This window comes from Pseudomonas fragariae (ex Marin et al. 2024) (assembly GCF_059621105.1).
On sequence record NZ_CM184369.1, the window covers coordinates 2,866,887 to 2,982,229 of the forward strand.

Consider the following 115,343-nt stretch of genomic DNA (forward strand, 5'->3'; position numbering starts at 1 on the left):
CAAGGATTCCGGTTACGGTTCCGAAGGTGGCACCGAAGCCATTGAGGCTTACCTGAATACCAAGCTGGTCACTCAATACAACTGAGCGTTGCTCGGGTAAATAAAAACGGTCGCGATGTGCAAGCATCGCGACCGTTTTTCGTTGCCTGTGTGACTCAGTCTCTGGCTTGAATACCGGTCTGTCTCATGACCAGATTCTTTTCCTTCTTGTACTGCAGGGCCACTTCGGGGGCCGGGCCGCTCTGGCCGGTCTCCATCCATTTGCGTATGCGGCTGGCATCGGCGAAGTGCGTGTATTTGCCGAACGCATCGAGAATCACCACTGAAACCGGGCGGTTGGCCATGCTGGTCAGCAGCACCAGGCAGTGACCGGCCTGATTGGTAAAGCCGGTCTTGGTCAGCTTGATGTCCCAGTTGTCCTTGCGCACCAGATGATCAGTGTTGCTGAAACCGAGGGTGTAGGTCGGTTTGCGGAACGTCACAGTCTTCTGCTCGGTGGTGCTCAGTTCACTGAGCAGCGGGTATTTGCGCGCCGCCATCACCAGCTTGGTGAGGTCGCGTGCGGTCGACACGTTGTACACCGACAGGCCAGTGGGTTCGACGTAGGCCGTGTGTTTCATGCCCAGCGCCTTGGCCTTGGCGTTCATCGCCAGAATGAACGCCGGATAGCCACCCGGATAGCTGTGCGCCAGGCTGGCCGCCGCGCGGTTTTCCGAGGACATCAGGGTGATCAGCAGCATGTCCCGGCGGTTCATTTCACTGCCGAGTTTAACGCGGGAGAAAACACCTTTCATTTCCGGTGTCTGGGAAATGTTCACCGGAATGACTTCGTCCATCGGCTGCTTGGCATCCAGCACGACCATCGCGGTCATCAGCTTGGTGACCGAGGCAATCGGCACGATCACATCCGGGTTGCTGGAATACAGCACCTTGTCGGTCTGCAGGTCGATGACCATTGCGCTGCCCGAGGCAAGGTGCAGGTTGGAAGGATCACGGCTCAGGACGGCAGGTTCGTTTGCCAGCGTAGGGGTAGAAAGCATGGGGCCGGTAAGTACAAATAATAGGCCCAAAAGAGACAGACGGATTTTCAAGAGCAAGGCTCACTCGATAAAAGGTGGTAAATGGAAGGGATCGCGTCAAAACGCTGCATTTTATGAGCAGACTTTGCCGTATGTCGATGGGCTGGGGTGGGCGTTTGCGCAATAAATGACGCAATCGGTCGTTCATTAAGTTGCCGTTAAGTCGCTTTCTGCTCTGCAACCTGCCAAAAACCGCCTCTCAATTGAATATTCGTGGTGCGCAAGGCCCGCACCGATTAGCATTCCATGCCATTCAGGTCACCGATTCAGGAGTCATGCAATGCTCAAGGGGTTTGTCAGCAAGGATTACGCAGTTCTGGTGATCATCGCGTCATTGATTGTCATTCTGCTGCTGGGGGTCGGCTTTACCTCACGTCCAAGTGACTGGGCGGGCTGGATGCAGGCGATCGGTCTGATTGTCGGGCTGATGGCCGCCGTCGCAGTACCGGGCATCCAGCGCAAGCAGGAAGCGGAACTGGCGCACAAGCAGCTACGTGACCGGGAAGTGGGCTACGCGCGGCGCATGCAGTACCTGTGCGGCGAGCTGAGCGAACTGCAGGGCCGTATCAGCCTCAACCTGACCCATCTGCGCGCCAGTGACCGGCATAGCCTGAAATACACTTTGCAGGATTACCTGCATCGCCTGTTCGAGTCGCATAAACATGACCTGAACGATGACCGTGTGGTGCTGGCTTACGAATTGCGTCAGGTTGCCAATGACCTGATCGATGAACTCGACAGTGGCCGTACCGATCGCGTGGTGTTCATGGCGCTGGAGAAACGCCTGCAGAAACTGGCCCATCGCTGTCAGGTCAACGCGGCCATGGCCGAGCGCGGCTGAGCCTCGTTACCGGCTTTTTCCGTGGCAAAAAAAGCCCGCCTTCAAAGAGGCGGGCAAGGGATGTGCGGAGCAACGCACGAGGTTTGCAGAAGAAGTCAGCTGTTGAGGGGCTGGCACTGCATTTGCCGCGACAGGGCCTCTGCAACAGGCAATGACGCAAACGGGCCGCTGACGGGTTCGCCATCCTGAATCAGGTACCAGCAGGCCAACAGGCCGCGCTCTCTGAGCGGGGCTGGAACTGCGCTACCGACGACGGACATGATGTGTACCTTGGTCATACGTGCCTCCTCAATCCATGGCGCTACTGTAGAGGGCGAGCGGGCAAGTCAGAAATCGACGCTCTCAATAGTGGTCATTGATAACAACGAGGGTTGGGCGCATTGCATTGGCCGCCGATAGTGTGAGCACACCAATGAAAAACCCGCCTGAAAAGGCGGGTTTTTTGTTCTGTTACCAGCGACCGCGTGGCGGGCCGTAGTAATAGCCGGGGCCTGGAGGCGGGCCATAACGATGGTAGTAGCCTGGCGGTGGCGGTGGCGGGTAGCGCTCGACCACCTGATAAACCGGGGCCGGCTGGTAGTAGACAGGCGGCGGCGCGTAGTAGACCGGCTGCTGCTGTACATAAACCGGCTCGCGCTCGACGTACACCGTCCTGTCGCGGCCTGAAGATACCGCCGCCCCGACAACGGCAGCGCCTACGATAGCACCTACCACGGCAGGGCCACCCCAGCCACGGTCAGCATTCGCCTGGCCAGCAAGGGCCAGGGCACCTACAAACAAGGCGATCTTGGGGATTTGACGAATCATGACTGTTCCTCGCTCTCAACCCGTTGTCGCGCGCCTGCATCACTCTCAAGCACTGCCACGGGATAACACTATGACACCGAAATTGTAAGAATCTGCGAAAGTGCTGAGTAAATTTTATGTAAGGTGTGCCGCGTATGTCCTCGCGCTCACTGGTGCGTAGCATACGCTTCTATCGAAGATTCAAGCCATTACCGTCTGGAGGAAACACCCGATGTCCGTCACTGCTAACAGGGAGACATTATTGTGCATGTCCATGGCCGCCCGTCCCGGCAACTTTGGTGTGCGTTTCCATAATCATCTTTACCAGCAGTTAGGCTTGAACTTCTATTACAAGACCTTCGCCCCCAATGACCTTGCCGCCGCCGTGGCCGGCATACGCTCGCTGGGGATTCGTGGCAGCGCAGTTTCGATGCCCTTCAAGGAGGCCTGCATCGAACTGGTCGACGAACTGGACGCCTCGGCTGCCGCTATCCAGTCGATCAATACCATCGTCAACACCGACGGGCATCTGAAGGCGTTCAACACCGATTACATCGCCGTCGCTCAACTGATGGAGAGCCATGCGGTGCCGCGCAGCGCGTTTGCCCTGCGTGGAAGCGGGGGGATGGCCAAGGCAGTGGCGTTCGCGCTGCGCGATGCGGGTTTCACCGAGGGGCTGATCGTGGCCCGCAACGAGCAGGCCGGCCGGCGTCTGGCAGAGGCGTGCGGCTTTCGCTGGCAAGCGGAGCTGGGCAGTGCGCGACCCCCCTTGCTGGTCAACGTCACTCCGTTAGGCATGCAGGGCGCGCAAGCTGACGAACTGTCGTTTGACCTGCAAGCCATCGACGCTGCTGAAACAGTTTTCGATGTGGTGGCTACCCCCGCCGACACGCCGCTGATCCAGGCTGCACGTCGTTTGGGCAAGCGTGTGGTGAGTGGTGATGAAGTGGCGGCGATCCAGGCACTGGAGCAGTTTGTGCTCTATACCGGCGTGCGCCCGACCGACGAGCAGTATCAGCAGGCTGCAGCCTTCGCAAGAGCCGGCTAGTCGTCAGGTCGTCAGGTCGGGCAGGGCGCGTTCCAGTCTGGCCAGGCGTTCTTCAAGGGCCGCGACCCGTGCCTCCAGTTCATCGATACGCGAGTTGGCCGCCGGGCTTGCAGAATGTCGCTCCGGTGCCTGTTGGCGAGCGGCAAGCAGTTCCTGCAGCGATTCCGGGTCACCGAGCAGATGCATGTAACGGTCTTCGCGCTGGCCCGACTGGCGCGGCACGAGCATCGCCAGGCCTCTGGCGATCAGGCGTTCCAGCTGGTGGACGACCTGCTCGCTGTCCTCGAAATCATGCATGCGGTTACTGCGGGTCAGCAGCTCGTTGACGGTCTGCGGCCCGCGCAGCAGCAACAGGCCAGTGAGTATCACCTGCGCCGGGACCAACTCCAGCCCCTTGTCGACCCTGTGCTCCCAGCGATCGGCGCGACTGCCCATGACCAGCCGCGTCAGACCGCGGCCTTCCAGGGCGCGCAGGCTCTGGCCGACCTGACCCTGGGTGAGGTTCATGACCGGGTCACGACTGGTCTTCTGGTTGCAGGCCGTCACCAGTGCATTGAGGGTCAGCGGGTAGGTTTCCGGGTTGGTCGCCTGTTTCTCGATCAGGCAGCCCAGAATGCGCACTTCAGTGCCGTTGAGTTGTAACGCCTCGGTATTCGGGGAGGATTCGGTGGAGGACGATTCGATGGACATGACGCTTCCCTGAGTGATGGCGGTGGATCAGCGTAGGGCGTGGCGGACATTATTGCCAGCGTCTGCTGCACGGATCTGCAGGGGCGCTGAAAAGTGTCACGGCGTTTGGCGTCGTGTGGGTCTATAATTGCGCCTTTCTCAATCAGGATATGTCATGTCTATTTCCCTGTACGCCGCTTCCATTCCTGTCTTTCAGCAAATGCTCAACGCGCTGAGCGACGTTCTGACCAAAGCCGAAGCTTACGCGACCGAGAAGAAAATACAGCCACCAGCCCTGCTGCAGGCGCGTCTGTTCCCGGACATGCTGCCGTTTACCCGTCAGGTGCAGATCGCTGTCGATTTTGCCAAGGGTGCGTCGGCGCGTCTGGCAGGCGTCGAGATCCCGCAGTACGATGACACCGAAACCACCTTTGCCGAGTTGCAGGCACTGCTTGCCAGGACACTCGCGTTCATCGGCAGCATCACTCCTGATCAGGTCGACGGCAAGGAAGGCATCGAAATCGTCCTGCGCCCCGGCACTGAAAAGGAAAAACGCCTGAACGGTCAGGCCTATCTGCTCAGCTACGCCTTGCCGCAGTTCTTCTTTCACGTCACGACTGCCTACGATCTGCTGCGCCATAACGGCGTTGAAATCGGCAAGCGCGATTTTATGGGCAAGTTCTAAACAGTGCGGGGCTGAGACCTGGTTGATGGTCTCGGCCCCCGGCGTTATACACAAAGCCAACTGACTATCGTGCCAATGCTCTGCGTTGGCATGCATTGGGTGACGCTCCGCGTCACACATCTGCAGTCTTGCGCGGTATCAAGCGCAAAGGCGTCGCAGGCACTGCTTCACAAAATGCATGCCAGTGCGAAACATTGGCGTGACAGTCATCTTCAAGCTACTTTAATCCCCCTCCCGCAGGCCGCGCTGTTGCAGCGGGCTCTGTTGTTGTTCTGGAGTATTCATGTTGTTGCCCATCCTTCTGCTGTCAGCCGCCGGGTTTACCGTGCTGACCACAGAATTCGTCATCGTCGGTCTTTTGCCAGCGGTTGCCCGCGACCTGAATGTCACGGTCTCCCAGGCAGGTCTGCTGGTGACGCTGTTTGCGTTTACCGTCGCCGCCTTTGGTCCTTTTCTGACCGCCTATTTTTCGCGCTTCGAGCGCAAGCGCCTGTTTGTCAGCATCCTGGTGCTGTTCGGCTTTGCAAATGTCCTGGCGGCGCTGGCGCCCAATATCGCCGTGATGGGGATCGCCCGGCTGATTCCTGCGTTGGGGTTACCGGTGTTCTGGGCGCTGGCCAGCGAGACCGCCGTGGACATTGTCGGTCCGCAGTTCGCAGGCCGGGCAATTGCCAGGATCGGTTTCGGCATCGTTTGCGCCACGGTATTCGGCATTCCCATCGGCACCCTGATCTCCGATGCCTTCGGCTGGCGCACGGCCTTTCTGGTTCTGGCCGCTCTGGCGTTCGCCAAGGCACTGTTGCTGACGGTCTATCTGCCGAAGACGGCTGCCAGGCAGAACCCGGTATCGATCCTTAAGCAGTTCGGCATCTTGCGCAGCCGGATGATGCAGGGGCACGTGCTGCTCTCGGTGCTGGTGTTCAGCGGCATGTTCACGGCCTATACCTATCTGGCGGACATGCTCGAGCGTCTTGCCGGTTTCGACGGCGCTCTGGTGGGCTGGTGCCTGATGGGCTTTGGCGCTGTCGGCTTGCTGGGCAACTCGCTGGGCGGGCGCATGGTCGACCGCCATCCGTTGATTGCCAGCCTGGTGTTCTGCGCATTCATGGTCATCGGCATGGTCGCGGTGGTGCCGAGCATCCATTCGGTGGTGGCCTTGCCACTCGCGCTGGCCGTTTGGGGCATTACTCAGGCGGCCCTGTTCCTGGTCAGCCATGTACGGTTGATCAAGGCCGCGCCGCAAGCGCCTGCGTTCGCGGCGTCACTGAACATCGCTGGTGCCAACCTCGGCATTGGCATCGGCGCGGTGATCGGCGGCAGGGTCATTGATCACCTGGGGCTGGGCCACGTCGGTTTTGCCGCTGCGGGCATCATCGTGCTGGCGATTGTGCTGGCGCTGCTGTTGATCAAGCGTGATCCGGGTCCGCTCCCGGCTTAGCCAGCATCGGTAAACAGCTGATTCCGAGCACTTTCGGCAATGGCGACGACGCCGGGGTGCTTGACCTTGCGCTCCACGGTGATGGCGTAGAACGATTCGGTCACCGCATCAGTATGGCCAATCACTTGTACGCCATACTGGTTCTGCACTTCGTCGGCGATCACGCTGGGCGCCACGAACACGCCGCTGCCGGATTTGCCAAACGCCTTCATCAGTGCGCTGTCATCGAATTCGCCGATGATGCGTGGCTGAATGCCCTGTTCGGCAAACCAGCGCATCAGTCTGCCTCGAACCACGGTCTCCTGACCCGGAATCAGCAGCGGTGCTCCATGCATGCACTGCGGAAAATTTGTCCCGATACGCTCCGCCATTTCACGCGTGGCGAAAAAACTGACACCGCATTCTCCCAGCTTCTGGCTGTAGCCCTTGATGTCCAGGTGCGGCGGCATGGGGCTGTCGGAAATCACCAGGTCCAGACGCTGGATGGCCAGGTCTGCCAGCAGTCGTTCCAGCTTGTCCTCGCGACAGGTGATGCGAATGGACTCATCCAGCGTCATGGTCGGGGCAATCAGGCGGTAGACAATGGACTTGGGCACGACGTCGGCCACACCAATGCGCAACAGCAATTGCTGTTCATCCGGCTGTGAGCGCAACAGGTTTTCCAGGTCATTGCCCAACTGAAACATCTGTTCGGCATAGGGCAGGGCGAGGCGGCCTGCTTCGGTCATTTCCAGCTGCCGACCGACGCGCTGGAACAGATCGACCCCAAGCGACGCCTCGAGCAGGCTGATCTGCCCGCTGACAGTCTGCGCGGTCAGATTCAGCTGTTCGCAGGCGCGCACGATGCTGCCGGTCTTGGCCACGACCCAGAAGTAGTGGAGTTGGCGGTAATTGAGCATAATTTCAGCCGATTCGGTAAAACCGAAGTATACGACTTATAAAATCGAATTTTCCTTATGTTTCAAGATGTCTAGAATCCGCTCCAACGCCGGGCTGAACATGCCGCCCGGCTTCACAACCGAGGAGCCCATGAACAAAGCCCTTTACGCTGTATTACTGAGCGGTTCGCTGCTGGTAGTGGCAGGGTGCGATCAGCTAGAGTCTTCCACCAAGCATGTGGTGAACGCCGCAGCTGACAGTGCAAAACAGGTGGTCGATGACACCCATAAAGCTGCGACCCAGGCATTGGACGACGCCAGGCAGGAACTTTCGTTGCAGGAATCACCACCAAACTCGGCTGAAACCGAAAACACGTCTGATAAAGAAATCTGACTTATAACTATTGGCGCAGGCAGGGCAGTGATCTATGGAATACCTATTGGAACTCGCGACAAGTCCGGCAGCCTGGATCGCGCTGGCGACACTGGTGGTGATGGAAGTCGTACTGGGCATCGATAACCTGATTTTCATCTCGATTCTCACCAACAAGCTGCCTGAACATCAGCGCGAGAAGGCTCGCAAGCTGGGTATCGGCATGGCGCTGGTGATGCGCCTGGGTCTGCTCAGTACCGTTGCGTACATCGTGCAGCTGACAGAGCCGGTCTTCGAGGTATTCGGCCAGGCGTTCTCATGGAAGGACATGATCCTGATTGCCGGTGGCCTGTTTTTGGTGTGGAAGGCAACGACGGAAATTCACCACAGCATGGACATCAAGACCGAGGAGGAGAAAGCCCTGGGTTCGGTGGTGATGTTGAGCATGAGCGCGGCGATCGTACAGATCCTGATGCTGGACCTGGTGTTCTCCATCGACAGTATCATCACTGCCGTGGGCATGACCGAACACCTGCCGATCATGGTCATCGCGGTAATCTCTGCTGTCGTGGTGATGCTTGTTGCAGCCAACCCGCTGGCGAAATTCATCAACGACAACCCGACGGTGGTCATGCTGGCGCTGGGCTTCCTGATCATGATCGGTATGACACTGATCGCCGAAGGTTTCGGCGCCCATGTGCCCAAGGGTTACATCTACGCGGCCATGGCTTTCTCGGCAGCCGTTGAAGCCTTGAACATGCTGGTACGCAGGGCAAGACGCAAGAAAGCCGGTACCCAGGTGTCCACGCACTGATAACGGGCGAAGCGGTAAAAAAGGTCGGCCCTGGCAACAGGGTCGACCTTTTGCATTCAAGGTGCGGGCAAGTACGCTGAGGAGGGCAGATCAGCTAAGCGCTGCTCATACCCTGTAAATCAGTTTGCGGCGACAGCGGGGGCCTTGATGTGTTTTGCAAGTACAGCCGGTTGTACCGTACGCGGCTCGACGCTGCGCGGCTGATGATGGCGACGGGATATACGCATCACCCCCCACAGCATCGCGCTGGCGACGGCAAGCCACGAAGCGATCAGCATCACTATTGTCAATTCCAGGCTCATAAGTGCCTCCACATTCCTGCTTTTTGTTGCGGTCTTGATAATTGACAGTCTAGTACGGGGCATGTTTCGGTTAATTGACCAGTGGCATCGGGCTATGAATTATTTTCGCCACTCTGTTGGCCGAGGTGCCACGCGTGGCTATCCCCGGAACCCGGTCGGCTCTATCATCGGTGCTCAGGTCGGGTCGCGGGTTGCCCGACAACAGTTGAAGTGAGTGGACATGCTGTCGGTTTCTTTCTTTACCGGTACTTCCGGTGCACTGCGTTCATGGCTGATTGGGGCCATGCTGATTGGCCTTGCCGGTTGTTCATCGATGGTTACGCCGGAGATGAAGCGCCTTCCTGACCGGGTCGAGCTAACTTCGGTGCCGTTCTTCCGGGGTAATGCCTATCAAAGCGGGCCGATGGTGCTGGCAAGCATGCTGGCCAACCAGCAGGTGCAGACGACGCCTGGTTTGCTCGACAAGCCGCTGCAATTGCCGGGTGCCGAGGACCGGCTCGAGCAGAACATGCAGAAGGTCGCGCGTGAATACGGTTTCATGGTGTACCCGCTTGATGGCCAGTTGCAGGACCTGCTGACTCAGGTCTCGGCGGGCTATCCGGTGATGCTGCGTTTTGCCCAGGGCTCTGTACTGTGGAAAGGGCCACGTTATGCGGTGCTGATCGGTTACAACCGCATCAAGGAGACCGTGCTGCTCAACGCAGGCATGGACCGTCGCTATTCAATGAGTTTCAGCAGCTTTGCGTCGGCCTGGAAAGACGCGGGCAGTTGGGCGGTGCTGATCCAGTCGCCCCGGCAGTTGCCAGCCAACGTCGATGCGCAGCGCTGGTTGCAGGCGGCCGAAGCATTATCGACATCAGGACAGGACCAAGCGGCGGGCGAGGCGAAAAGAACGCTGGCACGCGGCGTTAAATGAACTCAACGCGGCAGGAACAAAAACGGCACCGAGAAGGTGCCGTTTTACGTTCAGCGAGCTTAGAAACCGAGTCGGTCACGCAGGCTGTAATACCACGCGCCCAGCGCAGTCAGCGGGGTGCGTAGCATCTGCCCGCCGGGGAACGGGTAATGAGGCAGGTCGGCGAATGCATCGAAGCGTTCGGCCTGCCCGCGCAGGGCTTCGGCCAGCACTTTGCCGGCCAGGTGCGTGTACGTCACGCCATGCCCGCTGCAACCCTGCGAGTAATAGATGTTGTCGCCCAGCCTGCCAACCTGCGGCAGGCGAGACAGGGTCAGCAGGAAATTGCCGGTCCACGCGTAGTCGATCTTCACGTCCTTGAGTTGTGGGAATGCCTTGAGCATCTTCGGGCGAATAATGGCTTCGATGTTGGCCGGATCTCGTGCGCCATACACCACGCCGCCACCGAATATCAGGCGTTTGTCGGCGCTGAGACGGTAGTAATCGAGCAGATAATTACAGTCCTCGACGCAGTAGTCCTGCGGCAAGAGTGTCTTGGCCAGTTCATCGCTCAACGGCTCGGTGGTGATCACCTGAGTGCCGCACGGCATCGACTTGGCCGCCAGCTCCGGGACCAGATTGCCCAGGTAGGCATTGCCGGCCACGATAATGAACTTGGCCCGGACCCTGCCTTGTGCCGTATGCACCACAGGGTTTGCCCCGCGCTCGATACGAATGGCCGCTGATTGCTCGTAGATGGTGCCACCCAGCGTCTCGACAGCGGCGGCTTCACCCAGCGCCAGGTTGAGTGGATGAATATGCCCACCGGTCATGTCCAGCAACCCGCCGATGTACTGATCACAGGCCACAACTTCATTGATCCGGCGCTTGTCCATCAACTCGAGTCCGGTATGCCCATAGCGCTCCCAGAGCCGCTGCTGGGCCTCGAGATGCGCCAGTTGCTTGCTGGTCAGCGCTGCGAATACACCACCATCTTTCAGGTCGCACTGAATGCCGTAACGGGAAACCCGATCCCGAATGATCGATGCGCCTTCGAAGGCCATCTGCCCGAGCAATTGCGCCTGGCGTGGCCCCACGGTTCGCTCGATGACATCGATGTCGCGGCTGTAGCTGTTGACGATCTGCCCGCCATTACGCCCCGATGCGCCAAACCCGACCTTCGCCGCTTCCAGCATAGTGACCCGAAATCCGTTTTCCAGCAGAAACAGAGCGCTGGACAAGCCTGTGTAACCGGCTCCGATGACACACACGTCAGTTTCGACTTCGCCCTGCAGCACGGGACGTTCCGGGGCAGCATTGGCTGAAGCCGCGTAATAGGACTGCGGGTAGGGCGTGTTTGCCATCCTGAGACTCCGTTTAATATTCTTGACGATGGCGGCAATCGTACCCGAGATGTAAAAGCTCTGCCAGCAGCAGGCAAAAAGAGCCGTTGCCTGTTGATTGGCAAAAAACGCTGTATTTCATAGGGTTAGCAAAAAAACAGATTGACAGGTATTCGCATATCCGTAGAATGCCGACCCACAGCAGGCACGTAGCTCAGTTGGTTAGAGCACCACCTTGACATGGTGGGGGTCGTTGGTTCGAGTCCAATCGCGCCTACCAGACAAAATCCGCTCTGCTGGGCGGTATCAAAAGGGTCAGCCGAGAGGCTGGTCCTTTTCGTTTCAGTGTCTTTTGCAGGTCTGATTTTTCAGGAGCTGAGGCACATGGGCTTCTAAAGGCTTAAATCATGGGCTTATAGGGCCATCTAAGGGTTTCAAGACCAGGGTCAGCGTACTATCTTCCTTAATACTGTAATATGCCAGCGAGCGTTTATCTTCTTCCAGTCCCTTACCTGCAAATATAAGCCGTTGTCTTGGTATAGAATTGCTCGTCTTGTCCTTTATCTTTTCGTGTATCTTGGCTTTAACATCACTGATCAAGTCGCTGCTTTCTACGTCTAGGTCAAATTTGTCGCCTAGTAATAGCTCTATGTGAATTATCATCTGGTTTGCCTGAATGGTTTTATGAGTATAAGGGGCTCGAACATAAATGTCTGCGTTGGACGTTCGAGGTGTTTGTACGTCATTCAGGTTAGAACTGCCTGGCGATGGGTGATACTAGTAAAGTTGCTAGGTAGGGTTTGGTAAGATCTTCAAGCGCAAAGTCGAGTGCGCAAGGGGGGAGCGTGGGTTCGAGTCCAATCGCGCCTACCACATAAAATCCGCTCTGCTGGGCGGTAACAAAGAGGTCAGCCGAGAGGCTGGCCCTTTTTTGTTTTGCTGTCAGTTGCCAATGATCGAGTAGACGCGCGTGTTGCGCAATCCTCCCTGAATGCTCATGCGATCATGTCTAAGCGTGCCTTCGTACTCAAATCCGACCCGCTCGGCGAGTCTCTGGCTCGCCAGGTTTCTTTCATCCATTGTCAGAAACACGCGATTAGCCATCAAGTTGTCCAGCGCATAGCTGACCAATGCTGCAACGCCCTCACTTATCAGGCCGGCGCCAAGGTATTGAGTTCTGCCCCAATAGCCTACTTCAAAGCTTCGCAACTGCCAGTTGGCATTATGCAAGCCGCTGCTTCCTACTAATGCGCCGTTGTTTTTCAGAAAGAGAAGAGCCCTGAGATCCTCATTCAGGAGGAACCGGGCGTAGGCATGGCGGCAGATCAGTTCGGACTGATCGATACCAGGAGTCGGCGTTGCCCAGGCTAACCATTTCTGCAAATGCTCGGCTGATTCTGCAACGGCCTGATTGAATACGATGCCGTCACCTGGCTTTGCAACGCGAATCAACAGGCGCTCTGTCTGGATTTCAGCAGGCAGTAGATTGGGTTCTGTCATCGACAATGCTCATGTGTCAGTACTTTGAGCCCTCTTTTGTATCGGCCTTGCACAGTTTCCAGTCAGGCGTCGGGGGTGGGCCCGGGATGTTTTGAATGATAATGACGATCCCGTCACTTCCTACCCTCGCATAGCGATTCGTGATAACAGCCCCGTCTGCGGAGGCTGATTTGCTTTCACTGTTGCTCTGAACCGAGCCTGAGCTGTTATCAGCCACCAGTGCAGACACTTCTTCGTCCATGATTTTTCTCCTGAGTAACGCATAATTCGACGCCTATGACGCTAGCAAGGCTATTGCAGCCGGATGATGAGTGATACTGGTAAATGTGCCAGGTGAGGTTTCGAAAGGTGCGTGAACCCACGAAGGCTGTTCGATCAGTGCTCTGGATGGACGGGCGGAATTTCTGATGTTGCGTGATCACTGGCAGGAGCCTTAAAAATTTCACGTATTCAGCGAGTTACTGCAAAAAAGCGTTTGACAGGCAATCGAATATCCGTAGAATGCCGACCCACAGCAGGCACGTAGCTCAGTTGGTTAGAGCACCACCTTGACATGGTGGGGGTCGTTGGTTCGAGTCCAATCGCGCCTACCAAACAAAATCCGCTCTGCTGGGCGGTCGAGAGGGGAATCCGAAAGGGTTCCCTTTTTTGTTGCCTTGAGAAAACGTTCACAATCTATAGGCATCGTTCACACACCGCAATGGGAATGTCTGTTCTCGTTCAAATCGTCGTTCAAATCGTCGTTCACACCTCATTCACAGTGGCATTCACACGAGTAAATGTGAACGACCATAGCTAACCTACTGATCTGTATGACTTGAACACCTTCTTGTTAAGGTGGTGCTCATTGTTCGTGGCCTCACAATGGCAGGCTTCTAACCAACTGAGCTACGTGCCTGCTGTGGGCTGGACGCTACCCAACCCCTCTGTGGAATTTTCTTGACGCTCAAGGCAAGGGCCAATTTCTGTGTGCGTGGGGCCATCAAGGCGAGAGGGGTAGGCAGGGGGTTAGGAGCTGTCCTTTCTTATGCATTGCGTCACGGAAATTTCTAGGAGAAATGCTGGCAGTCTGATATCTAGGGTCAAAGATCCCAGCAGGTAGGAAGCTATGTACACAGGTTTTTGGATTCGTGATCAGCACATATTCGGTCCGCAAGGCTACACAGGCCATTGGATTACAGACGGGCACATATATGGACCAAATGGTTATACGCATTGCTGGATCAGTGAAGGGCACATATATGGTGGGTCAGGCTACACGGGCTGCTGGATAATCGACGGCAGTCTCTTCGGGCAAGGCTCAAAGCTTCCGTGGGCGTAGTAATGAATCCTGACGGAAGGCGAATCAGCTTTGGACGGCTTGTGGTATGCATGCTGGTCCTATCTATGTTTGTTTACTTAGCGATGTCGGAAGGAACCAAAGAGGGCGCTCTGATGGCTGACTGCGTCGAGGGAAAGCTTCATTCCTTGAATCAGTACATGTCGGATAGAGATGCTGCATACAGAATCGCTGTGAGTACGTGCAGTAGATATAATCAGGGCGGAATCATAAAAATTCCGCTCGATGAGAAATAGGTAAACGGGCCTAGCACACGCTAAACAGTATGTCCCAGCGAGTGGGATGCTTTGAGGTCAGTAGCGCCATAGCGAACCTTCAATGGAGTAGTGGCGGCAGGAACGCTGAGAGGACAGTGGGAGACAGTTTGTAGACCTCTCCAGCTAGACATAGCTGATATGCCAGCATATCCCTTCTGGCTTTGTTAGAAGGGCAAGCACTGGTAGCTGAACTATCAGGCACAGTCGACACACTGAGGTGTGCCCCCTGTGATACAGAGCGTAGCGCTCCCTAGCGATAGCTTTGTCCAATGTAATGTGGTCGTGGGTGTAAGAGGTCAATACACCCCACCTCTTTTAATAAATAATTCTCTCAGTTTGGTGACACTAGGGTCAGTCTTCGGAAGTCTGCTTCCCATTCCTCGGTCACTTTGGCTTCTTTAGCTAGGTGGCCTTCAATGTCTTGTTTCTTAGGACGACCCACTGGTCTGGTTACACCAGCAATCTTAAGTAGTTCCTTGACAGCAGGAATGCTTCCTTCGTTAAGCGCATACTTCAATGACTCAAGTGACTTGTCGAACCAGTAAAGTCGGTGTTCTTCTTTCCATCCTTGGTTTTCTGCATGGCTATCTAGCAGGGCTAGGCTAACTCCGAGTGTCTGGGCTAGCTCAATGTGTGAGTAAGCTTCTACGTATTGCTGTTTGTGTTTGTCTTGAATGTTCATGTTGTTCTCTTTAAGTGTGTGAGGGTAGTAGTGGGCTTTCAGCAGGAGTCACTGCGTGACAGCAGAAGCAAGAGCACGCCACGTAGTGGCATACGCAATAAAGAAAGATCAAGAGCAATACATACTGGTAGGTAGTCCGCTTTTGATTTTCTCTTTTATGCGTGCTCTTGTCAGCTATGCTGACGTTGCTTTTGCTTTAAGTAGGTCCATCGGTAGATGGTAGTCTAAGGATGGTGTCTAGCTTAATGTCCTGAGAAGGGAGTAGCACCTGTCAGCTTGCTGACGTTAAGGTGTTCTTAGAAATTGATCAAAAACTCTTAAGAGTCTTTAAGAGAAAATGATCAAAATAATGCTGACGTTGATCAATTCAAGCGGCTTGGTCTAGCCCCTTGGTCCAACGTCGAATGGTTACATAGTTAACGTCTAGCTCAGATGCAATGGTCTTACGATCTAAACCTTTCTCAATGAACAGAGAGATGGCTTCAGCTTGTAGCATGGCTTTAGCCTTCTTCAAGTCTGACTTCTCTTTTTCCCAAGGAGTCATTACCAATTCAGTATTGATGACGGCCAGTCTTCCAAGTAAGCCTTGAAGGTAATTCGCCATATCCATGTTCTGTACGAATAGAAGAACTGGTTCCATATTATCTCTGTCTCTCAGAGAAGTACGAGCAATGGCTTGTAGTGTGCTTTCGTAGAAGCGTTCGAACTCAATGGCCTTTCTAATCTCTTGTACTGGTACGCCCAGCATATCACTCAAGCTATGAAAGCTTAGGGCATCATCAGGACTTACATTGCCGTGCTGAAGGCAGATAGCAATACGTCTATCTTGATAACCATTAATTCCCCTGCTGTCGATTGGTAGCGTGGTTACATTGCTCTTGAAGTTATACTTAACCCATTCATGCATGAAGGCTAAGCTTTCTTCATTTCCAATCATTGCAGTTACGCAATGTAACCAGTCAGCTAGCTGTACGCCATCATCCCAAGCATCAGCACTCTTACCATTACGTTGCATCATGCTCTGAGTCTTAGAGTATTTGCCTGTAAGGAAAGGATGTAGCTCAACACGCTTGCCATAACCATCAAACTCTGGTGTGAATATAGATGGTTCAAACTGCCAACCTTGGTAGGTGGCATGAATGCCCAGTAGCGTGTCTCTGACGTTGTTGGCGAGAATATGAACACTGTTGGCATAAGAGAACGCTGATAAGAAATCCCTATAGCTCACAATGCGTACTAGGCGCTTACCCTTGGCAGATAGAGCCTCTACCTCTACACTACATTTGGCCTCTGTCAAAGCCTTCAATACGTCAATGGCTGTATTGCTTAGGGCGCTACTATCTTTAGATTTAATCATACCTTCAATCAGAGAGGTGTACTCAGGTTTGAGTGATGCCTTCTTGCTGGGACTGATATCTATATAGTTCGCAATGCTTCCAAGGTAACTACCACTATCGAACAGGTGGGCCTTGCAATCAGAGACGCTAGGCACCTCATCCACCACTAGCTCCCAACCATCAAGGAGCTTAGGGTTTACTCGACGTAACGCTTCATGAGTTATCATGATCAAGGGGGCACTGTTCAACGCCAGCACACGCTCAAGGTGCAAGGTCACATGATCTACAGTCTCAGAGGTAATGACCAATGGAGAAATGCCAGCCTTGACGTTTATGTCTAATGCTAACTCCTTGATAAGCTTGTTCGTGGGCATTGCATAAACAATATTGTTGTCTATGATTAGCTGTGGCAGTGATTGAATAAACTTTGTAGACTTGCCACTGCCCGGAAGGGCTTCAGCAATGAACAGTGTTTTCTCTTTCATAGAATCCTTATCGTCGTTTTTGAGATTGCTCAATGTCTTTTAACTGTAAATTAGAGATGTAGCCTGCTGCTTGTGACGAGAGTCGATACTGTAAAGAGAGGGCGGAGATGGCTTTGGTATTACCATTAGCTGCTATCAGTTCCTTTGCTAGTCCTCGCTTGATGGTTGTAGGGATGAGGTGTTTTGTTCGATACTCTAGGTCAGGGATATTGATGAAGTCGTCATCTGAGTTCATATATGTGCTTCATGCTGTACATGCCATAACTGCTAGGGCGAGTCTGGCAATAGTAAGGATGGTTAGGCAGATGGCATACACGATGAATGCTGTAACCAGCCAGCTAATGATTGTCTTCATTTGCTTGAGTTGCGTACTTCCATGTCATCAATGATCTTGTGTAGAGCAAAGGCTGATGTGAATGTACCTTCCAATGGTGAATTCTTAGGAAGGTCTACACACACATAACTGCCACGCTGATGCATCTGGTAGCTAACCCCCTTGTAAGTCTTCACTTCACCTACAAGGCTATTGTTGCTCACCTCTGCCTGTTCAATCATGGCCTTGAGCTGAGCCTTACGATGTTCCTGATACTGACGCTCACCCTCTGAAATGTAATAGTTCATTCTTGAACTCCTAGACGCTTATAGACGCTTGCCTTGATTGCTTTCATGGCATCAGTTTGGTTCTTGCCTGTTGCTGCTGGCCCACTTATGATGCTTCTCGTTACGCCAGTGAAGTTCCCTTCGCTATCATACTGGTTATTACTAGGCTTATTGGTGGTTCGATCAAGGCGTGCTTGCTGCACTGCCACTTGCATATCTAGGCTCTCTCGGATCAGCGGATCATTCTTATAGAGACGCTCAAGAGTGGCTTGTCTAACCTGCCTCATAATGGCTACTGCGTCCTTGGAACTGTCAAGGGCTCGGAGAGGGCGTGCCTCCTGTTCTAGCACCCAGCCTGAGTTATGAGCAATCTGTTTTACATCCTCAAGGGAGCGTCCTGTTTCTTGTGCCAATGCTACAAGGTCTTCATGTTTGTATGTACGCATATGTGTGTTCCTTAATAGAGAGACTTTACTTAGAGAGTGATGATACGATATTGATAACGAGCTGAATGGGCCTTGCCAGTCTTTCTACGCTCAACCATTGCTGTTGCTACCAGATGCTTTAGAACGCCTTCTACAGAGCGTCTGGGGAGCCCTGTAGCAATACAGAAGTCAGCGCTTGAGATAGTAGACCAACCAAAGACATCAGCCTGATTACGAACCATGAGCCAAATGATCTTTCTCGGTAGTGTATTAAGTTGATTGTGTTGCAGAGCAACAATCTGCTCTAAAGTAATAGACATTTAGTCTTACCTATAAGTTAATGGTTAAAGGCATCCCCCTATATCCCCCACTGTGATTGGGCGTGATATTATCTAGGGGGAAGTCTTGTGTTCCTACATCGCGTAATGGCGAGCAAGGAGGATGGTGCTAGAGGGTGTAGCAAGTGGGAGAGTGTTGCAGAAGGAGAAAAGCTTCTCCTATACATACTATACCTAATTTTTAGGAAAAACCGGACAAACTAAATTGAGATATTTTTCTCACTCACATATATCTATACCTAGATTTGAGGCAAAAGTCCTCAAACTATTTTTAAAGTGGGCTCATTAGTTTGTTTTGATACTATGAGATAAGAGAGTGTGCGTGTCCCTACGCTTCCTGTAAGGCTCTGTAGGGCACGCTATAAGCAAAGCCTGCAACTGACGAGGATAAGAGTCTTACGCCTCACCAGCGAGCTTGTAGGGCCTCAGTCAATCAGGTGTAAGACATCCTTGGCATTCAGGTGAGAGTATCTGGCGACAGACCTTGTGTCTCTATGTCCCGAGACAATCATTATCTGAGCGTTGTTAAACCCTCTCTTAGCTACATTGGTTATTCTTGTATGTCTGAGCTGATGTAGTCTGACATTACTATCAAGGTTAGCTGCTGCCCTAGCTCTCCTGATGGCCTGTGAGACGCTGTGAGGCGCTACAGAGAACAGTCTGCCTCTTGGTATGCGTTCTGCTAGAGCATGTCTCTGAGCCTCTTTCAGAAGCTCTATTGCACGTAAGGTCAGGGGCACTGAGCGTGTACCATTCTTGCCATCCACTACGTCCACAATCCTCTGTTCCAGATGCAGGCAGTTAACTGTCAGCTTCAGTATCTCAGAACGACGCATAGCTGTTTCATATGCAAGCTCTGCTATCAGGGCCATTGTGGGTGATAGCTCATTGAGGATTAGACGTAGCTCACCAGCAGTCACCACCTTGTCACTGGACTTGTCAGGCTTAGGTAGGGTGATGTCACAGACAGGATTAGGTATGTCTATCAGCAAGCCACGTTTAGCATACTTGAAGAACCGAGAGAGGAACGCCAACTGATGTCTGCATGTGGCTGCCTTGACGGTCTGTAAGCGCATCAGTTTGAAATCGTTCACTAGCTTGGGGGTAATGTCATGAATTGACTGAGGGAAGGCGTGAGCTAGTTGCTCAACGATCTGGACAGCATGAGTGTAGGAACCCTTACCCTTGAGGTGGGAGTCACAGTAGGTCATGCCCAATGTGAATATGGTGTGGTGCTTATGGTCTTTGATGACAGCCTCAAGCTTGTCAGCCCATGCCTGAGCTTCAGCCTGTGTAGAAAATGTCTTCGACTGAGGGGGTTTCCCTTTCAATCTGACCTGAGCGTTCCAGTTGCCTGATGGTAGGGAGCGGATGTTAGCCATGTTGACGCCTCATGATGTGAATGGGCGTTCTCTCAAGGCCATAGCCCATATGGGCTAGGGGGTATTGCTCCTCTCCTTGACATGGTGGGGGTCGTTGGTTCGAGTCCAATCGCGCCTACCAAACAAAATCCGCTCTGCTGGGCGGTAAAAAAAGGGTCAGCCGAGAGGTTGACCCTTTTTTGTTGTGCTTGCCTTAGCTGTAGCCAGTGCCAGCTCTTGTGCCAACGCGAGCATTGGCACGAGAGGGCAAGTTGCCTCAGGGAATCAGGCGGTCACGGCGCAGCTTTTCAAACACGTCGAAGAACGCGTCGTCACTGGCCTGAAATGCCGTGAAGCCCAGTTTGCGGCTTTTCGACATGTCGGTGACCACCTCGATCGGGCGGCCAAGGTCGGCATCGCTGTGCCATGGCGAAATCAGGCGGTTGATGTCACTTTCCTTGAGCTGATGCTCGCGGACAATGTCATCCCAGATTGCTTGATCGTTGGCCATCTGCGTTTCCAGCGGGGCAGGCTCGCTCGGGAAATCGGCTGGTTGCAAGCCGAAGTATTCGGCGATCTGTCCCCACATCCAGCTCCAGCGGAACACATCGCCGTTGGTGATGTTGAACGCCTGATTGGCCGCTGCAGGTGTGGTCGCAGCCCACAGTTGCTGGCGGGCCAGCTGACGCGCATCGGTCATGTCGGTCAGGCTGTCCCACTGCACGCGTGAACCCGGGAACACGAAAGGCCGGCCGGTGGCTTTACAGATCGAGGCGTAAACGGCCAGGGTCGTCGCCATGTTCATTGCGTTGCCGACGGCGACACCGGTCACGGTGTGCGGGCGATGGACGCTCCAGGTAAAGCCATCCTTTTCGGCGGCAGCGAAGACTTCGTCTTCCTGGGCGTAGTAGAAGTTCTCGATATCCAGGCGCGCCTGCGATTCCCTGAACGGCGTTTGCGGCAGGGTGCCTTTGCCATATGCTTCGAACGGGCCGAGGTAATGCTTGAGGCCGGTCACCAGCGCAACATGCTTGACACTGCCAGCGGGCCGCACAGCGTCCAGCACGTTGCGCACCATCGCAGCATTGACGCGGATGTTTTCTGCTTCAGTGGCCTGACGCGACCATGTGGTGATGAAAACGTGGGTGGGCTTCACATCAGCCAGAGCCGCACGCACGGAATCCGGGTCCTGCAGGTCTGCAGCTACCGGGATTACACCGGGCCGCGCTGACGGGCTACGGGAGAGGGCGGCAACCTGCCAATCGTTTTCCAGTAACAACTGCGTGATTGCGCTGCCGACAATGCCACTTGCGCCAACAACCAGGGCGGTCTGAGTCATAGGGGTCTCCTGAGACGGGGAAGAAAGTAATGAACCGTCTGCTGTCTCAGAACAGAATCAGGCCATACCGTTCAACCTTATTGTCCCGATTACCCTGTGACGTGGCTCCGGGAACCGGCGACATCTTCGGACTCGTTGGCATACGACTTGACGATGGTCTTGGTCGCACTGCTGGCTTTCAGGTCACCAAGTTTCTGCGGCGCAAGCCATTTGCAGGCGGCGATTTCGTTCTGCGGCGATGGCTCGCTGGAGGCTGGGACCTGGGCGGTGAAAACGTAATGGGCCACCTGATCCTTCTCGTACACATCGAGGTACAGAAGATCAAGGTCGGCAAGCCCGGTTTCTTCGCACAGTTCACGCACTGCGGCCTGGAAGGGCGTTTCACCCGCTTCTATCTTGCCGCCGGGTAACGCCCAGCGGGATTTCGGTTTGCGCACGTAGAGGACCTGGCCGTCACGTTTGCAGATGACTGTCGCTCGTTGTTTCATAATCCATTCACCTGTTGAACGTCCGTTGGCATGAGTATCTGCAAGAAGTGCGTGAACTTGAGACTCAAAGACAGTCAGTAGTAGTCACCAAAATGTAATAAATAGTTCATTTTGGCGGGGCGCCGCTCAGGCCGTAGCGTGAAACAGCCAGATCGAGTCGCACAGCAGGCGGGTTGCCGATGCCTGTAATCAGAGTCCTGCACCTAGAGTATGGACATCAGTGGGCGATTGGCGGCGATCGGTTCACCGGGGGCGACGTACGGCATGTCAAATTGCAGCCGTCCTTGGCTGCCAGGTGCGCATCAGGCAGCGTTCGAGTCGGCAGCCGCTTCCTGCTTGAGGCTGTCCATGTCGATGACAAAGCGATACTTGACGTCGCCCTTGAGCATCCGCTCGTAAGCCTCGTTGATGTCCTGCATGGCGATCACTTCAATGTCGGAAACGATGCCGTGCTCGGCGCAGAAGTCCAGCATTTCCTGGGTTTCCTGAATGCCTCCGATCAACGAGCCGGCCAGGCTGCGACGCTTGAAGATCAGGTTGAACACTGCGGGTGACGGATGCGGTTCTGCCGGCGCGCCAACCAGTGTCATGGTGCCGTCGCGCTTGAGAAGAGACAGGAAGGCGTCCAGGTCATGCGGCGCTGCGACCGTGTTGAGGATAAAGTCCAGGCTGCTGGCCTGCGCGGCCATCTGCCCCGCGTCCCTGGATACGACCACTTCGTCGGCGCCCAGACGCAAGCCATCTTCGCGCTTGTCGGGGGAGGTCGTGAACAGCACCACATGGGCGCCCATGGCGTGGGCGATCTTGACGCCCATGTGGCCGAGGCCGCCAAGCCCGACAATGCCGACTTTCTTGCCGGGGCCGACCTTCCAGTGGCGCAAGGGGGAATAGGTGGTGATACCTGCGCACAACAGCGGCGCGACGGCGGCCAGGTTGGCATCATGTGAGATGCGCAAGACGAACTTTTCCTTGACCACGATCTTGTCGGAGTAGCCGCCGAATGTGTTCTCGCCGCCAAATACCGGTCCATTGTAGGTGCCGGTGAAGCCGCTCTCGCAGTATTGCTCGTCGCCCTCGGCGCACGATGCACATTGCTGGCAACTGTCGACCATGCAACCGACGCCAGCCAGGTCGCCGACCTTGAATTGCTTGACGTCGGAGCCTACCGCCGTGACCCGGCCGACGATTTCGTGACCCGGAACAGAAGGATAGAGTGTGTTGTGCCACTCATTGCGCGCAGTATGCAGATCGGAGTGGCACACGCCGCAGTAAAGGATGTCGATCTGAACATCGTCAGCGCCGGGCGAGCGACGTTCGAATTGATGGGGCTTGAGTGTGTCCTGAGCCGATTGCGCTGCGTAGCTGTATGTCTTGACCATTACTGTCACCTGTTCAATGGGGATAAGTGTAACGCCGTACGACAGCATAGCCGAGCCTCGCTCATTGACCTTGCTGTCTGGCAATGCACCTTAATCTGACCCATGGGGCAGCCAGGTAGTGCCCCGCATCACACAGGCTTGATCGGGAAGCTGAAGGATCTGCCAAAAAGGTATGAACTTTGCAACAATGCCCTGTCACGCTTGTAATCTTTGGTCATGGTTTTAAGGATGACCGCCGTCGGCTCATGCATCTGGATGCTTCCATGACAGTCTCACTTCTGGCCACGGGCCTTTGCCCAAGCGTAGCTTGTACCTCAATTGCTCCCGGCAGCGCGTTGCCAGCCACCCGCGACCGATTCTCCTGTCACGCCTCCATCGAAGCACTGATCAGCGCCGCAAGGCAGCAGACAGGAGCCATTGCCTGGGCTGCATACGCCGCTGGTGAACTGAAATGCCTGCTCGGGCAGGGCGACGAAAGCGTTGTCTGGCCGACACATATCGCTGCTGAAGATTTCGAGGCGTATTGCACTCAGTTGCAGCTGCATTGCCGGGTCGCGGGGCAGGGCGAGGGCGTGCTGGGGTGGGTGTTGGCACCGATGGCTGAAAAAGACCACCCCTTGCTGTTGGATCTGGCTGTCAGGCTGGGCTCGCTGTTGCAGACCGCGGCATTGATCCGCGCGCAGAACACCCAGCGCGTTCTGTATGAAATCAGCCTGCTGGCCAGTACTACGCTGGACCGCGGCGCTTTTCTGCAAGGCATTCATGAGCAACTCGGGACCCTGATCGATGCCGAGAACTTTTACGTTGCGCTGTATGACCGGCAAAGCGGCAAGATCACTTACCCTTATTACATTGACCGCTTCGATGACGAAGCGATGGCACATGAAACGTTCGAGTTTATCGACGCTGACCGGATGTCGCTCACCGGATATGTGTTGAGCAGCGGGCAGCCGTTGTTTCTCGATGCCGCCTGCATCGAACTGGCCAAGGCCGAAAACCGGTTCTACTGCGTCGGACGTCTGCCCGAGTTCTGGATGGGCGCGCCCTTGAAAAATGCATCGGACGACGTCTTTGGCATGGTCGCGATGCAGGTTTATGACGTATCTCGTGTCTACAGTGCCCAGGATCGTGCGTTGTTCGCCGTGGTGTCGCGCCATGTGGCCATGGCATTGGACCGGCAGTTGCACCGCACTGACCTGGAGCAGGTGGTGGCCCTGCGCACGCAACAGCTTTCTGCAGCCAACGATGCATTGCGTCAGGAAGTCAGGGATCGTGAGCGCGCCGAGCATCTGCAGAATGCCCTGTTCCAGATTGCCGAGCTTTCCAGTCAGCCCGGTGACATGAACGAGCTTTTCCGCAGCCTGCACATGATCGTCGGCGAGCTGCTGGTGGCGCTCAATTTCTACATCGCGCTTTACGACAGTGCGACGGGCGAAGTGACCTTTCCGTACTACATTGACGAGTTCAAGCCCGCGCCGCCGCGCTCACGACGCGGGCAGCGGGGGTTTACCGAATATGTGATAGGCCAGCGGCGACCGTGCCTGATCGATTACGAGGAAGCTCGCAGGCTGGAAGGCCTTGGCGAGATCGAGGTACAGCGACAATCCGGTCGTTGCTCTTCATGGCTGGGCATTCCGCTGTTCGACGGCGGGCAGGTTCGCGGCGTGCTGGTGGTGCAGAGTTATTCCAAGGATGTGAGCTATACCTTGCGCGATCAGGAGCTGCTGACCTTCGTTTCTCGCCACATCGATACGGCACTGTCCCGGCGCAGCGCGGCAGAAGCGATCCATACCGCCAATGTTCTGCTTGAAGCCAGGGTTCGAGACAGGACCCGTGAGCTGGACCGGGCCAACGCCAGGCTGCAGCACGAAAACTCCCATGACTCACTGACCGGGCTGCCCAATCGCAGCCATTTGCAACATCGCCTGAGGCAGGCCTGGCAGGACTTCTGCCGCAACGGCCAGCAAGTGATTGTCATGTTCATCGATCTGGATCGCTTCAAGATGATCAATGACAGCCTTGGTCATCACTGTGGCGACATCCTTCTGGTGCAGGCCGCCGAACGCCTGCGCAGTTGCATGCGCGAAAGGGACCTGCTGGCGCGGCTGGGCGGTGACGAGTTCGCCGTGTTGAGCATCGACACGCCGTTGCAGACCGGCACGGAGATCGCTCAGCGAATACTGACCGCATTCGAGCAGCCGTTCGTGATCGATGATCACACTGTTTTCTCTTCCTGCAGTATTGGTGTGGTGGGGGCTGACAGCCGCTTCCATCAGGAGCCGGCTGACCTGCTGCGCGATGCCGATACCGCCATGTACCGGGTCAAGAACGGTGGGCGGGACAGCTTCGCGGTGTTCAATCAGGCGTTGCGCCGCGAGGTGTCGGATCAGGTCGAGCAGGAGGGTGCGTTGCGCACGGCGCTGAAACGTACGGATCAGTTGATTCCCTATTTTCAGCCGGTGATCTGCGTCAATAGCGGAAAGTTGCTGGCGTTCGAGGCGTTGATCCGCTGGTGCATGCCGGATGGACGCATCGTCGGGCCAGAGAGCTTTCTGCCTGCGCTCGAGGGGCTGCGCCTGATTGGCCGTCTGGACCTGTACATGCTCAGGCGTGTGGTTTCCATTCTGGCGCAACCCGAGAACAGTCATTGGCCGCCCGTGCACGTGAACTGTTCGAGCTACAGCATCACCCGTCCGGCGTTCGCCGCAGAAGTACTGGCACTGCTTGCCGAGCAGAATGTTGCGCCTGAACGTCTGTGTCTGGAACTCACCGAAGGCGCACTGGTGGCCGATCCCGAGCAGGCACGTCTGTCGATGAAGCTCCTGGCCGAGCACGGCATGTCGGTCATGCTCGACGATTTCGGCGCGGGCTTCTCTTCGCTCAGCTACGTGCACCAGTACCATTTCAGCGGTTTGAAAATCGACAAGTCGTTTATCTTTGGCTTGACCTCCAGTGTGCGCAGCCGCGCCATTGTGCGTGCCATTGTGCGCATGGCCGAATCCCTCGATCTGACCGTGGTTGCCGAAGGGGTCGAGGATCGAGAAACGCTTGAGTTGCTGCGCGAGATCGGCGCCACGCAGGCGCAGGGCTACTACTTCTCCGAGCCGCTGCCGATTGAGCTGTTGGATATCAACACCGGTCTTGCAGCAGGCTGACGCTCGGCCAGTGCTTGCCGCAGACGGCAGGTTGTATCCGTTCTTTGACGCGCTCGATAGACCTGATTTTTAGTTAAGCGTTAAAAATCAACGGATTATGACTTTATGCGGAAGTTGGCACTGGACTTGCTGGTAAACCTGGGCAACAGGTTCATCAGGAGGTGAGAGATGATTATTGGCACGAGTGCGCTTGAGCAGCTTGTTTCCCGGGCTGTTGTCGGGCGCAAGACCGTGGATGAGGTGTCCCAGGACGCCTTCAGCTCGGTCGCTGCCGCTGGCCTGACATCAGGTTCGGCACCGGTTACCACGCCGGTCAGCAATTCAACATCGCAAGACAGCAAGCAGGACAACAGCGGTTACAACGAATCCTTTGCACGGATGATGATCAACCTGAAGTCCGCCGGTGATACGTCACTGTCGGAAAAGACGGCTGACCGTGACAACGGTGTCATCGGTTCAGTGGCTGGCACCACCAGCACCACTGACACGGCATCGACGGATTCGGTACAACAGAAATTCATGGACTCTCTGAAGCAGACAGCCGAAGAGAAAGTGCGCGAAAAGCTGACGGGCATCACCCAGAAAGACTATGACGCCATGGCGCCACAGGACCAGCTGGCGATTGACCAGAAGGTTCAGGACGCGCTCAAGGACAAGCAGAACGATGTTGCGGATGACATCAACACCCGCATCAGAGGTATCAAGGCCGGTATGGTGGCTTGATGGCTCGAAAAAAGCCGCTCAGACCATGATGACCGTCGTGCCGATGCTCTGCATTGGCACGATATTCATTGGATTTCAGCCCTGTCACCCCAATTGATGCCTGTACGGCAAATCCGGCCCGACCTTCGTGCAGGTCAGCGCGGCCGCGCCGACGGCGAAATTCAGCATCTCATCCAGCAATTCCCGTGACAGCGTTGCCAGGCCCTCTGGCGTGTCCAGTTGGCGTTCGCTGAGGAAGGTCAGCAGCGCCGCCTGAAACGTATCCCCGGCCCCGACGGTATCGGCGGTGACCACGGTTCTTGCCGGCACCGACCAGGTGCCGTGCTGGCGGGTGAAGACGCTGGCGCCTTGCGTGCCGCGGGTAACGATGACCAGTTGCGTCCGCTTGCCGAGCCAGCCTTCGGCGATCTTTTGTGGATCGCTGTCCGGGTACAGCAGGTGCAGGTCTTCGTCGCTGACCTTGATCAGGTGCGCATGCTCGGCGAACGCTGCGACCTGGCTGCGCCAGCGCTGAATGTCCGGTGCCGGGTTGAGGCGCACGTTGGGGTCCAGCGAGATCAGCCGTGTGCTGCTTTCACGGGCGACCAGCGCCAGCAGCGTGTCGGCAATCGGCTGCACCACCAGGGAAAACGAGCCGACGTGAATGCCGCGTACCTGCCCGTCGAGTTCCGGCAGGTGTTCCAGGCGCAACTGACGGTCTGCGCAGCCTTCGCCTCGAAAGCTGTAAGTTGGCGATCCATTGCTGCCCACGGCGACCATGGCCAGTGTGGTGGGCGCGTCGAAGTCGATCAGGTGATCGGTATTGACCGTTTCCTTTTCCAGCACGGCGCGCAGACGGCGGCCCAGGTAATCGGTGGACAGCCCGGCAAGGAAGCTCGCTTCTACACCCAGACGGCGCAGGCCGATGGCAACGTTGAACGGAGAGCCGCCGGCTATCGCATCGAACCCCAATCTGTTCAGGGAACCGCTGTCATCCGCGCGGGTAAAAATATCGAACAGTGCTTCGCCACAAACCAGAAACATAAGTGCTCCATGAAAAAACGCTTCAAACCTTGCGCAATTGCGCCTGATAACCCTGATAGACCTGCTGGTAGGCGGCCACATTATGCACCACAGGATGCGCCTCACTGCTCTGATCGAGACTCACACAGCGTTCACACAGTTGCTGCAGGTCCTGAGCTTTGCCGTTGGCGCGCGACCAGCACCAGGCCGCTTGAATGGCGGCGCCCAGCGCGGCGGCTTCCGAGTGGTCGGTGCAGATCACCGGTGTGTTCATGATGTCGGCCACGATCTGCCGCCACACGGCACTTTTGGAGCCACCGCCGATCAGACGGATCTTTTCGCTTTTGATACCGCTGTCGCGCAACAGGTCGAGCCCGTAGCGGAGGCCGAAGGTAGTGCCTTCGACTACCGCACGGGACAAGTTGGCCTGAGTCAGATTGGTGCTGTCCAGCCCGACGATGCTGCCGGTAGCGTCGGGCAGGGCGGGCACGCGTTCGCCGTTCAGAAAGGGCAGCATCAGTACGCCTTCGGCACCGATCGGCGCCTGGGCGACCACCTGGTTGAAGCCGCCGATGTCGAGGGCGAACAACTCGCGAATGGCAGTCGTCGCGTTGGTCAGGTTCATCGTGCAGATCAGCGGCAACCAGCCGCCGGAGGATGAGCAGAACGTCGCGACCGACTCATGCTCACTGACCTGCGCCTCATCGGCGTAGGCATACACGGTGCCCGAAGTGCCCAGGCTCATGGTGATCAGCCCCGGCTGGATATTGCCTGTGCCGATCGCGCCCATCATGTTGTCGCCGCCGCCACTGGAGACCAGCGCGTCAGGATTCAGGCCCAGCAGCCGGGCGACCTCAGCACGCAGTGCGCCCACCGGTTCATGGGCGTGCAACAGCTGTGGAAGTGCCTTGCCCAGGCGACCGCTCGGGTCGATGTGCGCGAGCAACGGCAGGTCCCACTCGCGAGTGCGCAAGTTGAAGTAACCGGTGCCCGATGCGTCGCCAAACTCGGTGCAGCAGCGGCCGGTCAGCCAATAGTTGAGGTAGTCGTGGGGCAGCAGCACCTTGTCGATCCGCTCGAACAGATCCGGGTATTGCTCCCTGGTCCACAACAGTTTCGACACGGTATAGCCTGGGGCAATGACCAGGCCAAGGCGTTGCAGCGAACCCTGCGCGCCGCCCAGAAAGTCCAGCAGGCGCTGGTTTTCCGGTGCCGACTCGGTATCGCACCACAGTTTGGCCGGGCGCAGTACCTGGCCTTGAGCATCGAGCAGCACCAGGCCATGTTGCTGGCCTGAGACCCCGATGCCCTGAATCTGCTGACCGGAAACGCCCGCCGCTGCCAGTGCCTCGCGGGTCGCCTGTTGCAGCGCGTCCAGCCATTGCTGCACGTCCTGTTCACGGCGTCCGTTATGGTCGCTGATCAGGCTGTGCGGCGCCGAGCCTTCGCCCAGCACGGTGCCGCTTTCGGTGTCGAGCACCAGCACCTTGGTGCCCTGGGTCCCGCAATCGATTCCAAGAAACATGGGAATTCCCTCAGGCCTTGGCGGCCAAAAGTTTTTCCAGTGTGCCACTCACACCCAGTGTGCGGAGATCATTGAGGTTCTGCTCGAAGGCCGCCACAAATGCTGCGGATTTCGGAATGGCCGAGCCAAAGATTTCTTCCACTGCCAACAAGCGCTGAGTAATAAGCGTGTCATCAGCCACCAGCGCCTGACAGAACCCGGCACGCGGGTCAGGAATGGTGTAGGTCGTGCCGTTTTCGTCGACCCCCTTCAGATACAGCGCCCATGCAGCGACGACCAGCGAAGCGCGTTCGAGATTGCCCTGATCGACGATCAGACGATTGATCGTCGGAATGGTGAACTTGGGAAATTTCGACGATCCGTCCGAGCAGACCCGTTCCAGCTGGTCGGCAATCGCCTGGTTGGAAAAGCGCTCGATCAAGGTGTCCTTGTAACCTTCCAGATCGATACCTGGCACCGACGCCAGTTGCGGGGTCACGTCCAGGTCCATATAAGTGCGGATATAGCTCACGAACAGCGGGTCATTCATGGTTTCGTGGACAAAACGATAACCTTTCAGGAAGCCCAGGTAGGTCAATGCCAGATGACTGCCGTTGAGCAGTTTGATCTTCATCTCTTCATAGGGCGTCACGTCATCGGTGAACTGCACGCCGACTTTTTCCCATGCCGGGCGACCATTGACGAACTTGTCTTCCAGCACCCACTGCACGAACGGTTCGCAGACCACTGGCCAGACATCGTCGATGTGCTTCTCGTCCGCCAGTTGCAGCCGGTGGGGTGCGCTGGTCATCGGTGTAATACGGTCGACCATCGCGTTGGGAAAGCTGACGTTTTCCTTGATCCAGTCGTGCAGATCGGCATCGCGCAACGTGGCAAATGCCAGCAGTGCCTTGCGAGTGACCGCGCCGTTGTGTGGCAGGTTATCGCAGGACATCAGGGTGAAGGCTGGCGTACCTTGCGCCCGGCGGCGGGCCAGTGCGGCGCAGAGGAAGCCGAAGACCGTCTTTGGCTGATCCGGGTTTGCCAGGTCGTGTTGAATCTGCGGCAGATGGGCCATGAACTGCCCGTTGCTGTCGTCGATGCAGTAACCGCCTTCGGTGATGGTCAGCGAGACGATGCGGATGTCCGGGCTGGCCAGTTTGTCGATCAGCGCCTGCGGGCTGTCGTCGGCCAGCAGCATGCCGCTGATCGAGGCGATAATGCGGGTTTTGGTGTCAGGCGTGTCACCCAGTTCATAGAGCGTGTACAGGTAGTCCTGTTGCGCCAGTGCATCGCGCACGGCCTTGTCTTCAGGACGCAGGCCCACGCCGCAGATGCTCCATTCAAAGCCTTCGCCGCTGTTCATCAGCGCATCGGTATAAAACGCCTGATGCGCCCGGTGGAAGCCGCCGACGCCGATGTGGGCAATGCCCTGGCGAGTGCTCTCGACGGTGTAGGCGGGCACGGCAATGTCGTCGCCCAATCGGGACAGATTGTTTTTGTTCAGTTTCATGACGGGCTCTCCGGAACTCAGGCTGCGGCAGTCTGCAAGGCTTTGGCAATCACCAGACCTTGAGCGTCGAACAGGTGGCATTGGGCACTGTCGAGATGCAGGTTCAGCGTCTCGCCATACTGGCTGGCCAGATCGCCACGAATACGCATGGTCAGCGCTTCGCCCGAGCGGGTACGCACGTGACAGTAGGTGTCACTGCCAAGACGTTCGCTGACGTCGGCAACCACCTGCAACTGGCAATCATCGCCCTGGGCAAGGTTCAGGTGTTCCGGGCGAATGCCCAGCGTTACCGCAGCGCCGACGCTCTGTCCTGCGCCATTGACCGGCAGGCTGATGCGCGTTCCGGCATCCAGCTCGACTTCGCAGATGGCGCTGTCCACCCGGCTGATCGTGCCCTTGAGGAAGCCCATCTTCGGCGTGCCGAGAAAGCCGGCAACGAACAGGTTGGCCGGGTGGTGGTACAGCTCGAGCGGCGAGCCGACCTGCTCGACCTTGCCGCCATTGAGGACGACGACCTTGTCGGCCAACGTCATGGCTTCCACCTGATCATGCGTCACGTAGATCATCGTGGCCTGCAACTCCTTGTGCAGGCGCGACAATTCCAGGCGGGTCTGCACGCGCAGCGCGGCGTCGAGGTTGGACAGCGGTTCGTCGAACAGGAAAATCTTCGGGTTGCGCACGATGGCCCGGCCAATCGCGACACGCTGGCGTTGCCCGCCGGACAGTTGTTTGGGCTTGCGCTCCAGCAGCGGTCCGAGCTCCAGAATACGTGCGGCTTCATCGACCTTCTTCTTGATCTCGGCCTTGTCACCGCCCGCCAGGTCCAGCGCGAACGACAGGTTCTTGCCGACGGTCATGTGCGGATACAGCGCATAGGTCTGGAACACCATGGCCAGGTCGCGCTTGGCCGGCGTGACCTGCGTGATGTCCCGGCCATCGAGCTCGATGGTTCCCGACGTCACTTCTTCAAGCCCGGCGATCAGCCGCAGCAGGGTGGATTTGCCGCAGCCCGAAGGCCCGACGAAGACCACGAACTCGCGGTCTTTCACCTCCAGGTCGATACCCTTGATGATCTGGTGACCGTCAAAGCCTTTTTGCAGATTGCGGATGCTCAGGTTAGCCATGTTGGACTCCTTCTTGTTCTTTGGACCGGGCTATTTGACAGCGCCGAACGACAGGCCGCGAACCAGTTGTTTCTGACTGATCCAGCCGAAAATCAGAATGGGTGCACAGGCCAGGGTCGATACCGCTGACAGCTTGGCCCAGAACAACCCTTCAGGGCTGGAGTAGGAAGCGATCAAGGCCGTCAACGGCGCCGCGGCGGACGAGGTGAGGTTCAGCGACCAGAACGCTTCGTTCCAGCACAGGATCAGCGACAGCAACGCGGTGGAAGCCAGGCCGCCCTTGCAGATCGGCATCAGCACGCGAAAGATCTCCTGACGGGTGCTGGCCCCGTCCAGCCGTGAGGCCTCGAGGATCTCGCCGGGGATATCCTTGAAGTAGGTGTAAATCATCCAGACCACGATCGGCAGGTTGATCAGCGTATAGATGATGATCAGCGCCAGCCGCGAATCGAGCAGGCCAAAGGTCTTGGCCAGCAGATAGATCGGCATCAGCACGCCCACCGGCGGCAGCATCTTGGTCGAGAGCATCCACAGCAGCGTACCCTTGGTGCGCTTGGTCTCGAAAAACGCCATGGAATACGCCGCAGGAATCGCGATCAGCATGGCCAGCACCGTGGCGCTGAAGGAAATCAGCACCGAGTTCCAGGCAAAATGGAAGTAATCGCTGCGCTCCTGAATATGCAGGTAGTTTTCCAGCGTCGGCGTGAAGAACAGCTGTGGCGGTGTCGCGAACGCATCGATCTCGGTCTTGAAGCTGGTCAGGACCATCCAGAAGATCGGAAAGAACACCAGCGCAGCGATGATCCAGGACAGGGCCCCGAGCAGCAGGCTTTGCAGACGGCGTGATTGTTTGAGGGTCATCATGGCAAGGTCCTCATGACTTGTCGGTGAGGTTTTTGCCGATCATCCGGATCAGGATGATCGCCGCGATGTTGGCTATGACCACGGCAATCAGCCCGCCCGCCGAGGCCATGCCGACGTCGAACTGCAGCAGCGCCTGGATATAGATCAGGTAAGCCAGGTTGGTCGAGGCAAAGCCCGGCCCGCCGTTGGTCGTGGTGAAGATTTCAGCGAATACCGAAAGCAGGAAGATCGTTTCGATCATCACCACCACGGCAATCGGACGCGCCAGGTGCGGCAGGGTCAGGTGCCAGAAGATCGCCAGCGGACCTGCGCCGTCCAGCCGCGCTGCTTCTTTCTGCTCCTGATCCAGTGACTGCATGGCGGTCATCAGGATCAGAATGGCGAACGGCAGCCATTGCCAGGACACAATGATGATGATCGACAGCATCGGGTAATGGGCGAACCAGTCAATCGGTTCGGCGCCGAAGAACTTCCAGACCGCCGCAAGTACGCCGGATACCGGATGAAAGATCAGGTTTTTCCAGATCAGCGCACTGACCGTGGGCATGATGAAGAACGGCGAGATCAACAGCACACGGACGATGCCGCGACCGAAAAACTCACTGGCTTCCAGCAGTGCCGAAATCAGCACGCCGAGGATCACACTGATCGCCAGCACACTGCCGACCAGCAGTAATGTATTGCCGGCACCCGGCAAGAAGCCGCTGTCGGTCACGAAATACTGGAAGTTCTCCAGGCCAACGAATTCGTTTTCGCCGGGGGAGAGCAGGTTGTAGCGGATCAGCGAGAAGTAAATGGTCATGCCCAGCGGCACGATCATCCACACCAGCAGAAGCGCCACGGAAGGACTGACCAGAAACCAGCCCGGCTTGAATCGACGGCTTTTGAGCGGTTGCTGTTCGCCGGACAGGTCCGTGCGTTCAGGGGAGGCTGAGGTATTCATGGGGAGCTCCGAACCGGATTGCACCAGAGTTGTTGCGCAGTTGAGCGGCAGGGCGAAAGCATTGGCTTTCGCCCTGATGCGTGACGGTTACTTTTTCGGGTAACCCGCTCGTTTCATGTCGCGCGCGGTAGCGGTTTGCGCATTCTGCAAGGCCTGATCCACAGTGGACTGACCTATGAGTGCTGCAGAGAACTGCTGACCGACGCTGGTGCCGATGGCCTGGAACTCGGGAATGGTGACCAGTTGAATGCCGACGTAAGGCACGGGATCGCGTGTCGGGGCCTTGGGATTGGCTTTCTTGAGCGATTCCAGTGTGATGTTGGCAAACGGTGCAGCCTTTTTATACTCGTCGGTATAGGTCGAGGCGCGGGTGCCAGGCGGTACGTTGGACACACCGTCGGTATCGGCGACCAATTTGGCGTACTCTTTCGAGGTCGCCCACTGGGTGAACTCGGCAGCGTCCTTGGTGTTCTTGGCGCTGGTCGGGATCGCCAGCGACCACGAGTAAAGCCACGATGAGCCCGTCTCGGTCACTTCATGCGGGGCGTAAGTGAAGCCGACGCTGTCGGCCACTTTGCTCTGCTTCTTGTCGGTCACGAACGAACCGGCAACGCTGGCGTCGACCCAGATGGCGCATTTGCCGCTGTTGAACAGCGCAAGGTTCTCGTTGAAACCGTTACTTGAGGCACCCGGCGGGCCAAATTTCTTCATGGTATTGACGTAGAAGTTCAGCGCATCCTTCCATTCTGGCTGATCGAACTGTGGCGTCCACTGCTCATCGAACCAGCGTCCGCCATAGGCGTTGGCCAGCGTAGTGATCAGCGCCATGTTCTCGCCCCAGCCAGCCTTGCCGCGCAGACACAGGCCGTACTGTTCCTTGGACTTGTCGGTCAGTTTCTCGGCGAACCCGGCGATCTGGGTCCAGGTAGGGCGCTCGGGCATGGTCAGGCCTGCGGCCTTGAACAGGTCGGTGCGGTAGTAGGTGATCGAGGCTTCAGCATAGAACGGCAGGGCAAACAGTTTGTCGTCCACCGACAGGCCGTCGCGTACTGATGTGAACACATCCTTCAGATCGTAGCTGTCAGGCAGGTCTTTCATTTCCTGCAGCCAGCCTTTCTGACCCCAGAGTGAGGCTTCGTACATGCCGATGGTCAGCACGTCGAACTGGCCGCCCTTGGTGGCGATGTCGGTGGTCAGGCGTTGACGCAGGACGTTCTCTTCCAGCACGACCCAATTGAGCTTGATATCGGGGTGCTTTTCTTCGAAGGTCTTGGAGAGGCGTTGCATGCGAATCATGTCGCTGTTGTTGACCGTGGCGATGGTCACGGTCCCCGCGGTGGCACTGCCACTGAACACGAAACAGGTGCTGAGGACGGAACTGGCGAGCAGAAGTTTTGCTGAGTTCTTCATTGATCACTCCTCTTCCACGCCCAAAGGACTGCAGAAGGATGGTTATTGTTTTTTTCTCTTCCGGAGGTGAGGAAGATGTGCATTGATTACACCGGCGTTCGGTCTGAAAGACAAATCCTGCGCCGCACTCTGACTGATACTTTTTTGCACTCGGGTGGGAAAAGGCAACAGCGCCGAATCGCCCATAGGGCGGCTTCGACGCAACTCCAGCGTAGACGATGAGGGCGAGGGCGGGGCGAATCAGTACAGGTTTTGTTCGGTCAGACGCTGAACGGCGAGTCGGCGGTAGTGCGACGGAGTCATGCCCTTGAGTTGCTGAAAACGCCGATTGAAGTTGGAAATATTGTTGAATCCGGACTCGAAGCACACATCGGTGACCGGTTTGTCGCCGTCGGCGAGCAGTTCGCAGGATTTGCTGATACGCAGCCGGTTGACGAACTCCACGAAGCAGCGCCCGGTAGCCTGTTTGAACACCCGGGAAAAATAGGTCGGTTTCATGCCCAGATACTCGGCGACTTCCTCCAGCGGCAGCTCGCGGCCATAGTGGGCGAAAATATAATCCACCGCCCGGTTGGTGCGATCCACGCTGTGCTCGTCCGCCGTGTGGGCGACCGCCGTGCCTGACAGCAACTGGTAGTCGTCGCTGGCGGCGAGCAGTTCGAGCAGAATGAAGAAATGGCCCAGGCGAGTAATGCCTCGCGAGTCGGCGATTTTCTGCATCTGCTTCATGGCCTGACGAATCGTGCGTTTGCAGCGAAATTCGATGCCGTAGCGGGCGCGCTCCAATAACGGCGTCAGGGTCTTGAGCTCGGCAAACACCTGGTTGCCGCTTTCCAGCAGCTCATCGGTAAAGTTGACCAGCATGTCGCGCTTGGGCACCACTTCACCGTCGTCGATCTGGCTGATCCAGTTATGCGGCAGGTTGGGGCCGGTGAGAAACAGGCTGGCAGGATTGAAATTGCCGATGTAGTCGCCGACAAACACCTTGCCGGAGCTGGCGACGATCAGGTGCAGTTCATATTCCTTGTGGAAGTGCCAGCGCACCAGCGGGCAGGGGAAACCATGCTCGCGGTAGATGATCGACAGACCGTTGTGGTCGTCCATCAATTCGTAGGAAGGGTCGGCGATTCTTGTTGTTTTATTCATTGGCGATGTCATGTTCATCCGTTGCCAGAAGAGTAATGTGCCTGATTTTTCAGTTCAATGCCCGGTCGCTGGCAAAAAACGCCTACGATCGGGCCTCTGCCAGTGGAGGCGTTGACCGATGAAACAGATCCTGCTGATCGGCATGGGGGCCGGTGATCCCGAACAGATCACCCTGCAGGCCGTTGCGGCCCTGAACCGTGCAGAGGTGATCTTCATCCTCGACAAGGGCTACGTCGACGATCAGTTGCTGAGGCTGCGCAAAGAGCTCTGTCAGCGCTATATCACTCACCAACGCTACCGTCTGGTGCAAGTCCAGGACCCTCGACGTGAAGATGATCCGCAGGCCTACGAGCGCGGCATCGAGGGATGGCACGAACAGCGCGCGGTACTGTTCGAGCGGCTGTTGACCGATGAACTTGACGTGGATCAGGTCGGCGCGTTTCTGGTCTGGGGTGACCCGTCGCTCTACGACAGTACGATGCGCATCCTTGACCAGGTTCTGGCGCGGGGTAATGAGGCTTTCGAGTATCAGGTGATACCCGGTATCACCAGCGTCCAGAGTCTGGTCGCGCGGCACCGGATCCCGCTCAATCGCATTGGCGAGTCGATTCTTGTCACTACCGGCCGACGCATGGCGACAGCTCCGCTGCAGCACCCCGGCAACGTCGTGGTGATGCTCGACGCGCACTGCACATTCGAGCGTTATACGGGGCAGGGGCTGGACATCTATTGGGGCGCGTACCTGGGCACGCCGGACGAGATACTGGTGGCCGGACGGCTGGATGATGTCTGCGAGCAGATCAAGCGCCTGCGCAGCGAGGCACGCGAGCGCAAGGGGTGGATCATGGATACCTATTTGCTGCGCAAACCGGCCTAGGCTCTGCAGGAAAAGTGGCTGCGCTCGGTGATGCTGCGTTAAAAACAGGCTCGTGCGCGAGTTCGATCGGAATGCTCATTTACAACACGTAGAGTCGAACGCGACCCCGGCCGTTCCTCGCCTGTTTTTGCCTTGCCTGACCTTCGCTCGCCGACTTTTCTCATTGAGCCTGAGCCGGTTTTTCATCCTTGTTGCGATTCTTCGCTTCGATCCACTGCGCCATGTATTTGGTGCTCTTGTGGTGATGGTGCCGCAGCATGGCGCCGGTGAAGTTCGCCAGTCGATGCTCCGTCAGTCCGTTGCGAAGGGTCTCGATGCGCTCGATCAGGCTCGCACAGTGCTGCCGATGCTGGAAGCGTGCCTGCAGCAACGCCTGACCCGCTTGTTGCGCTTCAAGCCAGAGGTTCTGGTCCTGATACAGCCTGACCGCAGCGCCAGCGATTTCCGCAGGGTTATCGGCAATGATGCCGGGCCACGGCAGCCCGCCGTTCATGGCTTCCGCACCCACCGGCGTCGTGACTGACGGCGTTCCGCAGAGCATCGCGTCCATCAGCTTGCCCTTGATGCCGGCCCCGAAGCGCAATGGCGCGAGGCACACCCGCGCGTTGGACATGACCTCCAGCGCATCCTCGGCCCAGTGCTTCACATGAAAGCCCTGAGCGGCATTGTGCAGCGCCGAGGCCTTGGGTGGCGTATAGGCGCCATAAATGTGCAGCTGGGCTTCGGGCAGTTGCTGGCGAATCAGCGGCCAGATAACGGTTTTCATCCACAGCACGGCATCCCAGTTGGGCGCATGGCGGAAGTTGCCGATGCTGAGGAAGTGCGCACGCTGTACAAAAGGCCGGAAGCTGTCGGGAATACCGTCGATCATCAACGGGCACCAGTGCAGCAGCGCCGCGGGCAGGCCGAAAGGGCCGCTCAACAGCGCGATTTCGACATCCGACGTCATCAGGTTGAGGTCGCAGCGATACAACGAAGCAATTTCGCGCTGCGCCAGATCACTGGAGGCTATTTGCCGGAAAAGCTGCGGCGCTGAAACGTCGGCGCTGCCCGGCCCGGCCGCGGCGCAATCGCTGTTCAGCGAGTCCTTCAGCAACTGATGGCGTGCGTGGCGCAGGCTCTGGAAATCCGACGTCTCCAGCATCCGCAGTGCGTCAGGACACTGCTGCTCGACCCGCCAGCCGAACTGCTCCTCGATCATGAACTGATCGAAGAGCACCACATCAGGCTGCAATTGGCTGACAAATACATCAAAACTGCTGTCGTTGAGCGTGATGTGCACTTCACTGATGCCCAGACTGAGCAGATCGGCGCGATGCTCGCCCTCGGTGGCAGGGCTGGCAAAGGTGATCTGCCAGTCCTGCTCCAGAAAGCATTGAATCAGTTGCATCATGTGCCCGCTGGCGGCCGAAGATCGCGGCTCGGGCCATACGTAGCCGATGATCAACAGGCGGGTGCTGGCAGGCTTATCGGTGCGGTTGAAGGCAGCGTCGATGTCAGTCAAGGCTGTTTCCAAGAATGCTTTTTACCTTGTCGCGCAACTGGTCGATGGAGAACGGCTTGCCGATCGAGTGCATGCCTGGCGGCACGTCGATATTTTCCGAGTAACCGCTGGCGAACAGCACGGGCAATTGCGGGCGAAGTTCGATGACCTTTTTGGCCAGTGCAGTGCCTTTCATGTCAGGCAGCCCCTGGTCAGTCATCAACAGGTCGATGTGATTGGAATCGTCTGCAACAAAGGTGAGTGCCGACGTAGCGTCCTCGGCTTCCAGTACCTTGTATTCCAGCTCTTCGAGCACGTCGACAATCAGCATGCGCACAATGGCGTCGTCTTCGACCACGAGAATGGTGCGGGCTGTGTCGGGCATGGTTGACTCCTTAAACCTGAATAATGGTGATAGCGCAGACGGTGTGGAGTTTCGCGCATCCTTTCCCCTCGACTCAGGGTAACCGAGCGAGGGCCTGTCCGCTGTCGATACAGTCCCTGTATCAGTAAATAAAAACCGTGTGGAAGTTCAATCGAGGCACAAATACCGTAAATCGCGAGGGCGACTCACGGGTTGGCGTCATTAATGAATACCGGCGTGAGCTTATCGCCCATTTATGTGTGAAATTTCAATCCTCTATGTCAGAAATAAGGGTGTTTTCTGTAGGTTTACGGCAAACTCTACGGTTTTGATCCATTGGTCAGGGATATTTCATGAATCGGACGTCTGTTGTCGATGAACAACGCTTTCGAAAATTGCTGGGACGTAACGTTGGCTTGCCACTGGGTGTCGGTGTACTGAGTGCAGTTTTCTTCATTCTGCTGATCAGTTATCTGCTCACTGCAATACAGTGGGTCGAGCACACTGACCGGGTGATCAACAACACCAACCGCTCAATGAAACTGTCGATAGACATGGAAACCGGCATGCGCGGTTTTCTGTTGACGGGGGATCAGCATTTTCTCGACCCCTATGAGGTCGCCAAGCCGCTGTTGCTCGCCGAGCTGCAGGGGCTGGAGAAACTGGTAGACGACAACCCCACGCAACTGGATCGGTTCAGACGTCTGTCCACACTGCAGCAGGAGTGGAATGCGTTCGCCCAGGAGATGATCACGTTGCGGCGCACCAACGGCGATTATCAGACGCCGGTACTGGCCGGACGTGGCAAGCGAATCACCGATCAGATCCGTACTGAATATGATCAGGCGGTGGAAATGGAGCAGCAACTTCGTCTGACCCGCAATGCGGAAGTCACGCGCAGTACCATCCTTTCCGTCACCCTTTATCTGATATTCGTGGTGGTCGTCAGCGCAATTCTGGCCTATATCGGTCGCAGGGATCTGCTGTCGCTGTCGAATACCTACAGCGAAAACCTCAGGCTTCAGGAAATCAATTCCGAGCGTCTGCAGAAAGTGGCCTGGCTGCGCAATGGCCAGAGCGAGCTGGCTGAGCAGGTTCTGGGGCAACTGACGCTGAGCATGCTGGGCCGCAATATCCTCCAGTTCCTGACCCAATACCTGGGCGCGTCGGTGGCGGCGGTCTACATTCGCCAGGACCACGGCGGCCTCACACGGGCTGCCTCGTATGGCTTCTCCCGCGAACAGGAGCAGCAGGATCAGACCATTCACAGTGATGAAGGCATTGTCGGGCAGGCCGCCCAGCAGGACCGCATCATTACCCTGGATGAACTGCCGGATAATTACTTCAAGGTTGCGTCCGGCCTGGGCGAGGGCTCGCCGCGCAGCGTGGTGGTGGTGCCAACCAGCAATGACGATCAGGTCAACGGCGTGATCGAACTGGGTTTTCTGCGCGCCCTGACCGAGCGGGACATCGAGTTCCTTGAGCTGGTGGCGGACAACGTCGGCACGTCCATCGAAGCCGCCCGTTATCGCCAGCGTCTGCAGGAGGTGCTGGCCGAGACCCAGCAGCTCAACGAAGAGCTGCAGGTGCAGCAGGAAGAACTGCGCACCGCCAACGAAGAGCTGGAGGAGCAGTCGCGCATCCTCAAGGAATCCCAGGCTCATCTGGAGACCCAGCAGGCCGAACTTGAGCAGACCAACGAGCAGTTGGCCGACCAGAGTCAAGCGCTGGCCGAGCAGCGCGATGCGCTGGATCGCAACAACGAAGAACTGAATATCGCCCAGGCCGAGTTGCAGGCGCGGGCGGACGAGCTGCAGCGTGCCAGCAAGTACAAGTCCGAGTTCCTCGCCAATATGTCCCACGAGTTGCGCACGCCGCTCAACAGCTCGCTGATCCTCGCCAAGCTGCTGGCCGAGAACCCGGGCGAAAACCTCACCGCCGAACAGGTCAAGTTTGCCGAGTCGATCTATTCGGCAGGTAATGACCTGCTGAATCTGATCAACGACATTCTGGATATTTCCAAGGTCGAAGCCGGCAAGCTGGAAATGCGTCCGGAAAACAGCAGCGTGTCCCGTCTGGTTGAAGGTCTGCGGACACTCTTCCAGCCGCTCGCCGCCGAGAAGAAACTGGCGTTTACCGTCGACATCCAGGCCGGTGCGCCCACCATGCTGTTCACGGATCGCCAGCGCCTTGAGCAGATCCTCAAGAACCTGCTGTCCAACGCGATCAAGTTCACCGAGGCCGGCTCGGTCAGCATGGTCGTCTCGCGCCAGCCAGGCGCCGGTATCGCGTTCATTGTGCGTGACTCGGGCATCGGCATCGCCGAGGAGCATCAGCAGGGTATTTTCGAAGCGTTCCGTCAGGCAGACGGCACCACCAACCGACGTTATGGCGGTACCGGCTTGGGGCTGTCGATTTCACGAGATCTGGCGGCATTACTGGGCGGATCGATCAGTGTCACCAGCGCACCGGGGCAGGGCAGTATTTTCAGCCTGGTGCTGCCGGAGCATTACGTCGAGCAAGACGATCGCGAGCCGGGCAGCGATCTGCCGATCGTGTCAGCGCCTGCTGCGCTACAGCCGTATGCCCCTGTGCTTCCGGTCATTGCGCAGCCCGTTCCGGCACCCGTGCCGATGGATACGCCGGTGCCGGTATTTGACGACGACCGTGACAAGGCACCTTTCCAGCGGCGCTGCATCCTGGTGATCGAAGATGAAGTGCGATTCGCCCAGATTCTCTACGACCTGGCCCATGAGCTGGGTTACGACTGTCTGGTGGCGCATGCTGCCGATGATGGCTTCAATCTGGCATCCCGTTATACGCCGGATGCGATCCTGCTGGACATGCGCCTGCCGGACCATTCGGGCCTGACCGTGCTGCAACGTCTCAAGGAGCTGGCGCCCACCCGGCACATTCCCGTGCACGTGATCTCGGTCGAAGATCGTCAGGAAGCCGCATTGCACATGGGCGCCATTGGCTACGCGGTCAAGCCGACCACACGCGAAGAGCTCAAGGACGTGTTCGCCAAGCTGGAGGCCAAGCTGACGCAGAAGGTCAAGCGTATCCTGCTGGTCGAGGACGACGCGCTACAGCGTGACAGCATCGCGCGCCTGATCGGTGACGATGATATTGAAATCACGGCGGTAGGCTTCGCCCAGGAGGCGCTGGACCTGCTGCGCGATCATGTCTATGACTGCATGATCATCGACCTGAAGCTGCCGGACATGCTCGGCAATGAGTTGCTCAAGCGCATGTCGATGGAAGACATCTGCGCCTTCCCGCCGGTCATCGTCTATACCGGCCGCAACATGACCCGCGATGAAGAAGCCGAGCTGATGAAGTATTCGCGTTCGATCATCATCAAGGGCGCGCGCTCGCCGGAAAGGCTGCTCGATGAGGTGACGCTGTTTCTGCACAAGGTCGAATCGCAACTGTCCAACGAGCGACAAAAGATGCTCAAGACCGCGCGTAGCCGTGACAAGGTCTTCGAGGCGCGCAAGATCCTCGTGGTCGACGACGATGTGCGCAATATCTTCGCGCTGACCAGCGCTCTGGAACATAAAGGCGCGGTGGTGGAAATCGCCCGCAATGGTCTGGAGGCGATTGCCAGGCTTAACGAGGTAGAAGACATCGATCTGGTCCTGATGGATGTGATGATGCCTGAGATGGACGGCTATGAAGCGACCATCGAGATTCGCAAGGATCCGCGCTGGCGCAAACTGCCGATCATCGCCGTCACGGCCAAGGCCATGAAAGATGATCAGGAACGCTGCCTGCAAGCGGGTTCCAACGATTACCTGGCCAAGCCCATTGATCTGGACCGTCTGTTTTCGCTGATTCGCGTCTGGCTGCCGAAGATGGAGCGTATCTGAATGAGGGCTCAATGTAGAGGCGTCTGCGATGACAAGCCCGGACCGCACCATGCACCGTGATCGAAGCATGGATATCGAGCTGCGCCTGCTGATCGAGGCGATTTACCTTCAATACAGCTACGACTTTCGTGATTACTCCGGCGCTTCGGTCAAGCGTCGCGTGATCCATGCGCTGCGTCAGTTCGATTGTGCGACCATCTCCGCCCTGCAGGAACGTGTGCTCCACGATCCTGCAGCATTCATGCAACTGCTGCAGATTCTCACGATTCCGGTCAGTGAGATGTTCCGTGACCCGTCGCATTTTCTGGCAATCCGCAACGAGGTCGTGCCGGTACTGCGCACCTACCCATCACTCAAGGTGTGGATTGCCGGTTGCAGCACGGGCGAGGAGGTCTATTCCACGGCTATTCTGTTGCGCGAGGAGGGGCTGTTGGAGCGGACCATCATCTATGCGACCGATATCAACCCCAGCTCGCTGGAAAAGGCCAAGCAGGGCATCTTCTCCATGGACAACGTGCGGGCCTATGCCGAGAACTATCGAAAGGCGGGAGGGCAGCGCGATTTTGCCGAGTACTACACGTCTGCCTATGACTATGCGATCTTCGACAAGACGCTGTGCGAGAACGTCACGTTTGCCGATCACAGTCTGGCCACAGATAGTGTATTCTCCGAAACGCAATTTATTTCTTGTCGTAACGTACTGATTTATTTCAACAAAAAGCTTCAGGATCGAGCGTTCGGGCTGTTTCATGATTCGTTGTGCCATCGTGGCTTTCTGGCGTTGGGCAGCAAGGAAACCCTGGATTTCTCCGCCTACGGTGGCGCCTTCGAGGCGCTGGTGAAGCCCGAGCGGATTTACCGGAAATTATGAAAATCACGTTTGGCGATGACACGCTCAGCCACCCGTTGCCCGTGGTCGATGCCATTGTCGTCGGCGCCTCGGCGGGCGGCGTGGAGGCGCTGCTGAAAATATTCAGCGGCCTGCGCAAGGGGTTTACGTTACCAATCCTGATGGTCCTGCATTTGCCTGATGACCGGCTCAGCCAGTTGGCCAATGTGTTTCAGAACCGGCTGGCGATTCCGGTCAAGGAAGCCGACGACAAGGAGGGCATCGTGCCCGGCACTTTGTACGTTGCGCCAGCGGGCTATCATGTTTCGGTGGAGTCTGACTTTTCCCTGTCATTGAGTCAGGAGGACAGGGTGTTTTATTCGAGGCCCAGTATCGACATTCTGTTCGGTTCGGCCGCTGATGCCTATGGGCCGAGACTGGCTGGCGTGCTGTTGACCGGCGCCAACAATGACGGCGCGAACGGATTGCTGCAGATCAAGAAGTATGGTGGTTTCACGGTGATTCAGGACCCGTCGCAGGCTCAGGCTTCTACCATGCCTGAAGCTGGCCTGGCGCTGCACTCGCCCGATTACCTCCTTTCCCTGAACGATATTGGCCGCTTGCTGGTCGAGCTGGAACGAAGCGCATGTTAAGTGAAATTCAGGCAAAACTGCTCATCGTTGACGATTTGCCGGAAAACCTGCTGGCGCTCGAAGCGCTGATCAAGCGCGGTGATCGAATCGTCTACAAGGCGCTGTCTGCGGACGAAGCGCTGTCACTGTTGCTGCAGCACGAATTCGCCATGGCCATCCTCGACGTTCAGATGCCCGGAATGAACGGCTTCGAACTGGCCGAGCTGATGCGCAGCACGGAAAAGACCAAAAGCATTCCAATTGTCTTCGTCAGTGCTGCCGGCCGCGAGCTGAATTACGCCTTCAAGGGCTATGAAAGCGGTGCCGTGGATTTTCTGCACAAGCCGCTGGATATTCACGCGGTGAAGAGCAAGGTCAACGTGTTCGTCGATCTTTACCGACAGCGCAAGGCCATGAAAATACAGGTCGAGGAGCTTGAGCGCAGTCGTCAGGAGCAGGAAGCCCTGCTCAAGCGTCTGCAGTCGACCCAGGGCGAGCTGGAACACGCGATTCGCATGCGGGACGACTTCATGTCCATCGTGTCCCACGAGGTGCGCACGCCGCTCAACGGCCTGATTCTGGAAACCCAGCTGCGCAAGCTGCACCTGGCCAAGGACAATGCGGCGGCGTTTACCATGGAGAAGCTGCGCGCGATGGTCGATCGCGACGAGCGACAGATTCAGAGCCTCATCCGCCTGATCGAAGACATGCTCGACGTATCAAGGATCCGTACTGGCAAGCTGTCGATCAGACCGAGCCCGTTCGACCTGAGCGAACTGGTCACGCAACTGCTGGAGAGCTTTGCCGCGCAGATCGCCGCCGCCAATTCCACCATCACCCGGTTCGCCGAACAGCCGGTGATCGGTGTCTGGGACGAATTCCGTATCGAGCAGGTGGTTGCCAACCTGCTGACCAACGCGCTGCGCTACGGTGCGCGAAAGCCGATTGAAGTGCATGTGTACAGCAAGGACAGCGAGGCTTTCATCGAAGTCAGGGATCAAGGTATTGGCATTACGGCCGAAAACCAGAAGCGCATCTTTCAGCAGTTCGAGCGGGTGTCGAGCAATCACGCGGTTGCCGGGTTGGGTCTTGGGTTGTTCATTTCCGATCAGATCGTCATGGCGCACGGCGGTCGCATCGAGGTGGAAAGTGAAGAGGGCAAGGGTTCGGTGTTTCGTATCTGCCTGCCTCTGTAAGGTCGCCGCCACCGGCAATAAAGTTTAATCACAGGTTGGCGCAACCTCCCATGCGTGCCGTGGTCGTAATGGCAGCTATTTATAAGATCAAAGGCAGTTCAATGAGCGCTGATGCAGAAAACGTCGTACTAATCGTCGAAGACGAGCCCCTGATCCTGATGCTTCTGGCCGATTATCTGTCGGGTGAGGGTTATCGTGTCCTGAAAGCCGAGAACGGCGAGCAGGCTTTCGAGATTCTGGCGACCAAACCCCATCTCGACCTGATGATTACCGATTATCGGCTGCCGGGCGGCGTTTCGGGCGTCCAGATTGCCGAGCCTGCGATCATGCTGCGGCCTGAGTTGAAGGTGATTTTCATCAGCGGTTACCCGGCGGAGATACTCGACTCGGGCAGCCCGATTGCGCTGAAGGCGCCCATTCTTGCCAAACCCTTCACCATGGACACCTTGCATACCCAGATTCAGAAGCTGCTGGCTTGATGGCGAATGAGCGGGCAACCGGACAAGTCTGCGCTACCTGAAGCCTGAGCATTGCTCAGGCTTCAATCATTTCCCGTACTTTTGAAGTCAGGTGATCGAACGCAAAGGGTTTGGTGATCAATTGCATCCCTGTGTCCAGAAAACCTCCGCGCACCGCCGCATGTTCTGCATAACCGGTGATGAACAGCACCTTGAGTTCCGGTCGCAGTTGCCTGGCGATTTCCGCCAGCTGCCTGCCGTTCATGCCTGGCAGGCCTACATCGCTGATCAATAGATCGATGCGCCGTCCGGATTCCAGGATCGGCACGGCGTCCGTCGCTTCGCCAGCCTCGATAAACGTGTAGCCCAGCTCGCCGAGCACTTCACTGACCAGTGCCCGCACGGCGGGGTCGTCTTCGACGATCAACACCGTCTCGCCATTCTCGGCATAAACCGCGTTGCTCTGGAAGCTTTGCTCGGTTTCGTTCGCCAGCCCGCTAAAGCGCGGCAGAAACAGTTGTACGGTAGTGCCGACGCCGACCTCGCTCTTGATCAGGACGTGGCCATGTGATTGTTTGCTGAAGCCGTAAATCATCGAAAGACCCAGGCCCGTGCCCTGGCCGATGGGTTTGGTGGTGAAGAAGGGGTCGAAAGCGCGGCTGATGACAGTTTCAGGCATGCCACAGCCATTGTCGCTGACGCTCAGTACGACATAGTCACCCGGCAACAGGTTCTCATGGGCATTGGTGAAGGATCTGTCCAGTTGCTGATTGAAGGTCTCGACCACCAGCGTACCACCTTCAGGCATGGCGTCGCGGGCGTTGAGCACCAGGTTGAGCAGGGCACTCTCCAGTTGGTTGGGGTCGGCTTCTGCGGTCCAAAGATCGTGTGCCAGACGCAACTGCAGGTGAATGCTCTCGTTGACGCTGCGCTGCAGCAGTTCGTCCATGGCATTGACCAGATGATTCATCTCGACCGGCTTGGAGTCCAGCGACTGACGCCGTGAGAAGGCCAGCAGGCGATGGGTCAGGGCGGCAGCGCGGTTTGCCGACGTCACACCCAGGTCAATAAGGCTGTTCAGGTCCTCAGTGCGCCCACGTGCCAGCCGCCGCCTTATCAATTCCAGACTGCCGATGATCCCGGTCAGCATGTTGTTGAAGTCATGGGCAATCCCGCCGGTCAACTGGCCGACCGCTTCCATTTTCTGTGACTGGCGGAGAATCTCCTCTTTGTGACGCAGCTGCGAGGTTCGCTCTTCAACCTGTTGCTCAAGTGTTTCGTTGAGACGACGCAATTGCGACTCGGCCTGCTTGCGCTCGGTGATGTCAGACGTCACGCCCGCCAGTGAGCCGACCATGCCGTTCTTGCTGCGAGTGGCGCGGGCGCGTACATCCACCCAGTTGAGCGAACCGTCCGGCCAGACATTACGGTACTCGATGATCAGGTCGACACCGGTGTCCAGGCTGCGCTGCAACGCCGATTGCATTCTGGGCTGGTCTTCGAAATAAACGGCGGCCAGCCAGTCGTCGTAGTCGAGCGTGTTCTGCTCGTCGCGGCCGTAGTGACTTTTGGTGATGTTCGAGCAGGTCAGCTTGAGGTCTTCCGCCTCCAGTACCCATGAGCCCAGCCTGCCGGCCATCAGTGCATTCTGCAGGCGGCCTTCGCTTTCGTGCAGGTCCTCCATGCGTGCCCGGGCTTCATACTGACGTCTTCGACCGCGCACTGCCGTCATCACCAGGCTGACCAGCGTCACCGGATGGAAAGGGCGTTCGAGAAAGGTCACGTTACCCAGCAGGCTGCCCGTGCGCGCAGGCGGGGTGTGATCCGGTCCGCCGTGATGGGTCAGCAAGACGATAGGCAAGTCCGACCAGGGCGGCTGGCGACCGAGGAGTTCGAGCAACGGGGTCATATCTGCGTTGCGCAGTGCCTCGTCAGCGATGATCGCCAGGCCGGCCCCCATACCCAACTCTCTGACCAGCTCGGACACATCACGGGCTACCGTTGCCGGGTAACCCGCTTCGTCGAGAATGCGCAGAGCGATCTGACTGTCCCGCCCGCGTGGGGCGAGAATGATCGCGCGCTCTGACGACAGGCCTGGAGTACTCAAAGGTCGTCATCCTCAAGCAGCGGTTTCTTGTCGCCCATGTACGACGGCACACCGCGCAGTACGCCCTGAAAGGCCTGCAATGGTTCGCCGATTTTCAATCCGTTGGAACTGATGCGGTACTCGCGGATAGTGGACTCGTGAGTACCGGTACGCTTCTTGATGATCGATATCGCTCGGCGTACCTGGCCCAATGCTTCGAAGTAGCGCAACAGAATCACGCTGTCGGCAAGGTAGGTAATGTCCACCGGCGAGCGCATATCGCCCACCAGTCCGTGCTGCGCAACGGTCATGAAGGTCGAGGCGCCCTGGCGGTTGAGGTAGAGCAGCAGCTCGTGCATGTGCAGAACCAGCGCGCTTTCTTCCGGCATCGCAGCCTGATAGCCGTTGATGCTGTCGATGACAACGGTCTTTATCTGCTTTTTATCCACCGCGCGTCTTACGCGGTGTGCAAATTCACCAGGGGACAACTCTGCGGCGTCGATCTGTTCGATCACCAGATTGCCGGTTTCCTGCAGCGCACGCAGGTCGATCCCCAGTTTGAGCATGCGCTCAAACAGCAGGCCCATTTCCTCATCGAATATGAACAGGCCAACACGCTCGCCGCGTGCGACCGCCTGCACGGCGAAAACCAGCGAGATGAGCGATTTCCCGGTCCCGGCCGGGCCGAGAATCAAGGTGCTGGAGCCGCCTTCGATGCCGCCGCCCAGCAGATTGTCCAATTCCGGGATGCCGCTGCTCAATTGGGAGCGCGAGTAGTTGGAGCGGTGTTCCGCCGCCACCAGGCGTGGAAAGACATGAATACCGTTCTCGGCAATGGTGAAGTCGTGAAAACCGCCGCGGTACTTCTGGCCACGATACTTGACGATTTTCAGGCGCCTGCGCTCGGCACCGTAAGTAGGTGTCAGTGCCTCAAGGCGAATAACGCCGTGGGCGACGCTGTGCACGGTTTTATCCAGCGCCTCGGTGGTCAGGTCATCGAGCAGCAGAACCGTCGCGTTATAGCGGGTGAAATAATGCTTGATAGCCAGAATCTGCCGTCTGTAACGCAGCGAACTCTGCGCCAGAAGACGGATTTCCGAGAGGCTGTCGATCACCACGCGAGTGGGTTTGACGCGCTCGACCACCTCGAATATCTGCCGCGTCGCCTCACCCAGCTCGAGGTCCGAGGAGTAGAGCAGACTCTGGTGATGATCGGCATCGAGCAGGCTTTCGGGCGGCGTCAGTTCGAAGATATTGATATGTTCGTCGAGTTCCCAGCCGTGCGAGGCGGCACCCGAGCGCAACTCGCTTTCAGTCTCGGACAGGGTGATGTAAAGGGATATTTCGCCCGCTGCCGCTCCGGCCTGCAGAAATTGCAGGGCCACGGTTGTCTTGCCGGTTCCGGGTTCTCCCTCGAGAAGAAACACATGACTGCGTGAAAGACCCCCTGCAAGGATGTCGTCCAGGCCCTCAATGCCGGTTGCCGCTTTTGACGTATTCAAGTATCGCCCTCTGATAACCGTACAGGTTTTGTTGCTACTGATTACTGGACCTTCGCCTGATGCGACCGTTCCCCCTATTTGAGGGGGACAGCGATATCGAATATAGCCGGGCGGGTGATTTTCGCGTCCGGCAAATGTCACTTCAGTCCGGTTCCGGTGTGCCTGTTGCAGTTGTTATAGTCCTGCGCCTGAACACCCAACCTGCCTGAGGATCACGTCGTGACCGATTATCAAAGTTTCCGGGTCGATCTGGCCGACAGCATTGCTCACGTACAAATCAACCGGCCCGAAAAACTCAACGCAATGAACGAGTCGTTCTGGACGGAGATAATCGCCATTTTCGACTGGATAGAGCGTACCGACGAGGTGCGCGTCGTGATTCTCAGCGGGGCAGGCAAGCATTTTTCGTCAGGCATCGATCTGGCGCTGCTGGCCTCGGTCGCCAGCCAGATGGGCAAGGATGCCGGGCGTAATGCCCGCCTGTTGCGGCGCAAGATCCGTGACATGCAGGCTTCGTTCACTGCCGTGGACAATTGCCGGAAACCGGTTCTCGCTGCCATTCACGGCTATTGCCTGGGCGGTGCCATCGACCTGATTTCTGCGTGTGACATGCGTTACGCGGCCGCCGACGCGCAGTTCGCCATTCGCGAGATCGACATGGGCATGGCCGCTGATGTCGGCACGCTGCAACGGCTGCCAAGGATCATCGGTGATGGTGTGTTGCGCGAACTGGCCTACACCGGGCGTACCGTCGGCGCTGAAGAGGCGCAACGCATCGGGCTGGTCAATCGCACCTTCGATGACGCGGACGGTCTGTTGCAGGGTGTCCTGGCGGTGGCTCGGGAAATAGCCGGAAAATCGCCCATCGCCATCGAAGGCACCAAGCAAATGATCAGCTACATGCGTGATCACAGAGTGGCAGACGGTCTCGAACACGTTGCCATCTGGAACGCAGCCATGCTGCAATCACCTGACCTGAAGCTGGCGATGGCTGCGCAGATGAGCAAGCACAAGCCAGTCTTTGATAATTGATACATGACAAGGCTCGAGTTTGAGCGAAGGAGTTTCTAATGTCGCGCCCGGAGCGTTGGACAACTGCAGTTCTGGATGTCGAGGCCCCTGGCGGTTTGGCTGTGGTTCAGGGGGATCAGGGTTTTTTGCTGGACGCCAATGGGGTGATGTTCCCCAGGGGCTGGTTAGCCGGGCAGGACCTGCCGGTGCAGAGCGAGCACGGCATCGGTTATTTCGAGGGTGAGCCTGTCTACTTGCTGGTGCTTGAGCGCTCGGTTGCCGTTGAGGGCTGCGCCTGGCAAGGCTTGCGTCAGTTCATGCTGGAAGGCGATTTCGCTGTCTTCCAGATGCTCGGCTACGCCGCGCAGGTCAGCACATGGGCCAGGGAACACCGTTTCTGCGGTGCCTGCGGTCGTGCGACGGTGCAGATTCGCGGAGAGCGGGCGATGTTCTGCGAACATGACAACCTGCGGCTGTACCCGCGTATTTCGCCGAGCATGATTGTGCTGGTTACCCGCGGCGATGAAATCCTGCTGGCCCGCTCACCGCGGTTTGTCACCGGCATGTACAGCGCACTGGCCGGGTTCGTGGAGCCGGGTGAGTCTGCTGAAGACTGCGTACACCGCGAGGTGATGGAAGAGGTGCAGGTGCGCATCAAGAACCTCAAGTACCGGGGCAGCCAGTGCTGGCCGTTCCCGCACTCGATGATGCTCGGGTTTCATGCCGAATACGAAAGCGGCGAAATCGTGCCCCAGGCAGAAGAAATCGAAGACGCACGCTGGTTTCATGTCGATGACCTGCCGCCGTTACCGGCCAATCGGTCGATTGCCCGTTACCTTATCGAGGCGTATCTGGCCGAGCGGTCAGGCGCCCCCGAACCAGTGCTGCCAGGCTAGGCGTACGGTCAGGCCCAGCACCACAGTGATGAACACCGGGCGGATGAATTTGGCTCCGCCCTTGATCGCGGTGCCTGCACCGAAGTAGGCACCGAGCATTACCGCAAGGCCCATGCTCAGGCCGATGATGTAATCCACCTGGCCCGAGAAGATGAACACCGACAATGCCACGGCATTGCTGACGAAGTTCATGCTGCGTGCGACGCCGCTGGCCTTGACCAGGTCTACTGGATAGAGCAGCAGGGTGCTGACGGTCCAGAAGGCACCGGTGCCCGGACCGGCAACACCGTCGTAGAAGCCTAGGCCCAGCCCCTGTGGCAACTGCCATTTCTTCCTGATCGGCGCGTTGCTGTCCAAGGGCGCCTTGGGCGTGCCGCCAAACAACAAGTACAGCCCGCAACCGAACACAATCACCGGCAACATCTGGTTCAGCCACTCGGCTGGCAGGTAATGGGCGATCACCGCACCCAGTGCAGCGCCGACGGCGGTGCCGACCACTGCATGCAGCCATTGGCGTGGATCAAACAGCTTGCGACGGTAGAACGTGAAACTGGCCGTCGCTGAACCAAAGGTCGAACTGAGCTTGTTGGTGCCCAGCACCAGATGCGGCGGCAGGCCGGCGGTCATCAGCGCAGGAGTGGTCAGCAGTCCGCCGCCGCCGGCGATGGCGTCTATGAATCCCGCTATGAAGGCAACCACGGCAAGAATGGCGAGGGTGGTCAGGTCGACGCTGAGTTCAAAGGGCATGGTGGCAGAGGGCTTATGGCGAGGGCGGCAAAGGGGCAGAATGACTGCCCGAACGTGGCGCATTCTACCCTTTGTACAACGTTTGCAGGAAGTCAGATGTCGGTGAGCGCGACCCAGCGCTGCTCGGCTGCGGCCACGCGAATGGCCGTCGCCAGGCGTTCGATTTGCCACGCTTCCTCGAAGTCCGGGCCACGGCTGCGCTGACCACAGACGGCCTGGATGAGCGCTTGTACTTCGAGCGCCTTGAGCTCGTTGTAGCCCAGCTGGTGGCCGGGAGCCGGGCAGAATGCGGCGTAACCCGGTTGTGCGGGGCCGGCCAGCAGTCGCTGAAAACCATCGCGTCCGGCTGCGCCTGTACGGTAGAGGCGCAGCTCGTTGAGCCGCTCCTGATCGAACGCCAACGTGCCTTTGGTGCCGCTGATCTCGAAACTCAGGTGGTTTTTATAGCCGTGTTTGAGCCAGCTGCTGCTGAAGGTTCCGCGCGCACCGTTGGCAAAGCGCAGCAGCGCGTGGGTCTGGTCGTCCACCGCAATGGCGCGCAGTTGCTGGCTGCCGATGCTCGCCGGGCGTTCACGGTGTACGGTGCTGGCATCGGCGCAGACTGCTTCGATGTCGCCCAGCAAATGACGAGCCATCGCCAGCAAGTGGCTGCCCAGATCGGCCAGTGCACCGCCGGCATGCGCCGCTTCACAGCGCCACGACCAGGGTGACGCCGGATCGCCCATGAAATCCTCGCTGAACTCGCCCTGAAAGCTGACGATTTCGCCCAGTTCGCCGGCTTCGATCATTTCCCTGGCGAGTCCGATCATCGGGTTGTGCTGGTAGTTGTAGCCCACCTGGGTAACGACACCCGCAGCCTTGGCGCTGCGGCGCATTTCATCGGCCTCGGCGAGATTCACGGCCAGCGGTTTTTCGCAATACACCGCCTTGCCTGCGGCGATGGCAGCCATGGCCATGGGGAAGTGCAGGTGATTGGGGGTGGTAATCGCCACGATCTGTACGTGCGGATCATCGATCAATTGCTGCCAGTCAGCGTGGCTGCGGTCGAACCCCCAGGCGCTTGCGCATTGCTCGGCGCGTGCACTGTCGGCGTCCGCCAGCGCGCAGAGCCGGATGCGTGCGGGCAGATCAAGCGCAGCGTTGGCGTTGCCGAACGCCAACGCATGGGCACGGCCCATGAAGCCGGTGCCGATCAGTCCGATACCCAGTTGCGCAGGCGATGTGGAAAGTGATTCGCGCATGACATTCTCCAGACAGGATTGTTGTTATGCGGAAAATATATTCCATATATTTTAATAATGGAAAATTAATTCACTTACTTTTTGCCAGTCCGGCGGCTCTTCAGGATAAAAAGCCCCCGTCGACGTTCAGCGCCACACCGGTGGTATAGCTGGAGGCTTCACTGGCCAGGTAAAGCACCGCGCCGGCCATCTCGCTGGGAGCGGCCACGCGTTTCAGCGGGATCTGGGACAGCGCCACATTGAGGATTGCGTCGTTCTTGACCAATGCGGATGCGAACCTGGTGTCAGTCAAGCCGGGAAGCAGGGCGTTGCAGCGAATACCGAATTCAGCGCACTCCTTGGCAAACACCTTGGTCATGTTGACCACGGCTGCCTTGGTCATCGAATAGACGCCTTGATAGGCACCCGGCGATACCGCGTTGATGGACGCCACGTTGATGATGCTGCCGCTACCGCTTTCGCGCATCAGCTTGCCGGCTTCCACGGACATGAAAAAGTAGCCGCGAATGTTGACGTCGACTGTCTTCTGGAAGGCGCCGGGATCGGTGTCCAGCACGTTGCAGAACTGCGGGTTGGTGGCGGCGTTGTTGACCAGGACATCCAGGCGCCCGAACTGTTGGCGAATCTGCGCGAATGCACTGTTTATCTGTTCCAGCTCACCGATGTGGCAGGCAATGGCTGTTGCCTTGCCACCCTCGCTGACGATGGCGTCCGCCACTGCCTGGCAACCCTCGAGCCGGCGACTCGAGACGATAACGTGCGCGCCTTGCTGGGCCAGCAGCCGAGCAATGGCTTCACCGATGCCTCGGCTGGCACCTGAAACGAATGCAACCTTGCCATCAAGGTCGAATAGCTGGGTTCTGGACATATCATTTCCTTGTCTTGCCGCTGGCGGTCAGAGGCTGGTTTTTTCGATCACGCGCAGGCTCATCTGCTCCAGCAGCCTGTTCATGTGAATGAATTGGGCAAAGCGTTTGTCCTGGGTCTGGCCGTGAAAAAACCGGTAGTAGATCTGTTGCACGATACCGGCCAGACGGAACAGGCCATAGGTGTAGTAGAAATCGAAATTGTCTATGCGCACGCCTGCGCGCTCGGCGTAATAGTCGACAAAAGCCTGGCGGGTCAGCATTCCCGGCGCATTGCTTGGCTGGCGGCGCATCAGTTGCACCGTGGCTGGATCGTCGGCCTGTATCCAGTAGGCGAGGGTGTTGCCCAGGTCCATGAGCGGATCGCCGAGCGTGGTCAACTCCCAGTCCAGTACGCCGATGATGTGCATCGGGTTGGCCGGGTCGAGGATCACATTGTCGAAACGGTAGTCGTTATGCACGATGCTCGAGGTCGGCGAGTCGGCAGGCATTTTGTCTGCCAGCCAGCGCTTGACCTGCTCCCACGCCGGAGCGTCCGGGGTCAGCGCTTTCTCGTAGCGCTCGGACCAACCGGAAATCTGCCGCTGTACGTAGCCCTGCGGCTTGCCGAGGTCACCCAGACCACAGGCCTGATAATCGACACGATGCAGGTCTACCATTTTGTCGATGAAGTTTTTGCACAGCTGTTCGGTCTGTGTTGCATCCAGCGCCAGTTCCGGCGGCAGGTCAGAGCGCAGAATGATCCCCTTGACGCGCTGCATCACGTAGAACTCCGAGCCGATCAGTGACTCGTCCGTGCAGTGCAGATAAGCCTCCGGGCAGTAGGGAAAGGCTTCCTTGAGCTGATTGAGAATGCGGTACTCGCGGCCCATGTCATGGGCCGAACGCGCCTTGTGTCCGAAGGGGGGACGACGCAGTACCAGTTCCCGCTCAGGGTACTGAAGCAGGTAGGTCAGGTTCGATGCGCCGCCCGGAAACTGACTGATCGTCGGCGTGCCGTGAAGCTCCGGCACGTGCGCCTTCAGGTACGCGTCGATCAGGGAGGCGTCCAGTTCTTCGCCGCTGCGAATCTCGGTGGACTGGTCAGTCAGTGCCATACGTATCCCTTTTGCTTATTATGGTCAGCGCAAACTATTGACTAATCTAATGATCGTCCAATCCGCGATCAAGCGCATGACCGCTTTATAGGCTAGCGTGTTGCCGGGCAATCAGTGGCTCTGATCGCTTTTTTATACAAAGGTGCGCATAAAAAAACCGAAGCCGGCAGGGCTTCGGTTTTCAGGTAGTGCAGTCTGCCGTGTGCGGCAGGTTTATACCGGGAACAGTTCGCTGAGCTTCATGGCCAGCATCATGTCGCCTTCGGCACGCAGCTTGCCACCCATGAACGCCTGCATGCCATCGGTCTCGCCGCTGACGATACCCTTGAGGGTCTGGCTGTCCATGACCAGCGTCACGTTGGCGTCCGGGTTTTCGCCTTCCTGCAGTTCGCAGGTGCTGTCCTTGACGATCAGTGCGTAGTGCTTGTCTTCGTCGGTGATGTTGAAGCCGAAGACCAGGTCCAGACCGGCAGCAGCAGCTGGGTTGAACTTGTTTTTCATGGTCTGTACGGCGTCTGCTACTGAGGTCATGTGGTGATCCTTTTAGAGTAAGTGCCAGCGTCCGACAGGACGCGATTGGCCGGGCTCAACGATAGGTGATGAGCTCCGGCGCCTTCAGCAGTTGCAAATGTGTGTAACCGTTGAAGGAAGCCAGGGTCACGTCGGTGCCTTTGAATTTAAGCTGGTGCAACGACGTATTGACGATGTGCCAGTGAAGCTCCAGTGCCTTTGATGCAGGCATTCCGGTAATAAGATGCAGCAGCGCGGTAATGGTGCCGCCGGAGGTGAATACCGCGATCCGCTCATGCGGGCCGGCAGCCTGGAGAATCCGCTTCAGGCCTGCCTCGACGCGCGCCACGAACGCCTGCCAGCTTTGCAGCCCCGGCGTATCGTGGTTGCCGCTCAGCCAGCGCCCGGTAATCAGGTTGAACAGGCGCTGGAACCCTGCAGGATTTGCCGCTGCATCGCGCAGTATATCCAGCGCTTGCGGTTCGTCTTCGAGCATGGCCGGTATCAATGCCCTGATCACGCCTTCGGCATCGAATTCATCGAAAGCGCTGTCCAGTTGCACCTCAGGCGTATCGAGGCCTGCTTCGCTGTACTGACCCAGTACATGCCGGGCGGTGTCTTTCTGGCGCATGAGCTCACCGGACACGCAGCGATCAAAGCTCAGCCCCTTCTCGGCAAGGTGGGCACCCAGCACTTGAGACTGACGAATCCCCACGGGCGACAGCACGTCGTAATTTTCGGCACCAAATGAGGCCTGGCCATGTCGTATCAGGTAGATGCTGCCCACGTCCGTTTCTTCTCGGTACGCCGAAGGTGCACCGAGGTTATGAGGGATGCCGGGGGACTGTCAATGAAAAAACATACGCTCGTTTGAAATCATCGTTTTAATGGTTTGTAACGGGTCATTGACTGGTGCGCGGCAAAGGGCGTCGGTATGCTGCATTCAGCACAGCCCTTGATTGGTAAGGGCCTGACACTCATGAGGGATATTCGTGGATTTCGTTGTCGATTACGCAAGTTTTCTGGCCAAGACCGTGACGCTGGTGATCGCCATCGTTGTGGTACTGGTTGCCATTGCGTCCATGCGTGGCAAGGGCCGTCGCAAGTCGTCCGGACAATTGCAGGTCACCCGGCTCAATGATTTCTATAAGGGCCTGCGCGAACGGCTTGAGCAGTCATTGCTCGACAAGGAGCACCTCAAGACGCTGCGCAAAGAGCAGGGCAAGGCACTGAAGAAAGAGAAAAAGCACGCCGAGCCCAAGGCTCGTGTCTACGTGCTGGATTTCGACGGGGACATCAAGGCCTCGGCCACTGAAAGCATGCGCCATGAAATCACCGCGCTGCTGACCCTGGCCACCGACAAGGATGAAGTGGTGCTGCGTCTGGAAAGCGGCGGCGGCATGGTTCACAGCTACGGCCTGGCGTCTTCGCAACTGGCGCGTATTCGTCAGGCGGGCATCCCGCTGACCGTGTGCATCGACAAGGTCGCTGCCAGTGGTGGTTACATGATGGCGTGCATCGGCAACAAGATCATCAGCGCACCGTTCGCCATCCTCGGGTCCATTGGCGTGGTGGCACAGCTGCCCAACGTCAATCGCCTGTTGAAAAAGCACGACATCGATTTCGAAGTGCTGACCGCAGGTGAATACAAGCGCACCCTGACCGTGTTTGGCGAAAACACCGAAAAGGGCCGCGAGAAATTTCAGCAGGACCTGGACATCACCCACGACCTGTTCAAAAACTTCGTTGCCAGCTACCGCCCGCAATTGTCCATCGACGAAGTGGCGACGGGCGAGGTATGGCTGGGCATGGCGGCGGTCGACAAGCTGCTGGTCGATGAACTCAAGACCAGTGACGAGTACCTGGCCGAGCGGGCCAGGAATGCAGACGTGTTCCACCTGCACTACGTGCAGCGCAAAAGCCTGCAAGAGCGCATGGGCATGGCGGCTGCCACCTCAGCGGATCAACTGGCCACCAAGTGGTGGGGACGTTTGACCCAGCAGCGGTTCTGGTAGTAGGTGTAGGTGAAAAGCTGACTTGAGTCGAACCCCAAGTCAGCTGAGTGTTACGGAACCGCCGCGTGACGCAGAGCGTCACGAACTGCATTCCCGCGCGGAGCATGGGAACGATAGTCATCAGTTCCCGAGCCGTGCCTTTAGCCAAATCCCGGGACGCCTGAATCAGCGGCGTCGGAACAGCGGCAGCGGCTCGTCGGTCGCGGCCTGGTAGGTGACCGAGAAGTCCTTCAGACCTTCCAGTGCCTCGTACGGATCCTTGTCGGCACGCACCGCAAATGCGTCGAAGCCACAACGGTGCATGTAGAACAACTGATCGCGCAACACGTCGCCGATGGCACGCAATTCACCCTTGTAGCCATAACGATCACGCAACAGGCGCGCATTCGAGAAGCTTCGGCCATCAGTGAAGGCCGGAAAATTCAGAGCGATGACCTGAAACTGGTCGACATCCTCGCCGATTTCCTCGGCTTCCTCATCGCTGTCCAGCCACACACCCAGACCGCCATCGCGTGCCTTCAGCGCGTGCGCGTGTTCGCGCCACAGCGCCAGCGGCACGATCAGGTCGTCGCAGTTCGACAGGCTGTCAAAGGTCGTGTCCTTGGGCAGCAGATGCCAGGTTTCATCGATGACTTCGTTGTTCTTAATGATTCGCTGCATAGACGCGCTCCTTGAAAGGGTCAATGCCAATACGTTGGTAGGTGTCGATGAAGCGCTCGTCTTCGGTACGTTTTTCAACGTAGACGTCGATCAGCTTCTCGATCACGTCCGGCATCGCCTCCTGGGCAAAGGAGGGGCCGAGAATCTTGCCCAGGCTCGCATCACGGCTGGCGCTGCCGCCGAGCGAGACCTGATAGAACTCTTCACCTTTCTTGTCCACGCCCAGCACGCCGATATGGCCGACATGGTGGTGGCCGCAGGCATTCATGCAGCCGGAGATATTAAGGTCCAGCTCGCCGATATCGAACAGGTAGTCAAGATCGTCGAAACGACGCTGGATGGATTCGGCGATCGGGATCGACTTGGCATTGGCCAGCGAGCAGAAGTCACCGCCCGGGCAGCAGATGATGTCGGTCAGAAGGCCAATGTTCGGCGTGGCGAAACCATTGTCGCGCAGCTCGTTCCACAGGGTGAACAGCTCTCTCTGCTCGACATCGGCAAGGATGATGTTCTGCTCGTGGGAGGTGCGCAGTTGACCGAAGCTGTAGCGATCGGCCAGGTCGGCGATGGCGTCCAGTTGCTTGTCGGTCACATCGCCAGGAGCGACGCCGGTTGGCTTGAGCGACAGGGTCACGGCAATGTAGCCAGGCTTCTTGTGCGCCAGCACATTGCGTTGACGCCAGCGAGCGAAGCCGGGGTGTTGAGCATCCAGCGCCGCCAGTTCGGCGTGCTGATCGCTGAGTGCCTTGTATTGCGGGTCGACGAAGTGCCGGGACACGCGCTGCACTTCGGCTTCGGTCAGGGTGGTCTGACCGCCACGCAGGTGAGCCATTTCAGCCTCGACCTTGGCGGCAAACACTTCAGGGGTCAGCGCCTTGACCAGAATCTTGATGCGCGCCTTGTACTTGTTGTCGCGACGGCCATAGCGGTTGTAGACCCGCAGGATGGCGTCGAGGTAGCTCAGCAGGTCCTGCCACGGCAGAAACTCGTTGATGAAGGCACCGACGACCGGTGTACGGCCAAGACCGCCACCGACCAGAACGCGGAAGCCCAGCTCGCCGGCTTCGTTGCGCAATGGCTCGAGGCCGATGTCATGCACTTCGATGGCTGCGCGGTCACTGGTCGAGCCATTGATCGCGATCTTGAACTTGCGCGGCAGGTAAGCGAATTCAGGGTGGAACGTGGTCCATTGACGGACGATCTCGCACCATGGGCGCGGGTCTACCAGTTCGTCCGCCGCCACACCGGCAAACTGGTCGGTGGTGACGTTGCGCAGGCAGTTGCCGCTGGTCTGGATAGCGTGCATCTGCACGGTTGCCAGTTCAGCGAGAATATCAGGGACATCTTCAAGCGCAGGCCAGTTGAACTGTACGTTCTGGCGGGTGCTAATGTGCGCGTAGCCTTTATCGTAGTCGCGCGCAATTTTCGCCATCATGCGCGCCTGGCGCGAGGTCAGCTGACCGTAGGGCACGGCGACGCGCAACATTGGCGCGAAGCGCTGAACATAAAGACCGTTTTGCAGGCGCAACGGTCGAAACTCTTCTTCGCTCAGTTCCCCGGCCAGGTAGCGTCGGGTCTGATCCCGGAACTGCTTGACGCGGTCCTCGATGATCTTCTGATCGTAATCGTCGTATACGTACATATAGGTCCTGTTCTCAGGCTTCGTCATGAAGCAGGGCAGTGGCGTCAGTCTGAAAAAAGCCCGCTGCTCGATGTTTCCTGCTTCATCTGGTCAATTCTGCGCGCACGGCCGCGCACTCCCCGGGGAGCGAAGGCGACGATAGCAGTTTGCAGTTATCGATAAAAGTGATGTTTATATATATGCAAATCACTAAAAGCGATAAGCAAAACGACGCCTGTTCATATCCCCGCTTGCTGTGTGGACAAGACTCGACTTAACTGCATGTTGACCGATGCTGAACAGGTGTCGGGATACTCCCATTCATGTGCAATCACCCACAAGACCGACAAGAGGCGATGCGATGAGCAAGCACCCGAAAGTAACCAAGCCGGGCAGATCCGTCGATACCTGGGCCATTTTATTCATTGTCATTCTGGCAGTAGGCGCCGCGATGTTCTGGGCCAGCAGCCAGTGACCGGCTGATAAAGAATCTGCCGAAAGTCTGCAGAACCTTGCTGCCGCAGCCGATAACTCGCTTTTGGCGATAAATCCCGGCTGCTTCAAGGTTCGTTGATATGAAGGCGTTATATGCTGGCTGGCTGGTACTGTGCAGTTGTCTGTGGGTCGGGGAGACACAGGCTGCCTCGGTGGTATTCCTGAGCCCCGGCGCAGAATCAGACGGTTATTGGCTGAGTTACTCCCGGGTCATGCAGACGGCTGCCGACACCACCGGCATGTCGCTGAAAATACTCTATACCGAGCGCGACACTCGCAAGTTGCTCGATCTGGCGCGAGCGACGCTGCAAGGGGACGAGCGCCCGGATTACCTGTTGTTCTCCAACGAGCTGAATATCGCCCCTGAAGTGCTGCGTATGTCCGTGGGCAGTGGGGTAAAGCTGTTTGCCGTCAACAATACGCTGAACGCGGACCAGATTCGGATTCTCGGTGACCTGCCATCGCGTTATCCGGACTTCATCGGCAGCCTGGTGGGTAACGATGAGGAGGGCGGTTATCTGACGGCAAAACGGCTTATCAGTCTCGCGGCGCCTGGCGCGGATGGTCAGGTCATCGACATGCTGGCGTTTTCCGGGACCAACACCACGCCGGTTTCCCTGCTGCGTGAAAAAGGCATGCTGCGTGCCCTGTCGGAGCATCCAGAGGTGCATCTACGGCAGATTGCGCTGGGTGGCTGGCGACGCGATCGCGTGCTCGAGCAGGCTCGCGTGCTGTTCAAGCGCTACCCGCAGACACGCCTGGTGTGGGCTGCCAACGAGCAGATGGCGTTTGGTGCAATGGAGGCATTGCGTGAGCAGGGCGGCAAGCCGGGGCAGGACGTGTTGTTCAGCGCCATCAACGGCACGTCACTTTCACTGCAGGCTCAGCTCAATGGCAGTCTGAGCGTGGTGGCGTCAGGGCATTTCACCCTGGGCGGATGGGCGATCATTCTCTTGCACCGCTATGACACGGCCCAACGCCAGGCCCGGCAACAGATCGGTGCACGCATCATCGATGTGGTTCACGTCGTCGAGCCGCAGGATGCGCAACGTTTTCTGGATGCAGCCAGCAAAGAACGTTACCGGTTCGATATCCAGGCATTCAATGTGGAGGCTTCTGGCGATGCGTCGCCATTTTCGCTGAAAGGCATGTTGCCGCCTGATCACTCAGGCGGCAGATGACCGGTCAGGCGTTACTCGTCGTAGCCCAGGTTCGGTGCCAGCCAGCGTTCGGTGACGCTCAGGTCCTGACCCTTGCGAGCGGTGTAGCTTTCGACCTGATCCTTGTCGATCTTGCCCACGGCGAAGTACTGCGCCTGGGGATGGGCGAAATACCAGCCGCTGACCGCTGCAGCCGGGAACATCGCGTAGTGCTCGGTCAGGAACACGCCGCTCTTGCCTGCCGTGTGCTCGGCGCTGCCTTCCGGTAGCGGATCGAGCAGGGCGAACAGGGTGCCCTTTTCCGTGTGATCGGGGCACGCCGGGTAGCCCGGCGCCGGGCGGATGCCGATGTATTGCTCCTTGATCAGCGCTTCGTTGTCCAGCGCTTCGTCCTGCGCATAACCCCAGTATTCCTTGCGCACCTGCTGGTGCAGCCATTCGGCGCAGGCTTCGGCGAGACGGTCGGCAAGCGCCTTGACCATGATCGAGTTGTAGTCGTCGCCTTTGTCCTGATAAGCCTTGGCGACTTCCTCGGCGCCGATGCCGGCTGTGGTGATGAACCCGCCGATGTAGTCGGTCAGGCCACTGCTCTTTGGTGCAACGAAGTCGGCCAGCGAGAAGTTCGGCTTGCCGTCGGGCTTGATGGTCTGCTGGCGCAGGTGATGCAGCTTCGCCAACGGCCTGCCGTCATCGTCATAGACTTCCAGATCGTCGTCATTGACCTGATTGGCTGGCCAGAAGCCGAAGACCGCGCGGGCGCTGATCAGCTTCTCGTCGATCAGCTTGCGCAGCATCTGCGTGGCGTCGGCGTACAGCGCGGTGGCCGCTTCACCGACCACTTCGTCGGTGAGGATGCGCGGGTACTTGCCAGCCAGGTCCCAGGAAATGAAGAACGGCGTCCAGTCGATGTACTCGGCCAGCACGTTCAGGTCGATATCCTGCAGGACCCGGGTGCCGGTGAACGTCGGTTGGGCCGGGGTGTAGTTTTCCCAGTCGAACTGCGGCTTTTTAGCCACTGCAGCGCCGTAACTCAGGCGCTCGGTACGCGCGCTGCGTGCCGAGGTGCGTTCACGTACTTCGACGTATTCCAGGCGGGTCTTTTCAATGAAGGCCGGCTTCAGCTCTTTCGACAGTAACTGGGTCGCGACGCCGACTGCTCGGGAAGCATCGGTGACGTAGATCACGGCATCATTGCTGTATTTGGGTTCGATCTTCACCGCCGTGTGCGCCTTGGAGGTGGTCGCGCCGCCGATCATCAGCGGCAGGTGAAAGTCCTGGCGCTGCATTTCCCGGGCGACATGCACCATTTCGTCCAGTGACGGCGTGATCAGGCCGGAGAGGCCGATGATGTCGCATTTCTCGTCGCGGGCCACTTGCAGGATTTTCTCGGCAGGCACCATTACGCCCAGATCGACGATGTCGTAGCCGTTACAGCCCAGTACCACGCCGACAATGTTCTTGCCGATGTCATGCACGTCGCCCTTGACCGTCGCCATCAGGATCTTGCCCTTGGCTTCGGGCTTGTCGCCCTTTTCCAGTTCGATGAACGGAATCAGGTGCGCCACGGCCTGTTTCATCACGCGCGCGGACTTGACCACCTGGGGCAGGAACATCTTGCCTGCACCAAACAGGTCGCCGACCACGTTCATGCCCGCCATCAGCGGGCCTTCGATCACTTCGATAGGTCGCGCGAACCCCACGCGCGACTCTTCGGTGTCCTGCACGATATGGGTGGTAATACCCTTGACCAGCGCGTGTTCCAGACGCTGATTGACCGGCCAGCTGCGCCATTCTTCGGTTTCGGCTTCCTTGACGCTGCCATCCCCCTTGAACTTGTCGGCAATCGCCAGCAGTGCATCGGTGCCCTCGGGGTTGCGGTTGAGCACCACGTCTTCGACACAGTCGCGCAGTTCGGCGGGGATCTGGTCGTAGATTTCCAGCTGCCCGGCGTTGACGATGCCCATGCTCAGGCCATTACGGATCGCATGCAGCAGGAACACCGAGTGGATCGCCTCGCGTACCGGGTTGTTGCCGCGGAACGAGAAAGATACGTTGGACACGCCACCCGAGGTCAGCGCATACGGCAGCTCGTCACGGATGTAGGCGCAGGCGTTGATGAAGTCCACGGCATAGTTGTTGTGTTCTTCGATACCGGTGGCGATGGCGAAAATGTTCGGATCGAAGATGATGTCTTCCGGCGGGAAGCCCACTTCGTCGACCAGAATGTCGTAGGAGCGCTTGCAGATTTCCTTCTTGCGCGCTTCGGTGTCGGCCTGACCCTGTTCATCGAAGGCCATGACCACCACCGCCGCGCCATAGCGCTTGCACAGGCGGGCGTGATGAATGAACTGCTCGACGCCTTCCTTCATGCTGATGGAGTTGACGATGCCCTTGCCCTGTATGCACTTGAGGCCGGCCTCGATCACTTCCCATTTCGAGGAGTCGATCATGATCGGTACGCGGGAGATGTCCGGCTCGCCTGCGATCAGGTTGAGGAAGGTCACCATGGCCTTCTTCGAGTCGAGCATGCCTTCGTCCATGTTGATATCGATCACCTGAGCGCCGGCTTCGACCTGCTGCAGGGCGACTTCGAGGGCTTCGGTGTAATTGTCTTCACGGATCAGGCGGGCGAAGCGGGCGGAGCCAGTGATATTGGTACGCTCGCCGACGTTGACGAACAGCGACTGGCGATCGATGGTGAACGGTTCGAGGCCCGACAGGCGGCAGGCCTTGGGGATGTCCGGAATTTCCCGCGGCGCGTAACCCGAAACCGCCTCGGCGATCGCCTTGATGTGCGCCGGTGTCGTACCGCAGCAGCCGCCGACGATGTTCAGGAAGCCGCTCTGGGCGAATTCTTCGATGATCTTCGCCGTCTGGCTCGGCAGCTCGTCGTATTCGCCAAATGCATTCGGCAAGCCGGCGTTGGGGTGCGCGGAGACATGGGTGTTGGCTTTATTGGCCAGCTCTTGCAGGTAAGGACGCAGTTCGCTGGCGCCCAGTGCGCAGTTCAGGCCGACCGAGATAGGTTTTGCATGGCTGATCGAGTTCCAGAACGCTTCGGTGGTCTGGCCGGACAGGGTGCGCCCGGATGCGTCGGTGATGGTCCCGGAAATCATGATCGGCAGCTCAAAGCCGACTTCTTCGAATACACCCTGTACGGCAAAGATCGCCGCCTTGGCGTTGAGCGTGTCGAAAATGGTCTCGATGAGGATCAGGTCGGCGCCGCCTTCGATCAGCCCCTTGGTCGCTTCGGTGTAGTTCTCGACCAGTTCGTCAAAGGTCACATTGCGATAGCCGGGGTTATTGACGTCCGGCGACAGCGAGCAGGTGCGACTGGTGGGGCCCAGCACACCGGCCACGAAGCGCGGCCTGTCCGGGGTTTCCAGTGTCTTGGCGTCTGCGACCTTGCGCGCCAGGCGCGCGCCTTCGACGTTCAGCTCGTAAACGATCGATTCCATGCCGTAGTCGGCCTGGGACACCTGGGTGGCGTTGAATGTGTTGGTTTCGAGGATGTCGGCGCCAGCATCCAGATAAGCCTTCTCAATAGCGCCGATCACATCAGGGCGGGTCAGGATCAACAGGTCATTGTTGCCTTTGACATCGCTGGGCCAGTCGGCAAAGCGCTTGCCGCGGTAATCCTGTTCTTCGAGCCTGTAGCTCTGGATCATGGTGCCCATGCCGCCATCGAGGATCAGGATCCTCTGTTTCAGAGCAGTGAGAAAAGCTTGATGGCGGGCGCTGCGGTCAGACATGGGGGCTACCTTGAAAAGGTCGATTCTTTAAAGAACGGGATGATAGCAAACCGGAACGGTTTTAGTGTTGTTGCGCCTTTTGCATGAAAATCATTCATGTTGGAGGCGAGGGTGCCTTTGTAGCGTTGTACTACCGAGCCTTCGGCACATTGGGAGTCGCTACGTTCAGGAAACTGAACCACGCGAAGCGGGTGTGCTGGACATGAATCGCTACGAAAACCTCTGAAAAACGGGGGCTTCACGTCGCAGGCCCTTGTGCAACATGGCCTGCGGCCATCTTTGCTTCCTGAACGAAATGTATCTCGCGCGATCTTTTTTTCAAAAAGGTGGTCCGAAATGGTGCGCGTCATAGACCGGTCTATCCAACGGTCCATGATTGAAAGTCAGGTAGTTGAGGTTTTTTGTGATGTTGATTTCAGTTCAGGCCCTACGGGCGTTCGCAGCGTGGGTCGTGGTGTGTCATCACTTCATGCAGATTTTTTTCGATTTCAAGGCCAGCGGTCCGGTGGGGCAGTTCTTTGGGTCAAAGGGCGCGGTCGGTGTGGATATCTTCTTCGTCATCAGCGGCCTGGTTATCTTTTTATCCACGCAGAACAGTGACATGCCAGCACGGCGTTTCATTCTGCATCGCCTGATTCGCATCGTTCCGGCCTATTGGCTATACACCGCCGCCATGGGGTTGCTGCTGCTGATTGCAGCGCCGATGCTCCCGCATCAGGTGATCGGCTGGCAGAATTTCCTCTTGTCACTGGTGTTCATTCCTTCCGAGAATCCCGGGGGCTATGGTCTCTACCCGACGCTCAACGTTGGCTGGACGCTGAACTATGAGATGTTCTTCTACCTGCTGTTTTCGATGGTATTCCTCTTTCAACAGCGCCACCGGCCGCTGATCATTGCCGCAGCGCTGTTTGCGGTCAGTGAGGTTCTGGCCCGCGCCGGGCTGATCAGCCGCTTTTATGGCAACGACATCATTTACGAATTCCTGCTGGGTATCGGTATCGGCATTCTCTATCGCCGGGGCTGGATCAAACAGGCGCTATGGCTGCCGCTGGCAGGCATAGCGGTCGGGCTGTATGCGATCAATAACCTGAGCAACGAGCAGCGCCTGCTCAACTGGGGTCTGCCGAGTGCCTTGATCGTGCTGTCGTGCATTTCGCTGGAACCATATTTTCAGGGCAATCGCTTGCTAAAGGTGCTGGGTGACTGCTCGTATTCGGTGTACCTGCTGCACGTTCTGGTGCTGTACGGCGGCTTGCTGATGGCGCAGCGCTTTGGCCTCAATCCCTATGTGGTCTTCGCCTTCTGCGTGCCGATCATCGCCATCGGTGCGTGGGTCAGTTATGAGTGGATCGAGAAAGGCCTGTACCGCCGGATGAAAGCCTGGCTGGATGCGCGCAGGGCGGTCAGTCAGGCGCAGGCATTAACCTGACAAAAATACTGGGACTTTGTGTGAAGCGGCCGATTGGCGTAAACTGCACGCACGTCTGCGAGGAATTTTCATGACCGCTATCACTATTACCGATGCCGCCCACGATTATCTGGCCGATCTGCTGGAAAAGCAGAATACCCCGGGCATTGGCATCCGCGTATTTATCACCCAGCCCGGCACTCAGTACGCCGAAACCTGCATTGCCTACTGCAAGCCGGGTGAAGAAAAACCGGAAGACAAGGCCATCGGCCTGAAGAGCTTTACGGCCTGGATCGACGGCTTCAGCGAGGCCTTTCTCGATGATGCAGTGGTCGACTACGCCACCGACCGGATGGGCGGGCAGCTGACTATCAAGGCACCGAACGCCAAAGTGCCGATGGTCAATGCCGACAGCCCGATCAACGAGCGCATCAATTACTACCTGCAAACCGAGATCAATCCGGGCCTCGCCAGCCATGGCGGTCAGGTCACGCTGATCGATGTGGTCGAGGAAGAGACGAAGAACATCGCCGTGCTGCAGTTCGGCGGTGGTTGCCAGGGTTGTGGCCAGGCCGATGTCACGCTGAAGGAAGGTATCGAGCGCACGTTGCTTGAGCGTATTCCCGAGTTGTCGGGCGTTCGCGATGTTACCGACCATACGCAGAAAGAAAACGCCTACTACTAGGCGTCTCTTTTTTGCAAGGAAGTTGCTGCACGAAAGTTGCTGCACGAAAACGCCCTGACTGTTCAGGGCGTTTTCATGTGTGGCGGTTGACGAGCGTCAGTCCAGCTCCACCAGCACCGCGCCTTCGTTGACCATCTCTCCCTCGTGGCAGTAGAGCGCGGTAATCACTCCGGCGCTGGCGGCGCGGATGCTGTGTTCCATCTTCATGGCTTCCAGCACCACCAGTTGCGCGCCAGGCTCGACAGCCTGACCCACTTCAACCAATACCCGTACGATGCTGCCATTCATCGGTGCTGTCAGGCCTGCATGCTGACCCTCACCGACGTCTGCCTGGGCGATGGCGTCCAGGCGGGTGACGGTTTGCACCTCGCCTTGCCATTCGAGATACAGCGTATTGCCGCGTCGTATCGCCAGGTGTCGTTGGCGCACACCGTTGTGCTCGACCTGCAAATGCTCGCCACTCAGAGTGAATAACGAGGGGCTGCTGTTGCGCAGGCAGGTGTTGCGGGTTAGACCGTTGCAGCTCAGTCGCAGATCCGTCTGCGCAGGCAGGCCGGCGCGAAAGCCGCTGCTGACTGCCCAGGGCGAATACGGATCGGCTTGATCGATGCGTGCCGGTTCGCTCTGGCTGAAGGCCTCGGCAGCGGCCTGCCAGAATGTCTCGTCCGGCTCATTGGTGTGCGGCAGCAGTTGCGCCTGATGGCGGGGAATGAAGCCGGTATCAAGCTGCGCGGCGGCGAACGCTGGATGCGCGATGATTCTGCGCAGAAACGCCAGGTTGGTCCTGACTCCGCCCACTGCAAATTCATCGAGCATGGCCAGCAGGCGCAGGCGGGCTTGCTCGCGGTCTTCGCCCCAGGCAATCAGCTTGCCGAGCATCGGGTCGTAGAAGGGCGAAATGCTGTCGCCCTCGGCAACGCCGCTGTCCACCCGCCTGCCGGGGCCGGGCGCAGGCTCTCTGTAGAGCTCCAGCGTGCCGGTGGCCGGAAGAAAGTCGTTGACCGGGTCTTCGGCGTACAGACGGACCTCGATGGCGTGGCCGGTCAGGGGCACCTGCTCCTGGGTGATGGGCAGCGATTCGCCTCTGGCGACACGGATCTGCCATTCCACCAGGTCCAGACCCGTGATGTACTCGGTGACCGGATGCTCCACCTGCAGGCGGGTATTCATTTCCATGAAGAAAAACTCGCCGCGTGCGTCCAGCAGGAACTCCACCGTACCCGCACCGACGTAGCCGATGGCTTGTGCGGCTTTCACCGCGGCTTCGCCCATGGCCTTGCGCAATGAGGCCGTCAGGCCGGGCGCCGGTGCTTCCTCGACGACCTTCTGGTGTCGGCGCTGAATGGAGCAATCGCGCTCATTGAGGTACAGGCAGTGGCCATGCCGGTCGGCAAACACCTGGATTTCGACATGGCGCGGGGTGAGCACGTACTTCTCCACCAGCATCCTCGCGTCACCGAACGAGGACAGCGCCTCGCGTTGCGCCGAAGCCAGCGCTTCGGCCAGTTCGCCCGTATGCTCGACCACTTTCATGCCTTTGCCGCCGCCGCCAGCGGTGGCTTTCAACAGCACCGGGTAGCCGATACGCTCGGCAGCGGCGCGGAACGTCTCGACGTCCTGTGCTTCACCGTGATAGCCCGGCACCAACGGCACGCCTGCCTGCTCCATCAAGGCCTTGGCGGCGGATTTGCTGCCCATTGCATCGATGGCCGAGGCGGGGGGGCCGAGGAAAATCAGCCCGGCGTCTTCGACGGCACGCGCAAAATCGGCGTTTTCAGAAAGAAAACCGTAGCCGGGATGGATCGCGTGCGCGCCACTCGCCCGGGCGGCTTCGATAAGCCTGTCGATCGCCAGATAACTGTTTGCGGCCTTGCTGCCGCCAAGGTCCACGCAGAGGTCGGCCTCTCGGCTATGCCGTGCGTCACGGTCGATGGCGCTGTGCACGGCGACCGTGGTAAGGCCCATGTTTTTCGCCGTGCGCATGATGCGGCAGGCGATCTCGCCGCGGTTGGCAATCAACAGCGTGGTCAGCTCGGGCATGCTCATGATTGCGAGTCCTTCTGAGGTTCGTGCCGGGCTGTCGAGGCTGCTGGAACGGGATTGCCAGGCGGTTGATCCTTGACGGACTGCCAGCCAGGTGTGCGTTTCTGCAAAAACGCGCGCAGGCCTTCCTGGCCTTCGGCACTGGTGCGGATACGCGCGATTGCGCTTTCGCAGTAGCGACGCAGCGCGGGGGTCAGCATACCGCTGCCGACTTCGCGCAGCAGCTCCTTGCTGACTCGCATGGCCTGCGGGCTGTTGAGCAACAGGTTGTCGACCCATTGCAGCGTTCGATCTTGCAGTTCTGCAGCCGGGTAGCACTCGGCGACCAGACCGATCTGCTGCGCCCGCTGGCCATCGAAGCGCTCGGCCGCCAGGGTGTAACGTCGCGCAGCGCGTTCGCCGATGGCCTGTACCACGAATGGACTGATAACGGCCGGCGCCAGGCCGATGCGCACTTCGGACAGGCAGAACTGCGCATCCACCGCTGCAATGGCCATGTCACAGCAACTGATCAGGCCCAGCGCACCGCCGAAAGCTGCGCCCTGGACGACGGCGAGCGTCGGTATTTTCAGCCTGGCGAGGCTGTACATCAGCTCCGCCAGTTCGCGGGCGTCGTCCAGATTGGTGTTGTAATCCAGGTCTGCTGCCTGCTGCATCCACGCCAGGTCGGCACCGGCACTGAAATGCCGGCCACGGCCACGCAACAGCAGAAAACGCAGGCTGGTATCGCCTTGTACCTGGTCCAGGGCGATAATCAGCTCGCGGATCATCTGCGCGTTGAAGGCGTTGTTCTTGTCCGGTCGATTCAGCCACAGCGTGGCAAAGCCACGTGGGTCGTTGATCAGCTCTATGGTTGCGAATGAGGTCGAAGTCATGGTCATTTCCCGGCTCACATTCGGAACAGGCCGAAGGTGGTAGGTTCGATGGGCGCGTTGAGCGAGGCGGAGAGGGCAAGCGCGAGAATGTCGCGGGTTTGCGCCGGGTCGATGACTCCGTCGTCCCACAGGCGGGCGCTGGAATAGTAAGGATGGCCCTGATGCTCGTACTGATCGAGAATCGGCTGTTTCAGCTCGGTCTGCTGTTCGGCGCTGAACGCCTGACCGGCCCGTTCGGCCTGCTCGCATTTGACCTGCACCAGCACGCCGGCCGCCTGTTCGCCGCCCATCACGCCGATCCGCGCGTTGGGCCACATCCATAGAAAGCGCGGATCGTAAGCGCGGCCACACATGCCGTAATTCCCCGCGCCAAAACTGCCGCCGATGATCACCGTGAATTTCGGCACCCTGGCGCAGGCCACGGCGGTCACCAGCTTGGCACCATGCTTGGCGATGCCGCCCGCTTCATACTTCTGGCCGACCATGAAGCCGGTGATGTTCTGCAGGAACAGCAGGGGGATGCCCCTTTGGCAGGCCAGCTCGATGAAATGCGCACCTTTCTGCGCCGCTTCGGCGAACAGGATGCCGTTGTTGGCGAGGATCGCGATCGGGTAGCCATGCAGACGCGCGAAGCCACAGACCAGCGTGGTGCCGAACAGAGCCTTGAATTCGTCGAGCACCGAGCCATCCACCAGGCGCGCGATGATTTCCCTTACATCGAATGGCTGTTTCGTGTCGGTGGGGATGATGCCGTACAGGTCATCGCCGGGGTACAGCGGTGCAATGGGCGCGACGGTGTTCAGTTGGCCCTGCTTGCGCCAGTTCAGATTGGCGATGCTGCGGCGCGCCAGTGCGAGCGCGTGATCGTCGTTGTCGGCATAGTGGTCGGCGACACCGGACGTGCGGCAGTGCACATCGGCACCGCCCAGTTCTTCGGCGCTGACCACTTCGCCGGTTGCCGCTTTGACCAGCGGCGGGCCGGCCAGAAAGATCGTGGCCTGCTGGCGGACCATGATCGCCTCGTCGGCCATGGCGGGTACGTACGCGCCACCTGCGGTACAGGAGCCCATGACCACCGCGATCTGGGCGATACCTTGCGCGCTCATGTTCGCCTGGTTGAAGAAGATCCGCCCGAAATGTTCGCGGTCGGGAAACACTTCATCCTGACGCGGCAGGTTGGCGCCGCCGGAATCCACCAGATAGATGCACGGCAGGCGGTTCTGCTGGGCGATGGTCTGGGCGCGCAAATGCTTCTTTACGGTCAGCGGGTAATAGGAGCCGCCTTTGACCGTGGCGTCGTTGGCGATGATCATGCATTCGACGCCCTCGACCCGGCCGATTCCGGCGATCACGCCAGCGGCCGGGACCTCTTCGCCGTATACCTCGTGCGCGGCCAGTTGGCCGATTTCCAGAAACGGTGAACCGGTGTCCAGCAAACGGTTGATACGCTCGCGCGGCAGCAACTTGCCGCGTGAGGTGTGGCGCTCCTGGGCTTTGGGGCCGCCACCTTGCTGGACGTTGCTCAACAGCGAGCGCAATGCTTCGACCTGCTTGAGCAGCGCGTCGCGATTGAGGGTGAATTCAGGCGAGCGGGTGTTGATTCGGGTCTGCAGAATGGTCATGGTGGCTCCCCGATCAACGGGTTTCGTTGAACAGTTCGCGACCGATGAGCATGCGCCGGATTTCACTGGTGCCTGCGCCGATCTCGTAGAGTTTGGCGTCGCGCAACAGTCGGCCCGCCGGGAACTCGTTGATGTAGCCATTGCCGCCGAGAATCTGGATGGCCTCCAGCGCCATCTGCGTGGCCCGCTCGGCGCTGTACAGGATTACCCCCGCAGCGTCCTTGCGAGTGGTCTCGCCGCGGTCACAAGCCTGGGCGACCGCATACAGGTAGGCCCGGCTGGCATTGAGCTGGGTGTACATGTCTGCGACCTTGCCCTGTATCAGCTGAAACTCGCCGATGCTCTGGCCGAACTGTTTGCGGTCGTGAATGTAGGGCACCACCACGTCCATGCACGCCTGCATGATCCCGGTCGGTCCGCCGGAGAGCACGACGCGTTCGTAATCAAGGCCGCTCATCAGCACTCTGACTCCGCCATCCAGCATGCCCAGCAGGTTCTCCTCGGGCACCTCGACATCATCGAAAAACAGTTCGCAGGTGTTGGAGCCGCGCATGCCCAGCTTGTCGAACTTGCTGCCCCGCGAGAAGCCTTTCCAGTCGCGTTCGACGATAAACGCACTGATGCCGTGGGCTGCCTTTTCCAGGTCGGTCTTGGCGTAGATCACATAGGTGTCGGCATCCGGCCCGTTGGTGATCCAGGTCTTGCTGCCGTTGAGCACATAGCGATCACCGCGCTTGTCGGCGCGCAGTTTCATCGACACCACGTCCGAGCCTGCATTGGGTTCACTCATGGCCAGCGCGCCAACGTGTTCACCGCTGATCAGCTTGGGCAGGTAACGGGCCTTTTGCGCCGGGCTGCCATTGCGGTTGATCTGGTTCACGCACAGATTGGAATGGGCGCCATAGGAAAGCGCCACGGATGCCGAGCCACGGCTGATTTCTTCCATCGCCACGACGTGCGCCAGATAACCCAGGCCCGCGCCGCCGTACTCTTCGCTGACAGTGATCCCCAGTACGCCCATTTCACCGAACTTGCGCCACATGTCGGCGGGGAACAGGTTGTCCTTGTCGATCTGCGCGGCGCGCGGGGCAAGCTCTGCGGCGACGAAGGATTGCAGCTGGTCGCGCAGCATGTCGATGGTTTCGCCAAGTGCGAAGTTCAGGCTGGGGTAACTCATGGGGCTTTCCTTTTTTGTTCTTGAGTGGCGCTTTGTTCTTGGACGGCGCGTCTTTCTGGAAGCGGTTATAGTGTCTATCAGCTATGACCTTTACGTTAACGTAAACCTGTAGGATTGTGCTGTCAACGCCCATGCCGAAGCGGACCGGGAGTGATCAGGCTGTATTTTTCAGTCACGAGAGAAGAGGGCGGAACGCCGGAAAGCACGAAGGGGAGCCTGGGCTCCCCTTCAAGGTGTGTTGCTATGCTCTTTTTTGTTGTTCGGGAGGCCTGTTGTTGTTTTTGGCGACCTGACCCTTCACATCTTTTTTGAGCGATCCGCAGACGGGATCAAGAGCAAACGTATTTTTTTGAGCGCTGATGACACTTTCATCGTAGTGATCCAACCAGTTCGGCAACTGCCTCGGGGCAGTTTTGTTGTTCTCTGTCTGGCTGCGAACGACTTGCGAGGCAAGTGGTTCAGAAAAGCTATCCACTCCAAAAAAATCTGTTAGCTACGTCTCTGTACGTGTTGTTCTTGTTATGTCAGAGCCGGTACGTGTTGTTTTTATTGGTGTGCTGCGTGTTTATTGGTGTGCTGCGTGTTTTTATTTTTGTTGTACAAAGGATATAGCAGGACCCGTGCCAGGTTTTCAAAACCCCTGTAATACCGGGGGATCACCTTGTTTTTCCGGCATCGGACCGTTTGATTCTGCGGCCGAGTGTTTCCGTGTTACCCGTTTGTCTCTGCTCGACGCGGGGCACAGTAACACTCTGTGGCAAGTTGTCGCACCCTGTTACCGACCGGTGACAGTGCTACGCAGACAGTCTGGCTCTGGCCACGCGGGAGCCATTGCTACGTTGCAGTACGTCGCAGATGCGCTGGCCCGCCGCAATGACCTGGTCCAGATCGACGCCTGTTTCGATACCCAGCCCCTGCAACATGTACAGCACGTCCTCGGAGGCAACATTGCCGCTGGCACCCTTGGCGTAGGGGCAGCCGCCGAGGCCAGCCACTGAGCTGTCGAAGACCTGGATGCCTTCCTCCAGGCTTGCGTAGATGTTTACCAGCGCCTGGCCATAGGTGTCGTGGAAGTGGCCGGCCAGCTTGCCGCGCGGTATCTGCGCAGCCACGGCGTTGAACAAGGCCCGTGTGGCGCCCGGCGTGCCGGTTCCGATGGTGTCGCCCAGGGAAATTTCATAGCAGCCCATCGCGTGCAGTTGGTTGGCGACCGTCGCGACCTGTTCGGGCGAAACGCTGCCTTCATAAGGGCAGCCCAATACGCACGACACATACCCTCGAACCCGCACGCCATGCATCCGTGCCGCTTCCATGACCGGCGCGAAGCGCTCCAGGCTTTCGCTGATCGAGCAGTTGAGGTTGCGCTGCGAGAACCCTTCGGTCGCCGCCGCGAACACCGCGACTTCTCTGACCCCGGCAGCCAATGCGTCTTCGAAGCCGCGCAGATTCGGCGCCAGAGCCGAATAGATAACGCCTTCACGGCGCTGGATCCGCTCGAACACCTGAGCCGAGCCCGCCATCTGCGGGACCCATTTGGCCGAGACAAAGCTGCCGACCTCGATATGGCCCAGCCCGGCTGCCGTCAGGTCATCCACCAGGCGCACCTTGTCGTCGACACTGATGGGTTGCGCTTCATTCTGCAGACCGTCACGCGGGCCGACTTCAACGAGATTCACCTTTTGCGGGAGGGACATGGCGGCGCCTTTGTAGTCAGTGCGAAGGGGTCAGAGTGGGGCGGCAGCGGTTTTATCGAGTGCGGCTCGGCAGCGCTCTTCGGCGGTGTCCAGTTCCAGTTGCATCTGCTGGATGTCCAGCAACTGCTGCTCCAGCTGATCACGGCGTTCGGCGATCTTGCCCAGCATGGTCTGCAACTGCTTCTGATTGCCACCGGCAGGGTCGTACAACGAGATCAGTTCCTTGCACTCGGCCAGGGAAAAACCGATGCGCTTGCCTCGCAGGATCAGTTTCAGAGTGACTTTGTCACGGGCCGTATAGATACGTTCCAGGCCCTTGCGTTCAGGGCTGAGCATGCCTTGCTCTTCGTAAAAGCGTATGGCGCGGGTGGTGATGTCCAGCTCGCGGGCGAGCTCGGAAATGCTGTAGGTGTGACTGCTCATGGCATGACTCGGCGAGGTATACAACCGCAAAGCTAAGGGCTGCTTTACGTATGCGTCAAGCTGCAGTGGCGATACCAGAGCTTGAGCGGTCGCACCCCACTACCTAGAAACGACATTAAGTTATGTTATTTAAGTTTTTATAATCAATAACTTAAGTTAAATATTTCATGCCTTTTCGAGGTTGTGTTCCTGCGCCACCACCCGCTGTGAAAGTTCGATGATCTGCTCGCGCATCCAGCGATTGGCCGGATCCTGGTCGGTGCTTTCATGCCAGTACAGGTGGGTCTCGACCGAGGGAACGTCGCTGACTGGCAGGTAGACATAGTGCAAGTCGTTACGTCGGGCGAAGCGCTCGGGCACAGTCATGACCATGTCGGTCTGCTGCAGCACCTGGGTTGCCATCATGTAGTGCTGCGAGCGCAACGCTATCCTGCGCTGGATGCCCATCTTGCCGAGCGCCAGATCCACATGGCCCAACCCGCTGCGGCGGCTGGAGATATGGATATGAGACTGGCTCAGGTAATCGTCGAGGGTCAGCGTGGCCTTGTTTGCCAATGGATGCCCCTTGCGCATGCCACACACATAGCGGTCCTCCATCAGCTTCACATGGCGCACCTGCGGGTCAGTGTTGAGCGGCGCGTCCACAGCGAAGTCGAGGCGTCCGGCGGCCAGTTCCTTGGTGGTTTCCCGGCGCTTGGAAAGAAAGCTTTCGATGGTCACCGCAGGCGCCAGGCGTCGCAGTCGCTGGAACAGCGCTGGCAGGATCACTGCCTCGGTCAGGTCGGTCATGCTGATGCGGTAATTCTTGTTGGCCTGCAACGGGTTGAAGATGCGACTTTCCTGCACCGATACCCTGAGCAACGAAAGGGCGTTGCGCACCGGGCCGATGATGTTCTGCGCCATCGGTGTCGGCACCATGCCTTGTGCCGTGCGCACGAACAGCGGGTCGTTGAAGGTCTCGCGCAGCCGCGCCAGTGCGTTGGAGACTGCAGGCTGGGTAATGCCGACAATCTGTCCGGCGCGGGTCAGGTTGGCTTCGGTGTAGATGGCGTCGAAGACAATGAAAAGGTTGAGATCGACCTTGTTCAGGTTCATTGATGGGGCGCCTCGTGCCGTTATTGTGATTGATTGTTTAGAGGGGTGGTAATGCCGCGATGGTGACGGATCATATATCGGTTATGAATGTTTATACACGCTGGGAATAGATTAGATAAATGTGCAGTGTTTCTCTAGCATCGTGTTCATGACTTCGACAACCTGATCGACACGGTGGCGACCCCATGGATTTTGCGTATTCCCCGAAGGTGCAGGCCCTGCGTGAACGCGTCACGGCGTTCATGGATGCCTACGTCTATCCGGCCGAGCCGGTTTTCGAGCGGCAAGTGGCCGAAGGGGATCGCTGGCAGCCCACGGCAATCATGGAAGAGCTCAAGGCCCGGGCCAGATCGGAAGGATTGTGGAATCTGTTCCTGCCCGATTCCGGACTGGGCGCCGGCCTGAGCAATCTGGAATATGCGCCGCTGGCGGAAATCATGGGCCGCTCAATGCTCGGTCCCGAGCCCTTCAACTGCTCGGCACCCGACACCGGCAACATGGAGGTACTGGTCCGCTATGCCAGCGAGGAACAGAAAGCCCGCTGGCTCGAGCCGCTGCTGCGCGGTGAGATTCGCTCTGCCTTTGCCATGACCGAGCCCGACGTGGCCTCATCGGACGCCACCAATATGGCCGCGCGCGCTGAGCGTGACGGTGACCAGTGGGTCATCAACGGTCGCAAGTGGTGGACCTCTGGTGCCTGCGACCCGCGCTGCAAAATCCTGATATTCATGGGCCTGAGCAATCCTGAAGGGCCGCGCCATCAGCAGCATTCGATGATTCTGGTGCCGGTCGATACGCCCGGCGTGAAGATCGTGCGGCCACTGCCGGTGTTTGGTTATGACGATGCGCCCCATGGCCATGCCGAAGTGTTGTTCGAAAACGTCAGGGTTCCGTTCGAAAACGTCCTGCTCGGCGAGGGGCGTGGGTTTGAAATCGCTCAGGGGCGGCTCGGACCAGGGCGGATTCACCACTGCATGCGCTCGATCGGCATGGCGGAGCGGGCGCTGGAGCTGATGTGCAGGCGTTCCATTGACCGCGTAGCATTCGGCAAGCCGTTGGCCAGGCTGGGCGGCAACATCGACCTGATCGCCGACTCGCGCATGGAAATCGACATGGCACGCCTGCTGACCCTGAAAGCGGCCTACATGATGGATACCGTCGGCAACAAGGTCGCCAGAAGCGAAATCGCGCAGATCAAGGTGGTCGCGCCCAACGTGGCGCTGAAGGTCATTGATCGGGCGATCCAGATGCACGGCGCCGCCGGGATTTCCAGTGATTTCCCGCTGGCCTACATGTACGCGATGCAGCGTACGTTGCGTCTGGCTGACGGCCCGGATGAAGTGCATCGCGCTGCCGTCGGCAAGTATGAACTGGGCAAATATATGCCGGCAGACTCAACGCGCAGCAGGTCCTAGCTAGCGGTCGATCACTGCACCCAGACTTCAACCCGACGGTTCTTGATCCGGCCGTCGTCGATTTCATTGGTAGCCACCGGCATTTCGTCACCCAGACCAACGATATCGCGGAACGTTACGCCTCTTTTCAGCAGTTCCCGGCGCACGGCCATGGCACGCAGCCTGGAGAGCAGGGCGTCCCGCTCCGGGTCGCTCTTGGCGTCGCCGAAGCCTACCAGCGTCACATGCCGGTCCAGTTTGTCGCTGGATTTCAGGTAATCCGCAACCCGCTTGAGGTCCTGCTGCGCCTTGTTGTCCAGGCGCGCGCTGCCCTGAGCAAAGCGGAAATTGACTGACAGGCGTTCGGCCTTGCGTGCCAGCGCCTGGTAATCGGCGGGCATCTGCGCGGTAGGCTGCACCTTGAGGACCTGTACGGTCTGCGCGACAAAACCGCTTTGCGCGACGATGGCCTGGCCCTCGGCACTTTGCGCGAAACGAACCAGCGCCTGCGCCCAGCGCTGAGGCGTTGACGTGGGTACATAAAAGTACAGTCGTCGCGACAACGGGTAGTCCTCGGTGGCAATCAGGCTGATCGTCGGCAGCATGGGCCTGGAATCGCCATCGGCTATGGCCACCGCCTTGGCGCGGCGTACGGAAGGCAGGCCGATGAAGCCGATACCATTGATGTCCTTGCTGACTTCGTCGGAGAGCTGCTCGCTGGACTCGAAGCGCGCCGCGCTGCCCAGCAGGCTCTTGCCGTATTTGGTCAGTACCAGGTCCTTGAACGTCTCGTAGGTGCCGGACTTTTCATCGCGAACATAAAGATGGATGGCGCCTGGATTGCCACCGACCTCACTCCAGTTTCTGACTTCGCCACTGAAAATGCGCGCCAGTTGAAGGGTATCCAGTTGTCTCAGCGGATTGCCGGGATGCAGAATCACTGCAACGCCGTCGATGGCAATGGTCTGCTCGCTGGCTGCACTTTTCAGATCCCCCAGACTCGCCAGATCTTTGGCCTCCTGATCCTTGATCGGTCGAGAAGAGGCTGCGATATCTGTGTTACCTGCTTTCAGTGCGGTAAAACCGGTGCCTGAGCCATGCGCGGCGATTTCGACACTGACCGATTGTCCGGCGGCTGTGGTTCCGACCACACGCTGTTCATTGAGGGTGTTGCCGGGGAGGGTCTGTACCGATTGCAGACCTTGCTGGCGCATCAATCCTTCGACCAGCGCGGGTCCCAGTTGGGCGTTGATGGTGTTGGAGCCTTGAATGCGCAACGCCGGTATATCGCCAGCAGGCAACGGCAGTGCGGCTTGCGCGAAAGCGGGCAGGGTAGCGCTCGACAGGATGAGCGCCGTAAGCAAAGCGCGCAGCATCGGCGTCACCATGAATCACGGGAGGGTGCCGGGAGAATAAGTCAGAGAGATTGCCGGAATATGACAATTTCAGGGGCTGTACGTGTTTCAGCGCGACCCGAGCCTTATTAAGGAGGGATCGCGCGGGAGGGGCACAGGAGGGGATAAGTCAGCTGAGTTCAAGCCAGATCGGTGCGTGGTCGGACGGTTTTTCCATGGCGCGCAAGTCGTAATCCACACCGGCTTCCTTGATGCGTGGCTGCAAGCCGGTAGAGGTCATGATCAGATCGATGCGCAGGCCGCGCTTGGGCTCGTCTTCAAAGCCACGGCTACGATAGTCGAACCAGCTGAAGCGGTCGACGACCTCCGGGTACAGGTGACGAAAGCTGTCCACCAGGCCCCAGTTCTTCAGGCGCTCCATCCACTCCCGCTCTTCAGGCAGAAAGCTGCACTTGCCGGTTTTCAGCCAGCGTTTGGCGTTGTCGGCGCCGATGCCGATATCGCAGTCCTGCGGAGAAATATTCACATCGCCCATGACGATCAGCGGCTGATCGTTGCGAAAGTGGCCCTCGAGCAGCGTTTGCAGGTTCTCGTAAAAGCGCTGTTTGGCGGGGAATTTGGTTGGGTGATCACGGCTTTCGCCCTGTGGAAAGTAGCCATTCATGATGGTTACCGGCTGGCCGTTGCGGTCGGCGTAAGTACCCCAGATGAAACGCTTCTGGGATTCCTCGTCGTCCCCCTCGAAACCCTTGTGCAGGGCCAGCGGCGCATTACGAGACAGCAAAGCGACACCGTAATGGCCTTTCTGGCCGTGGAAGTGCACGTGATAGCCCAGCGCTTCGACTTCCGCCTGGGGAAATTGCTCGTCCGAAACCTTGGTTTCCTGAAGACCGATCACGTCAGGCTGATGTTTGTCGATCAGCGCCGCCAACTGATGCGGTCGAGCGCGCAGACCATTGATGTTGAACGAGATGATTTTCATAAAACAGCGGTCCTGAGCAAAAACAAACAACGATGCTAGCCGACCTGTGGTTTCAGGACCAGTGCCGCGTCGCAAGCGCAGGCCGAGGCGTGTCTGGATAATTCGTTGGAACTGTTATCAATGGCCATCACTCGAAAGCCTGCTTGCCAAAACCGCTGCGCCAGACGCAGTTCCGTTAACACGAGGCCCTTTATGTCCCTACCTGCTGCCATCACGGGTGAAATTCGCCAACTCGACAGTGGTTATTCCCGTGAAACCCGCTCCTTGCTGTTCAGGGCCTACCGGCACGATCCGACATTTGCCTATCTGTTCAACGCCGAGCGCGAGGGATATGAGCAACGCGTGTTGGCGACCATCCGCCAACTGGTCAAACAACACTTTTTGCAAAACCAGCCTGCGCTGGGCCTGTTTCTCCAGGACCGCCTGGTCGGCGTAGCGCTGATCGCTCCGCCGCAGCGCCGTCTGGGTGTCACCGAAAGCTGGGCCTGGCGTCTGCGCATGGTGATGGACACCGGCCTGGGTTGCACCCAGCGCTATCTGGCGTATTACAACGCAGTACTTGCCTGCGTGCCGTCGGAAACCGTGCATGTGCTGCCGTTGATCGGCCTTGATCCGGAGTTCCAGGGGCAGAAGCTCGGTCAGGACCTGAGCGAGCAACTGCTGGCGGCGCTGCACGACTGGTGCGCAGTGGATGAACACTCCCAGGGCATCGTGGTAGATACGGGCAATCCGCGTTATCTGGAGTTCTATAAGCGGCAGGGCTATGAAGAAATCGGTGAAATTGCTGTAGGCCCCGTCCGCGAGCATGTGTTTTTTCATCCGAACCCTCAGGTGTCACTGCCGGTCCCTGACGTAATGGCCTGAATATCCTGCAATTCGTGGGCTTCCAGTGCAGCCTGTCGATCGTGGTAGCATCTACGCCCATGAAGCTTTTCAGACTATTCAGCAGCGTTTTCCTGATGACCATGAGTGCGGCCGCGCTTGCCCAGGCCCGCCTCGACGTCAGGATCAAGCCTGCCAATCCGCAACTCAAGGCCAACGTCGAAGGGTATGTCGGTGATCTGGGCGAGCGTGATGCCCAGGCATTGCGCAACTTCAGCCTCGGTGCCGAGCAGCAGGCGGAAAAAGCCGCGCAGGCGCTGGGTTATTACCAGGCGCAGATTGATAGTGAGATCAAGGACGGAGATCAACCGAGCCTGGTGATCAACATCCAGCCGGGCGAACCCATTCACCTGCGTAACGTGGTGATCCGGGTCGAAGGCCCGGCGGCAGCAATGAAGGCCTTTCGTGTGCCGAGCAGCGACGCGCTGAAAACCGGCGCGGTGTTGAATCACGGCAATTATGAAGACGCCAAGCGTCTGATCCAGAATCAGGCTTCGCGTTACGGATTTTTCAGCGGTCACTTCACCCGTCAGCGCCTGGCCATCGACCCGCGGGCCGGTGTGGCGGATATCGAGCTGGTCTATGAAAGCGGGCCGCGCTACACGCTCGGCAAGGTCATGTTCAGTGGCGACGCGCCATTTGATGACGATCTGCTCAAGCGCATGGTGCCGTTCAAGGAAAACACGCCTTACGACTCCCAACTGATCGCCGAACTGACCCAGGCCATGCAGGGCAGCGGTTACTTCGAGGGCGTACGGGTCGATGCGGCGCCCACCGCAGCGGAAAATCAGGTTATTCCGGTGACCGTTCAGCTCGAAACCCGCAAGCCTCGCACCATGGGGTTGGGGCTGGGCTATTCGACTGACGTTGGCCCGCGTGGCAAAGCCAACTGGACCCGGCATTGGGCCAATCCGCAGGGCCACAGTTATGGTTTCGAATCCGAGATTTCCGCGCCACGGCAGAATATCGGCCTGTGGTACGACGTACCGCTCGACCCGCCGCTGACCGACAAATTGCGCTACGCCGGTGGGTATCAGTATGAAGAGATCGCCGGAACCGACAGCCTCAGCAAATTGCTGACTGCCGGGCCTGAATGGCACAGCAAGCTGCCCAGCGGCTGGGAGCGGGTCATATCCCTGAAATGGCAGCGTGAAGAATACCGCCTGGGCGATGACGCCGGCCTCAGCACGCTGCTGATGCCCGGTATCAGTTACTCGTACCTGCGCAGTGACAACCGTATCGACCCGCACCAGGGTTACAGACTGCAGTTCGACACGCAGGTGGCCAAGGAGGGCATGTTGTCTGACGCCAATCTGGTGCATGCCAACGTGCTGCTCAAAGGGCTGACGACCGTCGCGCAAAATCACCGCTTTCTCGGTCGCGTGCAGTTTGGCGGCAACCTCACCGACGGTTACACCTCGATACCGCCCTCGCTGCGCTTTTTTGCCGGTGGCGATCAGAGCGTGCGCGGCTATGACTATCAGAAGTTGTCACCGACCAATTCCGACGGCGACCGCATCGGTGGGCGATACATGTTTGCCGGTAGCGTCGAATACCAATATTCCATCGCTGACAAATGGCGCCTGGCGACCTTCATCGATCAGGGCAACTCGTTCAACAGCCTGGACAAGCCAGACCTGAAAACCGGAGTCGGTTTCGGCGTGCGCTGGGTATCCCCAGTAGGCCCGCTGCGTCTCGATCTGGCCCACGCGCTGGACGATGACGGCGGAATCCGTCTGCACTTTTCGATGGGGCCGGAGCTTTGAACAAGGTGAATATCACCCGCGGCGCCAAGGTCGTCGGGCTGGGACTCGTCGCATTACTGCTGCTAGTGATCATCAGTGTCGCGCTGCTGCTGGGCACCCATACGGGCAGCCAGTGGGCTTTGGCTCGGGTGCCCGGTGTACAGCTGGAAAACTTTCAGGGGCGACTGGGCGGCCAGTGGAGCGCCGAACGCCTCGTGTGGCAGCAGGGCGCAGACCGCGTCGAGGTCCAAACGGTCGATTTCGCCTGGACGCCGGCCTGCCTGTTGAAGATGACGCTGTGCATCGACCGTCTGCATGCGCAGCAGGTGCTGATGCATTTCCCGCCGAGCGATACGCCCGCCAGCGACGGCCCGATCCAGTTACCGACGCTCAGGTTACCGCTGGCGCTGCAACTGGGTGATATACAGCTGGGCGGTCTGCAACTGGATGGCGTCGAACAATTGCGCGATCTCAAGCTGGCAGCGCACTGGACCGCCGAAGGCTTGAAGATCGACAGCGCGCACCTGCAACGTGATGCGCTGGTGCTGGACCTCAATGGCCTGCTGAAACCCGAGGTCGACTGGCCTCTCAGCGTGCAAGGTCAACTGCAACTTCCGCCACAGGATGGCCAGCCCTGGACGCTGGCGCTGGACATCCAGGGCGACCTGCTGAAGACGCTGCAGCTCAAGGCGGACAGCAGCGGTTATCTGCCGGGATTGCTGACTGGCGAGTTGCAACCCCTGGCCGAACACCTTCCTGCACGCATCAGACTGACTGCCGAACACTTCAAACCCAGCGCTGCATTGCCTGACACCTTGCAACTGGACCAGTTGCTGCTGACGGCCGAGGGCAATCTTGACTCGGGTTATTTGATAGATGGCAGCGCCAGCCTGCCCGCAGAGAAAGGCCCTGTTGCGTTGTCATTGAAAGGACGCGTGGATGCCAACGGCGCAACCATCGCCGGACTCGATCTGGCCGCCGATGATCAGCAGCGTCTGGCCATCAACGGCAAGATGAACTGGCAGAGCGGTTTTTCTGCGGATGCAAGCATTGACTGGCTGGATTTCCCATGGCAGCGCCTGTATCCACTGGCGTCAGAGCCTCAGGTGGCATTGCATGCCTTCAAGGGCGATATTTCCTATACCGATGGCAATTACCTTGGCAATTTCAACGCCAGCCTCAAGGGGCCTGCCGGTGCGTTCACACTGGTCAGCCCGTTCAGCGGCAATCTGCAGGAGATTCATCTGCCGCAGCTGGAGCTGGTCGCCGGGCAGGGCAAGGCCAGCGGTTTCCTGAACCTGCAGTTCGCTGACGGTATCGGCTGGGATACGGCTCTGGACCTGAGTGCGCTGGACCCTTCATTCTGGGTTGCCGAACTGCCCGGCACACTGGCAGGCCCGTTACGCAGCAAAGGTCAGATGCGCAACGAGCAGCTTGAACTCAGCGCCGACCTTGATTTGAAAGGGCGCCTGCGTGGTCAGCCTGCGCTGCTGCAAGCCAAGGCTGACGGCCGTGATCAGCAATGGAATGTCAGCAGTCTGAACATCCGCCTCGGGGACAACCGTATTCAAGGAATGGGTAGTCTGCAGGAGCGTCTCAAGGGGCAGTTGGACATGGATCTGCCGCGTCTGGCCCAGCTTTGGCCACGTTTGCAGGGGCAGGTCAAAGGCCGGCTGGACCTGGCCGGAACGCTGCAGGCACCCCAGGGACAACTGGCCTTGCAGGGCAGCCAGCTCGCCTTGCAGGACAATCGTCTGCAAACCCTCACGCTCAACGCCAGACTGGATCAGGCGCAACGCGCGGTCATCAACCTGAAAGGCACCGGTATTCAGGCTGGCGATACCCAGTTGGGCACCTTGCTGGTGGACGGTCAGGGCACGCTCAAGAGCCAGCAGGTGAAGCTGGACCTGCAAGGACCTCTGCTCAAACTGGCCATCGGCCTTGACGGTGGTCTGGACAAGGGTGATTGGCGAGGCCGACTGGCCAGCGGTACGGTGCAGAGCGGCGGGCAGAACTGGCGTTTGCAGCAGCCAGCGAAGATCGAGCGTCTGGCCGATGGCCGGCTCAACTTCGGTGCGCATTGTTGGTTGTCCGGAGCTGCCAGCCTGTGTGGCGGTGATCAGCGGCTGATGCCTGAACCCCATCTGCGTTATCAGCTCAAGAATTTCCCGCTGGACAGCCTGGCGCAATGGATGCCCAAGGATTTTGCCTGGAAGGGCGCGCTGAATGCAGACGTGCAGCTCGACATTCCGGCAGCCGGCCCCAGCGGCAAGGTCACGATTGACGCCGGAGGCGGAACGCTGCGGGTACGCAACAACAATCAGTGGCTGGACTTCCCTTATCAGACGCTGAAACTGGCCACCACACTGGCGCCCAAACGCATCGACACGCGTCTGGACTTCGATGGCGGCAAGCTGGGAAGGCTGCTGCTCAACGCGCAGATCGACCCGCTGGCCAAGGACAAAACCCTGGCAGGTGACTTCAACCTCTCGGGGCTGGATATCTCGGTGGCACGTCCTTTCGCGCCAATGGTGCAGAAACTCAATGGGCGTCTGAATGGCAATGGCCGGTTGTCAGGCACGTTGCTGGCGCCGCTGGTCAACGGCAACGTGACGCTTGAAGCGGGTGAGGTGGCGGGGGCAGAGCTGCCCATGGAACTGCACGACCTCAAGGTCCAGGCGTTGATTGCCGGAGCAAGCGTACAGCTCAATGGCGGCTGGAAAAGTGGCAGCACCGGGCAGGGCAGCATAGGCGGTCAGGTGGCCTGGGGGCAGAGCCTGAACGTCGATGTGAGCCTCAAGGGCTCGCGCCTGCCGATCACTGTCGAACCCTATGCGGCGGTAGAGGCGGCGCCTGATCTGAAAATCTCCATGCAGGGCGAGCGACTGGCCATCTCCGGCAAGGTGCTGGTGCCCAATGGCGCGATTACCGTACGCGAGTTGCCGCCTTCCACTGTGAAGCTCTCCGGTGACACGGTAATCGTCGGACAGCAGACCGAGGAAGGCGCTCCGCCGCTCGCGGTGGCGATGGATATCGATGTGGACGTCGGCCAGGAAAAGCTCAGCTTCAGCGGCTTCGGGCTGACCGCCAATCTGGTCGGGCATGTGCACATTGGCGACAATTTGGACACCCGTGGCGAACTGAACCTGAACGATGGTCGGTATCGCGCCTATGGGCAGCGGCTGACCATCCGCAAGGCGCGTCTGCTGTTTGCCGGTCCGGTCGACCAGCCTTATCTGGACATCGAGGCGATTCGGCAGACCGACGACGTGATTGCCGGTATTCGCCTGACCGGCAGCGCCGAGCAGCCTACCACCGAGGTGTTCTCCGAACCTGCGATGAGCCAGGAGCAGGCGCTTTCCTATCTGGTCATGGGCAGACCGCTCAGCACTTCCGGCGAAGACAACAACATGGTCGCTCAGGCTGCGCTGGCATTGGGTGTGGCAGGTAGCTCGTCGACCACTGGCAAGCTCGCCGACAATCTGGGGATCAAGGACTTCGAACTGGACACCTCGGGAACCGGCGACAAGACCAACGTGGTTGCCAGCGGCAAGATCACCGACAAGCTCAGCCTGCGTTATGGCGTGGGCGTGTTTGAACCGGCCAATACCATCGCCTTGCGCTATCTGCTCAGCAAGCGCGTGTACCTGGAGGCCGCGAGCGGTGTTGCCAGCTCGCTGGATATTTTCTATAAAAGGGACTTCTAGGCAAGGGCTGGTGGCGTTAAAAGCACGGCTCTGCACCCGGCCGTCTGGCCTTTCCCGGGCGTCTTTCTTGCAACTGCAAGTTACCTCACATGTCATCTACCTTCAGGTTGCCGGCCATCATGGATCGATTCAACGCCATGCGCGTGTTCACCCGTATCGTCGAGCTGGGCGGTTTCGCCAGGGCGGCCGAGAGTCTGCACATGCCCCGTGCCTCGGTGACGATTCTGATCAAGCAGCTCGAAGCGCATCTGGGCGTACAGCTTTTGCAGCGTACGACGCGGCAGGTCAGCGCCACCCCGGACGGCAAGGCCTATTACCAGCGCTGCGTCAGCCTGCTGGCCGATCTGGACGATGCCGAAGCGTCGTTCTCGGCGACGGGGGCCGAGCCCAAGGGGCTGTTGCGTGTCGATCTGCCGGTCAGTCTGGGGCGCATGATCATCATCCCGGCGCTGCCTGAATTCAGCCGACGCTACCCGCAGATCCGCCTGGAGATCGGCATGAGTGACAGGCCGGTCGATCTGATCCGCGAAGGCGTGGACTGCGTGTTGCGTGCCGGAGCGGCACTGGATGAAACACTGGTTGCCAGGCCGCTGGGCAGTCTGACCCAGATTACCTGCGCCAGTCGCGAGTACCTGGCGCAACACGGCACGCCACTGGACCTGCAGGCGCTCGCGCAACATCAGGTAATCGAATATTTTTCGACCAGCACCGGCAAGCGTTATGGCCTCGAGTTCATGGCTGCTGGTATGGGCGTCGAACACGCATCGGCCTGCTCGATCGCTGTCAACAGTGCCGACGGTTATGTCGCAGCGTGCGAAGCCGGTTTCGGCCTGATTCAGGTGCCGCGCTACCATGTCGCCGCGCAATTGCGCAGCGGTGGGCTGGTGGAAGTATTGCGATTGCATCGTCCGCCGCCGCTGCCACTGACCGCGCTTTACCCCCCGCATCGACAGTTGTCACGACGGGTCAGGGTATTCGTTGATTGGCTGGTGGAATTGTGTGCCCACACAGATATCAGGGACAGACTGGTTTCCTGAAAAAAATTCAGAATTATCCCATATAGGCCGCGGCACACTTTCGTGTTTAACTTCCGGCTCTTTCATCCATTTTGAAAAGGAACGTGTTTCATGGCTCAAGTGACCCTCAAAGGCAGCCCCGTTCAGGTCAGTGGCAACCTGCCTGAAGTCGGTAGCAAGGCACACGATTTCACGCTGGTGGGCGCAGGTCTTGCCGATAAGACTCTGGCTTCCTTCGCCGGCAAGCGCAAGGTATTGAACATCTTCCCGAGCGTCGATACGCCGACCTGTGCCACTTCGGTACGTAAATTCAACACTCAGGCCAATGACCTGAGCAACGCCGTGGTTCTGTGCATCTCGGCCGACCTGCCGTTTGCCCAGGCGCGTTTCTGCGGCTCCGAAGGCCTGGAGAATGTCCAGAACCTGTCCTCGTTCCGCAGTGCCGATTTTGCCCGCAATTATGGTGTTGCCGTTGCCGACGGCCCGCTCGCGGGTCTGACTGCGCGCGCCGTGGTTGTTCTGGACGAGAACGACAAGGTGCTGCACAGCGAACTGGTCGCCGAGATCGGTAGTGAGCCCAACTACGACGCTGCATTGGCTGTGCTGAAGTAACTTTCCGCAACCTATAGACGGCCTGAGTCCGCTCAGGCCGTTTTTTTTGTTTGTGCTTCATACGTTTATCCAAAGTAAGCGCTTGGTAAAGGCGCTTTGCTTGTAACGTAACTGTGCTTATTGTTCAGCCTTCTGAACAAACCCCCACCTGTAATGGTTGATTTATTCATGCAATCGTCTGGCTCCCGTAAATCCCGTCGCTGGTTGATCAGTTTGCTGGTCCTGTTGGTCATCGTCGCCTTGTGCTGGTGGTTCTGGCCTGCGTCCACTTCCGGCAAGGGGGCCGAGAGCAACAAGAAGCCCGCTACAAGCGGCATGGCAAGGCCCGGCTTCGGCGGATCGGCTGTGGCGGTCCCGGTGCGTGTGGCCCCGGCTACCGAAGGTGATTTTCCGATCTACTACAAGGCACTTGGCACCGTGACGGCGATGAACACCATCAATGTGCGCAGCCGCGTGGCGGGGGAGCTGGTCAAGCTTTATTTCCAGGAAGGGCAGATGGTCAAGGCGGGTGATCTGCTGGCTGAAATCGATCCGCGCAGCTATCAAGTGGCGTTGCAGCAGGCCGAAGGTACGCTGGCCACCAACCAGGCGCTGCTCAAGAACGCTCAGCTCGACGTGCAGCGTTACCGAGGCTTGTTTGCCGAGGACAGCATCGCCAAGCAGACCCTCGACACTGCCGAGTCGCTGGTCAACCAATACAAGGGCACCATCAAGACCAATCAGGCTGCCGTGGCTGACGCAAAACTCAACCTGGACTTCAGTCGCATTCGTGCCCCGATTGCCGGGCGTGTCGGCCTCAAACAGCTGGACGTGGGTAATCTGGTTGCCGCCAATGACACCACGGCACTGGCGGTGATTACCCAGACCCAGCCTATTTCCGTCGCATTCACGCTGCCTGAAAAGGACCTGTCGAAAGTTATTTCCCGCTACCGCACCGGCGACAAGCTGCCGGTCGAAGCCTGGGACCGTGGCGATACGAAGATGCAGGCCACCGGCGTACTGGCCAGCCTCGACAACCAGATCGACGTGGCTACCGGCACACTGAAGTTCAAGGCGCGTTTCGATAACAGCGACGAGGTCCTGTTTCCCAATCAGTTCGTCAATATACGGCTGCGCGCCGACACGCTGAAAAAAGTCACGCTGGTGCCGACGGCTGCCGTGCAGTTTGGCACCGACGGGACCTTTGTCTACGTGCTGGACGGTGACAAGAAGGTCAAGCTCAAACTGCTGAAGACCGGCCCGAGCGACGAGACATCCACGGTGATTACCGAAGGTCTGGCAGCCGGCGAGCGGGTGGTGCTCGAAGGCACCGACCGTCTGCGCGACGGTGCCGAAGTCGAAGTCGTCAACGACAGCAAGGAAGTCCCGGCTGGCCCGGCTCAGAAGCTGCAAGGCAAGCCTGACAGCAAGACCGACAAGTCGGCGGCGCTCGGCAAGGTGGAAAAACCAAACGTATGAACATGTCGCGCCTGTTCATCCTGCGTCCGGTTGCCACCACACTGAGCATGTTGGCAATCGTCCTGGCGGGTCTGATCGCCTATACCTTGCTACCGGTTTCGGCGTTGCCCCAGGTCGACTACCCGACCATCCGGGTGATGACCCTGTACCCGGGTGCCAGCCCGCAGGTGATGACCAGTTCCGTGACTGCGCCGCTGGAACGTCAATTCGGACAGATGCCCGGCCTGACACAGATGGCCTCGACCAGCTCTGGCGGTGCGTCGGTCATTACCTTGCGCTTCAGCCTTGAAATCAATATGGATGTCGCCGAGCAGCAGGTGCAGGCAGCGATCAACGCGGCCACCAACCTGCTGCCAACTGACCTGCCAGCGCCTCCGGTCTACAACAAGGTCAACCCGGCCGATACTCCGGTTCTGACCCTGGCGATCACTTCGAAAACCATGTTGTTGCCCAAGCTCAATGATCTGGTCGATACGCGCATGGCGCAGAAGATCTCGCAGATCAGCGGTGTCGGCATGGTCAGCATTGCCGGCGGGCAGCGTCAGGCGGTACGGATCAAGGTCAATCCGGAGGCGCTCGCCGCCAACAGCCTCAACCTGTCCGATGTGCGTACCCTGATCAGCGCCTCCAACGTCAACCAGCCGAAGGGTAACTTCGACGGGCCGACCCGGGTGTCGATGCTGGATGCCAACGATCAGCTGAAGTCTCCGGAGGAGTACGCCAACCTGATTCTGGCTTACAAGGATGGCGCACCCTTGCGCCTGAAGGATGTCGCCGAAATCGTCAATGGTGCCGAAAACGAGCGGCTCGCGGCCTGGGCCAATCGGAGCCAGGCGGTGCTGCTGAATATTCAGCGCCAGCCGGGCGCCAACGTGATCGAGGTGGTCGACCGGATCAAGGCGTTGCTGCCGTCGATCACCGAAAACCTTCCGGCGGGGCTCGACGTCGTGGTCCTGACGGACCGCACGCAGACGATCCGCGCGTCGGTGACCGATGTTCAGCACGAATTGCTGATCGCGATCATCCTGGTGGTGCTGGTCACGTTCCTGTTCCTGCGTCGTTTCAGCGCGACGATCATTCCTTCGATCGCCGTTCCGCTGTCGCTGGTAGGCACGTTCGGCGTGATGTACCTGGCCGGTTTCTCGGTCAACAACCTGACGCTGATGGCCATGACCATTGCCACAGGTTTCGTCGTCGATGACGCCATCGTCATGCTGGAAAACATCTCCCGGCATATCGAAGAAGGCGAGACGCCCTTGCAGGCCGCGCTCAAGGGCGCGAAGCAGATCGGTTTCACCCTGATCTCCCTGACCCTGTCACTGATTGCGGTATTGATCCCGCTGTTGTTCATGGCCGACGTGGTAGGGCGGCTGTTCCGCGAGTTCGCGATTACCCTGGCGGTCGCGATATTGATATCGCTGGTGGTCTCGCTGACCCTGACGCCAATGATGTGCGCACGCTTGCTCAAGCGCGAGCCCAGGGAAGAAGAGCAGAGCCGCTTTTACCGCGCCAGTGGTGCCTGGATCGACTGGCTGATCGACATCTACGCGGGCAGGCTGCGCTGGGTGCTCAAGCATCAGCCACTGACCCTGCTGGTCGCTTTGGCCACCCTGGCATTGACGGTGCTGCTGTACATCGTCGTGCCCAAAGGCTTTTTCCCGGTGCAGGATACCGGGGTGATCCAGGGTATTTCGGAAGCGCCACAGTCGGTCTCTTTCGCGGCGATGAGCCAGCGTCAGCAGGCACTGGCCGACATCATTCTCAAGGACCCGGCAGTGGTCAGTCTGTCGTCCTACATCGGTGTCGACGGTGACAATGCCACGCTCAACAGCGGGCGTCTGCTGATCAACCTCAAGCCTCACGGAGCGCGCGACCTGACTGCGTCCGAGGTGATCCAGCGCCTGCAGCCAGAGGTCGACAAACTGTCGGATATCCGTCTGTTCATGCAGCCGGTGCAGGATCTGACCATCGAAGACCGGGTCAGTCGCACCCAGTATCAATTCAGCATGTCGTCGCCCGACGCCGAGCTGCTGACGTTGTGGAGCGAAAAACTGGTAGACGCGCTCGGCAAGCGGCCCGAACTGAGGGATGTGGCCAGCGACCTGCAGGACAAAGGTTTGCAGGTGTACCTGAACATCGATCGTGATGCGGCCAGCCGGGTCGGGGTCACGGTTGCGAACATTACCGATGCGCTGTACGACGCATTCGGTCAGCGCCAGATATCCACCATCTATACGCAGGCCAGCCAGTACCGCGTGGTGCTGCAGGCTGCGTCGGGCAGTGAACTCGGCCCGGCGGCGCTCGAGCAGATCCACGTCAAGACCACCGATGGCGCACAGGTGAAGCTGTCGAGCCTGGCACGTGTCGAGCAGCGCCAGGCGCAGCTGGCCATCGCTCACCTCGGGCAGTTTCCTGCAGTGATGATGTCGTTCAACCTGGCACCCGACATCGCCTTGGGCAAGGCGGTGAAGGTGATCGAGCAGGTCGAGCAGGAGATCGGCATGCCGATTGGCGTGCAGACCCAGTTCCAGGGCGCTGCCGAAGCGTTTCAGGCTTCGTTGTCCAGCACGTTGCTGCTGATTCTGGCGGCGGTGGTCACCATGTACATCGTGCTGGGCGTGCTCTACGAGAGCTACATTCACCCGATCACCATCCTCTCGACCCTGCCGTCGGCCGCGGTGGGGGCCTTGTTGGCTCTGCTGATCAGCGGCAACGATCTGGGGATGATCGCGATCATCGGCATCATTCTGTTGATCGGTATCGTCAAGAAGAACGCGATCATGATGATCGACTTCGCGCTCGACGCGGAGCGCAACCGCGGTGTTGCGCCCGAGCAGGCGATCTACGATGCGGCGCTGTTGCGCTTCCGGCCGATTCTCATGACCACCCTGGCAGCATTGTTCGGCGCCATCCCGCTGATGCTCGCCAGTGGCTCCGGCGCCGAATTGCGGCAACCACTGGGGCTGGTGATGGTCGGCGGGCTGTTGCTCAGCCAGGTGCTGACACTGTTCACCACTCCGGTCATCTACCTGTATTTCGACCGCCTTGGCCGTCGCTGGAGTCGCAAGCCTGCCGACCCGGACCGACAGGAACGGGCTGACGCATGAACCTCTCAGCGCCGTTCATCCGCCGCCCCGTCGCGACCGTTCTGCTGAGCCTGGCGATCATGCTGCTGGGCGCGGTGAGCTTTCGCCTGTTGCCGGTGGCACCGTTGCCGAACATGGACTTCCCGGTGATTGTGGTTTCGGCCAGCCTCGCCGGCGCCAGCCCTGAGGTGATGGCGTCCACGGTGGCCACGCCGCTGGAGCGTTCGCTGGGCAGTATTGCCGGTGTCAACACCATGACCAGCAATTCAAGCCAGGGCACCACACGGATCATTCTGCAGTTCGATCTGGATCGCGACATCAACGGCGCTGCCCGGGAAGTGCAGGCGGCGATCAATGCCTCACGCAACCTGCTGCCCAGCGGGATGCGCAGCATGCCGACCTACAAGAAGGTCAACCCGTCGCAGGCGCCGATCATGGTCTTGTCGATGACGTCGACGGTGCTGGAAAAGGGCCAGCTTTACGACCTGGCGTCCACCATCCTGTCGCAGAGCCTGTCACAGGTTTCCGGGGTCGGCGAAGTGCAGATCGGCGGCAGCTCGCTGCCTGCTGTGCGTATCGAGCTGGAGCCGCAGATGCTCTCCCAGTATGGCGTATCGCTCGACGACGTGCGGACTGCGATCACCGGCGCCAACGTAAGGCGACCGAAGGGGTTTGTGGAGGACGACCAGCATAACTGGCAGGTGCAGGCCAACGATCAACTGGAAACCGCCAAGGATTATGCGCCGCTGATCATTCGCTACAAGGACGGAGCGACCTTGCGCCTCAAGGACGTGGCGAAAGTCAGCGACGCCGTGGAGGACCGTTACAACAGCGGCTTCTACAACAATGACCGTGCCGTGCTGCTGGTCGTCAACCGCCAGGCGGGCGCCAACATCATTGAAACCGTGGCGCAGATCAAGGCGCAGTTGCCAGCGTTGCGAGCGGTGCTGCCGGCCAGTGTCAGCCTCAATATCGCGATGGACCGCTCTCCGGTGATCAAGGCGACGCTGCACGAAGCCGAAATGACCCTGCTGATTGCCGTGGTGCTGGTGGTGATGGTGGTGTTCCTGTTCCTCGGCAGTTTTCGCGCCTCGCTGATCCCCACCCTGGCGGTTCCGGTATCGCTGGTCGGCACCTTTGCGATCATGCACCTGTTCGGCTTCTCGCTGAACAACCTGTCACTGATGGCGTTGATCCTCGCCACCGGTCTGGTGGTGGACGACGCCATCGTCGTGCTGGAAAACATATCCCGGCATATTCACAACGGCCTTGACCCCATGAAAGCGGCTTTTCTGGGCGCCAAGGAGGTCGGGTTCACCTTGCTGTCGATGAACGTCTCGCTGGTCGCGGTGTTCATTTCCATCCTGTTCATGGGCGGTCTGGTCGAAAGTCTGTTTCGCGAGTTTTCCATTACCTTGTCAGTGTCGATCATCGTCTCGCTGATCGTGTCCCTGACCCTGACGCCAATGTTGTGCGCGCGCTGGTTGAAGCCACGCGAAGCCCATGGGGAAAACGCCTTTCAGCGCTGGAGCGAGCGGGTCAACGATCGAATGGTGGCAGGCTACGACCGCTCGCTGGGCTGGGTGATGCGGCATCGAAGGCTGACGCTGCTCAGCCTGCTGATCACCGTGGTGGTCAATATCGCGCTGTATGTGGTGGTACCCAAGACCTTTCTGCCGCAACAGGATACCGGGCAACTGATGGGTTTCGTGCGCGGTGACGATGGCCTTTCGTTTTCGGTCATGCAGCCGAAAATGGAGACCTTCCGCCTGTCGATTCTCGCTGACCCTGCGGTGGAAAGCGTTGCCGGTTTTATCGGTGGCAGCGGTGGCACCAATAACGCTTTCATGATCGTGCGCCTCAAGCCGATTGCCGAGCGCAAGCTGTCTGCCGAGAAAGTGGTCGAGCGCCTGCGCAAGAACATGCCGCATGTGCCGGGCGGCAGGCTGTTCCTGGCACCGGATCAGGACCTGCAACTGGGCGGCGGTCGCGAGCAGACCAGTTCGCAGTATCAATACATCGTGCAGAGCGCTGACCTGGGCAGCCTGCGTCTGTGGTACCCGAAGATCGTCGCAGCGCTCAAGTCGATACCCGAGCTGACCGCCATCGACGCACGGGAAGGGCGCGGAGCACAGCAGGTGACCCTGGTGGTCAACCGTGACACGGCCAAGCGGCTGGGTATCGATATGAACATGGTCACGGCGGTGCTCAACAACGCTTACAGCCAGCGCCAGGTATCGACCATCTATGACAGCCTCAACCAGTACAAGGTGGTGATGGAGGTCAATCCAAAATACGCCCAGGACCCGGTGACGCTGGAGCAGGTCCAGGTGATTACCGCAGACGGGCAGCGCGTACCGCTGTCGAGTATCGCCCATTACGAGCGCAGTCTGGCCAACGACCGGGTATCGCACGACGGCCAGTTCGCCGCTGAAAACATTTCCTTCGATCTGGCCGAAGGGGCCAGTCTCGACAAGGCCACCGTGGCGATAGAGCGGGCGATTGCCGCCATCGGGCTGCCGTCCGACATCATTTCCAAAATGGCCGGGACCGCCAATGCCTTCGCCTCGACGCAGAAGAGTCAGCCGTGGATGATCCTCGGTGCGTTGCTGGCGGTGTACCTGGTGCTGGGGATCCTCTACGAAAGCTACATTCATCCGCTGACGATCCTTTCGACGCTTCCGTCCGCAGGGGTTGGCGCATTGCTGACGATCTATGTGCTGGGCAGCGAATTCAGTCTGATCTCCCTGTTGGGGCTGTTCCTGCTGATCGGCGTGGTCAAGAAAAACGCGATCATGATGATCGACCTTGCCTTGCATCTGGAACGCGAACAGGGAATGACGCCGCAAGAGTCGATCCGCAGTGCCTGCCTGCAGCGTCTGCGGCCCATTCTGATGACCACGATGGCCGCCATCCTGGGGGCTTTGCCGCTGCTGCTGAGCACCGCCGAAGGCGCTGAAATGCGCAAGCCGCTGGGCTTGACCATCATCGGCGGCCTGATCTTCAGCCAGGTCCTGACCCTCTATACCACTCCGGTGGTTTACCTTTATCTCGACCGTCTGCGCCATCGTTACAACAAATGGCGTGGCGTGCGCACCGATGCTGCTCTGGAAACTCCGCTATGACCGAACGCCTGGCATTCACCTCCCGCCCGACAGGGCTGATTCGTCCATTCGCGCTGGGGCTTTGTGTGGTGCTGCTCAGCGCCTGCGCTGTGGGTCCGGATTACCAGAAGCCGTCTATGGCCGCACCCGCGCAGTTCAAGGCTGCGCAGGGCTGGCGTACGGCGACGCCGAGTGACGGGATGGCCAAAGGTGCGTGGTGGGAGGTGTACAACGACCCGCAACTGAACGCTATGGTCGAGCGCCTGAACACGTCCAACCAGACCGTCGCCCAGTACGATGCGCAGTATCGACAGGCACAGACACTGGTGCGCAGCTCCAGGGCTGCATTCCTGCCTACGCTTGACCTGACAACCGGCAAAACCCGCTCGGGGCAGGGCACAGGCACGTCGAATAGCGGCACGAGTGCCTCGGGGATTCGCAACAGTTACAACGCGCAACTGGGCGTCAGTTGGGAGGCCGATGTCTGGGGCAAGCTGCGGCGCGGGCTGGAGGCGGACACCGCCAATGCTCAGGCAAGTCTTGCCGACCTGGCCGCGATGCGCCTGAGTCTGCAATCGGAGCTGGTACAGAATTACCTGCAATTGCGCGTGATCGATGAACAAAAACGCCTGCTCGAATCCACAGTGGATGCCTATCAGCGCTCCCTGACGCTGACGCAGAACCAGTACCGGGCCGGTATCTCCGGAAGTGATGCTGTCGCGCAGGCGCAGACGCAGTTGAAAAGCACCCAGGCCGATCTGATTGATCTGGCCTGGCAGCGTGCGCAATTCGAGAATGCCATCGCGGTACTGATGGGCATGGCACCGGCAGACTTCAATCTGCCCGCCAGCACCTCGATTCCGCAGTTGCCGCAGATCCCGCCAGGCCTGCCTTCGCAGCTGCTAGAACGCCGACCTGACATTGCCGCAGCCGAGCGCTCGGTGATGGGCGCCAATGCCAACATCGGCGTCGCCAGGGCCGCTTACTACCCGGACTTCACGCTGAGCATGAGCGGCGGATACAGCAGCAGTACCTTTGCCAACTGGATCAGCCTGCCCAACCGCTTTTGGTCGGTAGGCCCGCAGCTGGCGCTGACCCTGTTCGACGGCGGCAGGCGCTCGGCCGAGGTTGATCGTACCGAGGCCGTGTATGACCAGACTGTTGCCCAGTACCGGCAGACCGTGCTGAACGGTTTTCAGGAGGTCGAGAACTATCTGGTTCAGCTCAAGGTATACGAGCAGGAGGCTGCGGTGCGCCAGGAAGCGCTGGTCTCGGCTCGTGATTCACTGCGCCTGACCAACAATCAATACAAGGCCGGGCTGATCGGCTATCTGGACGTCGTCAATGTGCAGGCGACTGCCTTGAGCAACGAACGCAGTGTGCTCAGCGTGCTGCAAAGCCGGTTGATTGCCAGCGTTCAATTGATCGCCGCACTGGGCGGGGGCTGGGATGCCGAGACAGGTTTGACGCTCCGGGAATAAGTATTTCGGGTTCAGAACGCAGATTTTCAGTGGAACTGTTCGCAGTAAACGAAAAAATAATAGCTATTAGCCAGCTTTGCGACCAAGTGCCGCGACATTCGGCCGCTAATGCGTACAATCACCCGCACAAGATCGGCATGGACGCGCTCATTGGTTTCCAGGTGCGTTTATGTTGATTGGCAGTTACATCCCCTCACTCGTCGTCATCTCGATTCTCGTCGCTATTCTTGCCGCCTATACGGCCCTCGATCTGGTTGGCCGCATCGTTTCGGCCAGGGGCCGTGCCGTTCATCTATGGATCGCAGGAGGCGCTGTCGCGATGGGCGTCGGCACCTGGTCGACGCATTTCATCGGTATGCTGGCGTTCGTATTGCCCATCGACCTGGGCTACGACGTGCCACTGGTGCTGCTTTCGCTGTTGATCGCCATCGGCTTTTCAGGGTTCGCCCTGTGGCTCGCCACTCTGCCGCGATTGCCGGCACTGCAACTGAGCCTGGGGTCGCTGTTACTGGGGCTTGGCATCAGCGCCACGCATTACACCGGCATGGCTGCAATGCGTATGCAGCCGGGCATCCAGTACACGCCGTGGCTGTTCGCGCTTTCGTTGGTCATTGCTGTCGTTGCATCCGCAGCAGCATTGCGCGTAGCCTTCCACCTTCGTCAGCAACGCCCGAAAGTCTACGTGTTGCGCGCCTCGGCGGCGCTGTTGCTGGGGCTAGCTGTCATCGGCATGCATTACACCGGTATGGCCGCTGCGAATTTTGCCGATGGCAGCTTTTGTGGTGCGCTGCCCCAAGGGTTGAGCAGTAACGGGCTGGACAGGTTCGTGCTGGTCGCCAGCCTGTCGATTCTGGGGATTGCGCTGTTCAGCTGTATTCTCGATTCGCATCTGGAAACACGTACCGCCGTGCTGGCCGATTCTCTGACGCAAGCCAATCTGGAACTGACCCACCTGGCCCTGCATGACAACCTGACCGGTTTGCCAAACCGGGCGTTGTTGACCGAACGCATCGATCAGGCAATGAAGAGGGCCACCGAGACGGGTGGCTGCTTTGCGCTGATGTTCATGGACCTCGATGGCTTCAAACCGGTCAATGACGCGTTCGGGCACCACACCGGCGACCTGCTGTTGCGGCAGGTCGCCTTGCGTCTTCGCAACAGCCTGCACCGTCGCGACACGCTGGCCAGAGTCGGCGGTGACGAGTTTGTCCTGCTGGTGGAGCTTCAACACCCTGAGGATGCATTGGCCGTTGCCAGACGACAGGTCAGTGAGGTCGGCAACCCGTTTATCATTAGCGAACATCAATTGCAGATTTCCCTCAGCATCGGCATCTGCGTGTACCCGGGCAATGGCAGCACCCAGCATGAGCTTCTGATCAATGCCGACGCCGCCATGTACCACACCAAGGCGGCCGGCAAGAACGGCTACAGCTTTTTCGATGTGTCGATGAACAGTAACGCCCGCAATCAGTTGCAGATGTCGCAGGATTTGCACAAGGCGATCAAGCACCGGCAGTTCTGTATCTATTACCAGCCCAAGTTCGACGCCATGACCGGACTGCCCGTAGGCGCAGAAGCGTTGCTGCGCTGGAACCACCCGGAACAGGGCGTCCTTGGGCCGGACCTGTTCATTTCCATGGCGGAGAAGACCGGCCTGATCATTCAGATCGGCGAGTGGGTACTGGACGAAGCCTGTCGGCAAATGCGTGAGTGGTACACGCAGGGATACTCGCACTGGCGCATTGCAGTCAATCTGTCAGCCTTGCAGTTCTGTCATGCCGGGCTGGTTACGGCAGTGGCGGACACACTGGCCCGGCATCAGTTGCCGGCCAACTGCCTGACCCTGGAAATCACCGAGACCACGGCCATGCATGATGCGGATGCCAGCCTGGCGGTGTTGCGAAGGCTTTCGGAAATGGGCGTGGACCTGTCGATCGATGATTTTGGCACCGGTTACTCCAGCCTGATGTACCTGAAACGACTGCCCGCCAATGAAATCAAGATTGATCGGGGCTTCGTCCGCGACCTGGAGCATGACACCGACGACGCCGCCATCGTCTCGGCCATCGTCGCGGTAGGGCAGGCGTTGAATCTGCGGATCGTCGCCGAGGGCGTCGAAACCGCTGTTCAGCAGCGCTTCCTGACTCACCTGGGATGTCACTCGCTGCAAGGCTTCCTGCTGGGTTATCCGTTACCGGCCGAGCAGTTTCTCGAAGAAATCCGCGCCGCCGAAGCGAAAGCTGCAGTGGAAGCGTCCGATACCGGGCAAGCGGCTTTCTGACGCGCGCAGATGGCGCTGGACGATAAAGGCTGTCACGATCCGAACCGGCTGGTTAACCTGCGAAGGTTGGCTGGATCCTGATGTAGGCCTTTGAAAAAAACGAGACACTCCATGGAAAAAGTCCTCATTATCACCGGTGGTTCGCGCGGGATCGGCGCTGCTACAGCGCGTCTGGCCGCTTCACAGGGTTATCGGATCTGCATCAACTACCTGTCGGATCATGCCGCTGCCGAAAAGACCGCAGGCCAGGTGAGGGCAATGGGCGCCAGGGCGATCACCGTGCAGGCCGATGTCAGCAACGAAGACGAGATCATGCGGCTGTTTGCCAGGGTCGACTCCGAACTCGGCCGGGTTACCCATCTGGTCAATAATGCGGGCACCCTGGCGCAGGCTTCCAGAGTCGAGGACATGTCGGAATTTCGCCTGTTGAAGATGATGATGAACAACGTCGTCGGCCCGATGCTGTGCAGCAAACATGCCTTGTTGCGCATGTTGCCGGCACACGGGGGGCAAGGCGGCAGCATCGTCAACGTATCGTCACTCGCGGCACGCCTGGGCTCGGCAGGCGAGTACGTCGACTATGCAGCATCCAAAGGAGCGCTGGACACCTTCACCATCGGGCTCTCCAAAGAGGTCGCGGCGGAAAACGTTCGCGTCAACGCGGTACGTCCGGGGTTCATCTTCACCGACTTTCACGCCCTGAGCGGCGATCCGTTCCGCGTCAGCAAGCTTGAGGGGGCATTGCCCATGGGCCGTGGCGGTACCGCCGAGGAAGTGGCCGAAGCCATTCTCTGGTTGCTGTCGGACAATGCGTCTTATGCCACGGGAACATTCATCGATGTGGCGGGAGGGCGCTAAAGGCGTCCATACTCGGGCAGACGCCTTCAGATCCTGCTTACTGGTCACACCGTGACGGGCGGCGCATTGGCTGGCGGATCGCCGACTGGCGTTTCATTGGGCGGCGGCGTGGATGGCGGCGGCTCCTGCTCGGGCACTGGCTCGGGCAGGGCGGGGTCATCGATGTTCGGATCGGGTACTTCTACAGGGTTGGGTAAGGTCATGGTTGCAGCCTCCTTGTCGACCCTGTTTACGACCGCCCGGCGTGGCCGATGATTCAATTGATTTGCTTCAACCTCATCCGGAGATAAAAAGTCGTCGTGGAACGCTATATTCACGTCTTCTCTTCGGTGCACGTCGAAATTCAATAACTCGTAGTTGCAAGGTTTCAGAATCATGGAGCGTCTCTTTTTGGATGCGCTGACACAAGCTTCTGATTAAGTGTGCTGCAATGCCTTTGCTATCGATGGCTGAAGGCTTGGTAAACGACTCCTCCTACGGGGATTCGGGAATCAGAGCACGCATTCTCTTTAAATATTTCCATTGGCTAATGCCCACCCACGACCACCAAACATCCTCAAAACCTTTGAACTTTACCCTCGTTGACCGCTCGGAACCTAGTCAGCGGAAATAGATGAGTCGCCAGCACAGTGCGATCGTACGCTGCCATACCGTCAATTTTTCCATTGCATGGAATGCACAGGAGCGTCCCTGGGGCGTGAGGAGTGATGCTCGATGAATGAACAGCCATACGGTCCGGATTCCCTGGCCACCGATGTCCCGCAAGCAACCCTTCCGCTGTCACTGACCCAGGCGCTGCAATTACCCCGCATCGTGATCGAAGACACGTTGCCGGTAATCGATGGTGGCTTGTTCGCGGCCAAGGCGATCATCGGGCAACCGGTTACCGTGACCAGCAAGGTCTATGCCGATGGGCACGACAAGATGGCGGTCAATATCCGCTGGCGTGCTGCCGATGAAGAGCACTGGCACAGCGCGCCAATGCGCGAGCTGGGCAATGACAGCTGGGTCGGTGAATTCACCCCGACCTCGGTCAGCCTCCATGTGTTTCGCCTCGAAGCCTGGATCGATCAGTTCGGCAGCTATCGTTATGAGCTGGAGAAGAAGTTCGGCGCCGGCGTTCCTGTCGATCTGGAGCTGGAAGAGGGCCGCATTCATCTGGTGCACGCCGCCGAGCGCAGCCAGAACGAGCAGCGCCAGCAGATCGAAGGCCTGCTGGGCCAGCTTGAACAGGGCGATAAAGACGAGAAAGTCGCGCTGCTGTTGCACAGCGAAACCGCCAGCCTGATGAAGCTGGCCGATAATCAGGCCTTCCTGAGCCGCAGCGTCGAGTTCCCGCTGGATGTCGAGCGTGAGCTGGCGCAGTTTGCCAGCTGGTACGAGCTGTTTCCCCGTTCGATGACCGACGATCCGGCGCGCCACGGCACGTTCAACGACGTCCATTCGCGTCTGCCGATCATTCGCGACATGGGCTTCGACGTGTTGTATTTCCCGCCGATTCATCCTATCGGCCGTGCCCACCGCAAGGGCCCGAACAATTCCCTGACCGCTGGCCCTGATGATCCGGGCAGCCCGTATGCGATCGGCAGCGAGGATGGTGGCCATGAAGCCATCCACCCGCAGCTGGGCAGTCGTGAAGATTTCCGTCATCTGGTAAAAGCCGCAGCCGAGCATGGCCTGGAAATCGCGCTGGATTTCGCCATCCAGTGTTCCCAGGATCACCCGTGGCTCAAGCAGCATCCGGGCTGGTTCTCGTGGCGTCCGGACGGCACGATCCGTTATGCGGAAAACCCGCCGAAGAAGTATCAGGACATCGTCAACGTCGATTTCTACGCACCAGACGCCATCCCCGGCCTGTGGACGGAGTTGCGCGACATCGTTCTGGGCTGGGTCAACGAGGGCGTGAAAATCTTCCGCGTCGACAACCCGCACACCAAACCGCTGCCGTTCTGGCAGTGGATGATCGGCGAAGTGCGCAGTCAGCACCCCGAGGTGATGTTCCTGGCCGAAGCCTTTACCAAGCCGGCAATGATGGCGCGCCTGGGCAAGGTCGGTTACAGCCAGAGTTACACCTATTTCACCTGGCGCAACACCAAGGCGGAGCTGTCCGAGTACTTCACCCAGCTCAACGAAGTGCCTTGGCGCGACTGTTATCGTCCGAATTTCTTCGTCAACACGCCCGACATCAACCCGCGCTTCCTGCATGAGTCCGGTCGTCCCGGGTTTCTGATCCGGGCGGCACTGGCCACCATGGGTTCCGGGCTGTGGGGTATGTATTCCGGGTTCGAGCTGTGCGAAGCGGCCCCTATTCCCGGCAAGGAAGAGTATCTGGACTCGGAGAAGTACCAGATTCGGGTTCGCGATTACGCGGCACCGGGCAACATCATTGCCGAGATCGCGCAGCTCAACCGCATTCGTCGGCAGAACCCTGCGTTGCAAACCCACTTGGGTCTGAAGCTGTACAACGCGTGGAACGACAACATTCTGTACTTCGGCAAGCGCTCGGCGGACGGCAGCAACTTCATTCTGGTTGCCGTCAACCTCGACCCGTACAACGCACAGGAAGCGGATTTCGAGTTGCCGCTGTGGGAAATGGGCCTGCCGGATGACGCCGCTACGTCGGGTGAAGACCTGATGACCGGGCACCGCTGGACCTGGTACGGCAAGTATCAGCACACGCGTCTCGATCCATCCCAACCGTTTGGAATCTGGCGTATCCAGGCTGCGCAATAACACTCCCGAGGAGTCAATAATGGCCAAAAAGCCCGGTGACGCGACATTTATCAAAGACCCGCTCTGGTACAAGGATGCGGTGATTTATCAGGTTCACGTGAAATCGTTCTTTGATTCCAATAACGACGGAATCGGCGATTTCGCGGGCTTGATCGAAAAGCTCGACTACATTGCCGCGCTGGGCGTCAACACCATCTGGTTGTTGCCGTTTTATCCGTCGCCACGCCGGGACGATGGCTACGACATTTCCGAATACCGGGATGTGCACAGCGACTACGGCACCATGGCCGATGCCAAGCGTTTCATCGCCCAGGCACACAAGCGCGGCCTGCGAGTGATCAGCGAGCTGGTCATCAATCATACTTCCGACCAGCATCCCTGGTTCCAGAAAGCCCGCAATGCCAAGCCCGGTTCCAAGGCGCGGGACTTCTATGTGTGGTCGGACACCGATCAGAAGTACGACGGTACGCGGATCATCTTTCTCGATACCGAGACGTCCAACTGGACTTGGGACCCGGTTGCCGGCCAGTACTTCTGGCACCGTTTCTACTCGCACCAGCCGGATCTGAATTTCGACAATCCGCACGTGCTGGATGCGGTTCTGGAAGTCATGCGCTTCTGGCTGGATCTGGGCATCGACGGCTTGCGTCTGGATGCCATTCCGTACCTCATCGAGCGGGACGGGACCAACAACGAGAACCTGCCGGAAACCCATCAGGTGCTCAAGCGCATCCGTGCCGAGATCGACGCGAACTATCCGGACCGCATGCTGCTGGCCGAGGCCAATCAATGGCCAGAAGACACCCAGCTGTATTTTGGTGACAGCAAAGGCCCGGACGGCGATGAATGCCACATGGCCTTTCACTTTCCGTTGATGCCACGCATGTACATGGCGCTGGCCCAGGAAGATCGTTTTCCGATCACCGATATCTTGCGGCAGACGCCGGAGATCCCGGAAAACTGCCAATGGGCGATTTTCCTGCGCAACCACGATGAACTGACCCTGGAAATGGTCACCGATCGTGAGCGTGATTACCTGTGGAATTACTACGCGGCCGACCGCCGTGCACGGATCAACCTGGGCATCCGTCGGCGCCTGGCGCCTTTGGTGGATCGCGACCGTCGCCGGGTCGAGTTGCTCAACAGCATGCTGTTGTCGATGCCCGGCACACCGACGCTGTATTACGGCGACGAGATCGGCATGGGCGATAACATCTACCTGGGCGACCGGGACGGTGTGCGCACACCGATGCAATGGTCCATCGACCGCAACGGCGGTTTTTCGCGCGCCGACCCGGCCAGCCTGGTGTTGCCACCGATCATGGACCCGATGTACGGCTTCCAGTCGGTCAACGTCGAAATCCAGGAGCGTGACCCGCATTCGCTGCTGAACTGGAACCGTCGCATGCTCGCCGTGCGCAAACAGCAGAAGGCATTCGGGCGTGGCACGCTGAAAATGCTCTCGCCGTCGAACCGCCGCATTCTGGCGTATACCCGCGAATACACAGCACCTGACGGACACAGTGAAGTGGTGTTGTGTGTCGCCAACGTTTCCAGCGCCGCTCAGGCTGCAGAGCTTGAGCTGTCTGCCTATGCAGGCACGGTGCCGGTGGAAATGCTCGGCGGCAGCGCATTCCCGCCCATCGGCCAGTTGAGCTACCTGCTGACGCTGCCGCCATACGGCTTTTACTGGTTTTTACTGGCTTCGGAGAATCAAATGCCCAGTTGGCACGTTGAACCCGCGCAGAGCATGCCGGACTTCCCGACTCTGGTGCTCAAGAAGCGTCTGGAAGAGTTGCTCGAAGAGCCACTGCGCAGCACCATGGAAAACACCTCGCTGGCGGTCTACCTGCCCAAACGGCGCTGGTTCGCGGGCAAGGACAAGGCGATCGAGAAGGTCAGCATTGCCTACGCCGTGCGCTTCGGCGAAGAAGCGAATCCGGTGCTGCTCAGCGAAATAGAAGTCACCGCAGGCGGACAGACCGATCGCTATCAATTGCCGTTCGGCTTGCTCGCCGAAGACGACATCAGCAGTGCACTGCCGCAGCAACTGGCGCTCGCCCGAGTGCGTCGCAACCGCGATGTCGGGCTGATCACGGATGCATTTACCCTGGAAACCTTCATCCGCGCAGTGATTCAGGGCATGCAGTCGGATACGGTCATACCCTGTGCCGACGGCGAGTTGCGTTTCGAGCAAAGTTCGCAGCTGGCACCCCTCGGCCTGAACGCCGAGTCGGAAGTGCGCTACCTGTCTGCCGAGCAATCGAACAGTTCGGTGGTGGTCGGCAGCAGCCTGGTGCTCAAGCTGATTCGCAAAGTCAGTGCCGGGACGCACCCAGAGCTGGAAATGGGCGCGTTCCTGACCCGTGCCGGCTTCAAGAACATTTCGCCGCTGCTGGGCTCTCTGGTACGCGTCGGCAAGGACGGTCAGCCCAACCTGCTGATGATCGCTCAGGGCTATCTGAGCAACCAGGGCGATGCGTGGGAGTGGACCCAGAACAATCTCGAGCGTGCGGTACGTGACGAGCTGGCACATGGTGTTTCCGGTCAGGAACAGCATTACAACGCGCTGCTCGAACTCGCGGACTTCTCGCGCAGTCTTGGCCAGCGTCTGGGTGAGATGCACCAGATTCTCGCGTCGCCCACCGACAATGCGGATTTTGCCGTCGAAGTCACCAGCAGCCAGGACAGCAAGGCCTCCGGGGTCAGCGTCAACGCTCAGCTCGAGCGCGCCTTGCAGCTGCTGGAACAGCGCATCGGCGAGCTGGACAAGGACGATCAGCAACTGGTCAACGATCTGCTCGCGCAGCGCAAGCAGATCCGCCAGCGCGTCGAAGGCCTGGCCAAGCGCTCCGCCGGTGGCCTGCGCATTCGTGTGCATGGCGATCTGCATCTGGGGCAAGTACTGGTGGTCAAGGGTGATGCCTACCTGATCGATTTCGAGGGTGAACCGGCCCGCGCACTTGAAGAGCGCCGTGCCAAGCACAGCCCGTTCAAGGATGTCAGCGGTGTCCTGCGGTCCTTTGACTACGCTGCGGCCATGGCTGTACGCAGTGCGCAAAGCGTCGACACGTCTCCCGAGGCAGCCGGCGCGCGCAAACGTGTTGCCGATACCTACCTGGCGCAGGCGCGAGAAACCTTTATCGAGGGTTATCGCTCGGCGACCACCGGCATTGCCCATGCCTGGAAAGATGCGAAAGGGGAGGACGCTGCACTCGAGCTGTTCACCCTTGAAAAAGCTGCTTATGAAGTGATCTACGAAGCCGAGAACCGTCCAGCCTGGCTGGCCGTTCCCTTGCAAGGCTTGCGTGGGTTGCTGCAACCGTCTGATGGAGAGTCAATATGAATGCGCCTGACAAAACCGGCACGCGCCGCCGCGCGATTCCCGCTGCTGTGGACCTCGACGCGCTGATCCGTGCTGAACACCGTGACCCGTTCTCTATCCTCGGCCCGCATGGCGATGGCGGCAGCGGGCAGTTCGTTCGCGCCTATCTGCCCGCAGCCTTGAGTGTCCGCCTGCTGGCCAGGGATGACGGTCGTGAACTGGGCGAGATGGAAATGAGCGAAGTGCCGGGGTTTTTCGTCGGCCACCTCGAACACCCGCAGCCTTACCTGCTGAAAATCAATTGGGCTGGCGGTGAACAGATCACCGAAGACCCTTACAGCTTTGGCCCGCTGCTGGGCGAGATGGACCTTTACCTGTTTGCCGAGGGTAATCATCGCGACCTGAGCAGCTGTCTGGGCGCGCAAGTCACCAGCGTCGATGGCGTGGACGGTGTGCGTTTTGCGGTCTGGGCACCCAATGCGCGTCGTGTTTCGGTGGTTGGCAGCTTCAACAGTTGGGATGGCCGGCGCCATCCGATGCGCATGCGCCACCCGACCGGCGTATGGGAGATTTTCGTCCCGCGTCTGCAGCCCGGCGAGGTCTATAAGTACGAGATTCTCGGTGCTAACGGGATTCTGCCGTTGAAAAGCGATCCGATGGCCTTGTCCACAACATTGCCGCCCGATACCGCGTCGAAGATCGCTGCGCCATTGCAATTCGAATGGAATGACCAGGAGTGGCTGCAGTCGAGGGCAGGGCGCCACGAAGTCACTGCACCGCTGTCGATCTACGAGTTGCACGCAGGCTCCTGGCAAATGGAGCAGGTCGAAGACAATCAATGGCGGCAGTACAACTGGCGTGAACTGGCTGATCGCCTGATTCCTTACGTCAAGGAACTTGGCTTCACGCACATCGAACTGATGCCGATCATGGAACACCCATTCGGTGGTTCATGGGGCTATCAGTTGCTGGCCCAGTTCGCGCCAACTGCCCGTTACGGTTCGCCGGAAGATTTCGCCTTCTTCGTCGATGCCTGTCACCGGGCTGAAATCGGCGTCATTCTTGACTGGGTTCCAGCGCATTTTCCGACCGATACCCATGGTCTGGCGCAGTTCGACGGTACTTGCCTGTATGAGTACGCGGACCCGAAGGAAGGCTTCCATCAGGACTGGAACACCCTGATCTACAACCTGGGACGCACCGAGGTTCATGGTTTCATGCTGGCCTCGGCACTGCACTGGCTCAAGCATTACCACATCGACGGTCTGCGCGTGGATGCGGTGGCGTCGATGCTGTATCGCGACTATTCGCGTAATGCTGGCGAATGGGTGACGAATCGCTTCGGCGGTCGCGAAAACCTCGAGGCCATCGACTTCCTGCGTCATTTGAACGACGTGGTTGCACTGGAAGCCCCTGGGACCATGGTGATTGCCGAAGAGTCGACCGCCTGGCCGGGTGTCAGCGAGCCGACCCAGCAGGGCGGGCTTGGCTTCAATTACAAGTGGAACATGGGCTGGATGCATGACTCGCTGCAGTACATGGAAGAGGACCCGATCAACCGCGGGCATCACCATGGCAAGCTGAGCTTCAGCCTGGTGTATGCGTGGTCCGAGCGTTTCGTACTGCCTATTTCCCACGACGAAGTGGTGCACGGCAAACATTCGCTGATCGACAAGATGCCAGGCGATCGCTGGCAGAAATTCGCCAACCTGCGCGCCTATCTGTCATTCATGTGGACGCATCCCGGCAAGAAGCTGCTGTTCATGGGCTGCGAATTCGGCCAATGGCGCGAGTGGAATCACGACAGGGAACTGGACTGGTACTTGATGCAATACGCCGAGCACGTGGGCGTGAAGAACCTTGTCGGCGACCTGAACCGCCTCTATCGCGAGGAAAAGGCGCTGCACGAGCGCGATGCAGACCCTGCCGGCTTCCAGTGGCTGGTCGGCGATGACAGTGCCAACAGCGTGTTTGCGTACCTGCGCTGGAGCAACGACGGCGAACCGCTGCTGGTGGTCGCCAACATGACCCCGGTGCCGCGCCTGGACTACCGTCTTGGCGCGCCGATGCGAGGTGCCTGGACGGAGCTGCTCAACAGTGACGCGGAAACCTACGCGGGCTCCAACTTTGGCAATGGTGGCGAGGTCATGACCGAAGCCGAGCCGGCGCATGGGATGGAGGATTCGCTGGTGCTGAATCTGCCACCCCTCGCGGTGCTGATCCTCAAACCGAAGAAACACTGATCAAGGCGCGTCCCCGCGCCAACGATCGCATTACCACACCAGCCTGAACCCCAGGCTGGTGTTCACTCCCTGCGCTCCGTCGTCGTCCAGATCACTGAGATAATCAGCGCTCCAGTGCAGACTGGCGCTGCTGCTCAATGTGGCTACCATCCCTGCGCCAATACTGCCCGTCGTTGATCGGTGCGCTGTTCTTATCTGCTCTGCGTGATCAAAGGTCAGCGTGTCATGGCCGTCTTTGGTGTGCCAGAGGTTGGCGCGCAGATAAGGCTCTAACGGTACGCCGCTCACTTGATAGTGTCCCTTGAAGCGCAGGCCGATTCGCCCTGTGGTGTAAGCCTGGCTATCGAACCTCAGATGGGCAATGCCGTCATGCTGGTCCTGCAGGTCAACGCGTTGGTAGATGATCTGTACCTGAGGCTCTGCAACCCAGCGCTGTGAGAGCGGCAGCGGGTAACCTGCCTCGACAGACAGGCTGATGACGCGGCCCTCAGTATCGACGCCTACGCCTCTGACAGAACGGCTGCGACCGTCCAGGCGGGTGCCCATCGCCACTGCGTCGACATATCCGCCACTCGGCGTGGTCAGCGTCCAGTAGGCGCCCAGGCTCTCGCCCTGCAGTTTCAGACGCCCTGTTTCGTAGTCGCTGAAACCTTCTGCAAAACCCTTCACTCTGCCGTCCAGACGGTTATGCGCGACGAACAGGCCGACACGCTGAGTCTGCCCACCGTTCTGTTGCCAGGCATACAGGTCATGGCCTATCTGATAACCCTTGAATGAAGCGTCCAGGCCAGGACTCACGTCGCCCGACCAGCGTTGCCTGAAGTCACTGCCGAACACGCGTGCCCAACCTGCCGACGTCGTGCCGTTTTGGGTCAGCAAGGCTTGATCCCCCTGACGCTCATGAAAGGTGCCCAGTGAGCTCAGGGCCAGGACCGCAGCGGTGGGAGCCACCACGGAGTAGTTGGCGACCTCGGGCCGGTACAGCGCGATGGGTGCGGCTCCGCGAACGGGTTCCGGCAGCGGCGGGGTTCCAATGGCAGGCACCGGCAGTGTGGCTGCTGGCGTGACAGGGGGCGGGCTGTTCGGCTCAGGCTCAGGGTCTGGAGGTGGGGCAGGTACAGGTTGCGGTGTTGGTGCAGGTTCTGGAGCAGGCACAGGCTGTGGTGTCGGTGTCGGTGTCGGTGTCGGTGTCGGCTCAGGAACAGGAACAGGAACAGGTTCTGGTTCTGGTTCTGGTTCTGGTTCTGGTTCTGGTTCAGGCTCAGGAGCAGGTGCGGGCAGCGGCGTTGGCTGTGCAGGTTCCGGGGCGGGCTCGACAGGGGGCGGCGCTGGCGTTGGCGGGGCAATCACCGCAGAGCGCAGAAACCAGCTGTTCTCAGAGCCGGCAGTAGCGCCGCCCTTGAACAGGTAATACTGATAAGCGCCTGCAGACAGCGGACTTTGCAACGAAAAGGCGCCGCTTTCGCTGGTTGCACCGTTGATGGCTTTTACCACTTCGATGCCATTGCCACGGGTCAGGGCGCCCAGCCCACCCGAGTTGCTGACGAGCATGCGCGTAGACCCACTGATACGCCCTTGTGCTACCACCAGTCGGTCGCTGGCGGATGCATCATCGCCCAGTGTCGAGAGCAACAGCAGTCGTCCGTTCTGGCCGGTGTAATTGCCGGTCACCGTCAATGTGCCAGTGAGCGAGCGGCCTGCATCGCTTAGATCCAGCGTTCCGGCATTCTGCAGTGAGGCGAGGGATCCGGCGCTGAAGGGGACAACACTGCCCGAGGTCGAGATCAGCCTGCTGCTGGAGTCTATGTCCAGAACGCCGGTGTCAGTCAGGCTGTCGCCGAGCACCAGCGTGCCGGCCAGATTCAGCTGCGAGCCATTGCTCACATTGACCGTTTCCCAGTTGGCGTAGCGACCCGGCTGTGATGATACGGTGTCGTCGAAGGTCAACGCGTCGTTGCCAGGGCCGCCGTCGAGCAGCGGGTTGGCGCTCAGGTAGTATTCGCTCAGGTTGTACAGGCGTGCCGTATCGTTGCCGTCGGCCATCAATACGTTGCTGCGTGCGTAACCGCCGTTCAGCCAGTTGAAAGTGTCATTGCCAACGCTGGTGCGAACTTCGCCGCGGATCTCGCCGCCACTGAGGGTGATCTGGTCGTCGCCGCCACTGACGCTGACGTTGCCGCCAACAATGCCACCCGACAAGGTGATGGTGTCCCGGCCAAAGCCGGTGACCAGGTTGTTGATGATAGTGCCACCAGACATTTCGAATACATTGTTGTCCAGCTTCATGTCCACGCGACCGATGCTGCCACCGGTCATCACCGCGACGTCGCCATCCTCGAACGCGCGGGTGATGGTGCCGCCCGTCATGAGAAAGGTATCGCGTCCGTCACCCTGGGCCAGAGAGCCAAGCGTGCCGCCGCCCATGACAAAATCGTCGGGATCATCGCCCTGGTTCAGATCGCCGCTGACCTCGCCCGTGGAGAGCGTGAAGCGGTCGATACCGGCCCCTTGAGTAACGTTGCCCAGAATGCGCCCCGACTGCATGTCCACGCTGTCCATTCCCGGACCGAACAGGATATTGCCGGACACGGTGCCCGTTCCGCCGACCGGAAAGATCAGCACGTGGTCACCGCTCGGCGCGCTAAACGGCCCGCTGCTGCCGCTGTTGCAGACCTGAACGCCTGCCGATGCCAGGGAGGAAAGGCTGCAGGCGCCCTCGGCCCAGGACGGGATGATTGCCAGTATTACCACGGGCAGCACATTGCAGGTCTGGTACAGATGAACGCAACGGATTTTCATGACAGCACTCCCGTCCAGGCAGGCAGCAGGGAGGCAATCGAGAGGGATCGAAGCGCCAGACTGCTACGCAAAGCGGCGTCACACCAAGGCGGGTGAAGATCGCTTTGCAAGCCTGTTTCGAGGCTCGCAGTATCAAGTCAAGAAGTCGTTGCCGGATGCGTCAAGAAGTTGACCGACCGATGGCAGGATTTAAGCGTTATCTGCTAACTATTGGAACTACAGGAGAAAAGCTTATGCAGCAAAGCCACTGTTGAGGACCCTTCACCCGAGTTGAGTGGCGCGCCGCGACAACCAGATTGTCAGGGCCAGCGCGCAAACCGATAGCAGGGCGGCGTAGAAAAATATCCAGTCATAGCCCTGGCCCAAGGCAATTGCGCCCATCACCGGACCCGCGATTGCCAGTGCCAGATCGAAGAACACCGCATAGGCGCTCAGGCCTGCGCCGCGGCTAGGGGTGGGCACGCACTTGATAGCCTCTACGCCGAGCGCCGGGTAGACCAGCGACAGCCCCACGCCGGTCAGTGCGGCGCCTGCGAGGGCAACGCTGCTGCTTGGGGAAAGCCAGAGCATCAACAGCCCGCAGATTTCTACCGCCATGCACACAATGGCCGCGTTGTAGCCGCCCAGTCGATTGATGGCGCCGATGAACAGCAGGCGGGCGAGGATAAAGCACACACCAAACATGCTCAGGCAATAGGCCGCACCTTCCCAGCCCCGATTCAGATAGAACAGGGTGATGAAGGTGGTCAGTGTGCCGTAGCCGATCGACGAGAGCGTCAGGCCCAGACCGTAGGGTGCGATGCGGCCGAACACCGACCAGTAGGGCAGGCGCTCACCGACAATGATGGGTACGGATGGTTTGTCGCGAATCAGCCTCAGTGCCAGCCCCGCCATCACCATCAGGGCAATACCCAGGCTGTTGAAGCCAATGCTATCGATGACCACGACGCCCAGCGGCGCACCGATGGCAATCGCACCATAGGACGCAATGCCGTTCCACGAGATTGAACGGGCGGTATGCTCCGTGCCGACCTTGCCGATGCACCAATTAATGGTGCCTACCCCGATAAGCCCCTGAGAGACGCCAAGGAACAGCCGGGCAACGATGAGAATCGACAGGCTCAGCGTGGCAAATTCGTGCAGCAGTGTGGCCAGCAAGGTCATGCTGCCGCTGATGACGATGCCCCAGAGCCCGAACACGATGGAACGCTTGCTGCCCAGCGTGTCTGTCGCGCGGCCGGCGAAGGGCCGGCTGAGCAGGGTGGCGAGGTATTGCGAGGCGATGGTCAGGCCGGCAATCAGCGGGCTGAAACCCAACTGGTCATGAACGTAGCCGGGCAATACCGCAATAGGCAGTCCGATACACAGGAAGGCGATGAACGTGTAGAAGACGATGGAGACGATCTGCAGGGTAATCGTCATGGAACCGGGGTGTGCGGCAGGCATTGGGCTCTTCGCTGGCGGGCGGTGGGAGTGCCTCATCATGGCCTGCGTCGTGGATAAATGAAAGCAGGCTAACGGTATTATGCGGGTTGGTTATCAGGCAGTTGCCGTTGTGAAGATATGCTCATAGGATGACTGATCACATCACAATAATAAAAAGGTTGTTCATGAAAAATATTCTGTTGCTGGCCGCTGCAGTCGGTTGTTCATTCGGCCTGAGCGCCCAGGCAGCCACCTTCGCCTATATCTCCAGCCCTACCGATGGGCTCATCTCTCAATACCGTCTCGATGAGCAGAGCGGGGCGCTCAGCCTGGTCGAGCAAACCAGGGCGGGTGATCAGGTCAATCCGATGGCCATCACGCCGGATGGCAAAGCGTTATTCGCGGCGTTGCGCGCCAAACCGTATCAAGTGCTGAGTTTCAGCATCGAACCTGGAACGGGGCACCTCAAGCCGCTGAGTCAGGCACCGCTGGCCGAGAGTCTGGCCTACCTGTCTACCGATCGCAGCGGACGCTTCCTGTTCGGCGCGTCCTATGGTGCCGACTTGCTCAGCGTCCAGCCCATCGACACGCAGCACCGCCCGAGCGACAGCATTCAGACTTACAAGACCGGCATGCACGCGCATTCGGTGCGCACCGATCCGAGCAACCGGTTTGTGTACGCTGGCAACCTGGGCGTCGATCGTGTGCTGCAATACCGACTGGAGCCCAAGGACGGAAAGCTCGTCCCCATCGGCGAGGGCTATGTCGCCGTTCCCGACAATACCGGCCCGCGCCACCTGGCCTTTTCGTCCGACGGCAAGTTTCTGTATGTCGTCGGTGAAATGAGTGGCACCGTCACTGCCTTCGCGATCAATCAGAAAACCGGTGCGTTGAAGCAGACCAGTCAGGCAGACGGCATTCCCAAGCGCTTGAACCTGGCGCCGGGACAAGCCCGTGATGCGCGCAACAATGATCTGAAGGATGATCCGACGCCGCGTATCTGGGCTGCGGACATTCGTATCGCGCCGAACGGCAAATGGCTGTTCATCAGTGAACGCACCACCAGCAGCGTGTCGGTGTTCAAGGTTGAGCCCGCCAATGGCAACGTGACGTTCGTTGAAAATTACCCCGTTCAGGAAAAGCAGCCCCGCAACATCGCGGTGTCACCCAATGGGCGCTGGTTGTTGGTCTGTGGCGAGAAAAGCGACAAGGTGGGCAGTTACGCCATAGGCGAGAAGGGTGCCTTGCAACGGGTCGGCGAAGCGCCCTCGGGCAAGGGTGCGCTGTGGATTGAAATGCTCAGCCAGTCGAGCGAATAAGCGCGCTGAAACTAAAAAGCCCTGTCATATGACAGGGCTTTTTGCTGTTGCGGGCTGGCAGGCTTAGAACGTAACGCCCTGGCTGCGCAGGTAGTCGTCATAGGTGCCGCTGAAATCGACCACGCCACTTGGGCTGAGTTCGATGATGCGGGTTGCCAGCGAGGACACGAACTCGCGGTCGTGACTGACGAAAATCAGTGTGCCTGGATAGTTTTCCAGCGCCAGGTTCAACGACTCGATGGATTCCATGTCGAGGTGGTTGGTCGGTTCGTCCATCACCAGCACGTTGGGCTTTTGCAGGATCAGCTTGCCGAACAGCATGCGGCCCTGTTCACCACCGGAAATCACCTTCACCGACTTGAGGATCTCGTCGTTGGAGAACAGCATGCGGCCCAGGGTGCCACGCACCATTTGCTCGCCGCCCTGGGTCCATTGACCCATCCAGTCGAACAGGGTGGAGTCATCCTCGAAATCGTGAGCATGATCCTGAGCGTAGTAGCCGATTTCCGCCGCATCGGTCCACTTGACCGTGCCCGCATCCGGTTGCAACTCGTCGACCAGGGTGCGCAACAGGGTGGTCTTGCCGATGCCGTTCGGGCCGATGATAGCCACACGTTCGCCGGCTTCGACCTGGAAGCTGAAGTCCTTGAACAGAGTCTTGCCGTCGAAGCCTTTGGCCATGCGATCGACGATGACTGCCTGGCGGTGCAGTTTCTTGGTCTGCTCGAAACGAATGAACGGGCTGACACGGCTGGATGGCTTGACCTCGGCCAGCTGGATCTTGTCGATTGCCTTGGCTCGGGACGTGGCCTGCTTGGCTTTCGAGGCGTTGGCCGAGAAGCGGCTGACGAACGATTGCAGTTCGGAAATCTGTGCTTTCTTCTTGGCGTTGTCGGACAGCAGCTGCTCGCGGGACTGGGTCGCCACGGTCATGTACTCGTCATAGTTGCCCGGGAACAGGCGCAACTCGCCGTAATCCAGGTCAGCCATGTGCGTGCACACGCTGTTCAGGAAGTGACGGTCGTGGGAGATGATGATCATCAGGCTGTTACGCTGGGTCAGGATGTTTTCCAGCCAGCGA

Annotated in this window: 92 protein-coding genes and 2 tRNA genes (2 of these 94 cut by a window edge); 41 read left to right on the top strand and 53 right to left on the bottom strand. The window is 58.8% G+C overall.

Annotated elements, in window-relative coordinates; translation table 11 throughout:
• Window positions 1-85: the end of an NAD-dependent succinate-semialdehyde dehydrogenase gene (locus tag AC54XV_RS12770; RefSeq protein WP_024642542.1), read on the top strand. It extends 1,346 nt beyond the left edge of the window; the window shows 85 of its 1,431 coding nt (coding positions 1,347-1,431); the start codon falls outside the window, past its left edge; its stop codon occupies window positions 83-85.
• Window positions 86-155: 70 nt separating this feature from the next.
• On the opposite strand, the gene pbpG is transcribed toward AC54XV_RS12770, so the two are convergent.
• A complete protein-coding gene (gene pbpG / locus AC54XV_RS12775; protein WP_032611021.1) occupies window positions 156-1,091 on the bottom strand; it encodes a D-alanyl-D-alanine endopeptidase in 936 nt (311 codons plus the stop codon).
• Between the two features lie 268 nt (window positions 1,092-1,359).
• On the opposite strand from pbpG, the gene AC54XV_RS12780 reads away from it, so the two are divergent.
• The gene (locus AC54XV_RS12780; RefSeq protein WP_003405490.1) at window positions 1,360-1,920 is read left to right on the top strand and encodes a hypothetical protein; all 561 of its coding nucleotides are present in this window, start codon (window positions 1,360-1,362) and stop codon (window positions 1,918-1,920) included.
• Between the two features lie 95 nt (window positions 1,921-2,015).
• On the opposite strand, the gene AC54XV_RS12785 is transcribed toward AC54XV_RS12780, so the two are convergent.
• Both AC54XV_RS12785 and AC54XV_RS12790 read right to left on the bottom strand, forming a co-directional pair.
• Window positions 2,016-2,198, bottom strand: a complete 183-nt coding sequence (locus AC54XV_RS12785; protein ID WP_003405489.1) for a hypothetical protein — start codon at window positions 2,196-2,198, stop codon at window positions 2,016-2,018.
• A 172-nt stretch (window positions 2,199-2,370) separates the two neighbouring features.
• Window positions 2,371-2,727 carry a hypothetical protein gene (locus tag AC54XV_RS12790; protein ID WP_003410180.1) on the bottom strand — a complete coding sequence of 119 codons (357 nt, stop codon included), beginning with the start codon at window positions 2,725-2,727 and terminating at the stop codon, window positions 2,371-2,373.
• 211 nt (window positions 2,728-2,938) lie between these two features.
• Here AC54XV_RS12790 and AC54XV_RS12795 point away from each other — a divergent pair, with 211 nt between their 5' ends.
• Complete coding sequence (locus AC54XV_RS12795; protein ID WP_003369293.1) at window positions 2,939-3,754, top strand: shikimate 5-dehydrogenase; 816 nt, start codon at window positions 2,939-2,941, stop codon at window positions 3,752-3,754.
• A 3-nt stretch (window positions 3,755-3,757) separates the two neighbouring features.
• On the opposite strand, the gene AC54XV_RS12800 is transcribed toward AC54XV_RS12795, so the two are convergent.
• Window positions 3,758-4,444 carry a YceH family protein gene (locus tag AC54XV_RS12800; protein WP_032653617.1) on the bottom strand — a complete coding sequence of 229 codons (687 nt, stop codon included), beginning with the start codon at window positions 4,442-4,444 and terminating at the stop codon, window positions 3,758-3,760.
• 154 nt (window positions 4,445-4,598) lie between these two features.
• Here AC54XV_RS12800 and AC54XV_RS12805 point away from each other — a divergent pair, with 154 nt between their 5' ends.
• Window positions 4,599-5,108 carry a DUF1993 domain-containing protein gene (locus AC54XV_RS12805; RefSeq protein ID WP_003405482.1) on the top strand — a complete coding sequence of 170 codons (510 nt, stop codon included), beginning with the start codon at window positions 4,599-4,601 and terminating at the stop codon, window positions 5,106-5,108.
• A 283-nt stretch (window positions 5,109-5,391) separates the two neighbouring features.
• The gene (locus tag AC54XV_RS12810) at window positions 5,392-6,546 is read left to right on the top strand and encodes an MFS transporter (protein ID WP_024660153.1); all 1,155 of its coding nucleotides are present in this window, start codon (window positions 5,392-5,394) and stop codon (window positions 6,544-6,546) included.
• On the opposite strand, the gene nhaR is transcribed toward AC54XV_RS12810, so the two are convergent.
• The gene (gene nhaR, locus AC54XV_RS12815; RefSeq protein ID WP_003405479.1) at window positions 6,543-7,445 is read right to left on the bottom strand and encodes a transcriptional activator NhaR; all 903 of its coding nucleotides are present in this window, start codon (window positions 7,443-7,445) and stop codon (window positions 6,543-6,545) included. The two genes, AC54XV_RS12810 and nhaR, sit on opposite strands and share 4 nt — an antisense overlap.
• Before the next feature lie 130 nt (window positions 7,446-7,575).
• On the opposite strand from nhaR, the gene AC54XV_RS12820 reads away from it, so the two are divergent.
• Together AC54XV_RS12820 and AC54XV_RS12825 are read left to right on the top strand one after the other, a co-directional pair.
• Window positions 7,576-7,818, top strand: a complete 243-nt coding sequence (locus AC54XV_RS12820; RefSeq protein WP_003405475.1) for a hypothetical protein — start codon at window positions 7,576-7,578, stop codon at window positions 7,816-7,818.
• A gap of 34 nt (window positions 7,819-7,852) precedes the next feature.
• Window positions 7,853-8,611 (top strand): TerC family protein, encoded by a 759-nt coding sequence (locus AC54XV_RS12825; protein WP_011267668.1) that lies wholly within the window; start codon window positions 7,853-7,855, stop codon window positions 8,609-8,611.
• A 119-nt stretch (window positions 8,612-8,730) separates the two neighbouring features.
• Here AC54XV_RS12825 and AC54XV_RS12830 read toward each other — a convergent pair whose 3' ends face one another.
• The gene (locus tag AC54XV_RS12830) at window positions 8,731-8,913 is read right to left on the bottom strand and encodes a hypothetical protein (RefSeq protein WP_024641991.1); all 183 of its coding nucleotides are present in this window, start codon (window positions 8,911-8,913) and stop codon (window positions 8,731-8,733) included.
• Window positions 8,914-9,133: 220 nt separating this feature from the next.
• Between AC54XV_RS12830 and AC54XV_RS12835 the strand changes: the two genes are divergently transcribed.
• The gene (locus AC54XV_RS12835; protein ID WP_024651460.1) at window positions 9,134-9,829 is read left to right on the top strand and encodes a hypothetical protein; all 696 of its coding nucleotides are present in this window, start codon (window positions 9,134-9,136) and stop codon (window positions 9,827-9,829) included.
• A gap of 59 nt (window positions 9,830-9,888) precedes the next feature.
• On the opposite strand, the gene AC54XV_RS12840 is transcribed toward AC54XV_RS12835, so the two are convergent.
• Entirely contained in the window at window positions 9,889-11,172 is a 1,284-nt protein-coding gene (locus tag AC54XV_RS12840) for an NAD(P)/FAD-dependent oxidoreductase (RefSeq protein WP_024651459.1), read from the bottom strand.
• Window positions 11,173-11,354: 182 nt separating this feature from the next.
• Here AC54XV_RS12840 and AC54XV_RS12845 point away from each other — a divergent pair.
• Window positions 11,355-11,431, top strand: a tRNA-Val gene (locus AC54XV_RS12845).
• 125 nt (window positions 11,432-11,556) lie between these two features.
• Here AC54XV_RS12845 and AC54XV_RS12850 read toward each other — a convergent pair.
• The 3 genes from AC54XV_RS12850 to AC54XV_RS12860 all read right to left on the bottom strand — a co-directional run bounded on the left by AC54XV_RS12850 (window position 11,557) and on the right by AC54XV_RS12860 (window position 12,892).
• Window positions 11,557-11,814: a ubiquitin-like protein gene (locus AC54XV_RS12850; RefSeq protein WP_003398137.1), complete on the bottom strand. Its 258-nt coding sequence runs from the start codon at window positions 11,812-11,814 to the stop codon at window positions 11,557-11,559.
• A gap of 279 nt (window positions 11,815-12,093) precedes the next feature.
• The gene (locus tag AC54XV_RS12855; protein WP_058398515.1) at window positions 12,094-12,651 is read right to left on the bottom strand and encodes a GNAT family N-acetyltransferase; all 558 of its coding nucleotides are present in this window, start codon (window positions 12,649-12,651) and stop codon (window positions 12,094-12,096) included.
• Between the two features lie 16 nt (window positions 12,652-12,667).
• Complete coding sequence (locus AC54XV_RS12860) at window positions 12,668-12,892, bottom strand: hypothetical protein (RefSeq protein WP_058398516.1); 225 nt, start codon at window positions 12,890-12,892, stop codon at window positions 12,668-12,670.
• 275 nt (window positions 12,893-13,167) lie between these two features.
• Here AC54XV_RS12860 and AC54XV_RS12865 point away from each other — a divergent pair.
• A tRNA-Val gene (locus AC54XV_RS12865) sits at window positions 13,168-13,244 on the top strand.
• A gap of 1,334 nt (window positions 13,245-14,578) precedes the next feature.
• On the opposite strand, the gene AC54XV_RS12870 is transcribed toward AC54XV_RS12865, so the two are convergent.
• From AC54XV_RS12870 to AC54XV_RS12910, 9 genes are all read right to left on the bottom strand, one after another.
• Window positions 14,579-14,929 (bottom strand): hypothetical protein, encoded by a 351-nt coding sequence (locus AC54XV_RS12870; protein WP_058398518.1) that lies wholly within the window; start codon window positions 14,927-14,929, stop codon window positions 14,579-14,581.
• 367 nt (window positions 14,930-15,296) lie between these two features.
• A complete protein-coding gene (locus AC54XV_RS12875) occupies window positions 15,297-16,751 on the bottom strand; it encodes a DEAD/DEAH box helicase family protein (RefSeq protein ID WP_058398519.1) in 1,455 nt (484 codons plus the stop codon).
• 351 nt (window positions 16,752-17,102) lie between these two features.
• On the bottom strand, window positions 17,103-17,372 hold the full coding sequence (locus tag AC54XV_RS12880; RefSeq protein WP_057431509.1) for a hypothetical protein: 270 nt from the start codon (window positions 17,370-17,372) through the stop codon (window positions 17,103-17,105).
• On the bottom strand, window positions 17,369-17,797 hold the full coding sequence (locus tag AC54XV_RS12885; RefSeq protein WP_058398521.1) for a hypothetical protein: 429 nt from the start codon (window positions 17,795-17,797) through the stop codon (window positions 17,369-17,371). The genes AC54XV_RS12880 and AC54XV_RS12885 overlap by 4 nt, the downstream gene beginning before the upstream one ends.
• 29 nt (window positions 17,798-17,826) lie before the next feature.
• Window positions 17,827-18,096: a hypothetical protein gene (locus tag AC54XV_RS12890; protein ID WP_080267605.1), complete on the bottom strand. Its 270-nt coding sequence runs from the start codon at window positions 18,094-18,096 to the stop codon at window positions 17,827-17,829.
• Between the two features lie 443 nt (window positions 18,097-18,539).
• Window positions 18,540-19,496 carry a tyrosine-type recombinase/integrase gene (locus AC54XV_RS12895; protein WP_058398522.1) on the bottom strand — a complete coding sequence of 319 codons (957 nt, stop codon included), beginning with the start codon at window positions 19,494-19,496 and terminating at the stop codon, window positions 18,540-18,542.
• 256 nt (window positions 19,497-19,752) lie between these two features.
• Window positions 19,753-20,814: an SDR family oxidoreductase gene (locus AC54XV_RS12900; protein ID WP_011267673.1), complete on the bottom strand. Its 1,062-nt coding sequence runs from the start codon at window positions 20,812-20,814 to the stop codon at window positions 19,753-19,755.
• 89 nt (window positions 20,815-20,903) lie between these two features.
• Window positions 20,904-21,302 (bottom strand): NUDIX hydrolase, encoded by a 399-nt coding sequence (locus AC54XV_RS12905; RefSeq protein ID WP_003402836.1) that lies wholly within the window; start codon window positions 21,300-21,302, stop codon window positions 20,904-20,906.
• A 302-nt stretch (window positions 21,303-21,604) separates the two neighbouring features.
• On the bottom strand, window positions 21,605-22,681 hold the full coding sequence (locus tag AC54XV_RS12910; protein WP_058398577.1) for an NAD(P)-dependent alcohol dehydrogenase: 1,077 nt from the start codon (window positions 22,679-22,681) through the stop codon (window positions 21,605-21,607).
• A gap of 245 nt (window positions 22,682-22,926) precedes the next feature.
• On the opposite strand from AC54XV_RS12910, the gene AC54XV_RS12915 reads away from it, so the two are divergent.
• Both AC54XV_RS12915 and AC54XV_RS12920 read left to right on the top strand, forming a co-directional pair.
• Window positions 22,927-25,836 carry a bifunctional diguanylate cyclase/phosphodiesterase gene (locus AC54XV_RS12915; protein WP_057458120.1) on the top strand — a complete coding sequence of 970 codons (2,910 nt, stop codon included), beginning with the start codon at window positions 22,927-22,929 and terminating at the stop codon, window positions 25,834-25,836.
• A gap of 168 nt (window positions 25,837-26,004) precedes the next feature.
• Complete coding sequence (locus tag AC54XV_RS12920) at window positions 26,005-26,559, top strand: hypothetical protein (RefSeq protein WP_058398578.1); 555 nt, start codon at window positions 26,005-26,007, stop codon at window positions 26,557-26,559.
• Between the two features lie 84 nt (window positions 26,560-26,643).
• Here the strand turns inward: AC54XV_RS12920 and AC54XV_RS12925 are convergent, their stop codons facing one another.
• The 8 genes from AC54XV_RS12925 to AC54XV_RS12960 form a co-directional block, all read right to left on the bottom strand.
• Window positions 26,644-27,582, bottom strand: coding sequence for a carbohydrate kinase family protein (locus AC54XV_RS12925; protein WP_058398579.1), 939 nt, complete (start codon window positions 27,580-27,582; stop codon window positions 26,644-26,646).
• A 22-nt stretch (window positions 27,583-27,604) separates the two neighbouring features.
• A complete protein-coding gene (gene xylB, locus AC54XV_RS12930) occupies window positions 27,605-29,086 on the bottom strand; it encodes a xylulokinase (protein WP_058398580.1) in 1,482 nt (493 codons plus the stop codon).
• Window positions 29,087-29,096: 10 nt separating this feature from the next.
• Window positions 29,097-30,578: a mannitol dehydrogenase family protein gene (locus AC54XV_RS12935; protein ID WP_496718815.1), complete on the bottom strand. Its 1,482-nt coding sequence runs from the start codon at window positions 30,576-30,578 to the stop codon at window positions 29,097-29,099.
• A gap of 17 nt (window positions 30,579-30,595) precedes the next feature.
• Window positions 30,596-31,702 (bottom strand): ABC transporter ATP-binding protein, encoded by a 1,107-nt coding sequence (locus AC54XV_RS12940; RefSeq protein ID WP_058398582.1) that lies wholly within the window; start codon window positions 31,700-31,702, stop codon window positions 30,596-30,598.
• A gap of 30 nt (window positions 31,703-31,732) precedes the next feature.
• Window positions 31,733-32,566 (bottom strand): carbohydrate ABC transporter permease, encoded by an 834-nt coding sequence (locus AC54XV_RS12945; protein WP_003369336.1) that lies wholly within the window; start codon window positions 32,564-32,566, stop codon window positions 31,733-31,735.
• Window positions 32,567-32,576: 10 nt separating this feature from the next.
• Window positions 32,577-33,509, bottom strand: a complete 933-nt coding sequence (locus AC54XV_RS12950; protein ID WP_003318051.1) for a carbohydrate ABC transporter permease — start codon at window positions 33,507-33,509, stop codon at window positions 32,577-32,579.
• Window positions 33,510-33,596: 87 nt separating this feature from the next.
• On the bottom strand, window positions 33,597-34,919 hold the full coding sequence (locus AC54XV_RS12955; RefSeq protein ID WP_058398583.1) for an ABC transporter substrate-binding protein: 1,323 nt from the start codon (window positions 34,917-34,919) through the stop codon (window positions 33,597-33,599).
• A 240-nt stretch (window positions 34,920-35,159) separates the two neighbouring features.
• Window positions 35,160-36,065, bottom strand: a complete 906-nt coding sequence (locus AC54XV_RS12960; RefSeq protein WP_003402817.1) for an AraC family transcriptional regulator — start codon at window positions 36,063-36,065, stop codon at window positions 35,160-35,162.
• Between the two features lie 118 nt (window positions 36,066-36,183).
• On the opposite strand from AC54XV_RS12960, the gene cobF reads away from it, so the two are divergent.
• Window positions 36,184-36,942 carry a precorrin-6A synthase (deacetylating) gene (gene cobF / locus AC54XV_RS12965; RefSeq protein ID WP_032653581.1) on the top strand — a complete coding sequence of 253 codons (759 nt, stop codon included), beginning with the start codon at window positions 36,184-36,186 and terminating at the stop codon, window positions 36,940-36,942.
• 160 nt (window positions 36,943-37,102) lie between these two features.
• Here cobF and AC54XV_RS12970 read toward each other — a convergent pair whose 3' ends face one another.
• Window positions 37,103-38,446, bottom strand: a complete 1,344-nt coding sequence (locus AC54XV_RS12970; RefSeq protein ID WP_058398584.1) for a glycosyltransferase — start codon at window positions 38,444-38,446, stop codon at window positions 37,103-37,105.
• Entirely contained in the window at window positions 38,439-38,810 is a 372-nt protein-coding gene (locus AC54XV_RS12975; RefSeq protein ID WP_003369350.1) for a response regulator, read from the bottom strand. Before AC54XV_RS12975 ends, AC54XV_RS12970 begins: the two co-directional genes overlap by 8 nt.
• A gap of 332 nt (window positions 38,811-39,142) precedes the next feature.
• Here AC54XV_RS12975 and AC54XV_RS12980 point away from each other — a divergent pair, with 332 nt between their 5' ends.
• The 5 genes from AC54XV_RS12980 to AC54XV_RS13000 all read left to right on the top strand — a co-directional run bounded on the left by AC54XV_RS12980 (window position 39,143) and on the right by AC54XV_RS13000 (window position 45,797).
• Window positions 39,143-42,661: a response regulator gene (locus AC54XV_RS12980; protein WP_024660620.1), complete on the top strand. Its 3,519-nt coding sequence runs from the start codon at window positions 39,143-39,145 to the stop codon at window positions 42,659-42,661.
• Window positions 42,662-42,710: 49 nt separating this feature from the next.
• Window positions 42,711-43,532 carry a CheR family methyltransferase gene (locus AC54XV_RS12985; RefSeq protein WP_024638804.1) on the top strand — a complete coding sequence of 274 codons (822 nt, stop codon included), beginning with the start codon at window positions 42,711-42,713 and terminating at the stop codon, window positions 43,530-43,532.
• Window positions 43,529-44,143 (top strand): chemotaxis protein CheB, encoded by a 615-nt coding sequence (locus AC54XV_RS12990; RefSeq protein ID WP_003402806.1) that lies wholly within the window; start codon window positions 43,529-43,531, stop codon window positions 44,141-44,143. Before AC54XV_RS12985 ends, AC54XV_RS12990 begins: the two co-directional genes overlap by 4 nt.
• Complete coding sequence (locus AC54XV_RS12995; RefSeq protein WP_011267688.1) at window positions 44,137-45,318, top strand: hybrid sensor histidine kinase/response regulator; 1,182 nt, start codon at window positions 44,137-44,139, stop codon at window positions 45,316-45,318. The genes AC54XV_RS12990 and AC54XV_RS12995 overlap by 7 nt, the downstream gene beginning before the upstream one ends.
• A 101-nt stretch (window positions 45,319-45,419) precedes the next feature.
• A complete protein-coding gene (locus AC54XV_RS13000; protein WP_003318062.1) occupies window positions 45,420-45,797 on the top strand; it encodes a response regulator in 378 nt (125 codons plus the stop codon).
• Between the two features lie 55 nt (window positions 45,798-45,852).
• Here the strand turns inward: AC54XV_RS13000 and AC54XV_RS13005 are convergent, their stop codons facing one another.
• A complete protein-coding gene (locus AC54XV_RS13005; RefSeq protein ID WP_496718842.1) occupies window positions 45,853-47,883 on the bottom strand; it encodes a hybrid sensor histidine kinase/response regulator in 2,031 nt (676 codons plus the stop codon).
• Window positions 47,880-49,364: an ATPase domain-containing protein gene (locus tag AC54XV_RS13010; RefSeq protein WP_011267691.1), complete on the bottom strand. Its 1,485-nt coding sequence runs from the start codon at window positions 49,362-49,364 to the stop codon at window positions 47,880-47,882. Before AC54XV_RS13010 ends, AC54XV_RS13005 begins: the two co-directional genes overlap by 4 nt.
• Before the next feature lie 219 nt (window positions 49,365-49,583).
• Between AC54XV_RS13010 and AC54XV_RS13015 the strand changes: the two genes are divergently transcribed.
• Both AC54XV_RS13015 and nudC read left to right on the top strand, forming a co-directional pair.
• Complete coding sequence (locus AC54XV_RS13015; RefSeq protein ID WP_032653566.1) at window positions 49,584-50,396, top strand: crotonase/enoyl-CoA hydratase family protein; 813 nt, start codon at window positions 49,584-49,586, stop codon at window positions 50,394-50,396.
• A 38-nt stretch (window positions 50,397-50,434) separates the two neighbouring features.
• Window positions 50,435-51,271 carry an NAD(+) diphosphatase gene (gene nudC / locus AC54XV_RS13020; protein ID WP_024638799.1) on the top strand — a complete coding sequence of 279 codons (837 nt, stop codon included), beginning with the start codon at window positions 50,435-50,437 and terminating at the stop codon, window positions 51,269-51,271.
• On the opposite strand, the gene AC54XV_RS13025 is transcribed toward nudC, so the two are convergent.
• The 6 genes from AC54XV_RS13025 to AC54XV_RS13050 all read right to left on the bottom strand — a co-directional run bounded on the left by AC54XV_RS13025 (window position 51,239) and on the right by AC54XV_RS13050 (window position 56,519).
• Window positions 51,239-52,018 carry a TSUP family transporter gene (locus AC54XV_RS13025; RefSeq protein ID WP_003402798.1) on the bottom strand — a complete coding sequence of 260 codons (780 nt, stop codon included), beginning with the start codon at window positions 52,016-52,018 and terminating at the stop codon, window positions 51,239-51,241. The two genes, nudC and AC54XV_RS13025, sit on opposite strands and share 33 nt — an antisense overlap.
• Before the next feature lie 92 nt (window positions 52,019-52,110).
• Window positions 52,111-53,259, bottom strand: coding sequence for a Gfo/Idh/MocA family protein (locus AC54XV_RS13030; protein ID WP_003402795.1), 1,149 nt, complete (start codon window positions 53,257-53,259; stop codon window positions 52,111-52,113).
• A gap of 100 nt (window positions 53,260-53,359) precedes the next feature.
• Window positions 53,360-54,127 (bottom strand): SDR family oxidoreductase, encoded by a 768-nt coding sequence (locus AC54XV_RS13035; protein ID WP_024641970.1) that lies wholly within the window; start codon window positions 54,125-54,127, stop codon window positions 53,360-53,362.
• 27 nt (window positions 54,128-54,154) lie between these two features.
• On the bottom strand, window positions 54,155-55,222 hold the full coding sequence (locus AC54XV_RS13040) for a phosphotransferase family protein (RefSeq protein ID WP_003402791.1): 1,068 nt from the start codon (window positions 55,220-55,222) through the stop codon (window positions 54,155-54,157).
• Between the two features lie 213 nt (window positions 55,223-55,435).
• A complete protein-coding gene (locus AC54XV_RS13045; RefSeq protein ID WP_003348992.1) occupies window positions 55,436-55,753 on the bottom strand; it encodes an SCP2 sterol-binding domain-containing protein in 318 nt (105 codons plus the stop codon).
• A 55-nt stretch (window positions 55,754-55,808) separates the two neighbouring features.
• On the bottom strand, window positions 55,809-56,519 hold the full coding sequence (locus AC54XV_RS13050; RefSeq protein ID WP_058398587.1) for a histidine phosphatase family protein: 711 nt from the start codon (window positions 56,517-56,519) through the stop codon (window positions 55,809-55,811).
• A gap of 205 nt (window positions 56,520-56,724) precedes the next feature.
• Here AC54XV_RS13050 and sohB point away from each other — a divergent pair, with 205 nt between their 5' ends.
• Complete coding sequence (sohB, locus tag AC54XV_RS13055) at window positions 56,725-57,747, top strand: protease SohB (protein ID WP_003402788.1); 1,023 nt, start codon at window positions 56,725-56,727, stop codon at window positions 57,745-57,747.
• A 165-nt stretch (window positions 57,748-57,912) separates the two neighbouring features.
• Here the strand turns inward: sohB and AC54XV_RS13060 are convergent, their stop codons facing one another.
• Window positions 57,913-58,407, bottom strand: a complete 495-nt coding sequence (locus AC54XV_RS13060) for a DUF934 domain-containing protein (protein ID WP_024641283.1) — start codon at window positions 58,405-58,407, stop codon at window positions 57,913-57,915.
• Window positions 58,391-60,049 (bottom strand): nitrite/sulfite reductase, encoded by a 1,659-nt coding sequence (locus tag AC54XV_RS13065; RefSeq protein WP_003402786.1) that lies wholly within the window; start codon window positions 60,047-60,049, stop codon window positions 58,391-58,393. Before AC54XV_RS13065 ends, AC54XV_RS13060 begins: the two co-directional genes overlap by 17 nt.
• Before the next feature lie 554 nt (window positions 60,050-60,603).
• Between AC54XV_RS13065 and AC54XV_RS13070 the strand changes: the two genes are divergently transcribed.
• A complete protein-coding gene (locus tag AC54XV_RS13070; RefSeq protein WP_024641284.1) occupies window positions 60,604-61,704 on the top strand; it encodes an ABC transporter substrate-binding protein in 1,101 nt (366 codons plus the stop codon).
• An 11-nt stretch (window positions 61,705-61,715) separates the two neighbouring features.
• Here AC54XV_RS13070 and metH read toward each other — a convergent pair whose 3' ends face one another.
• The gene (metH, locus tag AC54XV_RS13075) at window positions 61,716-65,435 is read right to left on the bottom strand and encodes a methionine synthase (RefSeq protein ID WP_496718849.1); all 3,720 of its coding nucleotides are present in this window, start codon (window positions 65,433-65,435) and stop codon (window positions 61,716-61,718) included.
• 406 nt (window positions 65,436-65,841) lie between these two features.
• Between metH and AC54XV_RS13080 the strand changes: the two genes are divergently transcribed.
• Window positions 65,842-66,864: an acyltransferase family protein gene (locus AC54XV_RS13080; RefSeq protein ID WP_024651450.1), complete on the top strand. Its 1,023-nt coding sequence runs from the start codon at window positions 65,842-65,844 to the stop codon at window positions 66,862-66,864.
• 70 nt (window positions 66,865-66,934) lie between these two features.
• Complete coding sequence (nfuA, locus tag AC54XV_RS13085; protein ID WP_011267703.1) at window positions 66,935-67,528, top strand: Fe-S biogenesis protein NfuA; 594 nt, start codon at window positions 66,935-66,937, stop codon at window positions 67,526-67,528.
• A gap of 96 nt (window positions 67,529-67,624) precedes the next feature.
• Here the strand turns inward: nfuA and AC54XV_RS13090 are convergent, their stop codons facing one another.
• The 4 genes from AC54XV_RS13090 to AC54XV_RS13105 are packed head-to-tail and all read right to left on the bottom strand — an operon-like array spanning window position 67,625 to window position 73,245.
• Window positions 67,625-69,574 (bottom strand): acetyl/propionyl/methylcrotonyl-CoA carboxylase subunit alpha, encoded by a 1,950-nt coding sequence (locus tag AC54XV_RS13090; protein WP_032653556.1) that lies wholly within the window; start codon window positions 69,572-69,574, stop codon window positions 67,625-67,627.
• On the bottom strand, window positions 69,571-70,446 hold the full coding sequence (locus tag AC54XV_RS13095; protein WP_496718852.1) for a gamma-carboxygeranoyl-CoA hydratase: 876 nt from the start codon (window positions 70,444-70,446) through the stop codon (window positions 69,571-69,573). The genes AC54XV_RS13090 and AC54XV_RS13095 overlap by 4 nt, the downstream gene beginning before the upstream one ends.
• 14 nt (window positions 70,447-70,460) lie before the next feature.
• Window positions 70,461-72,068, bottom strand: coding sequence for a carboxyl transferase domain-containing protein (locus AC54XV_RS13100; RefSeq protein WP_060400159.1), 1,608 nt, complete (start codon window positions 72,066-72,068; stop codon window positions 70,461-70,463).
• Between the two features lie 13 nt (window positions 72,069-72,081).
• On the bottom strand, window positions 72,082-73,245 hold the full coding sequence (locus AC54XV_RS13105) for an isovaleryl-CoA dehydrogenase (RefSeq protein ID WP_011267707.1): 1,164 nt from the start codon (window positions 73,243-73,245) through the stop codon (window positions 72,082-72,084).
• Window positions 73,246-73,480: 235 nt separating this feature from the next.
• Here AC54XV_RS13105 and AC54XV_RS13110 point away from each other — a divergent pair, with 235 nt between their 5' ends.
• Complete coding sequence (locus AC54XV_RS13110; RefSeq protein WP_024641290.1) at window positions 73,481-73,738, top strand: hypothetical protein; 258 nt, start codon at window positions 73,481-73,483, stop codon at window positions 73,736-73,738.
• 301 nt (window positions 73,739-74,039) lie between these two features.
• On the opposite strand, the gene AC54XV_RS13115 is transcribed toward AC54XV_RS13110, so the two are convergent.
• From AC54XV_RS13115 to AC54XV_RS13125, 3 genes are all read right to left on the bottom strand, one after another.
• A complete protein-coding gene (locus AC54XV_RS13115) occupies window positions 74,040-74,939 on the bottom strand; it encodes a hydroxymethylglutaryl-CoA lyase (protein WP_003402776.1) in 900 nt (299 codons plus the stop codon).
• A 30-nt stretch (window positions 74,940-74,969) separates the two neighbouring features.
• Entirely contained in the window at window positions 74,970-75,362 is a 393-nt protein-coding gene (locus tag AC54XV_RS13120; protein WP_003318521.1) for a MerR family transcriptional regulator, read from the bottom strand.
• A gap of 165 nt (window positions 75,363-75,527) precedes the next feature.
• Window positions 75,528-76,457 carry a LysR family transcriptional regulator gene (locus AC54XV_RS13125; protein ID WP_003402775.1) on the bottom strand — a complete coding sequence of 310 codons (930 nt, stop codon included), beginning with the start codon at window positions 76,455-76,457 and terminating at the stop codon, window positions 75,528-75,530.
• A 185-nt stretch (window positions 76,458-76,642) separates the two neighbouring features.
• Here AC54XV_RS13125 and AC54XV_RS13130 point away from each other — a divergent pair, with 185 nt between their 5' ends.
• A complete protein-coding gene (locus AC54XV_RS13130; RefSeq protein WP_003402774.1) occupies window positions 76,643-77,872 on the top strand; it encodes an acyl-CoA dehydrogenase in 1,230 nt (409 codons plus the stop codon).
• Window positions 77,873-77,883: 11 nt separating this feature from the next.
• Here the strand turns inward: AC54XV_RS13130 and AC54XV_RS13135 are convergent, their stop codons facing one another.
• A complete protein-coding gene (locus tag AC54XV_RS13135) occupies window positions 77,884-79,227 on the bottom strand; it encodes a substrate-binding domain-containing protein (protein WP_496718856.1) in 1,344 nt (447 codons plus the stop codon).
• Between the two features lie 148 nt (window positions 79,228-79,375).
• Complete coding sequence (xthA, locus tag AC54XV_RS13140) at window positions 79,376-80,188, bottom strand: exodeoxyribonuclease III (protein ID WP_024641291.1); 813 nt, start codon at window positions 80,186-80,188, stop codon at window positions 79,376-79,378.
• A gap of 192 nt (window positions 80,189-80,380) precedes the next feature.
• Between xthA and AC54XV_RS13145 the strand changes: the two genes are divergently transcribed.
• The 11 genes from AC54XV_RS13145 to AC54XV_RS13195 all read left to right on the top strand — a co-directional run bounded on the left by AC54XV_RS13145 (window position 80,381) and on the right by AC54XV_RS13195 (window position 100,418).
• Entirely contained in the window at window positions 80,381-81,052 is a 672-nt protein-coding gene (locus AC54XV_RS13145) for a GNAT family N-acetyltransferase (protein ID WP_003345438.1), read from the top strand.
• A gap of 59 nt (window positions 81,053-81,111) precedes the next feature.
• Entirely contained in the window at window positions 81,112-82,836 is a 1,725-nt protein-coding gene (locus tag AC54XV_RS13150; protein WP_003402770.1) for an autotransporter assembly complex protein TamA, read from the top strand.
• Window positions 82,837-82,841: 5 nt separating this feature from the next.
• Complete coding sequence (locus tag AC54XV_RS13155; protein WP_496718859.1) at window positions 82,842-86,522, top strand: translocation/assembly module TamB domain-containing protein; 3,681 nt, start codon at window positions 82,842-82,844, stop codon at window positions 86,520-86,522.
• Window positions 86,523-86,641: 119 nt separating this feature from the next.
• Window positions 86,642-87,559 carry a LysR family transcriptional regulator gene (locus AC54XV_RS13160; protein WP_024651443.1) on the top strand — a complete coding sequence of 306 codons (918 nt, stop codon included), beginning with the start codon at window positions 86,642-86,644 and terminating at the stop codon, window positions 87,557-87,559.
• Between the two features lie 90 nt (window positions 87,560-87,649).
• Complete coding sequence (tpx, locus tag AC54XV_RS13165) at window positions 87,650-88,150, top strand: thiol peroxidase (RefSeq protein ID WP_003402767.1); 501 nt, start codon at window positions 87,650-87,652, stop codon at window positions 88,148-88,150.
• Between the two features lie 153 nt (window positions 88,151-88,303).
• Entirely contained in the window at window positions 88,304-89,608 is a 1,305-nt protein-coding gene (locus AC54XV_RS13170) for an MdtA/MuxA family multidrug efflux RND transporter periplasmic adaptor subunit (protein WP_011267712.1), read from the top strand.
• The gene (locus tag AC54XV_RS13175; protein ID WP_024659656.1) at window positions 89,605-92,715 is read left to right on the top strand and encodes an MdtB/MuxB family multidrug efflux RND transporter permease subunit; all 3,111 of its coding nucleotides are present in this window, start codon (window positions 89,605-89,607) and stop codon (window positions 92,713-92,715) included. Before AC54XV_RS13170 ends, AC54XV_RS13175 begins: the two co-directional genes overlap by 4 nt.
• Window positions 92,712-95,819 (top strand): efflux RND transporter permease subunit, encoded by a 3,108-nt coding sequence (locus AC54XV_RS13180; protein WP_032653542.1) that lies wholly within the window; start codon window positions 92,712-92,714, stop codon window positions 95,817-95,819. The genes AC54XV_RS13175 and AC54XV_RS13180 overlap by 4 nt, the downstream gene beginning before the upstream one ends.
• Window positions 95,816-97,279, top strand: a complete 1,464-nt coding sequence (locus AC54XV_RS13185; RefSeq protein WP_058398596.1) for an efflux transporter outer membrane subunit — start codon at window positions 95,816-95,818, stop codon at window positions 97,277-97,279. Before AC54XV_RS13180 ends, AC54XV_RS13185 begins: the two co-directional genes overlap by 4 nt.
• Before the next feature lie 169 nt (window positions 97,280-97,448).
• Window positions 97,449-99,560 (top strand): putative bifunctional diguanylate cyclase/phosphodiesterase, encoded by a 2,112-nt coding sequence (locus tag AC54XV_RS13190; protein ID WP_058398597.1) that lies wholly within the window; start codon window positions 97,449-97,451, stop codon window positions 99,558-99,560.
• A 111-nt stretch (window positions 99,561-99,671) separates the two neighbouring features.
• Window positions 99,672-100,418: an SDR family oxidoreductase gene (locus AC54XV_RS13195; protein WP_011267717.1), complete on the top strand. Its 747-nt coding sequence runs from the start codon at window positions 99,672-99,674 to the stop codon at window positions 100,416-100,418.
• 44 nt (window positions 100,419-100,462) lie between these two features.
• On the opposite strand, the gene AC54XV_RS13200 is transcribed toward AC54XV_RS13195, so the two are convergent.
• On the bottom strand, window positions 100,463-100,795 hold the full coding sequence (locus AC54XV_RS13200) for a hypothetical protein (protein ID WP_011267718.1): 333 nt from the start codon (window positions 100,793-100,795) through the stop codon (window positions 100,463-100,465).
• 337 nt (window positions 100,796-101,132) lie between these two features.
• Between AC54XV_RS13200 and AC54XV_RS13205 the strand changes: the two genes are divergently transcribed.
• Genes AC54XV_RS13205 through glgB form a run of 3 tightly spaced genes read left to right on the top strand, consistent with a single transcriptional unit; the run spans window position 101,133 to window position 108,719 of the window.
• Window positions 101,133-103,151 carry an alpha-1,4-glucan--maltose-1-phosphate maltosyltransferase gene (locus AC54XV_RS13205; protein ID WP_024659654.1) on the top strand — a complete coding sequence of 673 codons (2,019 nt, stop codon included), beginning with the start codon at window positions 101,133-101,135 and terminating at the stop codon, window positions 103,149-103,151.
• Window positions 103,152-103,170: 19 nt separating this feature from the next.
• Window positions 103,171-106,497 (top strand): maltose alpha-D-glucosyltransferase, encoded by a 3,327-nt coding sequence (gene treS / locus AC54XV_RS13210; protein WP_011267720.1) that lies wholly within the window; start codon window positions 103,171-103,173, stop codon window positions 106,495-106,497.
• The gene (gene glgB, locus AC54XV_RS13215; RefSeq protein ID WP_032653535.1) at window positions 106,494-108,719 is read left to right on the top strand and encodes a 1,4-alpha-glucan branching protein GlgB; all 2,226 of its coding nucleotides are present in this window, start codon (window positions 106,494-106,496) and stop codon (window positions 108,717-108,719) included. Before treS ends, glgB begins: the two co-directional genes overlap by 4 nt.
• 30 nt (window positions 108,720-108,749) lie before the next feature.
• Here glgB and AC54XV_RS13220 read toward each other — a convergent pair whose 3' ends face one another.
• Both AC54XV_RS13220 and AC54XV_RS13225 read right to left on the bottom strand, forming a co-directional pair.
• Window positions 108,750-111,518 (bottom strand): autotransporter family protein, encoded by a 2,769-nt coding sequence (locus AC54XV_RS13220; RefSeq protein ID WP_496718866.1) that lies wholly within the window; start codon window positions 111,516-111,518, stop codon window positions 108,750-108,752.
• Between the two features lie 261 nt (window positions 111,519-111,779).
• Window positions 111,780-112,964, bottom strand: a complete 1,185-nt coding sequence (locus AC54XV_RS13225; RefSeq protein WP_058398598.1) for an MFS transporter — start codon at window positions 112,962-112,964, stop codon at window positions 111,780-111,782.
• Between the two features lie 164 nt (window positions 112,965-113,128).
• Here AC54XV_RS13225 and AC54XV_RS13230 point away from each other — a divergent pair, with 164 nt between their 5' ends.
• Window positions 113,129-114,262, top strand: a complete 1,134-nt coding sequence (locus AC54XV_RS13230) for a lactonase family protein (protein ID WP_058398599.1) — start codon at window positions 113,129-113,131, stop codon at window positions 114,260-114,262.
• A gap of 63 nt (window positions 114,263-114,325) precedes the next feature.
• Here AC54XV_RS13230 and AC54XV_RS13235 read toward each other — a convergent pair whose 3' ends face one another.
• Window positions 114,326-115,343: the 3' portion of an ABC-F family ATPase gene (locus AC54XV_RS13235; protein ID WP_024638776.1), read on the bottom strand. The gene runs 572 nt beyond the window's last position; 1,018 of the gene's 1,590 nt are visible here — the last part of the coding sequence; the start codon falls outside the window, past its right edge — the gene reads right to left on this strand; its stop codon occupies window positions 114,326-114,328.

What these genes read in the sequence shown, in the direction of transcription:
- AC54XV_RS12780 (WP_003405490.1), top strand. Translation starts at nt 1,360, where the DNA reads ATGCTCAAGGGGTTTGTCAGCAAGGATTACGCAGTTCTGGTGATCATC.
- AC54XV_RS12785 (WP_003405489.1), bottom strand. Translation starts at nt 2,198, where the DNA reads ATGACCAAGGTACACATCATGTCCGTCGTCGGTAGCGCAGTTCCAGCC.
- AC54XV_RS12790 (WP_003410180.1), bottom strand. Translation starts at nt 2,727, where the DNA reads ATGATTCGTCAAATCCCCAAGATCGCCTTGTTTGTAGGTGCCCTGGCC.
- AC54XV_RS12795 (WP_003369293.1), top strand. Translation starts at nt 2,939, where the DNA reads ATGTCCGTCACTGCTAACAGGGAGACATTATTGTGCATGTCCATGGCC.
- AC54XV_RS12800 (WP_032653617.1), bottom strand. Translation starts at nt 4,444, where the DNA reads ATGTCCATCGAATCGTCCTCCACCGAATCCTCCCCGAATACCGAGGCG.
- AC54XV_RS12805 (WP_003405482.1), top strand. Translation starts at nt 4,599, where the DNA reads ATGTCTATTTCCCTGTACGCCGCTTCCATTCCTGTCTTTCAGCAAATG.
- AC54XV_RS12810 (WP_024660153.1), top strand. Translation starts at nt 5,392, where the DNA reads ATGTTGTTGCCCATCCTTCTGCTGTCAGCCGCCGGGTTTACCGTGCTG.
- nhaR (WP_003405479.1), bottom strand. Translation starts at nt 7,445, where the DNA reads ATGCTCAATTACCGCCAACTCCACTACTTCTGGGTCGTGGCCAAGACC.
- AC54XV_RS12820 (WP_003405475.1), top strand. Translation starts at nt 7,576, where the DNA reads ATGAACAAAGCCCTTTACGCTGTATTACTGAGCGGTTCGCTGCTGGTA.
- AC54XV_RS12825 (WP_011267668.1), top strand. Translation starts at nt 7,853, where the DNA reads ATGGAATACCTATTGGAACTCGCGACAAGTCCGGCAGCCTGGATCGCG.
- AC54XV_RS12830 (WP_024641991.1), bottom strand. Translation starts at nt 8,913, where the DNA reads ATGAGCCTGGAATTGACAATAGTGATGCTGATCGCTTCGTGGCTTGCC.
- AC54XV_RS12835 (WP_024651460.1), top strand. Translation starts at nt 9,134, where the DNA reads ATGCTGTCGGTTTCTTTCTTTACCGGTACTTCCGGTGCACTGCGTTCA.
- AC54XV_RS12840 (WP_024651459.1), bottom strand. Translation starts at nt 11,172, where the DNA reads ATGGCAAACACGCCCTACCCGCAGTCCTATTACGCGGCTTCAGCCAAT.
- AC54XV_RS12850 (WP_003398137.1), bottom strand. Translation starts at nt 11,814, where the DNA reads ATGATAATTCACATAGAGCTATTACTAGGCGACAAATTTGACCTAGAC.
- AC54XV_RS12855 (WP_058398515.1), bottom strand. Translation starts at nt 12,651, where the DNA reads ATGACAGAACCCAATCTACTGCCTGCTGAAATCCAGACAGAGCGCCTG.
- AC54XV_RS12860 (WP_058398516.1), bottom strand. Translation starts at nt 12,892, where the DNA reads ATGGACGAAGAAGTGTCTGCACTGGTGGCTGATAACAGCTCAGGCTCG.
- AC54XV_RS12870 (WP_058398518.1), bottom strand. Translation starts at nt 14,929, where the DNA reads ATGAACATTCAAGACAAACACAAACAGCAATACGTAGAAGCTTACTCA.
- AC54XV_RS12875 (WP_058398519.1), bottom strand. Translation starts at nt 16,751, where the DNA reads ATGAAAGAGAAAACACTGTTCATTGCTGAAGCCCTTCCGGGCAGTGGC.
- AC54XV_RS12880 (WP_057431509.1), bottom strand. Translation starts at nt 17,372, where the DNA reads ATGAACTATTACATTTCAGAGGGTGAGCGTCAGTATCAGGAACATCGT.
- AC54XV_RS12885 (WP_058398521.1), bottom strand. Translation starts at nt 17,797, where the DNA reads ATGCGTACATACAAACATGAAGACCTTGTAGCATTGGCACAAGAAACA.
- AC54XV_RS12890 (WP_080267605.1), bottom strand. Translation starts at nt 18,096, where the DNA reads ATGTCTATTACTTTAGAGCAGATTGTTGCTCTGCAACACAATCAACTT.
- AC54XV_RS12895 (WP_058398522.1), bottom strand. Translation starts at nt 19,496, where the DNA reads ATGGCTAACATCCGCTCCCTACCATCAGGCAACTGGAACGCTCAGGTC.
- AC54XV_RS12900 (WP_011267673.1), bottom strand. Translation starts at nt 20,814, where the DNA reads ATGACTCAGACCGCCCTGGTTGTTGGCGCAAGTGGCATTGTCGGCAGC.
- AC54XV_RS12905 (WP_003402836.1), bottom strand. Translation starts at nt 21,302, where the DNA reads ATGAAACAACGAGCGACAGTCATCTGCAAACGTGACGGCCAGGTCCTC.
- AC54XV_RS12910 (WP_058398577.1), bottom strand. Translation starts at nt 22,681, where the DNA reads ATGGTCAAGACATACAGCTACGCAGCGCAATCGGCTCAGGACACACTC.
- AC54XV_RS12915 (WP_057458120.1), top strand. Translation starts at nt 22,927, where the DNA reads ATGCATCTGGATGCTTCCATGACAGTCTCACTTCTGGCCACGGGCCTT.
- AC54XV_RS12920 (WP_058398578.1), top strand. Translation starts at nt 26,005, where the DNA reads ATGATTATTGGCACGAGTGCGCTTGAGCAGCTTGTTTCCCGGGCTGTT.
- AC54XV_RS12925 (WP_058398579.1), bottom strand. Translation starts at nt 27,582, where the DNA reads ATGTTTCTGGTTTGTGGCGAAGCACTGTTCGATATTTTTACCCGCGCG.
- xylB (WP_058398580.1), bottom strand. Translation starts at nt 29,086, where the DNA reads ATGTTTCTTGGAATCGATTGCGGGACCCAGGGCACCAAGGTGCTGGTG.
- AC54XV_RS12935 (WP_496718815.1), bottom strand. Translation starts at nt 30,578, where the DNA reads ATGAAACTGAACAAAAACAATCTGTCCCGATTGGGCGACGACATTGCC.
- AC54XV_RS12940 (WP_058398582.1), bottom strand. Translation starts at nt 31,702, where the DNA reads ATGGCTAACCTGAGCATCCGCAATCTGCAAAAAGGCTTTGACGGTCAC.
- AC54XV_RS12945 (WP_003369336.1), bottom strand. Translation starts at nt 32,566, where the DNA reads ATGATGACCCTCAAACAATCACGCCGTCTGCAAAGCCTGCTGCTCGGG.
- AC54XV_RS12950 (WP_003318051.1), bottom strand. Translation starts at nt 33,509, where the DNA reads ATGAATACCTCAGCCTCCCCTGAACGCACGGACCTGTCCGGCGAACAG.
- AC54XV_RS12955 (WP_058398583.1), bottom strand. Translation starts at nt 34,919, where the DNA reads ATGAAGAACTCAGCAAAACTTCTGCTCGCCAGTTCCGTCCTCAGCACC.
- AC54XV_RS12960 (WP_003402817.1), bottom strand. Translation starts at nt 36,065, where the DNA reads ATGAATAAAACAACAAGAATCGCCGACCCTTCCTACGAATTGATGGAC.
- cobF (WP_032653581.1), top strand. Translation starts at nt 36,184, where the DNA reads ATGAAACAGATCCTGCTGATCGGCATGGGGGCCGGTGATCCCGAACAG.
- AC54XV_RS12975 (WP_003369350.1), bottom strand. Translation starts at nt 38,810, where the DNA reads ATGCCCGACACAGCCCGCACCATTCTCGTGGTCGAAGACGACGCCATT.
- AC54XV_RS12980 (WP_024660620.1), top strand. Translation starts at nt 39,143, where the DNA reads ATGAATCGGACGTCTGTTGTCGATGAACAACGCTTTCGAAAATTGCTG.
- AC54XV_RS12985 (WP_024638804.1), top strand. Translation starts at nt 42,711, where the DNA reads ATGCACCGTGATCGAAGCATGGATATCGAGCTGCGCCTGCTGATCGAG.
- AC54XV_RS12990 (WP_003402806.1), top strand. Translation starts at nt 43,529, where the DNA reads ATGAAAATCACGTTTGGCGATGACACGCTCAGCCACCCGTTGCCCGTG.
- AC54XV_RS12995 (WP_011267688.1), top strand. Translation starts at nt 44,137, where the DNA reads ATGTTAAGTGAAATTCAGGCAAAACTGCTCATCGTTGACGATTTGCCG.
- AC54XV_RS13000 (WP_003318062.1), top strand. Translation starts at nt 45,420, where the DNA reads ATGAGCGCTGATGCAGAAAACGTCGTACTAATCGTCGAAGACGAGCCC.
- nudC (WP_024638799.1), top strand. Translation starts at nt 50,435, where the DNA reads ATGTCGCGCCCGGAGCGTTGGACAACTGCAGTTCTGGATGTCGAGGCC.
- AC54XV_RS13025 (WP_003402798.1), bottom strand. Translation starts at nt 52,018, where the DNA reads ATGCCCTTTGAACTCAGCGTCGACCTGACCACCCTCGCCATTCTTGCC.
- AC54XV_RS13030 (WP_003402795.1), bottom strand. Translation starts at nt 53,259, where the DNA reads ATGCGCGAATCACTTTCCACATCGCCTGCGCAACTGGGTATCGGACTG.
- AC54XV_RS13035 (WP_024641970.1), bottom strand. Translation starts at nt 54,127, where the DNA reads ATGTCCAGAACCCAGCTATTCGACCTTGATGGCAAGGTTGCATTCGTT.
- AC54XV_RS13040 (WP_003402791.1), bottom strand. Translation starts at nt 55,222, where the DNA reads ATGGCACTGACTGACCAGTCCACCGAGATTCGCAGCGGCGAAGAACTG.
- AC54XV_RS13045 (WP_003348992.1), bottom strand. Translation starts at nt 55,753, where the DNA reads ATGACCTCAGTAGCAGACGCCGTACAGACCATGAAAAACAAGTTCAAC.
- AC54XV_RS13060 (WP_024641283.1), bottom strand. Translation starts at nt 58,407, where the DNA reads ATGCAGCGAATCATTAAGAACAACGAAGTCATCGATGAAACCTGGCAT.
- AC54XV_RS13065 (WP_003402786.1), bottom strand. Translation starts at nt 60,049, where the DNA reads ATGTACGTATACGACGATTACGATCAGAAGATCATCGAGGACCGCGTC.
- AC54XV_RS13070 (WP_024641284.1), top strand. Translation starts at nt 60,604, where the DNA reads ATGAAGGCGTTATATGCTGGCTGGCTGGTACTGTGCAGTTGTCTGTGG.
- metH (WP_496718849.1), bottom strand. Translation starts at nt 65,435, where the DNA reads ATGTCTGACCGCAGCGCCCGCCATCAAGCTTTTCTCACTGCTCTGAAA.
- AC54XV_RS13080 (WP_024651450.1), top strand. Translation starts at nt 65,842, where the DNA reads ATGTTGATTTCAGTTCAGGCCCTACGGGCGTTCGCAGCGTGGGTCGTG.
- nfuA (WP_011267703.1), top strand. Translation starts at nt 66,935, where the DNA reads ATGACCGCTATCACTATTACCGATGCCGCCCACGATTATCTGGCCGAT.
- AC54XV_RS13090 (WP_032653556.1), bottom strand. Translation starts at nt 69,574, where the DNA reads ATGAGCATGCCCGAGCTGACCACGCTGTTGATTGCCAACCGCGGCGAG.
- AC54XV_RS13095 (WP_496718852.1), bottom strand. Translation starts at nt 70,446, where the DNA reads ATGACTTCGACCTCATTCGCAACCATAGAGCTGATCAACGACCCACGT.
- AC54XV_RS13100 (WP_060400159.1), bottom strand. Translation starts at nt 72,068, where the DNA reads ATGACCATTCTGCAGACCCGAATCAACACCCGCTCGCCTGAATTCACC.
- AC54XV_RS13105 (WP_011267707.1), bottom strand. Translation starts at nt 73,245, where the DNA reads ATGAGTTACCCCAGCCTGAACTTCGCACTTGGCGAAACCATCGACATG.
- AC54XV_RS13115 (WP_003402776.1), bottom strand. Translation starts at nt 74,939, where the DNA reads ATGTCCCTCCCGCAAAAGGTGAATCTCGTTGAAGTCGGCCCGCGTGAC.
- AC54XV_RS13120 (WP_003318521.1), bottom strand. Translation starts at nt 75,362, where the DNA reads ATGAGCAGTCACACCTACAGCATTTCCGAGCTCGCCCGCGAGCTGGAC.
- AC54XV_RS13125 (WP_003402775.1), bottom strand. Translation starts at nt 76,457, where the DNA reads ATGAACCTGAACAAGGTCGATCTCAACCTTTTCATTGTCTTCGACGCC.
- AC54XV_RS13130 (WP_003402774.1), top strand. Translation starts at nt 76,643, where the DNA reads ATGGATTTTGCGTATTCCCCGAAGGTGCAGGCCCTGCGTGAACGCGTC.
- AC54XV_RS13135 (WP_496718856.1), bottom strand. Translation starts at nt 79,227, where the DNA reads ATGCTGCGCGCTTTGCTTACGGCGCTCATCCTGTCGAGCGCTACCCTG.
- xthA (WP_024641291.1), bottom strand. Translation starts at nt 80,188, where the DNA reads ATGAAAATCATCTCGTTCAACATCAATGGTCTGCGCGCTCGACCGCAT.
- AC54XV_RS13145 (WP_003345438.1), top strand. Translation starts at nt 80,381, where the DNA reads ATGTCCCTACCTGCTGCCATCACGGGTGAAATTCGCCAACTCGACAGT.
- AC54XV_RS13150 (WP_003402770.1), top strand. Translation starts at nt 81,112, where the DNA reads ATGAAGCTTTTCAGACTATTCAGCAGCGTTTTCCTGATGACCATGAGT.
- AC54XV_RS13160 (WP_024651443.1), top strand. Translation starts at nt 86,642, where the DNA reads ATGGATCGATTCAACGCCATGCGCGTGTTCACCCGTATCGTCGAGCTG.
- tpx (WP_003402767.1), top strand. Translation starts at nt 87,650, where the DNA reads ATGGCTCAAGTGACCCTCAAAGGCAGCCCCGTTCAGGTCAGTGGCAAC.
- AC54XV_RS13170 (WP_011267712.1), top strand. Translation starts at nt 88,304, where the DNA reads ATGGTTGATTTATTCATGCAATCGTCTGGCTCCCGTAAATCCCGTCGC.
- AC54XV_RS13175 (WP_024659656.1), top strand. Translation starts at nt 89,605, where the DNA reads ATGAACATGTCGCGCCTGTTCATCCTGCGTCCGGTTGCCACCACACTG.
- AC54XV_RS13180 (WP_032653542.1), top strand. Translation starts at nt 92,712, where the DNA reads ATGAACCTCTCAGCGCCGTTCATCCGCCGCCCCGTCGCGACCGTTCTG.
- AC54XV_RS13185 (WP_058398596.1), top strand. Translation starts at nt 95,816, where the DNA reads ATGACCGAACGCCTGGCATTCACCTCCCGCCCGACAGGGCTGATTCGT.
- AC54XV_RS13190 (WP_058398597.1), top strand. Translation starts at nt 97,449, where the DNA reads ATGTTGATTGGCAGTTACATCCCCTCACTCGTCGTCATCTCGATTCTC.
- AC54XV_RS13195 (WP_011267717.1), top strand. Translation starts at nt 99,672, where the DNA reads ATGGAAAAAGTCCTCATTATCACCGGTGGTTCGCGCGGGATCGGCGCT.
- AC54XV_RS13200 (WP_011267718.1), bottom strand. Translation starts at nt 100,795, where the DNA reads ATGATTCTGAAACCTTGCAACTACGAGTTATTGAATTTCGACGTGCAC.
- AC54XV_RS13205 (WP_024659654.1), top strand. Translation starts at nt 101,133, where the DNA reads ATGAATGAACAGCCATACGGTCCGGATTCCCTGGCCACCGATGTCCCG.
- treS (WP_011267720.1), top strand. Translation starts at nt 103,171, where the DNA reads ATGGCCAAAAAGCCCGGTGACGCGACATTTATCAAAGACCCGCTCTGG.
- glgB (WP_032653535.1), top strand. Translation starts at nt 106,494, where the DNA reads ATGAATGCGCCTGACAAAACCGGCACGCGCCGCCGCGCGATTCCCGCT.
- AC54XV_RS13220 (WP_496718866.1), bottom strand. Translation starts at nt 111,518, where the DNA reads ATGAAAATCCGTTGCGTTCATCTGTACCAGACCTGCAATGTGCTGCCC.
- AC54XV_RS13225 (WP_058398598.1), bottom strand. Translation starts at nt 112,964, where the DNA reads ATGCCTGCCGCACACCCCGGTTCCATGACGATTACCCTGCAGATCGTC.
- AC54XV_RS13230 (WP_058398599.1), top strand. Translation starts at nt 113,129, where the DNA reads ATGAAAAATATTCTGTTGCTGGCCGCTGCAGTCGGTTGTTCATTCGGC.